Origin of the sequence: Anabaena azotica FACHB-119 (assembly GCF_014697625.1) — a bacterium.
Lineage (GTDB): Bacteria > Cyanobacteriota > Cyanobacteriia > Cyanobacteriales > Nostocaceae > Trichormus > Trichormus azoticus_A.
Genome location: NZ_JACJSG010000003.1, coordinates 115,344 through 230,686, shown reverse-complemented (window position 1 = coordinate 230,686; position 115,343 = coordinate 115,344). Strand labels below are relative to the sequence as shown.

103 protein-coding genes, 1 tRNA gene and 2 pseudogenes (2 of these 106 cut by a window edge) are annotated in these 115,343 nt (G+C 41.4%); 51 read left to right on the top strand and 55 right to left on the bottom strand.

Annotated elements, in window-relative coordinates; genetic code table 11:
* From H6G83_RS03530 to H6G83_RS03510, 5 genes are all read right to left on the bottom strand, one after another.
* Positions 1-624, bottom strand: partial view of an alpha/beta hydrolase gene (locus H6G83_RS03530; RefSeq protein WP_199328303.1) — the 5' portion only. Its footprint begins 90 nt before the window's first position; only the first 624 of its 714 coding nucleotides appear in the window; the start codon lies at positions 622-624; the stop codon falls past the left edge of the window.
* A gap of 243 nt (positions 625-867) precedes the next feature.
* Entirely contained in the window at positions 868-1,827 is a 960-nt protein-coding gene (locus tag H6G83_RS03525) for a threo-3-hydroxy-L-aspartate ammonia-lyase (protein WP_190467020.1), read from the bottom strand.
* A 297-nt stretch (positions 1,828-2,124) separates the two neighbouring features.
* Positions 2,125-2,961 carry a GNAT family N-acetyltransferase gene (locus H6G83_RS03520; RefSeq protein WP_190467016.1) on the bottom strand — a complete coding sequence of 279 codons (837 nt, stop codon included), beginning with the start codon at positions 2,959-2,961 and terminating at the stop codon, positions 2,125-2,127.
* Between the two features lie 70 nt (positions 2,962-3,031).
* Complete coding sequence (locus H6G83_RS03515; RefSeq protein WP_190467014.1) at positions 3,032-4,234, bottom strand: AAA family ATPase; 1,203 nt, start codon at positions 4,232-4,234, stop codon at positions 3,032-3,034.
* Between the two features lie 488 nt (positions 4,235-4,722).
* Positions 4,723-5,184, bottom strand: coding sequence for a hypothetical protein (locus H6G83_RS03510; protein ID WP_190467012.1), 462 nt, complete (start codon positions 5,182-5,184; stop codon positions 4,723-4,725).
* An 815-nt stretch (positions 5,185-5,999) separates the two neighbouring features.
* Here H6G83_RS03510 and H6G83_RS03505 point away from each other — a divergent pair.
* Positions 6,000-6,356, top strand: a pseudogene (locus H6G83_RS03505) (response regulator); the annotation flags it as partial.
* Here the strand turns inward: H6G83_RS03505 and H6G83_RS03500 are convergent.
* From H6G83_RS03500 to pepP, 3 genes are all read right to left on the bottom strand, one after another.
* Positions 6,349-7,554 (bottom strand): RNA-guided endonuclease InsQ/TnpB family protein, encoded by a 1,206-nt coding sequence (locus H6G83_RS03500; RefSeq protein ID WP_313934953.1) that lies wholly within the window; start codon positions 7,552-7,554, stop codon positions 6,349-6,351. The pseudogene H6G83_RS03505 and the gene H6G83_RS03500 sit on opposite strands and share 8 nt — an antisense overlap.
* 113 nt (positions 7,555-7,667) lie before the next feature.
* Entirely contained in the window at positions 7,668-8,168 is a 501-nt protein-coding gene (locus H6G83_RS03495; protein ID WP_190467009.1) for a thermonuclease family protein, read from the bottom strand.
* A 231-nt stretch (positions 8,169-8,399) separates the two neighbouring features.
* The gene (gene pepP / locus H6G83_RS03490; RefSeq protein ID WP_190467006.1) at positions 8,400-9,710 is read right to left on the bottom strand and encodes a Xaa-Pro aminopeptidase; all 1,311 of its coding nucleotides are present in this window, start codon (positions 9,708-9,710) and stop codon (positions 8,400-8,402) included.
* A 534-nt stretch (positions 9,711-10,244) separates the two neighbouring features.
* Here pepP and H6G83_RS03485 point away from each other — a divergent pair.
* On the top strand, positions 10,245-11,465 hold the full coding sequence (locus tag H6G83_RS03485; RefSeq protein WP_190467003.1) for an FG-GAP repeat domain-containing protein: 1,221 nt from the start codon (positions 10,245-10,247) through the stop codon (positions 11,463-11,465).
* A 16-nt stretch (positions 11,466-11,481) separates the two neighbouring features.
* Positions 11,482-11,628, top strand: coding sequence for a hypothetical protein (locus H6G83_RS03480; RefSeq protein WP_190467000.1), 147 nt, complete (start codon positions 11,482-11,484; stop codon positions 11,626-11,628).
* Here H6G83_RS03480 and H6G83_RS03475 read toward each other — a convergent pair.
* Entirely contained in the window at positions 11,625-12,392 is a 768-nt protein-coding gene (locus H6G83_RS03475; protein ID WP_190466998.1) for an MBL fold metallo-hydrolase, read from the bottom strand. The two genes, H6G83_RS03480 and H6G83_RS03475, sit on opposite strands and share 4 nt — an antisense overlap.
* Positions 12,393-12,395: 3 nt before the next feature.
* Positions 12,396-12,995: an anthranilate synthase component II gene (locus H6G83_RS03470; RefSeq protein WP_190466995.1), complete on the bottom strand. Its 600-nt coding sequence runs from the start codon at positions 12,993-12,995 to the stop codon at positions 12,396-12,398.
* A 784-nt stretch (positions 12,996-13,779) separates the two neighbouring features.
* Here H6G83_RS03470 and H6G83_RS03465 point away from each other — a divergent pair.
* Entirely contained in the window at positions 13,780-14,115 is a 336-nt protein-coding gene (locus tag H6G83_RS03465; protein ID WP_190466993.1) for a hypothetical protein, read from the top strand.
* 54 nt (positions 14,116-14,169) lie between these two features.
* Here H6G83_RS03465 and H6G83_RS03460 read toward each other — a convergent pair whose 3' ends face one another.
* Together H6G83_RS03460 and H6G83_RS03455 are read right to left on the bottom strand one after the other, a co-directional pair.
* Positions 14,170-14,661: an orange carotenoid protein N-terminal domain-containing protein gene (locus tag H6G83_RS03460; RefSeq protein ID WP_190466991.1), complete on the bottom strand. Its 492-nt coding sequence runs from the start codon at positions 14,659-14,661 to the stop codon at positions 14,170-14,172.
* A 384-nt stretch (positions 14,662-15,045) separates the two neighbouring features.
* Complete coding sequence (locus H6G83_RS03455) at positions 15,046-15,765, bottom strand: glutathione binding-like protein (RefSeq protein ID WP_190466988.1); 720 nt, start codon at positions 15,763-15,765, stop codon at positions 15,046-15,048.
* A 122-nt stretch (positions 15,766-15,887) separates the two neighbouring features.
* Here H6G83_RS03455 and H6G83_RS03450 point away from each other — a divergent pair, with 122 nt between their 5' ends.
* Positions 15,888-16,268 carry a hypothetical protein gene (locus H6G83_RS03450; protein ID WP_190466985.1) on the top strand — a complete coding sequence of 127 codons (381 nt, stop codon included), beginning with the start codon at positions 15,888-15,890 and terminating at the stop codon, positions 16,266-16,268.
* 66 nt (positions 16,269-16,334) lie between these two features.
* Here the strand turns inward: H6G83_RS03450 and H6G83_RS03445 are convergent, their stop codons facing one another.
* Complete coding sequence (locus H6G83_RS03445; RefSeq protein ID WP_242044397.1) at positions 16,335-17,033, bottom strand: SDR family NAD(P)-dependent oxidoreductase; 699 nt, start codon at positions 17,031-17,033, stop codon at positions 16,335-16,337.
* Positions 17,034-17,049: 16 nt separating this feature from the next.
* On the opposite strand from H6G83_RS03445, the gene H6G83_RS03440 reads away from it, so the two are divergent.
* Positions 17,050-17,268: a hypothetical protein gene (locus tag H6G83_RS03440; RefSeq protein WP_190467050.1), complete on the top strand. Its 219-nt coding sequence runs from the start codon at positions 17,050-17,052 to the stop codon at positions 17,266-17,268.
* On the opposite strand, the gene H6G83_RS03435 is transcribed toward H6G83_RS03440, so the two are convergent.
* Positions 17,265-17,405: a hypothetical protein gene (locus tag H6G83_RS03435; protein ID WP_190466982.1), complete on the bottom strand. Its 141-nt coding sequence runs from the start codon at positions 17,403-17,405 to the stop codon at positions 17,265-17,267. The genes H6G83_RS03440 and H6G83_RS03435 overlap by 4 nt on opposite strands.
* Positions 17,406-17,616: 211 nt before the next feature.
* Positions 17,617-19,905: an amylo-alpha-1,6-glucosidase gene (locus H6G83_RS03430; RefSeq protein WP_190466979.1), complete on the bottom strand. Its 2,289-nt coding sequence runs from the start codon at positions 19,903-19,905 to the stop codon at positions 17,617-17,619.
* Between the two features lie 1,199 nt (positions 19,906-21,104).
* On the opposite strand from H6G83_RS03430, the gene H6G83_RS03425 reads away from it, so the two are divergent.
* From H6G83_RS03425 to H6G83_RS03405, 5 genes are all read left to right on the top strand, one after another.
* Positions 21,105-23,120: a DICT sensory domain-containing protein gene (locus H6G83_RS03425; protein ID WP_190466975.1), complete on the top strand. Its 2,016-nt coding sequence runs from the start codon at positions 21,105-21,107 to the stop codon at positions 23,118-23,120.
* 195 nt (positions 23,121-23,315) lie between these two features.
* Positions 23,316-23,735 carry a photosystem I reaction center subunit II PsaD gene (locus H6G83_RS03420; protein ID WP_190466972.1) on the top strand — a complete coding sequence of 140 codons (420 nt, stop codon included), beginning with the start codon at positions 23,316-23,318 and terminating at the stop codon, positions 23,733-23,735.
* 112 nt (positions 23,736-23,847) lie between these two features.
* Positions 23,848-25,362, top strand: coding sequence for an anthranilate synthase component I (gene trpE, locus H6G83_RS03415; RefSeq protein WP_190466969.1), 1,515 nt, complete (start codon positions 23,848-23,850; stop codon positions 25,360-25,362).
* Positions 25,363-25,410: 48 nt separating this feature from the next.
* A complete protein-coding gene (locus H6G83_RS03410; RefSeq protein ID WP_190466967.1) occupies positions 25,411-25,656 on the top strand; it encodes a UPF0175 family protein in 246 nt (81 codons plus the stop codon).
* 199 nt (positions 25,657-25,855) lie between these two features.
* On the top strand, positions 25,856-27,046 hold the full coding sequence (locus H6G83_RS03405) for a PDDEXK-like family protein (protein ID WP_190466964.1): 1,191 nt from the start codon (positions 25,856-25,858) through the stop codon (positions 27,044-27,046).
* 345 nt (positions 27,047-27,391) lie between these two features.
* On the opposite strand, the gene H6G83_RS03400 is transcribed toward H6G83_RS03405, so the two are convergent.
* The 3 genes from H6G83_RS03400 to purS form a co-directional block, all read right to left on the bottom strand.
* Positions 27,392-29,290, bottom strand: coding sequence for a hypothetical protein (locus H6G83_RS03400; protein WP_190466960.1), 1,899 nt, complete (start codon positions 29,288-29,290; stop codon positions 27,392-27,394).
* Between the two features lie 171 nt (positions 29,291-29,461).
* Complete coding sequence (gene purQ, locus H6G83_RS03395) at positions 29,462-30,136, bottom strand: phosphoribosylformylglycinamidine synthase subunit PurQ (protein ID WP_190466956.1); 675 nt, start codon at positions 30,134-30,136, stop codon at positions 29,462-29,464.
* A gap of 382 nt (positions 30,137-30,518) precedes the next feature.
* Entirely contained in the window at positions 30,519-30,797 is a 279-nt protein-coding gene (gene purS / locus H6G83_RS03390) for a phosphoribosylformylglycinamidine synthase subunit PurS (protein ID WP_190466953.1), read from the bottom strand.
* A 228-nt stretch (positions 30,798-31,025) separates the two neighbouring features.
* Between purS and H6G83_RS03385 the strand changes: the two genes are divergently transcribed.
* Positions 31,026-31,430 carry a Fur family transcriptional regulator gene (locus H6G83_RS03385; protein WP_190466950.1) on the top strand — a complete coding sequence of 135 codons (405 nt, stop codon included), beginning with the start codon at positions 31,026-31,028 and terminating at the stop codon, positions 31,428-31,430.
* A 138-nt stretch (positions 31,431-31,568) separates the two neighbouring features.
* On the opposite strand, the gene H6G83_RS03380 is transcribed toward H6G83_RS03385, so the two are convergent.
* Positions 31,569-32,537: an SPFH domain-containing protein gene (locus H6G83_RS03380; RefSeq protein ID WP_190466946.1), complete on the bottom strand. Its 969-nt coding sequence runs from the start codon at positions 32,535-32,537 to the stop codon at positions 31,569-31,571.
* A 52-nt stretch (positions 32,538-32,589) separates the two neighbouring features.
* Positions 32,590-33,027, bottom strand: a complete 438-nt coding sequence (locus H6G83_RS03375; RefSeq protein WP_190466943.1) for an NfeD family protein — start codon at positions 33,025-33,027, stop codon at positions 32,590-32,592.
* Between the two features lie 672 nt (positions 33,028-33,699).
* Here H6G83_RS03375 and H6G83_RS03370 point away from each other — a divergent pair.
* From H6G83_RS03370 to H6G83_RS03350, 5 genes are all read left to right on the top strand, one after another.
* Positions 33,700-35,661, top strand: coding sequence for a PP2C family protein-serine/threonine phosphatase (locus tag H6G83_RS03370; protein WP_190466940.1), 1,962 nt, complete (start codon positions 33,700-33,702; stop codon positions 35,659-35,661).
* 75 nt (positions 35,662-35,736) lie between these two features.
* Complete coding sequence (locus H6G83_RS03365) at positions 35,737-36,159, top strand: type II toxin-antitoxin system RelE/ParE family toxin (protein WP_190466936.1); 423 nt, start codon at positions 35,737-35,739, stop codon at positions 36,157-36,159.
* Entirely contained in the window at positions 36,146-36,457 is a 312-nt protein-coding gene (locus H6G83_RS03360; protein WP_190466933.1) for a helix-turn-helix domain-containing protein, read from the top strand. Before H6G83_RS03365 ends, H6G83_RS03360 begins: the two co-directional genes overlap by 14 nt.
* 101 nt (positions 36,458-36,558) lie before the next feature.
* Positions 36,559-36,816: a hypothetical protein gene (locus tag H6G83_RS03355; protein ID WP_190466930.1), complete on the top strand. Its 258-nt coding sequence runs from the start codon at positions 36,559-36,561 to the stop codon at positions 36,814-36,816.
* 197 nt (positions 36,817-37,013) lie between these two features.
* Positions 37,014-37,277 carry a ferredoxin-thioredoxin reductase variable chain gene (locus H6G83_RS03350; RefSeq protein WP_190466927.1) on the top strand — a complete coding sequence of 88 codons (264 nt, stop codon included), beginning with the start codon at positions 37,014-37,016 and terminating at the stop codon, positions 37,275-37,277.
* A gap of 10 nt (positions 37,278-37,287) precedes the next feature.
* Here the strand turns inward: H6G83_RS03350 and H6G83_RS03345 are convergent, their stop codons facing one another.
* Together H6G83_RS03345 and H6G83_RS03340 are read right to left on the bottom strand one after the other, a co-directional pair.
* Positions 37,288-37,509 carry a hypothetical protein gene (locus tag H6G83_RS03345; protein ID WP_190466924.1) on the bottom strand — a complete coding sequence of 74 codons (222 nt, stop codon included), beginning with the start codon at positions 37,507-37,509 and terminating at the stop codon, positions 37,288-37,290.
* Between the two features lie 111 nt (positions 37,510-37,620).
* Positions 37,621-38,412 (bottom strand): YdcF family protein, encoded by a 792-nt coding sequence (locus H6G83_RS03340; protein WP_190466921.1) that lies wholly within the window; start codon positions 38,410-38,412, stop codon positions 37,621-37,623.
* 77 nt (positions 38,413-38,489) lie between these two features.
* Here H6G83_RS03340 and H6G83_RS03335 point away from each other — a divergent pair, with 77 nt between their 5' ends.
* Positions 38,490-39,353 (top strand): HIT family protein, encoded by an 864-nt coding sequence (locus tag H6G83_RS03335; protein WP_190466918.1) that lies wholly within the window; start codon positions 38,490-38,492, stop codon positions 39,351-39,353.
* A 257-nt stretch (positions 39,354-39,610) separates the two neighbouring features.
* Here the strand turns inward: H6G83_RS03335 and H6G83_RS03330 are convergent, their stop codons facing one another.
* From H6G83_RS03330 to H6G83_RS03315, 4 genes are all read right to left on the bottom strand, one after another.
* Positions 39,611-40,057: an acyl-CoA thioesterase gene (locus H6G83_RS03330; protein WP_190466914.1), complete on the bottom strand. Its 447-nt coding sequence runs from the start codon at positions 40,055-40,057 to the stop codon at positions 39,611-39,613.
* A 136-nt stretch (positions 40,058-40,193) separates the two neighbouring features.
* Positions 40,194-41,282, bottom strand: a complete 1,089-nt coding sequence (locus H6G83_RS03325; RefSeq protein WP_190466910.1) for a T3SS effector HopA1 family protein — start codon at positions 41,280-41,282, stop codon at positions 40,194-40,196.
* Between the two features lie 179 nt (positions 41,283-41,461).
* The gene (locus H6G83_RS03320) at positions 41,462-42,697 is read right to left on the bottom strand and encodes a phosphotransferase family protein (protein ID WP_190466907.1); all 1,236 of its coding nucleotides are present in this window, start codon (positions 42,695-42,697) and stop codon (positions 41,462-41,464) included.
* A gap of 1,313 nt (positions 42,698-44,010) precedes the next feature.
* The gene (locus tag H6G83_RS03315; RefSeq protein WP_190466905.1) at positions 44,011-44,331 is read right to left on the bottom strand and encodes a TMEM14 family protein; all 321 of its coding nucleotides are present in this window, start codon (positions 44,329-44,331) and stop codon (positions 44,011-44,013) included.
* A 117-nt stretch (positions 44,332-44,448) separates the two neighbouring features.
* Between H6G83_RS03315 and H6G83_RS03310 the strand changes: the two genes are divergently transcribed.
* The 6 genes and pseudogenes from H6G83_RS03310 to H6G83_RS03285 all read left to right on the top strand — a co-directional run bounded on the left by H6G83_RS03310 (position 44,449) and on the right by H6G83_RS03285 (position 54,891).
* Positions 44,449-45,780 (top strand): ATP-binding protein, encoded by a 1,332-nt coding sequence (locus H6G83_RS03310; RefSeq protein WP_190466901.1) that lies wholly within the window; start codon positions 44,449-44,451, stop codon positions 45,778-45,780.
* A 153-nt stretch (positions 45,781-45,933) separates the two neighbouring features.
* Positions 45,934-47,211: a tellurite resistance TerB C-terminal domain-containing protein gene (locus H6G83_RS03305; protein ID WP_190466898.1), complete on the top strand. Its 1,278-nt coding sequence runs from the start codon at positions 45,934-45,936 to the stop codon at positions 47,209-47,211.
* Between the two features lie 302 nt (positions 47,212-47,513).
* Entirely contained in the window at positions 47,514-48,842 is a 1,329-nt protein-coding gene (locus tag H6G83_RS03300) for an ATP-binding protein (protein ID WP_190466895.1), read from the top strand.
* A gap of 172 nt (positions 48,843-49,014) precedes the next feature.
* Complete coding sequence (locus H6G83_RS03295; protein ID WP_190466893.1) at positions 49,015-50,352, top strand: PAS domain-containing protein; 1,338 nt, start codon at positions 49,015-49,017, stop codon at positions 50,350-50,352.
* Between the two features lie 366 nt (positions 50,353-50,718).
* Positions 50,719-50,922, top strand: a pseudogene (locus tag H6G83_RS03290) (PAS domain-containing protein); the annotation flags it as partial.
* 477 nt (positions 50,923-51,399) lie between these two features.
* Positions 51,400-54,891, top strand: a complete 3,492-nt coding sequence (locus tag H6G83_RS03285) for a PAS domain-containing protein (protein WP_190466887.1) — start codon at positions 51,400-51,402, stop codon at positions 54,889-54,891.
* Between the two features lie 143 nt (positions 54,892-55,034).
* Here H6G83_RS03285 and H6G83_RS03280 read toward each other — a convergent pair whose 3' ends face one another.
* The 5 genes from H6G83_RS03280 to H6G83_RS35780 all read right to left on the bottom strand — a co-directional run bounded on the left by H6G83_RS03280 (position 55,035) and on the right by H6G83_RS35780 (position 58,185).
* A complete protein-coding gene (locus H6G83_RS03280) occupies positions 55,035-55,649 on the bottom strand; it encodes a hypothetical protein (RefSeq protein ID WP_190466885.1) in 615 nt (204 codons plus the stop codon).
* A gap of 165 nt (positions 55,650-55,814) precedes the next feature.
* A complete protein-coding gene (locus tag H6G83_RS03275; protein WP_190466882.1) occupies positions 55,815-56,057 on the bottom strand; it encodes a hypothetical protein in 243 nt (80 codons plus the stop codon).
* A 257-nt stretch (positions 56,058-56,314) separates the two neighbouring features.
* A tRNA-Leu gene (locus H6G83_RS03270) sits at positions 56,315-56,396 on the bottom strand.
* A gap of 176 nt (positions 56,397-56,572) precedes the next feature.
* On the bottom strand, positions 56,573-57,760 hold the full coding sequence (gene alr / locus H6G83_RS03265) for an alanine racemase (protein ID WP_190466879.1): 1,188 nt from the start codon (positions 57,758-57,760) through the stop codon (positions 56,573-56,575).
* Between the two features lie 299 nt (positions 57,761-58,059).
* Positions 58,060-58,185: a hypothetical protein gene (locus H6G83_RS35780; protein WP_277876274.1), complete on the bottom strand. Its 126-nt coding sequence runs from the start codon at positions 58,183-58,185 to the stop codon at positions 58,060-58,062.
* A 90-nt stretch (positions 58,186-58,275) separates the two neighbouring features.
* Here H6G83_RS35780 and H6G83_RS03260 point away from each other — a divergent pair, with 90 nt between their 5' ends.
* Complete coding sequence (locus tag H6G83_RS03260) at positions 58,276-58,773, top strand: HNH endonuclease (protein WP_067770367.1); 498 nt, start codon at positions 58,276-58,278, stop codon at positions 58,771-58,773.
* A gap of 593 nt (positions 58,774-59,366) precedes the next feature.
* On the opposite strand, the gene H6G83_RS03255 is transcribed toward H6G83_RS03260, so the two are convergent.
* Positions 59,367-59,600, bottom strand: a complete 234-nt coding sequence (locus tag H6G83_RS03255) for a hypothetical protein (protein ID WP_190466876.1) — start codon at positions 59,598-59,600, stop codon at positions 59,367-59,369.
* Between the two features lie 549 nt (positions 59,601-60,149).
* Between H6G83_RS03255 and H6G83_RS03250 the strand changes: the two genes are divergently transcribed.
* The 14 genes from H6G83_RS03250 (at position 60,150) to H6G83_RS03185 (ending at position 72,540) form a co-directional block, all read left to right on the top strand.
* On the top strand, positions 60,150-61,433 hold the full coding sequence (locus tag H6G83_RS03250) for a DHH family phosphoesterase (protein ID WP_190466872.1): 1,284 nt from the start codon (positions 60,150-60,152) through the stop codon (positions 61,431-61,433).
* Between the two features lie 227 nt (positions 61,434-61,660).
* Complete coding sequence (locus H6G83_RS03245; protein ID WP_190466868.1) at positions 61,661-62,074, top strand: RusA family crossover junction endodeoxyribonuclease; 414 nt, start codon at positions 61,661-61,663, stop codon at positions 62,072-62,074.
* Positions 62,071-63,264, top strand: coding sequence for a hypothetical protein (locus tag H6G83_RS03240; RefSeq protein ID WP_190466866.1), 1,194 nt, complete (start codon positions 62,071-62,073; stop codon positions 63,262-63,264). The genes H6G83_RS03245 and H6G83_RS03240 overlap by 4 nt, the downstream gene beginning before the upstream one ends.
* 185 nt (positions 63,265-63,449) lie before the next feature.
* Positions 63,450-63,944: a Shedu immune nuclease family protein gene (locus tag H6G83_RS35130; protein WP_313934962.1), complete on the top strand. Its 495-nt coding sequence runs from the start codon at positions 63,450-63,452 to the stop codon at positions 63,942-63,944.
* Between the two features lie 53 nt (positions 63,945-63,997).
* Entirely contained in the window at positions 63,998-64,231 is a 234-nt protein-coding gene (locus H6G83_RS03230; RefSeq protein ID WP_190466862.1) for a hypothetical protein, read from the top strand.
* A 4-nt stretch (positions 64,232-64,235) separates the two neighbouring features.
* Complete coding sequence (locus tag H6G83_RS03225; RefSeq protein ID WP_190467041.1) at positions 64,236-64,625, top strand: type II toxin-antitoxin system VapC family toxin; 390 nt, start codon at positions 64,236-64,238, stop codon at positions 64,623-64,625.
* A 31-nt stretch (positions 64,626-64,656) separates the two neighbouring features.
* Positions 64,657-65,151, top strand: coding sequence for a phosphohistidine phosphatase SixA (sixA, locus tag H6G83_RS03220; protein ID WP_190466858.1), 495 nt, complete (start codon positions 64,657-64,659; stop codon positions 65,149-65,151).
* A gap of 113 nt (positions 65,152-65,264) precedes the next feature.
* Complete coding sequence (locus H6G83_RS03215) at positions 65,265-66,401, top strand: citrate synthase (RefSeq protein WP_190466854.1); 1,137 nt, start codon at positions 65,265-65,267, stop codon at positions 66,399-66,401.
* A gap of 453 nt (positions 66,402-66,854) precedes the next feature.
* Positions 66,855-67,973, top strand: coding sequence for an NADH-quinone oxidoreductase subunit NuoH (nuoH, locus tag H6G83_RS03210; protein ID WP_190466851.1), 1,119 nt, complete (start codon positions 66,855-66,857; stop codon positions 67,971-67,973).
* 92 nt (positions 67,974-68,065) lie between these two features.
* A complete protein-coding gene (ndhI, locus tag H6G83_RS03205) occupies positions 68,066-68,644 on the top strand; it encodes an NAD(P)H-quinone oxidoreductase subunit I (RefSeq protein ID WP_190467038.1) in 579 nt (192 codons plus the stop codon).
* Between the two features lie 93 nt (positions 68,645-68,737).
* Complete coding sequence (locus H6G83_RS03200) at positions 68,738-69,355, top strand: NADH-quinone oxidoreductase subunit J (RefSeq protein ID WP_190466848.1); 618 nt, start codon at positions 68,738-68,740, stop codon at positions 69,353-69,355.
* Between the two features lie 34 nt (positions 69,356-69,389).
* Entirely contained in the window at positions 69,390-69,695 is a 306-nt protein-coding gene (nuoK, locus tag H6G83_RS03195) for an NADH-quinone oxidoreductase subunit NuoK (protein ID WP_006199065.1), read from the top strand.
* A gap of 6 nt (positions 69,696-69,701) precedes the next feature.
* A complete protein-coding gene (locus H6G83_RS03190) occupies positions 69,702-70,622 on the top strand; it encodes an NAD(+) kinase (protein ID WP_190466845.1) in 921 nt (306 codons plus the stop codon).
* A 1,117-nt stretch (positions 70,623-71,739) separates the two neighbouring features.
* On the top strand, positions 71,740-72,540 hold the full coding sequence (locus H6G83_RS03185; RefSeq protein WP_190466842.1) for a GNAT family N-acetyltransferase: 801 nt from the start codon (positions 71,740-71,742) through the stop codon (positions 72,538-72,540).
* A gap of 269 nt (positions 72,541-72,809) precedes the next feature.
* Here the strand turns inward: H6G83_RS03185 and H6G83_RS03180 are convergent, their stop codons facing one another.
* The gene (locus tag H6G83_RS03180; protein ID WP_190466840.1) at positions 72,810-73,013 is read right to left on the bottom strand and encodes a hypothetical protein; all 204 of its coding nucleotides are present in this window, start codon (positions 73,011-73,013) and stop codon (positions 72,810-72,812) included.
* 86 nt (positions 73,014-73,099) lie between these two features.
* On the opposite strand from H6G83_RS03180, the gene H6G83_RS03175 reads away from it, so the two are divergent.
* From H6G83_RS03175 to H6G83_RS03160, 4 genes are all read left to right on the top strand, one after another.
* Positions 73,100-74,698 carry a glycosyltransferase family 39 protein gene (locus tag H6G83_RS03175; RefSeq protein ID WP_190466837.1) on the top strand — a complete coding sequence of 533 codons (1,599 nt, stop codon included), beginning with the start codon at positions 73,100-73,102 and terminating at the stop codon, positions 74,696-74,698.
* A gap of 999 nt (positions 74,699-75,697) precedes the next feature.
* Positions 75,698-77,254, top strand: coding sequence for a glycoside hydrolase family protein (locus tag H6G83_RS03170; protein ID WP_190466835.1), 1,557 nt, complete (start codon positions 75,698-75,700; stop codon positions 77,252-77,254).
* Between the two features lie 235 nt (positions 77,255-77,489).
* On the top strand, positions 77,490-78,170 hold the full coding sequence (locus tag H6G83_RS34775) for an SH3 domain-containing protein (RefSeq protein ID WP_199328300.1): 681 nt from the start codon (positions 77,490-77,492) through the stop codon (positions 78,168-78,170).
* 305 nt (positions 78,171-78,475) lie between these two features.
* Positions 78,476-78,838 (top strand): DOPA 4,5-dioxygenase family protein, encoded by a 363-nt coding sequence (locus H6G83_RS03160; protein ID WP_190466833.1) that lies wholly within the window; start codon positions 78,476-78,478, stop codon positions 78,836-78,838.
* Between the two features lie 123 nt (positions 78,839-78,961).
* Here H6G83_RS03160 and H6G83_RS03155 read toward each other — a convergent pair whose 3' ends face one another.
* On the bottom strand, positions 78,962-81,139 hold the full coding sequence (locus H6G83_RS03155; protein ID WP_190466829.1) for a GumC family protein: 2,178 nt from the start codon (positions 81,137-81,139) through the stop codon (positions 78,962-78,964).
* A 769-nt stretch (positions 81,140-81,908) separates the two neighbouring features.
* The gene (locus H6G83_RS03150; RefSeq protein ID WP_190466827.1) at positions 81,909-82,196 is read right to left on the bottom strand and encodes a DUF427 domain-containing protein; all 288 of its coding nucleotides are present in this window, start codon (positions 82,194-82,196) and stop codon (positions 81,909-81,911) included.
* 418 nt (positions 82,197-82,614) lie between these two features.
* On the opposite strand from H6G83_RS03150, the gene H6G83_RS03145 reads away from it, so the two are divergent.
* Positions 82,615-85,701, top strand: a complete 3,087-nt coding sequence (locus H6G83_RS03145) for a CHAT domain-containing tetratricopeptide repeat protein (protein ID WP_190466824.1) — start codon at positions 82,615-82,617, stop codon at positions 85,699-85,701.
* A gap of 281 nt (positions 85,702-85,982) precedes the next feature.
* Positions 85,983-86,948, top strand: a complete 966-nt coding sequence (locus H6G83_RS03140; protein ID WP_190466820.1) for a trypsin-like serine peptidase — start codon at positions 85,983-85,985, stop codon at positions 86,946-86,948.
* A 299-nt stretch (positions 86,949-87,247) separates the two neighbouring features.
* Here the strand turns inward: H6G83_RS03140 and mutS are convergent, their stop codons facing one another.
* The 8 genes from mutS to H6G83_RS03100 all read right to left on the bottom strand — a co-directional run bounded on the left by mutS (position 87,248) and on the right by H6G83_RS03100 (position 96,845).
* Positions 87,248-89,812, bottom strand: coding sequence for a DNA mismatch repair protein MutS (gene mutS, locus H6G83_RS03135; RefSeq protein ID WP_190466817.1), 2,565 nt, complete (start codon positions 89,810-89,812; stop codon positions 87,248-87,250).
* A gap of 91 nt (positions 89,813-89,903) precedes the next feature.
* On the bottom strand, positions 89,904-90,524 hold the full coding sequence (locus tag H6G83_RS03130) for a DUF4276 family protein (RefSeq protein ID WP_190466815.1): 621 nt from the start codon (positions 90,522-90,524) through the stop codon (positions 89,904-89,906).
* Positions 90,518-91,711 (bottom strand): AAA family ATPase, encoded by a 1,194-nt coding sequence (locus H6G83_RS03125; RefSeq protein ID WP_190466813.1) that lies wholly within the window; start codon positions 91,709-91,711, stop codon positions 90,518-90,520. The genes H6G83_RS03130 and H6G83_RS03125 overlap by 7 nt, the downstream gene beginning before the upstream one ends.
* Positions 91,712-91,796: 85 nt before the next feature.
* Entirely contained in the window at positions 91,797-92,639 is an 843-nt protein-coding gene (locus H6G83_RS03120) for a hypothetical protein (protein WP_190466810.1), read from the bottom strand.
* Between the two features lie 289 nt (positions 92,640-92,928).
* Positions 92,929-94,527, bottom strand: a complete 1,599-nt coding sequence (locus H6G83_RS03115; RefSeq protein ID WP_190466807.1) for an alkaline phosphatase D family protein — start codon at positions 94,525-94,527, stop codon at positions 92,929-92,931.
* Positions 94,528-94,774: 247 nt separating this feature from the next.
* Entirely contained in the window at positions 94,775-95,896 is a 1,122-nt protein-coding gene (locus H6G83_RS03110; protein WP_190466805.1) for an AI-2E family transporter, read from the bottom strand.
* Between the two features lie 105 nt (positions 95,897-96,001).
* The gene (locus H6G83_RS03105) at positions 96,002-96,433 is read right to left on the bottom strand and encodes an NUDIX hydrolase (protein ID WP_190466802.1); all 432 of its coding nucleotides are present in this window, start codon (positions 96,431-96,433) and stop codon (positions 96,002-96,004) included.
* Positions 96,434-96,464: 31 nt separating this feature from the next.
* A complete protein-coding gene (locus tag H6G83_RS03100) occupies positions 96,465-96,845 on the bottom strand; it encodes a hypothetical protein (protein WP_190466800.1) in 381 nt (126 codons plus the stop codon).
* Between the two features lie 165 nt (positions 96,846-97,010).
* On the opposite strand from H6G83_RS03100, the gene folD reads away from it, so the two are divergent.
* The 3 genes from folD (at position 97,011) to H6G83_RS03085 (ending at position 99,593) form a co-directional block, all read left to right on the top strand.
* On the top strand, positions 97,011-97,910 hold the full coding sequence (gene folD, locus H6G83_RS03095) for a bifunctional methylenetetrahydrofolate dehydrogenase/methenyltetrahydrofolate cyclohydrolase FolD (RefSeq protein WP_190466796.1): 900 nt from the start codon (positions 97,011-97,013) through the stop codon (positions 97,908-97,910).
* A gap of 148 nt (positions 97,911-98,058) precedes the next feature.
* A complete protein-coding gene (gene crtE, locus H6G83_RS03090) occupies positions 98,059-98,988 on the top strand; it encodes a geranylgeranyl diphosphate synthase CrtE (RefSeq protein WP_190466794.1) in 930 nt (309 codons plus the stop codon).
* Between the two features lie 134 nt (positions 98,989-99,122).
* Positions 99,123-99,593 (top strand): divergent PAP2 family protein, encoded by a 471-nt coding sequence (locus tag H6G83_RS03085; protein ID WP_190466791.1) that lies wholly within the window; start codon positions 99,123-99,125, stop codon positions 99,591-99,593.
* A 171-nt stretch (positions 99,594-99,764) separates the two neighbouring features.
* On the opposite strand, the gene H6G83_RS03080 is transcribed toward H6G83_RS03085, so the two are convergent.
* The 4 genes from H6G83_RS03080 to H6G83_RS03065 all read right to left on the bottom strand — a co-directional run bounded on the left by H6G83_RS03080 (position 99,765) and on the right by H6G83_RS03065 (position 102,680).
* The gene (locus tag H6G83_RS03080; RefSeq protein WP_190466788.1) at positions 99,765-100,403 is read right to left on the bottom strand and encodes a hypothetical protein; all 639 of its coding nucleotides are present in this window, start codon (positions 100,401-100,403) and stop codon (positions 99,765-99,767) included.
* Between the two features lie 146 nt (positions 100,404-100,549).
* Positions 100,550-100,879: an MgPME-cyclase complex family protein gene (locus H6G83_RS03075; RefSeq protein WP_190466785.1), complete on the bottom strand. Its 330-nt coding sequence runs from the start codon at positions 100,877-100,879 to the stop codon at positions 100,550-100,552.
* A gap of 138 nt (positions 100,880-101,017) precedes the next feature.
* Positions 101,018-101,734 (bottom strand): SnoaL-like polyketide cyclase, encoded by a 717-nt coding sequence (locus H6G83_RS03070; RefSeq protein ID WP_190466781.1) that lies wholly within the window; start codon positions 101,732-101,734, stop codon positions 101,018-101,020.
* A 226-nt stretch (positions 101,735-101,960) separates the two neighbouring features.
* The gene (locus tag H6G83_RS03065; protein WP_190466778.1) at positions 101,961-102,680 is read right to left on the bottom strand and encodes a pyridoxine 5'-phosphate synthase; all 720 of its coding nucleotides are present in this window, start codon (positions 102,678-102,680) and stop codon (positions 101,961-101,963) included.
* 421 nt (positions 102,681-103,101) lie between these two features.
* Between H6G83_RS03065 and H6G83_RS03060 the strand changes: the two genes are divergently transcribed.
* The gene (locus tag H6G83_RS03060) at positions 103,102-105,204 is read left to right on the top strand and encodes a hybrid sensor histidine kinase/response regulator (protein ID WP_190466774.1); all 2,103 of its coding nucleotides are present in this window, start codon (positions 103,102-103,104) and stop codon (positions 105,202-105,204) included.
* Positions 105,205-105,363: 159 nt separating this feature from the next.
* Here H6G83_RS03060 and H6G83_RS03055 read toward each other — a convergent pair whose 3' ends face one another.
* Positions 105,364-106,752 (bottom strand): MlaD family protein, encoded by a 1,389-nt coding sequence (locus H6G83_RS03055; RefSeq protein WP_190466771.1) that lies wholly within the window; start codon positions 106,750-106,752, stop codon positions 105,364-105,366.
* 86 nt (positions 106,753-106,838) lie between these two features.
* Positions 106,839-107,621, bottom strand: a complete 783-nt coding sequence (locus tag H6G83_RS03050) for an ABC transporter ATP-binding protein (protein ID WP_190466768.1) — start codon at positions 107,619-107,621, stop codon at positions 106,839-106,841.
* A 192-nt stretch (positions 107,622-107,813) separates the two neighbouring features.
* Here H6G83_RS03050 and H6G83_RS03045 point away from each other — a divergent pair, with 192 nt between their 5' ends.
* A complete protein-coding gene (locus H6G83_RS03045) occupies positions 107,814-109,361 on the top strand; it encodes a phytoene desaturase family protein (RefSeq protein WP_190466765.1) in 1,548 nt (515 codons plus the stop codon).
* Positions 109,362-109,421: 60 nt separating this feature from the next.
* Here the strand turns inward: H6G83_RS03045 and H6G83_RS03040 are convergent, their stop codons facing one another.
* From H6G83_RS03040 to H6G83_RS03030, 3 genes are all read right to left on the bottom strand, one after another.
* Positions 109,422-110,057, bottom strand: a complete 636-nt coding sequence (locus H6G83_RS03040; RefSeq protein ID WP_190466763.1) for a restriction endonuclease subunit R — start codon at positions 110,055-110,057, stop codon at positions 109,422-109,424.
* Positions 110,058-110,177: 120 nt separating this feature from the next.
* Positions 110,178-110,918 carry a ribonuclease PH gene (rph, locus tag H6G83_RS03035; RefSeq protein WP_190466760.1) on the bottom strand — a complete coding sequence of 247 codons (741 nt, stop codon included), beginning with the start codon at positions 110,916-110,918 and terminating at the stop codon, positions 110,178-110,180.
* Between the two features lie 181 nt (positions 110,919-111,099).
* The gene (locus H6G83_RS03030) at positions 111,100-111,654 is read right to left on the bottom strand and encodes an adenylate kinase family protein (RefSeq protein WP_190466757.1); all 555 of its coding nucleotides are present in this window, start codon (positions 111,652-111,654) and stop codon (positions 111,100-111,102) included.
* Positions 111,655-112,039: 385 nt separating this feature from the next.
* Between H6G83_RS03030 and H6G83_RS03025 the strand changes: the two genes are divergently transcribed.
* Positions 112,040-112,576 (top strand): P-loop NTPase family protein, encoded by a 537-nt coding sequence (locus H6G83_RS03025; RefSeq protein ID WP_190466754.1) that lies wholly within the window; start codon positions 112,040-112,042, stop codon positions 112,574-112,576.
* A gap of 6 nt (positions 112,577-112,582) precedes the next feature.
* On the opposite strand, the gene H6G83_RS03020 is transcribed toward H6G83_RS03025, so the two are convergent.
* The 3 genes from H6G83_RS03020 to H6G83_RS03010 all read right to left on the bottom strand — a co-directional run.
* Positions 112,583-113,155: a deoxycytidylate deaminase gene (locus H6G83_RS03020; RefSeq protein WP_190466751.1), complete on the bottom strand. Its 573-nt coding sequence runs from the start codon at positions 113,153-113,155 to the stop codon at positions 112,583-112,585.
* Positions 113,156-113,556: 401 nt separating this feature from the next.
* The gene (locus H6G83_RS03015; protein ID WP_190466748.1) at positions 113,557-115,050 is read right to left on the bottom strand and encodes a thymidylate synthase; all 1,494 of its coding nucleotides are present in this window, start codon (positions 115,048-115,050) and stop codon (positions 113,557-113,559) included.
* 150 nt (positions 115,051-115,200) lie between these two features.
* Positions 115,201-115,343, bottom strand: the final stretch of a protein-coding gene (locus H6G83_RS03010; protein WP_190466745.1) for a beta strand repeat-containing protein. Its footprint extends 2,353 nt past the window's final position; 143 of the gene's 2,496 nt are visible here — the last part of the coding sequence; its start codon lies beyond the right edge, outside the window; the stop codon is at positions 115,201-115,203.

Genomic DNA, 115,343 nt, shown 5'->3' with positions numbered 1-115,343 from the left:
TGGCAGAAATTGACCTGTACCTACAACTGTATTCGTAGCATAGAAAGCTGCTGCTTGTAGCTGTTTCGGGCGTTTAAATTCTTCTTCGCAAAGGGGGTAAATACAAGAATTGTCAATGGCGGTTAGACCAACTGCACCACCAAAAGAGTGACCTACTAATACGAAATTATTTACATCGAGAGTCTCAGCAATCGGGGAACTTGGATTATAATTTTCTGTGGTCATAAAATCTAAAACATCATTAATTTGTGATGTTTCTGGTACTAATCCAGTAAATCCAAAATTTGGCAGGGAACGGATGTGTTTCGGAACAACTACTGTAAAACCGTAACTAGCTACAATACTGGCAAATTGGGAATATTCTGACGGATTAACACGTGATCCTGGTAACAGTAAAGCAATAGGAGTTTTCTGGCGATTGAGATTTGAACTGGTAATGACTGGAAAATAAATATCTGCGTCATCTCCGTTAGTAGTAATAGTTGTTTTATAGCTATTAATTGATGAGTAAAGAGGTTGGGGGCTGAAGCTGGAGGCAAGGCTAATATTTCCACTTGCCAAAACTGCTGGCAAGCTAGCAAATATTGCTAATAAATTATATTTTATTTTTGAGGAAAATTTCATAATTTTATCTGACTATTTAAAGGCAAAAATTCTCCAAAAGTTATTAAACTTGGAAAATTCCGCTTAAATTATATAAAATAAAAGTAATTTAGCAAACCGAAAATATAGCAGGGGACAGATGATAGGTTCAAAACCCGTTGATTGTAAAGATTTTGTGATTCCTCAGTGTCCTAACCTATGTGGCTACTGCTATATTAATTTTATGGTGAAGCAACAAGCGACAAGGAAAGAATTACCGCATTTTTAGGGCGGTGAGAATGTCAAGAAATCCACATTTCCCCCACTGATAATTACACCCACTCTCTTTCCGGGCGCAGTCACTACATCTTCCAGTAAAGCAGCTGCGGCTAAAACTCCAGTGGGTTCAACAACTATTTTCATCCTTTCCCACAGGAAAAACATGGTGCGACTAATTGCTTGCTCTGAGACTGTCACCATATCATCGACGTATTGTAAGACTAGAGGAAAGGTAATCTTTCCCAGGCTGGGAGTCCGCGCACCGTCGGCGATTGTCTGGGGATTTTTGACGGTTTGTAGGGTTTTGGTGTAAAATGAACGAGTTGCATCATCGGCTAATGCTGGTTCTACCCCAATAACGCGCACATCGGGTAACAGAGCTTTAGCGGCGATCGCACAACCGGAAATTAATCCCCCACCGCCACAACAAACCAATAGCAAGTCCAATTCACCAACTTCTTGCACCAGTTCTAAAGCAGCTGTACCTTGTCCAGCAATGACATGAGGATGATCGTAGGGAGGGATGAGGGTTAAAGCGCGATCGCTTGCTAGATTTTGGGCTAATTCTTCACGATTAGTTTGCTGACGATTGTATAATATTACCTCTGCACCGTAACTTTTGGTAGCAGTTTGCTTGACTGTTGGTGCATCATCAGGCATAACAATAGTTGTCGGGATGTTGAGTAATTTACCAGCTAGAGCGATCGCTTGCCCATGATTTCCTGATGAAAAAGTCAACACACCTTGATTTTTCTGTGCGGGTGATAGTTGTGCAAGTGCATTATAAGCACCTCGAAACTTAAAAGCCCCGGTACGTTGAAAATTCTCGCATTTAAAAAATACCTCGCAATGAGTGCGATCGTTGACAGTGCGAGAAGTCAATACAGGTGTGCGATGAGCGATACCAGCAAGACGCAGTTGGGCGGCTTGAATATCATTTATACTGACAAAGTTAGATTGAGACATTAATAATATAGTACAGGGCTTACGCAACTGGTACAATAGTAGTAGCGTGGCAATGCTAAAATGTTGCAAAAAATTTTCTTGTGGTGTAGGCATCTTGCCTGCACTGGACGGGCAAGATGCCCATCCCACAAGAGTTTGCTAATGCACAAATTTAGTCTAGACAGTCTAGTAGGGAGCGTCAGATGTGGAAAATTCATAAATGTGTACAAAATTATTAGGGCTGACGCACCCTACAGTTAGTTTGATTATGACACTTGCGTAAGTCCTATAGAGTGTGAAAGATATTTGCTTTTGATTCTAACTGAAAGAATATTGATGCCAATCCCCCACAGGTTGGTAGCCTATATCTTGATAAATATGGTTAGATGTGGGGTTAGCTAAATCAGTAAATAAAAAACAGAATTGATTTCCTTGGTTGAGTAGAGATTGACTCAACGCCGCTACACTAGCGCTAGCATAACCCCGACGACGGTATTCTGGTGGAGTGTACACCGTATTTATACGCGCACCGTTAGGTGTTGATTTACCGCCACAGGCAATAGATACAGCAACTTCATCTTGCCATAAATAAGCTTTACGTTTTCTTAAAATCCTTTCAGCCCAAAGTTCAGCATCTAACATCGTTTCGCCAAGCGCTTCTAAAGCAAAAGCTTGACCCCAGCTTACCAAAAGTTCTTTATCTTCTGGTACAGCTTGGCGTAAATAACCAGTAGTGGAGGGAATTTGCTGGACTTTTTCTAGTTGAAAAGCTCGTAATGCCAATTTTAATTTGTAAGCTTGATTAGTCAGTAAATGCCAAGCTAATACAAATTTATCTGATTCGGATGTAGGGGCGATGACTCCAGGCAATGATGGGAATGATAAATATAAATCTTCAGTAAGTAAATCAATAGCTATTATATCATGAGTTGGCGATAATACTAAATTTCCCGACGGCTTTTTCATAGCCACAACTACAATATTATCTTCTTGTTCTACAGTTGCTAAATAAGGTAACTCTTCAGAATTACCTGAATTTTGCATCAACTCATTACACATTCCCAACAACAAATTATGTAATGCTTCCTGATGCAGCAAGTAGTCTTTTACCCGTTGATAAAATTGATTTGCGTCCGTAAATCTATGAACCTGCATCTAAACTATCACCACCATTAGAATTGTGCTATTTCAATTGAAATGATTTGTTTTATGCTGCTTTTCAACACTAGACAAATCGCTGGGTAAATTCATAAATTAAATCTACCCTTCCCTTACGCAACATCGCTGGATCTAATCTTTCTGTAGTATTGCAAGTCATCAAAACAACTAAACGCTGCTTGAGATGAATCCCAGCTTCATCAATCACACTTTGGTATAAAGTACCATCTAATAAACTTAAAATATGCTCAGTTTTGTTGCTATATTGAGCCACTTCAAAAGCGCGATTTTGGGCTAAATTATCTGCTTCGTTGATGATGATGCAAATTCTTTCTAAATAAGTTGGAGGAACAAAGTTAGTAATAGCATCGTGATCCAAAATAAAAATCACATACCCTAAAGGTACTAGAATTTCTTTAGCTACCGCTTGTGTCCAGGCTGTTTTTCCTGTTCCTGGTTCCCCGTGGACTACAACCGCTAGCTGATTTTGATTGAGAATAGCTTGCTGGACTGTATCTGTGAAGCTTTGAATATCTGCGGGAAAAGTGCGGATGGGAAATTGGCTGAAAACTTTGCCCACACGACTTTGATATCCACTCAGCATCACAGCTAAATCTTGAGTGGCTTTGTTAACTAATGGTGAGATATTTCTAGACATTAAAGTGTATTGTCGCCGTCCGCGATCGTAAGTTTCCGCTTGCAGCCAAACATCGTGTTTTGACCAATAAGCATAAACCGTATTAATAACATCTATACGTTCCCAATTAATAAACTTTTCTACGGGGTAATAAAACTCTCTTTCTGAGTGATATTGAGTGATGATATCAGGACGACCCAATACTTCCAAGAGACGCAAAACAGTAATTTCTTGCAGTCGATTAAGAACATAATCAATAGGAATGCTGTTACGGCTAACAAATTGCAGTATTGGTGTTTCTGTACTTATAATGTCTTTGTAGCGATGGTCTGGTGATTGTGGATCAGGGGTGATATAATTCCAATATTTTTCAATTTCGTAGCGGGTATTTTCCGATACCAAACTTAATAAATTAGCCCACCAAGCATAATTATTTCTGCCTAAAATTTCCGCCAAATTACTAGCGATATTTAAAGACCTTTGAGTTAATTCCTGGGAATCGTTAGATAGTAGTTGCCATAAAAAGCCCCAGTCTAAGTCTCGCTGTAGTGGTCGCCAACCACTAGCTAGTAAGTTTTGACGATTTTGATTATTCTGAATATTATCGTTGCTTCTAAAGTAATCAAATTCCATATTTGCCTAGATAGTGAATGCGTTCTATTTAGAGGGGGATAGGGAAGAGGAGACAGGGGAGAGGCTTAGAATCTGTTTGTTATCAAAATTTTATAATTCATTTATGCACTAACCTATATGATGACTGCTATATTTTAAAAATTGATTCTTAGTCCTAAATTAAAATTATAGTTTTATATGATTAAAAATCATACAAATTTATATTTTGTAACTAAATACTGCATTTTTGGTTTTATCTATATAATTACCATCAATGTTTTAGTAGGCAATGCCCACCATACATAAATATAGAACTCTTCGATTTTTGAAGAAATTCACTGCCTATGGAAAAATGTTATTACCTACTTAGGACTCATGCAAGTGTTATCATCAAACTAACTTTAGGGTGCTACCCCAAGTGCTAGTTGCGTAAGTTCTGCTGCTCCCTGACTACACAAACTAATTCAATCATCAAATCGGATGCCTATATTTTAAAAATCAGGCATGAATTATATATATACTGTTATCGGCTTTAAATCAGGTTCTACCCAACTTTGTCGGGATGCTGACGACATTAATAAATCTCGACTGTAGTATTCTAAAGGCAGATTTTTATCACCATAGATATGAATTAAATCATTAGCTAGATTTAATAAAGAATTACTTGCCGCATTTTTGGGTGTTTTGGTATATAAATAGGAACTAACCAGATAAATCCAGAATAATGTTATGGTTTCATGGTAGCCACTATTTTTAGTAGTGTTAATATTCATAGCCCTGTTATATCGCTGTATTCGGTCACGTATCAAGTTAATTGCTGTTTGTTGCTCGTAGTGAATTAGATACCAAAGCGCAACAATTAAATGAGCGTAATGATTCCACTGGCTACGCGGTAAGGTACAGTTATTAAATTGATTAATTAGATATTCTATCTCGCTAATTGTTTGATAGCGATTATTTGCTTCTGCCATCGTGTAATTTTGCTGAAAAATGACAAAATTCTAGAAATTCTCAATGTTGATTTTTCTGATGATGCTCACTACTATATGAATTGCCAAGTTGCCAAATGTTCCTGAGATTTGACAATGGTCTACAATCAGCCGTAAATCATTGTTCCTTTTTGAATAATTGCAAAGGTGAGCCTAGCGTATCGCAATTAGAGGCTGCACCAACAAAAGTAAACTATAGGAAACTAACTTGTTTGAAAAAAGTAATTATCTGTGAAGTAACGTATCATTTCTTTGTAAGGGCTAACTCTACCTACGTGTATTTTTGCTGAGGAATGTGGCAAGTAAACTAGTTACAAATATAAAGCTCGGTTGATTTTCGCTATGCCATCTTCGTTACACTATTTTCTCAATAAGTAGCATTGTATTACATACACTACAGAAATGCAACGACTAAGGTAGTAATCTAGCTGTTACTACTGACTGCAAACAGTACTTAGGTATTTAAAATGAAAATTTAGTACTTGCTGACAAAGAGATTCTACGGGAAAACAATGTAGCTTTAGTTAAAGCAAAATCAATAATACCAAGGATGGCGTAGTACAACCAGATTTTGTATAACGAGTTATCATAAAGTAAGCGGGAAATATTTCTGTAGGTTTGCGTATAATCAATCCATAGATATATGCTCAACTGACCAAAGTGAAATTCTTGTACCTGTTGGCTAGTTCAACAAAAGTGTGTAACTTAGCAACGGCAAAATGTAAGCCACTGGGAAAAGTTAGCTCTACTCTTAACTGATATTTTGCCTGCTTGTATAAGAATTACAGGAAATCCTAATGGCATCTTCTGGAGAAGAAATGTATTTAACAAATTCATTCATAAGTAATGGAAGGAAGCAATACTCTCAGCAGCCTTTAGTTTTGGCAGTTGAAGATCATGAGGACAGCTTATTGCTGATTAGTTATGCGCTTGAGTCACTTGGCTGTCGATTCATATGTCAAAAAGACAGTTCTGCAACTGTGTTGGTGGCAAAAGAGTATCAACCTGATCTAATTATGTTAGATATCTTGCTACCAACCTTAAATGGGCTTGAGGTTGTACGCCAGCTTAAGCAAGAAGCTTTAACTAAGGACATTCCAGTAGTAGCTGTCACAGCTTTAGCTACTAGAGAAAATCAAAAAGCAATTATGGGGGCTGGCTTCGATGAATACCTCTGCAAACCATACATGATTGAAGAGTTAGAAGCAGTAATACAAAAAATATTAAGTGGTAATTTTTACCGAAATTCAGCTTATCAGCTGTGTCAAGAGTAGGGCAGGACTTACGCAACTGGCACTTGGGGTAGGGTGTCCTGGTGCTGAGAGTTTTGTGAACTTGATGTCCACAATTTGAGCAATCAATACTCGTGTACGCAGGTGACACAGCAACAACAACTCGTCCATACACCTTGCCGAAATACTCCAGCCATTGAGTAAAGATACTCCAACTGGCATCAGAGATACTTTTCGCCAACTTGTGGTTTTTCACCATATTCCGTACCTGCAAATTCTCATACGCCACAAAGTCTGCCGACTTAATTAGCGAGAGTGCTTTTTTAACGCACCAATCCTGACGCTGGCGTTGCAATTTCAGGTGTTTTCTGCCCAATCTATTTCTTGCTTTGGCACGATTTTTAGAGCCTTTGGCACAACGAGATAATCTGCGTTGTGCCTTTTTTAGTACCTTCTCAGATTTGCGGAGAAACCTGGGATTTTCGACTTTATTGCCATCACTATCTGTATAGAAATGAGTGAGTCCAAGATCAAGAGCAAGAGATTTACCCGTGGGTTCTAACTGTTCTTTTCGTTCATGGTCGATACAGAATTGGATGTATATTCCATCTGAACGACGCACAATTCTGACTCGCTTTATCTGTTTTAGTGGATAGTAATTCAAGTCACGAGTTCCCCTCAGTTTCATCGTTCCCATCCCAAACTTATCTGTGAATGTTATGTATTGGCGACATCCTGAAAGTGACCAACCACTTTGTTTGTATTCAACAGATGCTCTGGTTTGGAGTTTACGAAACCGAGGAAATCCCTTCTTGCTTGTACAGACGCGATTAATCGCGTCTGTACTTTTCTTACAGTTATCAAAAAACCGTGCAATTGCTGCCCAGGCACGTTCTGCCATTGCCTGCCTTGCAGATGAGTTCAACTTTGATACCCAAGGAAATGCAGGATTATCTGACAGAACTTTCGTGTACTTGTTCAAGTCGTAACCCGTTTTTGCATGACCATCTATCCAATAGCGCAAGCAAGAGTTCCTAACAAAAAGAGCAGTTCTCAAAGCTTCATTTACTTTGAGTAACTGCTCTTTTGTTGTTTCTGCTTTTGCTTCGTAAACTATCATGTATTGACCGAGTTACTATCAAGGAGATTACCATATTTACTATTAAAAACTCAAATAGCCCTGGCACTAATCTCGCTACGCTCGATTTCGTTCCAGGGGTGTCTCGTTTTTAATCACCATTCATCTCCCGCTAACCGCAAAAGCGCTGTAGCGGGAGTCTTCTGGCTTATACTAGATAATATTTGTTGTACCAAGGAACCGTCTTTTAGTCGCACTTCGGCAACTTTACGCCCATAACGATCGCTATCTGTAATATTCAAAGTAACACGATCGCCTGAGAGTTGCACCAATTGCTGCACCCGTTCTTGTGCTTTCACACCCCAACTAAACTGATTGCGATGGCGTTCCGCCCAGCGTAGCTGATCGCTAGAACGTCTACTTCGCTTCTGTTTATTAGTATGAGCGATTTCTGGCGCATCCACACAAGCAAAGCGCACAGTCACCTTTTTCCCCTCGCCATCCCGCACAACTAAGGTATCACCATCACTAACCCGTTCCACCGAGTCCCCAGTCGCACCAAAAAAGCGCGACCTTAGCTCATCGCATCCCATCAAACAAAGCACAATCATCCCTAAACTGACTAAAATCAGTATTCTTTTAATCAACCTATTCATTTCATCTATTATCGGCTTTTAATTATAGCAGGGGACTTGGGGGAGATGAGGGAGTGGGGGGAGTGGGGGGAGAGGAGCAGAGGAGCAGGGGAGCAGGGGAGCAGGGGAGCAGGGGAGCAGAGGAGAGTAACAACTGTCATTTGTCACCTGTCAACTGTCAACTGTCAACTGTCAACTGTCATTTGTCACCTGTCACCTGTCCCCTGTCCCCTGTCCCCTGTCAACTATCCCCTAACCTTCCAACTCAGCCACTTCCTTGGGAACTCCAGCCGTTAATACCTCACCTCCTGTAGGTGTCACCAAAACATCATCCTCAATGCGAATACCAATTCCCACCCAACGCGGGTCTGTTGGTGGTTGGTCTTCTGCTAATTTTGTCTCTGGTACAATATATAATCCCGGTTCCACTGTTAGCACTTGACCTGGTTGTAAAATCTGTGGTTTATCCTCACCGTGTTGGTAAACCCCCACATCATGGACATCCAACCCTAACCAGTGGCTGGTGCGGTGCATATAATAAGGTTTATATTTTTCTTCCTCAATTATCTTATCCACTTCACCCTGGAGAATACCGAGTTCTACCAAACCTTCCGTGAGAACGCGGACGGCGGTATCATGCACAGATTTAAAGGTGTTTCCCGGTTGTACTTGAGCGATCGCTTGCTTTTGCGCTTCTAGTACAATTTCGTATAATATCTTCTGTTCTGGCGTAAACTTACCACTGACTGGGAAGGTGCGGGTAATATCTGAGTTGTAATAACCGTATGCACAACCAGCATCAATTAATAGTAATTCTCCATCCTGCATCTGACGGGTGTTTTCGATGTAGTGGAGAACGCAAGCATTCACACCGGAAGCCACAATTGACGGGTAAGCAGGCCCCATTGCACCGCGCAGGCGAAATATATGTTCAATTTCCGCTTGGACTTCGTACTCAAAACGTCCCGGTTCAGTGAACTGCATCGCCCGGTTGTGGGCTTCAGTGGCGATCGCTGCCGCTTGACGCATCTGCACCAACTCTGATTTACTTTTAATCAGCCTCATACTGTGCAGAATTGTGCTTGTATCCTCTATCGCTGTTGGCCCTGTTCCCCGCTTGGGGTAAGTCCGCAGCAGTTTTTGATAATGGCTGATGATTTGGTCATTAAAATTGCGATCGCGTCCCAAGTGATAGTATATGCGATCGGCTTTTTCTAAATACTGGGGTAATTTTTCATCTAATTCCGATATTGGGTAAGCTTCATCCGCACCGTAAATCTCTTTAGCTGCATCTACCCCACACACATAACCAGTCCAAACCTCTTTTTCTCTATCCTTGGGTTGGACAAACAACACAAACCGATGCTCTTGATGATGTGGCGCTAACACAGCCACAGCTTGCGGTTCGTTAAACCCTGTCAAATAGAAAAAATCGCTGTCTTGACGATAAGTATATTCTACATCATTGTGCATTACTGCCATTGGCGCACTACGAAAAATGGCTGTCCCATTTCCGATTTTTGCCATTAATTGCTCACGACGCTGCTGATATTCTGCCTGCATAAGTGTTCTTTTAATTTTTATCGTCTTATTTTACACTTTTTGACAATAATAAATCGTCATTTCACCATCTTCCTGTAGTGGCTAATTTAAGTATTTTAGCAAGGATAAATTGAATAATTACCAGTCGTAATTTCGTAGGTATCATATTAACTCTAAATAAGTTAGGAAATCTTGATACCAACTTCCCAAATATAAAAATAATTATTTTTAAATGGGTAAATATTTATATTTTAGCCTTGTCTGTTCTCAAACAACATTTTTATCAAAAACTATGATAAAAATACATTTTTATTGTCTACATATATTGACATAATATTTTATAAATTAATTTTTATATAACTGTTCATTTTCATATTGAAAATATCTAAAAAATCTTTAAAATAAAAGCAGTTTTAATATATTGAAATCTTGATAATTCCAGAAAATTAAAGTGATGAAACTGCAATAATTAAAATTAAAAAATGTTATTTAATAACAGAAACAATAGACTGATATCAGTTAAAACTTTGAAAAGAAGAAGTTTAAAAAATTATCATGCCAGACACAAACACCGCGAACAGAGAAGACGCATTTGGTTTATCTTTGCAAAAATCAAACAACTTAGTAAAATCGCTTTCAAATGACCTAACAATCGACAGTTATAGCAGTAACAGTAGTTCAGCAACAACAACCTCTGACTCACTGTTCACAAATCCACAAAGCAATCAAAATCCGAATCCTAATCCTTACTTAACCAGCGCAGCAATTTCACCTGACTTTAACGGCGATGGTAAAGCCGATAAAGTTTGGGTAAATACTGAAACAGGTGAAATTAAAATTAGGTTAATGGATGGGTCAAACACTATAGAAGAAGCTTCATTAGGACAGTATGACCTCAACAGTTGGTCTTATAAAATTGGTGACTTTAACAATGATGGCAAGACAGACTTCCTGTTGCGGAATAACAGCACAGGGGAAAATGACATTGCCTTAATGGATGGAACCAGAGTTTCTAGCTTTGTCAAGTTAGATACGGTTGATGCAGGTTGGAATGCTAGTATTGGCGATTTTAATGGCGATAGCAAGACTGATATTTTCTGGCATAATGACACCACTGGTGAAAATGCTATGTGGACAATGGATGGTACAACCGTTGTCAGCGCCAACGTTTTAGATACTACAGATGCCGGCTTAACTGCTACTATTGTTGATTTCGATGGTAACGGTAAGAGTGATATATTCTGGAGAAATACATCCACAGGCGAAAATAGCGTATGGTTCATGGATGGCGCACAAGCCAGCAAGTACGATCTACAATCACAAGACGCAGGTTGGGATTACACCCTTGGCGATTTCAACGGTGATTACTCAACAGATATCCTCTGGCGCAATTCTAGCACCGGAGAGAACAAGATTTGGACAATGAATGGTATCTTCGTTACTGAAAGTACATTAAATACTCTCAGTTCTGATTGGACTGCCAGCATCGGCGATTTCAACGGTGATGGTAAGACCGATATCTTCTGGCACAATGGTACAACAGGCGAAAATACCGCTTGGTTGATGGATGGTGGAAACGTTAGCAGTGAAGCCTTCCTCGCTAGCAATAACGCCGCTTCTAAGCCATACTTGGGCGATTACAACGGCGATGGTAAGACTGACATCTACTGGCGCGATCAGACAAATGGTACAGACACTCTCTGGACTATGGATGGAACTAGAGCCAGCGAATCTGCGATCGCTGATTCTCTAACTTCAGAGTGGTATACTGCCTAGAAATTAGTTTGTAGGGATGGGGAATGAGGGAGATGAGGGAGTGGGGGGAGATGGGGGAGATGAGGGAGATGAGGGAGTGGGTGAAGAATTATTTAGCTTGTCTTCCCAGTCCCCAGTCCCCAGTCCCCTTTCCCCCTTCCCCCATTCCCCAGTCCCCAACTAAAACTTGTAACTCACAACCTGAATCGTACTACTATCAGGCAAATTGCCGGAAGTTATATTAATACTGTCATTATTACTACGACGCACAGGTACACCCTGCATTAAGGACAGAAATTCGTCTAGTGGGGCGATATCGCAAGCCGCAGGATCGGCAGCTTGTGTACGGTAATGGGTAGGAATAATCAATCTGGGATTTAATACCTCAATTGCTTGCTTCGCCTCTTGAGCATTGTAAGCTTTGGCGCTACCACCCACAGGGATAAATAAGACATCAGGTCGCCCCATGAGGATTTTTTGTTCGATAGAAATGGGTGCAGCCGCGCCACCTAAATGTAGAATATTAACTCCGCCTTGTGTCCATTTCCAAGCCGTATTCATGCCAAACTGTTTCCCACCTTTGCGATCGTGGGCTATGGAAATTCCTTGAAGTTTTATACCTTTAAACTCGTAAGCACCGGGTTCATATACAAGTTTAGGATTACCTGGTAATCCATCAACTGCCCCTTCATCCAACAATTGACTACTAATTAATACTAAATCGGCTGTAACTTTTGGTGGACGATAACGCGCTGTACAGCCAATTGTGCGGAAGGGATTGACTAGAATCCTCGTCCCGCCGCCAGTGAATAGAAAACTTGTGTGACCTAACCACTGCACCCCTAAACCGCTAGATTGGGCATCAGCTTGGAGATGTGATCCCAGGGTAGAGACAAAAGCTGTGGCTAATCCTGCCCCAGCATAGCCTAACAACTGTCGTCTTTTCATTAATTAATCTCTTAACTGTAACTGTTGGAGGAAATTTCGCAGTAACTGCTTTCCTGAAGATGTGAGAACACTCTCTGGGTGAAATTGGACTCCTTGAATGTGCGGATAGTTCCGATGTCTCACCCCCATAATCGTACCATCATCCACCCAAGCAGTAATTTCTAACACTTCGGGGCAAGTCTGGCGGTCAATTACCAGACTGTGATATCTGGTAGCAAGCATTGGATTTTCCAATCCTTGAAAAACCCCGACCCCAGTATGAGTTACTTGAGAAGTCTTGCCGTGCATCAACTCTGGAGCAGAGACAATATTACCACCAAATACCTGACCAATGCTTTGATGTCCCAGACATACGCCTAAAATCGGTAGGTTAGAGCCGAGTTCTTGAATGAGATGCAAAGATATACCCGCATCTTCTGGACGACCAGGCCCAGGAGAAATGACGATCGCATCAGGATTTAATCCCCGAATCTCCTCTAAGGTTATTTTATCGTTACGAAAAACTTGTATATCTGATGCCACGGGAAACTCAGCTGCCAGTTCCCCCAAATACTGCACCAAATTGTAAGTAAAGCTATCGTAATTATCAATAACTATAATCACCGCTTATAGCTCCAGGTTATTATGCTCATCATGTTTAGTTTTCACCAGATTGAAGCCTCTGTAAAGGTTTGTTGATCGTTGACGGTTAACGGTTAACTGTCAACCTTCTTATGTAGTGGACTGACACAGCTAAAATAGTGCATTAGAAAACATCAAAAATCTTGGTTTCTATCAATACCTCAAAAATCTATTGCATCATTTTAGTCGTGTCAGTCCAGTAGTAGCGTGGCAAGGCTAAAATAGTGCAATAAGTTTCCTCTCTAACCTCTGTGTCTCTGTGGTTAATTAATGCAACATTTTAAGCTTGCCACGCCAGTAGTGGCGTGGCAAGCCTAAACTTGTGCATTAGCGAAAAATCTATCATCTTGTTCATCTGCGTTCATCTGCGTTCATCTGCGTTCAAATTTATCCAAACCTATTGCCACATTTTAGCCTTGCCAGTCCAGTAGGGTGCGTTATGACTTATGCCTAACACACCAAAAGCTCTGGGCGAGGCGCATTACGCTGACACTAACACGCCCTACTTATATTTCACAAATCAAATATGAGTCCTGTAGCCAGATGCACAACTGGCACTTTTTGCATTTTGTTAATTTTTACATTGTTCCCTACGGCTTAATCTATAGTTATGATTATGTTCATTAAACCTAAATTAACCCTGGGTAAAAAGATTCCTCATTGCCAGAGATTAATTTAGTTAAATGTCTTTGCTTAAGCTTTGGCATCATTGCCCAAAGCTAGATTTAATTCATTATGAATTTATACAAGTAGGTAACTATATTTAATGCGTAGTGATAGAAAAATGACAACTTTTCAATTTGGTGAATTCAGCATACAAGACCAGCCACTAGAAATTGCTAGTATAACATTAAATATACCGATAAATATTCTTGATTTTACTAGTAATAAAACAATTGAAACTGAAGAAATCACGAGCCATCAACAAATTAGGTCAATTGTTTCAGGAATGGGTTTATTCAGCCTACATGACGATGATTGGGGAATTTTTATAGATTGTTATAATAGTAATTTATCTGAGATAAAAGCAATTGCAGATAAAATTATAGACAAATATGATGGTAATATTTCTGTTTTTCTAGAGTATCAACAGTTTGCGTAACTATTAAATATTTGTAGTAAGGACTCAAGTCCTTACTACAAACTCAGTGTAAGCCTAAATTTCTGCACCTGGTTTTGCTTCCGCGCCCATTGGGGAAACGTAATCACGGAAGAGAGTAATCTGCTGTTGGAACTCTAATCCCTTAATTCTTTCTAACAGTTGTTGGGATTGTGAAGAAAGTTTGTAGTCAGAAGGGAAAGAAACGATAGTGCCTTCATCCATACCTTGGGATAAACGATACCAGAATAGCAGCTTAGTGGTATCGCCAACTGAGCCATATTCGCGGGTTAGTTGAGTATCTACATTGTTAATCAAGTCGCGTTGTAATTGTAATTGCGCTTCTTCGTCTAATTCCTTGACTTGATTGAATAAACTTTCGGCAATTTCTGGAGAAACAGTGCTAGCACCCGGGGCGGCTGGTGTAATAGATTTGCCCATTTCTTTGTAGACAAACCAAAATAAAGCAAGCTGTTCGTCTGTATCCAGCTTCTGCCAAGCTTGGACTTGTTCACGAATAGTTTGGTCGCCTGTTTGTGTAAAAGTCATAATGATTGCGGTTGCTATTAATCAATGTCACTAGCAACCGTAACAAAGACGAATTAGGTGTTTAACCCTACCCAGGGTATAAGTAGCTTAATCGAAAAGAAGAGTTAGTGGGGAGTGGGGGGGGCTTTCAAGGGCAGGTTTTTAAACCTTCGATAAATAGTTGAGAATATTCTCAATTATGAAACGTAGTTTTAACTGTTCAGACAATAATTTTGGTTTTAAAAGCCCAAAAATTTGTCTAATAAAAAAAGCCTGCCCTTGAAAGAGTGGGGGGGGTGGGGGGAGAGAAATAAGCAGAGGGGCGGGGTGCAGGGGGCAGGGGGGAAAATTCCTCTCCCTTGCTCCCTGCTCCCTGCTCCCTGGCCTCTCCCAGTCCCCAGCCCCTCACACAACTGTATTTGCTGACTGGTTAAACAACAGGTTGCGGGATTTTTCGAGATCCAATGCTTGATTTTTAAAGGCTTCTGCCTTCTCGTAGGCGCGAATTACCGCCGGACGTGTCTTGATGGCTTCAAACCAGCGCTTGAGGTTGGGGAAATCGTCTAGGTTTTGACTTTGGCTTTCATGTGGCACAATCCAAGGATAGGCGGCGATATCGGCAATGGAATAATCGCCAGCGACAAATTCTCTGTCTGCAAGTCGTTTATTGAGGACTGCATATAAACGTGCTGTTTCGTTGACGTAGCGGTTAATGGCGTACTCAATTTTTTCTGGCGCATATCTATTAAAGTGGTGATTTTGTCCAGCCATTGGCCCTAGTCCAGCCATTTGCCAGAATAGCCATTGCAAAACCTCTGTGCGATCGCCTATGGCGGGGCGTAGCCCATCGCGTAAATTTGGAGAAATCAACTTCCCGGTTTTTTCTGCCAAATACAGCAAAATAGCACCAGACTCAAACACAGAAATTGCCTCACCCCCATCTGCTGGTTCATGGTCAACAATTGCCGGGATACGATTATTGGGAGAAATTTTCAGAAACTCTGGCTGGAATTGGTCGCCAGCACCGATATTGATCGGAATGATTTTGTAAGGTAAACCGACTTCTTCTAAAAAGATAGTGATTTTGTGACCGTTTGGCGTAGTCCAATAGTAAAGGTCAATCATGGTTATCTCTCCGATTATGTTTGTTTTTGCACCGAAATTTTGCCCTGTTCCACGCCTGACTATTGCTTTGTCAGGCTGTTATCTTTGATCAGAAAAATCTATGAGCAAATGAGAACTCAACAATGAGACTGCATTACAACAAAACTGTGAGCTATTTGTTCATGCCATTAGGCTTATTAAATCTAGTTTTGGGTAGCATTCTCCTGCTGAGAGGTCACTTCACCTTTAGCATCATCATTGGAGCAATTATCATCTTGCTGGGCTGGGGATATTGGCATCAGCCTTATGTCACCATTCAACCTAACCAGTTGATCATTCACACCCCTTTAGGATGGCCACAACGCATCTACAGTTACAATTCACCTGAAGACGTAAAAATAGCTCATAAAAAGATATTGCTAAAACAAGACGGCGAGTGGAAACGCCTACCTGTTTCCAAATTAATTATGCAGGCTGAGGATTGGTTGGCGTTGCAGAAACAATTTGGTGGGGTTGGGGAGTAGGTATTTTCAGTGAACAGTTAACTAAATAACTGATAACTGATAACTGATAACTGTTCACTGATAGACCTAAAATCTTTCCACCCAAGGACGCAGTTCTACTTCCCATGTCCAAGCGCTACGAGGTTGGCGGAGGATGTTGAGATAAGTTTGAGCGATCGCATCCGGGTCTAGTGTACTATCAGGGTTGTCTGCTGGATCAAGGCGGGATAAGGAGCGAATCGCACCATCTATAACAAAGTGTGCTACGTGAATATTCTGAGGTGCTAGTTCTCTGGCAATACTTTGAGCTAAACCACGTAGGGCAAATTTACCCATTGCAAACGGTGCTGACTGAGGATAACCTTTGACGCTGGCGGAAGCTCCTGTAAAGAAAATAGCACCACCACCTTGTGGCAACATTCTTTTAGCAGCTTCTTGGGCTACCAAAAAGCCGCCGAAAGCAGAAACTTCCCAGGTTTTCGCTACATCTTCAGGATTTAGCTCAATCAACGGCCCCCGCACCCGCCAACTAGGGTTATATATAACAACGTTGGGGGAACCTAATTTATGCTCAACATCAATAAATAACTGCTTGACTTCCTCTGCTTTAGTAGCATCAGCAGCAAAACTCACTGCTCCAATTTCACTACTTAACTGCACAAGTTTATCTATTTGCCGAGCTGCTAAAGCTACTTTAAATCCTTCTTGAGCAAACAGGCGAGCTATCGACGCACTCAGCCCAGTACCTGCTCCTACTATTAAGGCTGTTGTTGGCATAGGTAACATTTTCTTGGAATTGTATATGCCTCAGATAGCATTTGCTGTTGCTCTGTGTCTGTATTGGCCAGGACTTTATTATCGGCGGTTAAAAAACCCCTCTCCAAACCTCTCCCCTACAAGGAGAGAGGCTTTAATTTCTCCCTCTTCCCTGCCTTCGGCACGCCGCGCGAACGTAGGGAAGGGGGCTGGGGGGTTAGGTTTGGCGTTAGCTTTTCCACATGACCTGAAAAGCCAGAATTAAGACCACCTCCGTTGAACTAGCGCAGAGCCAGCCGCAGACCTTTGCTCTGGAGTAGAGTTAGGGTCACGCAGAACTTTACCCGCGTTACTAGCAGCTTTTTCGCTGGTGCGTCTTGGACGAAAATTTTTTTTCAACATGATTTAGTTGGAGATAAACGACGGTAACTGGCTCCAACTCAAACAAGGAGTAAAAATAGGCTTCAGTATAAACAAACAGCAAATAGCCCAAACAAAAACGAGTTTTTAACCTTTCGGTTATTGGCACTCAAATTTGCATGGGCTATCTACTTATATCAAGTATAACCCGGATTTAAAAAATTGGCAAGGCTATCAACCTAAAATCTTAACCTTAAGCCTCAATTACTACCCGCAGATTGCCGCGTTTTTTCGCTACACGACAGGCGGTAGTACCGCCAGAACGTTCAAATTCTAAATCCAAAACGGTAGTACCGACTTGTAAATTGTGCAATGACAATTTATTGATTGACTCTGGTAATGCGGGGTCGATAATTCTTAGGCAATTATTTGGCGCATCGGGTACTAGATTAACAATCATTTGCAGTAGTTGAAAGATACTGCCAGTAGCCCAAGCTTGGGGTGTGCAAGCAACAGGATATTGTACAGGAGAGCGATCGCCGTTACGCTCGTAGCCGCAAAATAGTTCTGGGGGACGTTGGTAAGGTTGCTGAGTTGTCATGTCGAACAAACCTTGGAAGATTTCTAAAGCTTGGTCGATTAAACCGAGCGATCGCAATCCCATCGCAATTAAAGAATTATCATGAGGCCATATCGAACCAATGTGATAACCCATCGGATTATAAGCCGGGGACAAGCTACTTAAAGTGCGAATCCCCCAACCGTTAAACATATCCGGGGCGCGTAAACGTTCTGCCACACTATAAGCTTTCTCTGGTGTAAAAATCCCCAAAAATAGACAATGACCAGGATTAGATGTAATACTATCCACCTGCATCAGCGCCCCATCCAAAGCCAAAGCGCAGAAACCTTGGTCTGCTATCCAAAAATCTGCGTTAAAACGCTCCTTGAGGCTATTGGCTTCATCTTGCCAACGTTCAGCTAAATCAAGGCGTTTTTTCATCCTAGCAATTTCCGCCAGACGCATTTTTGCGGCGTAAACGTAAGCTTGTACCTCACACAAAGCTATCGAGCCATTGGCTAAATTACCCTTGCGGTCTACGATACAATCACCAGAATCTTTCCATCCTTGGTTATCTAGACCACGTTTAGACCTGCGCTGATAGGTGAGATAGCCTGTTGGCTGCATATTCCGGTCTATCCACTCCATCGCCGCTAAGGCATTGGGCCATAGCTGTTCTAGGGTTTCCCGGTCATGCGTCCAAGAATAGTATTCAAAATACAACATCAACCACAGGGGAGTGGCATCTACCGTACCGTAGTAGGGCGTATGGGGAATTTCTTGACATCGCGCCATTTCTCCCAGGCGCAACTCGTGAAGAATTTTCCCTGGTTCCTCTTCGCGCCACTCATCATCTTGTTTACCTTGATAAGCCGCCAGCAACATCAAGGTTTCTTTAGCTATTTCCGGGTTCAGCATCAGGGTTTGGGAAGCTGTAATGATGGAATCTCGCCCAAACAAGGCGGAAAACCAAGGTACACCCGCAGAAACAGTTTTATATTTGTCAAAGGACTGACGTAACAAATACATATCCTGTTCAGCACGTTCAATCACTTGATTGAAGTTACTTTTATCGGCGCGAATATTGGTAATTTTGTGTACCCAATTCTGTTCCTCCAGCATTTCCGAGGCTTTGGCTTGGACTAGAGTTACAGCCGCACTCACATTGGAGCTAGATTGGTTGTTGGTAAACAAATTTACCCGATAGCCTAACTTTTGGGTGGCGTGGGTTGGTAATTCTAAACGCCAAATCGCAGTGTAGCCTTTAAAATCATCAGGTTGACGATGCTGGAATTGGATGCGCGATTCCATCACCAAGCCGTCTAGACCCTGATAGGCTAAGGTTAACGATTCTTCCTTGTGGGTATGCTGGGTGTGTACAGGTGCTGTATCGTGACTATGAAAACTTCCTCCGTCCTCAGAGGTTGGTTCTACTAAGCGTAAAAGTTTACCCCGTTTATCTCTGCCATAACCCCGGACTTCAAATAAATCGACGAAATCAGCATCAAAGCTAATACTAAGTTCAAAAGTGACGGTAGTTGTGCTATAATTAGCGACCTCGATTTCTTCAAATAAAGCACCGTTCAGTACCAACTCCCGGCGAATACTTACGGTGTCAGCCTTCATCCGGTCATCGATTCTAGGATTGGTACACAATACCGACAGGGCAAAACCTTTCTCGGCACTACTACTGAGAAGCACAGGCGATCGCCCATCAATTTGTAACTCCAAACGGTTGAGAAATCGCGTATCACAGCAAAATAACCCCATACTAGGATTACCATCATTTAGGGAACAGCCAGAGATATTCCCCATCGTGTCTGTGACCAAAAATAAATCATCATCCTTGACCGTCAGAGTTGGTTGTGGTCTTTCACTCACCACACAAGGCCACTCTGGTATGGGCAATTCCTCGGCAGGGATAAAAATTTTACCATCCAATAAGATTTTATCCGGGGTAGTCAGAGTATCCGGTGTCATCAGCCAAAATTCCGTATATTAAGCCTGGTTTTTGCGATCGTATTTAATTGTAGACAGGGATTGGGGATTGGGGATTGGGGATTGGGGATTGGGGAAGAAGGTTTTTTGATTGGTGTGAATTTGTTCAAAGGTTGAACAAGATTTTTAACAGAAGGGCAGAAGTTGAACTTAATTACAAATTTTTATAAATTTATACTGTTTAAATTTTAAGTCAAGGTTGAAAAATGGGGACTTCTAGGCGATTTACTCCTAAATCAAACACCAAGCATCAAAAGTTGAATAATTACACATTACTCAACTAAGATACAAAATTATTTTCTTTAAAGCTGAGGCTGCTGACTCATAAGTAATGAGCGTTAATTTGTCTTCATCCTCCTTGGGGGCTTTACGCATCAAGACTCGTAAGCTATTTGGGAAACGATGAAGATGCCAGTAACTGGATAAACAAAACTTAAGATAAAGACCAAAGTCGCTATGATCTGTCTATAGTTTCCAATTAATCGAAGCTTAGACGAAAACTTAATTGCTGTTGTTGGTCTGTTAGTGACACTATGTTCTTAAATCTGCAAATAAATTTATAGCAGTAGTCACATAGGTTAGGACATCCCAGCTTGAATGCTAAGTAGTAACAGTTACTTCCTGCATCCTGTCTCCTACCTTGATCGATGTGGTACTTAAATTTATTTACGAGTCGTGATGCGCTTTACCCCCAAGTATGAGGCACAAAACCAATAAGTTTTGTACCTCATATGCCCTTGAGGTGGGGGTAAAGCGCGAATGACCCTTTGGGTGAGGCAGTTGCTTTCCGAAGCAAGCGCGATTGTTCGCACTGCCGCACCGAATTTATTCGGTCGTGATGGTGGTAGAATCGAATTGTCCACAACACAGGCAGAGTCTCGCCGAAAGGGAGGAACCTGTCTCGAAATGGGTGGCAAAGTATTTTTCGCCGTCGGGCAGTCGGTGTATGCTTGCGGAGGGTAAAGTAATCTGAGATGTTGCTTTCTGGATTATTCCTTGGGGCATTTTGGATCTCCCTGTGTTCGCGCTAGCGTCGCGCAGCGAGGCAAGAATCCCCGAAATTCTATTTCGGGGAGTGTCAAATATTGCAACAGTCTACTTTACCTGAAAGTTCGTTGTAATTTGTACAATGCAGCTGTGATGTGAATCTTGTTTTAGATTGGGCTTCCTTAAAGATATTCATGAGCATTTCAACTTCCGTGCTGAGTGATCTGCTACAGTCCCTACCTTACCTGCGGCCCCAGCTATATTTCAAAGCTTCATTGACGGCCCTTTCCCATGCAATGGAAGATCAGGTATTGGCTGCAACTCTAGACCAGCCTTTAGTGATTGCTAGCTTTCAAAGAGAGAGATTCTATCGTCAAGAGGCTCATCGCTATCAGCGATTGGCACAGCGTAGTAATCAAATATACGTCTTATCTGCACCGGAAACGGATTTTGCCAATAGCTCAGAATACTATGAAAAGGTAGCATTTGAGCCTAGTGATGCTTTGAGTCAAGAGTGGCATTTGGTGGTAATTGCTGATAATTATGCTACTTGCTTGGTATGTAGGGAAAGCCGTGGGTCGATCGCTAAAAATAAGCCAACGCCAATACCAGAGTTAGCTCCGGGTCTGGATATGGACGCAGGACGGCGATTTGAAGGTATTTGGACTTCAGAACGAGGAGTGAGTATCAAAGCGGCTCAATTGTTATTAGAGAGGATTTTGGTTTATCGACCAGATTTGGCGAAAAAAGTAGCTAAGGCTTGTCAGCGATTTGGCATTGGCGAGACGAAAGTTTACACTGCTAGTAAAGCCCTGACTGAATACGCTTGTGATATTGACACTGACCCCTTTGTGCAGCGCTTAGTTACCTACCTGCAAGCTAGTCAGTACAAATTACACAAGGCTTATCGTTCAATCGCAGAACAAGCACGAAAAGAACGTTTAGTCAACTCAATTAGTACAGCAATTAGGCGATCGCTCGACCCCCATCAAGTGCTACAAATCGCCGCCCAAGAGTTAGGGCAACATTTAAAAGCTAGTCGTTGTTTAATTTACCGCGCCCAAGCAGGGGATTCCCAAGCGGTAATTGAACATGAGTTTTTAACCCCTGGTACTGTCTCAATTAGCGGTCAAACCTGGGAATTAAAGCAAAATTCCCTATTTCAAGCAGTGGTGAATCATGGTGAAGGTGTCTGTGTCAGCGATACCATGAACGACTATCGGGTGAAGAATTCCCCTGGTTTGTCTTTGATGGCGAAAAAATTGGCGATTCGTTCTTGGTTAATCGAACCAGTGTTATTTCAGGGGCGATTGTTAGGCATTGTCGAATTACATTATTGTTCCTTACCGCCCCATCAATGGCAACAAGGCGAACTGGATTTAGTAAAAGCGATCGCTACCCAAATTGGCGCTGCTTTAATTCAAGCAGAAGCCTACGCCAACCTCGAAGAACTCAACCAGCAACTAGAAGCCCTAGACCGCACCCGCAGCAACTTAATAGCTATTACTGGTCATGAACTCCGCACACCTTTATCCACAATTCAAGTGTGCTTAGAAAGTTTGGCGACAGAACCCGATATGCCCGTAGAGTTGCAGCAGGTAATGTTAAATACCGCCTTGGCAGATTCAGAACGGATGCGGAAGCTAGTACAGGATTTCTTAACCCTTTCCAATTTAGAAAGCGGGCGAGTGGAATGGCATCCTGAATCTTTAACTTTACAGGAATGTATCGATTTAGCACTCAGCCGTATCCGCACCCGGCCGACAATAGAAAAACCACCCGCAATTAAAACGCAAATTGAGGAAAACTTGCCTTTGGTAAGAGCAGACGGGGATTGGTTAGTGGAAGTGTTGGCGAAACTGGTAGATAACGCCTGTAAATTTACCCCAGAACAAGGGGAAATTAAGATTAGTGCCACCCACAACGGCAGTCAAATGGTAGAAGTCACCGTAGCCGACACAGGACGCGGTATAGAGCCAAATCGCCTAGAAATAGTTTTTGACCGCTTCTATCAAGAAGAGGGGGCTTTACGGCGCACAGCAGGCGGTACAGGGCTAGGTTTAGCCATTTGTCGCCAAATCGTCAACGGTTGGGGCGGCATGATTTGGGCAGAGTCCACAGGCAAAGACCAAGGTAGTCAGTTTCATTTCACCATCCCCATCGCCCAGAATAGCCAAGAGGAAAGTCGGTCGAAGGTGAAGAGCCGATAGACAGTTATCAGTTATCAGTGAACAGTGAACAGTGAACAGTGGACAGTGGAAATAACCTGATAACTGATAACTGATAACTGATAACTGTCAACTGATAACTGATAACTGACTAACAACTGTTACAGACTGTGACGCGATCGCAATATGATCGTGATAGCGGTGTTACGATGCCCTAAAAACGTTGAGAGAAACCTTATGGCAGAAACACTTTCAGGTAAAACTCCCAAATTCGCTGGCAGCACTGGTGGCTTGCTCACCAAAGCATTGGTAGAAGAAAAATACGCGATCACTTGGACTAGCCCCAAGGAACAGGTATTTGAACTACCTACAGGTGGCGCGGCTACCATGCACCAAGGTCAAAATCTCCTGTACTTGGCTCGCAAGGAATACGGTATCGCTCTGGGCGGTCAACTCCGGAAATTCAAAATCACAGATTACAAAATTTACCGGATTTTACCCAACGGTGAAACCACCTTCATTCACCCAGCTGATGGCGTATTCCCTGAAAAAGTCAATCAAGGTCGCGAGAAAGTTCGTTTCAACGCCCGCAGCATCGGGGAAAACCCCAGCCCTGCACAAGTTAAGTTCTCTGGTAAAGCTACCTACGACGTGTAGGAAGTAGGGACTAAATCAGTTAACAGTGAACAGTTATCAGTTATCAGGTTGTATTAACTGTAAACTGTTCACTGATAACTGATAACTGATAACTGATATCCCCAATTCGCCTATGATATATCCCGATTTTTCTCAATTCTCAGCACTAGCTGCACAAGGTAATTTTGTGCCAGTGTATCAGGAATGGGTGGCTGACCTAGATACACCAGTTTCGACTTGGTACAAGGTATGTGCTGGAGAACCTTACAGCTTTTTGCTGGAGTCGGTGGAAGGTGGGGAGAAAATCGGGCGTTATAGTTTGGTGGGATGTAATCCTTTATGGGTGATGGAAGTTAGGGGTGACAATACCACCCAAACGCACCGCGATGGTTCGCAGGTGGTGTTTACAGGCGACCCATTTACAGCTTTGGCTGAGTGTTTAGCACCATATCAACCAGTGAAGTTACCCCAGTTACCGTCGGGAATTGGTGGTTTGTTTGGCTTTTGGGGTTATGAATTAATTCGCTGGATAGAACCGCGTGTACCCGTGCATCCCCAAGATGAACGCAACATCCCTGATGGGTTGTGGATGCAGGTAGACCATTTGTTGATATTTGACCAGGTGAAGCGGAAAATTTGGGCGATCGCTTATGCTGATTTACGTGATCCGAATGTGGATTTGAAAGCAGCTTATCAGCAAGCTGGCGATCGCGTCCGTCAGATGGTGAGTAAGCTATCTTTACCTGTATCGCCTCAAAAAACCATATTGGAATGGACACCCCCAGGAACGCAAAATGTGGGGGAAACACAAGCATATACCAGCAACTTCACCCGCCCAGAATTTTGCGCCAGTGTGCAGAAGGCGAAAGAGTACATCAAAGCCGGGGATATCTTTCAAGTAGTTATTTCGCAGCGCCTCTCCACCCAATACACAGGCGACCCCTTCGCGTTGTACCGTTCCCTACGACAGATAAATCCTTCGCCTTACATGGCGTATTTTAACTTCCAAGATTGGCAAATCATCGGTTCTAGTCCCGAAGTGATGGTGAAAGCAGAACTTGATGGAGAAGGTGAGGTAGTCGCCACAGTCCGTCCCATTGCGGGGACAAGACCAAGGGGTAAAACGAATAAGGAAGATGCAGATTTCGCCGCAGATTTACTGCAAGACCCCAAGGAAATAGCCGAACACGTCATGTTGGTTGATTTGGGACGTAATGATTTAGGGCGTGTATGTGCAACTGGAACTGTGAAAGTTGATGAATTGATGGTGGTTGAGCGCTATTCTCATGTGATGCACATTGTAAGTAATGTGGTAGGGAAATTAGCCAAGGATAAAAGCGCTTGGGATTTGTTGAAGGCTTGCTTTCCCGCCGGGACAGTTAGCGGCGCACCTAAAATTCGGGCGATGGAAATCATTAATGAGTTGGAACCGAGCCGCCGGGGTGTATATTCTGGGGTATATGGCTATTACGATTTTGACGGACAATTAAATAGTGCGATCGCTATTCGCACAATGGTAGTCAAAGACCAGACCGTAACCGTACAAGCTGGCGCAGGTTTAGTAGCTGATTCTGAACCTGAAAAGGAATATGAAGAAACCCTAAATAAAGCCAGAGGTTTACTCGTAGCAATTCGTTGTTTGCAGTGAAAAAAATTAATTATACAATTACGCGAAAGTAAGTAAGGTAATTAAAGTATGAGCATTGTAATTTTAGACGAGTTATTACAAACAATTCAAATGTCTGAAATGGAAATGCTTAAAGAAATTGCTATGATGCTATTTCAACAGGAGCGTTTTACTTTAGGACAAGCGAGTAATTTCGCTCAGATGAATCAATTAGAATTTCAACGCTTACTGGCTAATCGTAAAATTCCTCTACACTATGATATTGCTGAACTTAGAGAGGATGTGAAGAGTTTGGCAGCAAACGATTGGCGATGATTGTTGTTAGTAACATTGTTATTTCTGCTGAATTTATGGGAATACTAGAAATATGGCGTTGCTGAATCAAGATATGAATTTGTCTCACGCAAAGGCGCAAAGGCGCTAAGTTACAAAGAAAAAGGAAGGTCATTTTGCGATTTCATATTCCAATTCAGCAACGCCAGAAATATAACCCCAATATAAAGATGCAGTGGTAATGACAGTATCATCACCAGAACCAAGAGCCATACTTGAAAGTTTTATTGTTGATAATGTAGACTTAGAGGAATTAGAAGCAAAACTAGCTCAATTTAATATTTTTGAAGCAATTGGCGTAGTTAGACAAGAAATTCGTCATTCAAATTTCCTGGCTTTTTTGTTAAATCCCTCTCAAAATCATAAACTTGAAGATGTTTTTCTCAAACGATTTCTGAAAAGAGTATTATTAGAGCCGTATGAGCCTGAAGACTTAAAATATTTGAAAATTAGCCCTGTTGATATAGATATTGCTGATTTCTCAGATGTTGAGATTAGACGGGAATGGAAAAATATTGATATTTTAATCCAATCTTCAAGCAACAAATTAGTATGTGCAGTTGAAAATAAGGTGGACTCTAGTGAACACTCAAATCAGTTAGAAAAATATCGAGAGATTCTTGAGGAAGAATATAAAGACTATCAAATCATTTTAATTTACTTAACTCCAGATGGGGATGAACCATCTCAAAAAGATTGGAGAGCTTATAGCTATTCTAAACTAGTTGAAATAATTGAAAGCATTTGTACCAGCTACAAGTCAACTCTCGGTACAGACATTTATACATTGATGACTCATTATTCTACATTACTTAGGAGGCATATTGTGAGTGATTCAAAAGTAGCTGAACTTTGCCGTAAGATATATAAGAAACATAAACAGGCTCTTGATTTAATTTTTGAACATCGTCCAGACTTACAGCTAGAAATGTCTGAAAGAATAACTAATTTTGTAAATCAATACATCACATCTCATAATTTATATGTAATACGGTGGAGTAAAAAATACATAGATTTTGGTGATATCGAATGGGAGAATAAAAAACTACCACTTGCCTTTCACTTTGAAAATGGTAATTCATATCTTATAACAAGGTTACTAATTCGTCCCTGTGAAGATAAAACTGTCCGTGAAAGAATACATCAAATATCTAGAGAAAATTCAAAAGTTTTTAAAAGTAAGAAATTGACGAATCAATGGACAACTATTTATCAAAAGACTATTCTCAACCAGAGTGATTATGAAAATGCTGATGTTGATGAGTTAATGGAAAAATTTCAGTTATTTTGGGATGATTTTGTCAAAAATGATTTTACAAAGATACAATCTATATTTCATACAAATATGGACAGAATAGTAACTTCTGAGTAAAAATATAAATTTTGTGCTTTAAATGTAGTGGCGTGGCAAAGCTAAACTTGTAAATTAGCGAAAAATGCCTAATTTTAATCATCTGCGTTTATCTGCGTTTATCTGCGTTCAATTCTTTCCAAATCTATTGCCACATTTTAGTCTTAACACGCCATTACTGACATCTTGCACCTTCTCAATAAGCATATGGCGATGCACTCCCCACCCTACTAAATAATAAGGATTTCAGGCTTTGATTTTAGCAGTAATGTAATGGTGCAAGATATAAGATTACAGTTGTTTGTAACTAACTGGTTATCTCTATTATCTTATCAAGCGATCGCCTGTAATATCGCACTCAAATAACTAACGATTTGGATACACATGGCGCATTTCAAACCGACACTGTTCCCACAATGGTAGTAACGCTTGCTTCGCTGCATTTAACTGGGGTTGGGAGAAACTTATTTTGCCATATTCTATAATCCAGATAAATACGCGAGTGATTAAAACAGCATTCAAACTACTCTCATATTGATAATTATTTATCCTCCCTGCTTGAGCATCTAAATAATCAATTACATCTTTAAAACCCCATGTTTGAAAATCACTTTTGATGTTGTCTTTTGTATTATCAACTTCAATCAAAGATAAGTTACGGATAATATAATCCATACCTTCTATTGATGAATCTGTATTGCGTACTAAATTTGTCAAGGCTCGATAATATGATTGTAATGATGTAGATAAAATATTCTCTTTACAACCATGCAGCCAAGATTGTATCTCTTGAAGATAAACAATTAACTCTTTAATGTCATGAATTTCTATTATCGGAGTACGCTGATTACTCTTAACTACTATATTATTTAATAATTCTTCCTCAGACAGAGTATATTTCTGTGAATAGTAATCAATAACTTTAGGAATAAATTGTTTTAATAACCATTGTTGAGTATATTTGGCTGTCCAAGTTCCGCGCGGGCCTATATCTTGTTGCCATGTTTGCAGTTCGCCTTTCTCTAAAGATTGTAGGTGAACATCATTAATTTCATAAACTATATTAATTGTGCCGTTGGGTAATATGGATAAATAATTGACGGGTTTGGGTATAACGAAAGCATGATCCCTTATCCCTCGGCTAATACGAATGGAAATGTCTTCTTGCTGGAATAAATGCCATTCTGATTTGCCTTGCACATAGTTGAACTCATTGGCGAAGTTGTGCATTAAGCGCCATAGTTTGGCATCTACAGAAAATAAATTCACTCCTCGCACACCTAAGAATTGTGTAAATTCAAAATCCCATGTTTCTAAAGCATCTTCAAAGGCAATAATTGCTTTTTTATATTCTTGACAAATTACATCAATACATAAACATAAGTCTGCTGTTTCTAAGTCGGATAAGATTACTGTTGTTTGACCTAAATTAACTTCAAAAGCATTATCATCTAATTGTTTTAGGAAACTCCGACAACCCCATTCGGGACGGGTGTTGATTCCTGTCATCAGTTGACCTAAAATAGATTGATGATTTAAGCTAACCTTCAGTCCTCTTAAAATGACGCTACTAAATTGAATTTGACAATTACCTTCAGCAAAAGCTTTGGGTAGGTTACATTCTATGACTACTTTAGGTTTAACAACAGTCAGGCGATCGCCTTCTCGAAAAATAGCAGGTCTAAAATCACTATTAGCTACAATTTCTTGTAAATTATAACGTCTTAGAGATTTTTCAATTAGATTATATTGGGTATATTTTAATATATTAGCTGTACTTTTATCTATATTTTTGACAATATAAAAATTAAAATTATTATAGAAATCTATAGCTATAGTTGTATTTTTCAAAGAATCAATACTTTTATCAAAAATTAACTCTTCTTTATGGTAAATAAAATATTTAAATAATTTTATATGATAACCATTAGTTACTAGAAAAAATGACGGTCTTAAATAAGTACTATAAAATCTTGCTCGTTCGATAGCTTCTGAGAAATTGTGAGAATTAGGTTCTATATATATAGCAATGATTAAAGATGTTTCAGCAGTTTGTTGTAACGCCTCGTTATGAGAATAATAAATACGAATACTTTCTATATGTTGACTATTTTTATTGTTAGCACAACAGCTATCTGGATAAGAAAGATAGCGAAACATGGGTACAATAAAGTTTATCTCTACATCATCTTTATTTTTTAAAAGACGATAATCAAAAGATTGTATCCATTTAATAAAGTTTCTATTTTCATTAGAAATTGACATTAGACTAGTTTATCAAATGATTTAATTAGCTTTGATTTTAGTAATCACTCTCCAACAGCTATTTAAGGATGAGAGGGAAAAGCTTTGATTACAAAAAATTGATAAAGGCACAGCCTGACTGTGCCTCTATCTTGTTTAACTATGATGGGTGCGGAGGTCAACATGATGCCATTATGCCAACGCCACCACCTTCTCCAACAACCCTTGAAATAACTTTAATCCATCGTTACCACCAAGCATAGGGTCAGAGGCTCTTTCTGGGTGTGGCATCATTCCTAAAACATTGCCTTGGCGATCGCAAATTCCGGCTATGTTATTCAGGGAACCGTTGGGGTTTTCACCCGCATAACGCAACACCACCTGCCCATTATCTTCAATCTGGGATAAAGTAGCCTCATCCGCATAAAATCTGCCTTCCCCGTGGGCAATTGGCAGAGTGATGACTTCCCCACTGTTGTAAGCTTGAGTCCAAGCGCTACTTGTACTCTCAACGGTGAGAGGAACGCGATCGCAAATAAAATGCAAATCTCGATTTCTCGTTAATGCCCCAGGTAGCAATCCAGCCTCAGTTAATACCTGAAACCCATTACAAATACCTAGCACCAACTTACCCTTCTGGGCGTGTTCCACCACCTGCTGCATCACAGGTGAGAACCGGGCGATCGCACCACAGCGCAAATAATCACCGTAGCTAAAACCACCAGGGATAATCACCACATCCAAATCGGCAATATCAGTTTCTTGATGCCAAACCATGCGAGTTGGTTGTCCTAGCAAATCTCTAGTGACATAGGCAACATCGCGATCGCAATTAGAACCGGGAAATACAACAACACCAAATTTCATAAATTAGTCATTAGTCATTAGTCATTAGTCAACAGGAAGGGGGAAGGGGGAAAGGGGAAAGGTGACAGGTGACAGGTGACAGGTGACAGGTGACAGTTGTTACTCTCCTCTGCTCCTTTCCCCTCCTGGGAGAGGTTAGGGGTGGGTTGCTCCTCTGCTCCCCTGCTCCTCTGCTCCCCTGCTCCCCTGCTCATCTCCCCCCACTCCCCCCAGTCCCTTTCAAGGGCAGGCTTTTTTTATTAGACAAATTTTTGGGCTTTTAAAACCAAAATTATTGTCTGAACAGTTAAAACTACGTTTCATAATTGAGAATATTCTCAACTATTTATCGAAGGTTTAAAAACCTGCCCTTGAAAGCCCCACTCCCCCCAGTCCCCAGTCCCTAATAAACTCCCGTCTGAGTTTCCACTTCAATCAAATCATAACGGTAATTTTCGATTACAGGATTGGCTAGCATTTGGTCGCAGATGCGGTCTAAGTCTTGACGCGCCTTGGCTTGGTCTGAGGTGGTAATGTTGAGTTCGATGTACTTACCGATACGTACATTTTCTACGTTATCGTATCCCATTTGTTGGAGTCCTGATTGCACAGCCACGCCGGCAGGGTCTAAAACTGAAGGGCGTAGCGTTACGAAAATTTTGGCTAGATACTTGGTTTGCACGGGATTTTGCTGAAAGCTGCGATCGCTATACTATAACTTTCTGTTCCAACTGAGTAAAAATAAGTTAATTGAGGCGTTAAAGTTAATCTAATAGCTAGGCAGCATTAAACCAGTGAATAGTGAACAGTTATCAGTGAACAGTGGACAGTGAACAGTGAACACAACCTGATAACTGATAACTGATAACTGTAAAACTTCTAATCCAGTGGCATATTAACACAATAGTCTATGAGAGCCATACGCACCCGCAGTCAAGAGCGCATTTTAAACTTGTTGCAAACCATCAAACAAGGCATTTCTGCTCAGGATATTTATGTAGAACTCCGTAACCGCAATCAGAGTATGGGGTTAGCAACAGTTTATCGCTCTTTAGAAGCGTTAAAACTAGAGGGCTTAGTGCAGGTGCGGACTTTATCTAATGGGGAAGCCCTCTACAGCCTAGCCCAGCAAGACAAACACCATCTCACTTGTTTACAATGCGGTGCATCAATTCCCATTCATCAATGTCCCGTCCACGATTTGGAAGATCAGTTACAAACTACCCATAAGTTTAAGATTTTTTACCACACTCTAGAATTTTTCGGATTATGTGGTAAATGCCAATTAGAACAAGCCGGTGGAATTAGTCATTAGTCAATAGTCATTAGTCAATAGTCAATAGTCAATAGTTAAAATCCTATTCATGGATGACTGTCAACTGATAACTGATAACTGATAACTGTCAACTGATAACTGATAACTGTCAACTGTCAACTGTCAACTGTCCACTGACTAACGACCATTGATTAATGAATCTGGTTTATCGGAAACAATTGAGCGGATACCTTCTAAAGTGGCGGGGATACTGCGGGGATCGATGAACATAACTTTGCTGCTATCGCTCTGACCGATGGTGGAACCCATATCTAGATAGCCTAAAGCAAATAGTACTTCTAAAGCGGCGTTAGCGGTGGGATTTGAGTCGATTTTTTGGGCTATAATTTCTGCGGATTCTGCGATCGCCTGAGCTTTGAGAACTTGCTGCTGACGTTCGGCTTGGGCTTTGAGAACGATCGCTTTTTGTTCTGCTTCCGCTTGTAAGATAACCGACTTTTGCCGGGCTTCTGCATCTAAAATTTGGGCTTCGGCTTTACCTCTGGCAGAATTAACTGCTGCTTCCCGTTCACCTTCAGAATTTAAAATTGCCGCCCTTCTGCGTCTTTCTGCGGACATTTGTAATTCCATCGATTCCCGCACCGCTTGAGAGGGGATAATATCTCGTAGTTCTACCCTTGTCACCTTTACGCCCCAAGGGTCGGTGGCAATGTCTAGATCCCGTAACAATAGTTCATTAATTTGAGAACGCGCGGTAAAGGTTTGGTCTAACTCCAACTGTCCCATTTCGGCACGAATTTGAGTTAATACCAAATTCACCATTGCCGACTGGAGATTTTCTACTTTGTACCAAGCTTTTTCCATATCGACAATTCGCCAGTAAACCACCGCGTCAACTTCAATACTTACGTTGTCACGAGTAATACATTTTTGGGGAGGAATATCTAAAACTTTTTCCCGAATAGTTTCTTGATAAACTGTTTTATCAATGAAAGGAACAACAAAATTTAGCCCTGGTTCTAGCTTTTTGTTATAGCTTCCTAATCTTTCTACTAAAGCTTCATTTCCTTGACTAATAACTTTCACAGACCCCGCCACGGCAGAACCACCAAGGGCTAACATGATAAGTAAAAAAAACTGTTCCACGATAAATCTCCTGATATTTAAGTAAGAATTTTGCCAAACTAATGACTAATGACTAATGACTAAAACCCAAGGAATTTTCTGGCATGACAATTAAAGTTGTGCCTTCCCTCCTAACTACATAAACTCTTTGATGAGGAGGAACAGTGATTTTCTCGTCGTCACATTTTGCCCGCCAAGAATTGCCTTCGTATAACACTCGCCCCGCTTGTCCAGGGGGAATTTCTGTTAACGTTTCTGCTACAATTGCATCTCGAATTTTTGACTTACGCCGTTGTGGTTGCAAATACCGCCGAGAAAGCAAAGTCAAAACGGTAGAAAAAAACAACCAAGCCACAACTTGCAGCCATAAAGGCAAGCCAAATTGCGATAATAACGCCACAATGAAGGCGCTAATGCCCATCATGAAGGCGACAAAAGCCGATGGTAAAAACAGTTCTATTAAACAAAGAACTGCTCCTCCGATAAACCAGATTAAGGTAAACGTTGGCATAGCGCCGTCCTAGACAATAAATTCATAAGTGGAACGGACTAAATAAATCAAGGTTTGTCTTCAAAAAAGGACTAAAGTCCTGACTACGAACTCAATTGTGATAACTTTACATTACTTAACATATATATATTTATTTTCTACCGCTTACTTACAAAGATTCTTAATATGAATTACGTAATCAGACTCTCTGCATTCCGAGGATGTAATAATTTTTAACAGATACACACCCATAAACTTAATCCACTTCTCAATTAAATCAGTTATCAGTTATCAGTTATCAGTTATCAGTTATCAGTTATCAGTTATCAGTTATCAGTCCTGACGGCTTTTGGTGGGGGATACAGAAGCGCCAACCTACACCTTCGACTAATTGGTTTGGTGTTTCACCAACGTATTTAAGTAGGGGCGGGTTTAACGAACATATCTGTTTTTACTATGAATTACTCAATGAACCCGCCCCTACAACTGTTTACTGTTCACTGTTAAATACAAGTACTGACTAGCGACTTCCAGAAAGGGAAACTTAGTCTTTTTTTGCCAAAATTTTGATTACAATCGGTAACAATGTGTAACTACTGGTACACAAAACTAGTCTATTCTAGCCTTCAAGCTTTTGACTGCTAAAGTTAATCGAACTTCACGAGTTAATTTTATTTTTAAATTTATACCAATATGCCTTCTACCGAACGAATAATTTATTGCATAAATCAACAATGTGAACAGCCGATTAATTCTGTAGGAGAGCGTGTATGTGCTAGTTGTCAAACTCCCTTAGTTCACCGTTATCTTTGGGCTACTGGCTCATTGGCAACCGAAATTCCACTAGGTACGAAGGTAGCAGATAGATATGAGGTGGTTAGTCAGCAGGTATGGTTAGATACTCGCCCTGGACTGATACCACAAGCGCCACCAGAATTACCTGCTGATGTGCTTCCTTATCTTCGCTTATATCCAGAGCGATCGCATCTCCCCCAAATCTACGCTTTGCTTCCCTCGTTCTCAGAAGGTGCAGGCGATATCCTGTTATTAGAAAATGTCCCCATAGATGAAGAAGGCAATATCTATCCAGCCATCATCAATGCTTGGCAAAAAGCTAAACCAGTTAGGCAAGTTTATTGGCTGTGGCAAATTCTCCAACTGTGGACACCTTTATTAGAATTAAACCTAGCTCACAACTTACTGAGGTTAGATAATTTACGAGTTCAAGGTTGGTGTGTGCGACTTTTGGAACTGAACCCCAGTACAGCCACCCAACAGCCGACGTTAAAAGATTTAAGCTACTCATGGCAAGCTTTAATAGAGTTAAGCACAACCTCAGTCACCTCAGAGTTGCAAAACCTACTCCAGCAGATGGCTTCAGAAGTAGAGTTAAAAACTATTGCCACTCAACTCAATCAGTTATTACTCACAGCCGCCGGCGAATTACCACTATACTTAAGCATGGCAGGGGCGACGGATACAGGCCCCCAACTCAGCCAAAATGAGGATAGTTGTTACCCCAACACTGCTGTTGACTCCCCAGAATTATTAGTACCAAATTTGGCGATCGTTTGTGATGGTATTGGGGGACATCAGGGAGGCGAGGTAGCCAGTCAATTAGCTGTGCAGTCTTTAAAATTACAGATGCGTGCTTTACTCGCCGAAGTAGCAGCACAGACGGAAATTGTCCCGCCCGACTTGTTGCAGGGACAACTAGAGGCTAGCTTGCGTGTAGCTAACAACCTCATCAGTGCGCGTAACGATGAACAAAAGCGCCAAGGTAGAGAACGCATGGCTACAACCCTGGTCATGGCAGTACAAGTACCGCAACGAGTCTTAACCACCTCTGGAAGGCAAGCAGATAATGCCCATGAACTTTATGTGGCGAATGTAGGTGATAGCCGCGCTTACTGGATAACTCGTAACTACTGCCAACAACTAACAGTAGATGATGATGTCGTTACTAGAGAAGTTCGTTCTGCCAAGAGTTTGTATCGACAAGCGCTGCAAAGACCAGATGCCAATGCTTTAACTCAAGCCTTGGGAACAAAGGATGCTGAATCCTTAAAACTGGTGATTAAACGATTTATTATCGAAGAAGATGGCATTTTATTACTGTGTTCTGATGGTTTAAGTGATAACAACTGGGTAGAAAATTCCTGGCGAGATTTTGCTATACCCGTGCTAACAGGACAGATGTCTGTAGAAGAAGCTGCTGAGGAATGGATTAATTTTGCCAATGAGAAAAATGGCCATGATAATACTTCTGTTGTGCTGAGTTTTTATCGCGTTGCTAAATTCCAGATAGTACCCGTCCCACCACCACCGCCACCACTGGTAGAGATTGTAGAGATTTCCGAACCTGAACCAGGCGAAATAGAAATATATCAAGAAGAACCAGTTTTAGCAGAAAGTTCTCAAGCATTACTAGATTTGACATTGCCAGATGAACCTGATCCCGTCCCATTTCAGGTAACAAAAATACCCAGTCGCCGCCGTCGCCGTCCCTTAGTATTGGTGGGAGGATTATTTGCCTTGCTAGTTGGCGGTACGGGTTTAGGACTATTAGCTTGGTCGCAACTTAGCCCCCAAACATTCCAGCAGATGTGTCAAAAATTACCCCCAGAAGTACAGCAATATTGTCCGCCGCGTTAGGCTGGGGGATTTTCTTAGTCTCAGTTTCCTTCATGGCTTTAATATAGCAATATTGTTATATTAAAAGGTGATGCTGTGCCTGAAACCCATGTTGTTTTCTACCAGGAGGAGGAAGGGGAAGTTCCTGTCCTTGAATGGCTGAAGCGACTTTTGAAAGAAGACCGCAAAGGTTATGCTAACTGTGTTGCTCGAATCAAACAACTGGCAGCATCAGGATACGAACTCCGCCGTCCAGCAGCTGATTACTTGCGTGAGGGAATATATGAGCTTCGGGCAAAGCATATTCATGTGCAATACCGCATCCTGTACTTTTTTCATGGTCAAAATGTAGCAATTCTAGCTCACGCTATCACGAAAGAAGAAGCAGCTGTACCACCAATTGATATTGAAAGAGCGATCACCTACGGTGGGCGGAACGCCATCGCTCGCAAGCTTTTGTTTGAAAAAAACCCAGAAGTTCACACCTACATAGAAGAGCAAGAGGATGGCCAAGACTAACGATGCAATCAAAATAATTGATCAGCTGACTAGCAGCGACTCTGAACTTGAGGCAATGGTGGTAGAAGCTTCAATCAATGCAGAAGTGGCTCAGTTAATTTATGAAGCTAGAACAAAAGCTGGTTTAACACAGAAACAATTGGCTGAACTTGTTGGTACAAAACAACCTGTGATTGCACGGTTGGAAGATGCTGATTACGAGGGACACTCTCTGTCAATGCTGCAAAAAATCGCTCATGCTCTTAATCAGCGAGTAGTGATTCGTCTAACTCCTTTGGAACATGAGCAAAGCGCGTAGTCAGAGCAAGAAGATCCGCCACCTGCAACGAAAATGAGCAGATGGAAGAGTGAGGGAGAAGAACTTTGGACTATGGACTGTTGACTATGGACTAATGACTAATGACTAATGACTATGGACTAACGACCATTTATTGTAGAATTGATTCTGTCGTTAAAGCGCACAGCAAAAGCAAAGCGGGTTATTATTCCCCCGTGAGCATCTCCAGACTCGCACTCATTTCTTCTGAGATACCTGTGAGCGTGGACAAGTGTGTTCAAGAAACACAAGCAGCAAATTTTTTAGCCAATGACTTTACTATTCGGCAAAAATTACTGCTTGGGGTTTTGGCATTGTTGCGGGGATTAGGAAAAACTTAGTTTTCCTAACTACTTGTCAATATATATAAGTCTACTCAGAAATTCTGATTTTGCTGACTAACTGCGCTTAAGGCCTGCAAGGACAGGCTTTATTTGTTTAGAAGTTACAGAGATGTAAAAGGGAGCATCTATAAGTATTTATTGTTATGGGAGTTGCTGTTGTCAACAATACTGTTTGTCAAAGAGTTCAGTGAGGGATGGTTGTGGAAATACTTGTCGAAAAAGGTGTGAATGTTGTTATGAAAGTAGGCGATCGCGTTCGTGTTAAAGAATCGGTAGTAGTTTACCATCATCCTGAACATCGGGGTCAGGGTTTTGACCTCAAAACGTCAGAAGGCGAAATTGTGGAAATTGTCACCCAATGGCAAGGTAGACCTGTTAGTGCTAACCTACCTTTTCTCGTCCAGTTTAGTAAGAAGTTTAAAGCTCACTTACGCGAAAATGAGTTAGAAGTTATCTAAGTATCTACTTTCAGGAGCGGCGGAACCAGGAGAAAATATTCACTTCGCCGCGCATTCTTTTTAGTTCCTGGCGGTTCTGCTCGGCAGTTTCGTAATACCATTGACAATAACGCTCAAACTCAGAACGTTTTTGCACTTCATAATAAAACTGATGAGTTGTCTGATAAACAGCGAATGTATCTTCAGCTTGAGGCTGGGGTGCAGGTAGGATATAGGGTAAGTTTTCTCGCATTTCTGGGGACTGGGGACTGGGGGGGAAAGGGGAAGGGGGAAAGGGGAAGGGTGAAAGGGGAAAGGGAAAAATAACAACTGATAACTGATAACTGTCAACTGTCAACTGATATTACAGCCAACCGCGTAGCCAATAAATAAAGATGCCGATGTATTCTTTTAAGGCGTTGGTGAATATGTTTAGGTTGTAAGTGTCGGGTAATAAATTCAATATAGCGGCTTTGGGGGTGTTGCCGAGTTCTTGTAAATCACCTTCACTCACTAAAAAATCAGTAGGTGCGGGAATTACATCCATACCTTGACGCTGAAAAATTTTGAGCGATCGCGGCATATGTAATGCTGATGTTACTAGTAATACTTTACCAATGCGGCGAGATTCTAGAATTTTCTTGACATTTACGGCATTTTGATATGTGTTGAGTGAATCTGGTTCTTGAATCAAGGCTTCAGCCGGAATACCCAGGGATGTGAGAATATTTACCATATCGGCTGATTCTGGTGAACCACTTCCGCGCCAATCGATGCGTCCGCCACTGAGGACAATGAACGGGGCTTTGTTTTGGCGGTATAATTGGGCGGCGTAGATGACGCGATCGCCTTGTTCGCTTAAATCAACTGTTGTCCTTGGGGGAAATGCTGATTTAGTTGCACCACCTAATACTACGATAGCTTCTGTATTGGGTAATTGTGCGGGGGGGAGATTTTGCCATTCTAGCGATCGCACTAAGTATTTAGCCACCCAGGCGTTACTGGACAAGAACAAGACAATTAACGACAAAGCTATGGCTGTAGTGGCTATCCTGGGGCGTTTCCGTAAAGTTACTAACGCTACGATTAAACCGATGCTGGCTAATCCCAAAGGATAGAAAAATAGTGGCAATAATTTAGATAGATATAAAAACATATTGATTACCGTAGAATTGGCGATCCCGGATTGAGTTTTGGCTGTGTTAAGACAAAACAGATGAATCTGAGATTTTCATGAAACAGCAAAAAAATCAATTTAGCCATCTGACTGCGATCGACAGAACTTATTTATCATTTCCTGCACAGTTTTTACTCAATCAAAATTTACTACAAGGTAAAATATTAGATTTCGGTTGCGGCTTTGGCAATGATGTTAAATTATTGCACCAAAAAGGCTTTGATATTACAGGTTATGATCCTTACTATTTTCCTCAACATCCTGATAATAAATTTGATACTATAATTTGTGCTTACGTTTTAAATGTTTTATTTCCCGAAGAACAAGCTAACGTCCTGATGGAAGTATCCCATCTCTTAAAACCAGGCGGTAAAGCTTATTATATCGTCAGAAGGGATATCAAAAGAGAAGGTTTTAGGGAACATTATGTTCATAAAAAGCCCACATATCAATGTATTGTGAAACTTCCCTTCCGTTCACTACTTTTAGATGAAAGCCGAGAAATCTACGAATATACCCATTACAATAATCAACGTAACTCATCTAATTACTGTATATTTTGCAATCCCCCCAAAAACTTAAGATTATTAACTGAATCAGCGACAGCTTACGCTATGTTTGATGGGTATCCCATTAGCAAAGGACATATCTTAGTTATCCCTAAACGCCATGTGAGTAATTACTTTGAACTCCCCTTAAAAGAACAGTCCGCCTGCTGGCTAATGGTAAATAAAGTGCAAGAATTTCTCCAAGCAGAATTTGCCCCCGATGGCTTTAACATAGGTATGAATATCAATAAAGCCGCCGGACAAAATATTATGCACGCCACCATTCATATTATCCCTCGCTACAACGGTGATGCTATGGGTGCTAAAAGCGGCATCAGAAACGTCATCCCTAAGAGATTATTTATAAAGTAGCACCAATAAATACGGTGCGTTACGGCTAATTCCTACTCTCGCAAACGCTCAAATCCTTTCATAGCCGTAACACACCCTACTTCAGATTTAATCTGACTTTTCACGGGATCTGGAAGACCTCTCTCCAAACCTCTCTCCTACAAGGAGAGAGGCTTTGATTTCTCCCCCTTCCCTTGTAGGGGGCTGGGGGGTTAGGTCTGACGGAACGCTTTTCCACATAACGTGAAAAGTCAGCATATTTACTGCGTTTAAATCTCCTAAATTACCTCCCTCGCCTTCCTCCTCTCCATCCCCTCCATCTCCTTGCGAAAACTTTCCAACCACTCAACAATTTCCGCAGGTAATTCTTGCTTATTCCTACTACCAGGATCAATACAAACGTGCCGAGTTACCGCCTTAGCGACTAACACATCCGTCAAGAAAATCTCATAATTAATCTCAAACCTCTCCGCACCTATTTTTTGAGGAGTTAAGTTAACTATTACCTGATCACCAGAAAATAAAGGGCGGAAAAAATCTACATTTGCGTGAACAATGGGAAAACCCACCGCAGGATTAGTAAAAAAATCTTTGAGATTAATTCCTGATACTTTTAAAGATTCTTCGTAAGCTTCATGACAAATGCTAAGAGTGTTAGCGAAATACACCACTCCCGCAGCATCGGTATCTGAAAAGCGAATTGTTCGGTTATAAGTGAAAGGCATAGTTTAAATTCAAAATTCAAAATTGAAGACTTGTGTAATCGCATATGGGCATAGGCTTGTTAATTTATTGAATGTAGGCTAAAAAAAAGCAGACTATAAGCCTGCTCATAAAATGATATTACTGTGCAAGAAAAATTTATAACTTTAAAGGTGAATATATATCCTTAGAGGTAGGATTAAGATAAGGACGCTGTAAATCTATAGAATGGCGTTGAAAGTGTTGATGAATCGTCTTCATGCGTTCTTCTACAGCATTCTTGCCTTTTTGCCAAGCTTCCAATAAAGCGTTAGCGACAATTTGACAACGGTTCATCCCAAAACTTTCTTGTGCGGCAAATTTTTGGGTAGGTTCTTCAGCTAAACTCAACCCAGGCGCTAAAAACTTAGTGAATAAGGGTATTTCTGGGCGAAAATAACTTTGATACTCTTGATATACGACTTGCAAAACTTTGTGAATTGCTGGATAGTCGTGATGTTCAAAATAAAGTACCCCTGAGTCGTAGCGTCCGTAGGCGCAAGGGTTGTAAAGGACTTGGAAGGTGAAAGGAATGGCGGCGGTGTTTAACTGCTGGGTTAAACTATCCATGAGAGCGATCGCACCAGCAGCAGAGAAGTTAAAATAGATTCTCCCCGTACCTAAATCAGCATCAGGATTTCCTATCTGTTCCTGACCTACATCACTCACAGCTAAATAATAGCCGTTTTGTAATCTATTATTAGGCATCCAAATCGCCACAGATTCACCTATAGCCGCAGATTTTTTACCCGGTTTAAGATGACAATCTGGTTCAATATATAAAGTTAAACCACCTTTAGTTACTGCCATACTACCATCAGGCTCTTTACGTAACACCTGCCAACTAGGGTCAAAATAACCCCTACCATGATTACTAGCTTGTAGTTGTTCGTAAAATTCCCAATCGATACCAACAACTGAATTAGTTGCTAAATTTTGCGGTACTGAGTAATTAACATCATTATCTGGTGTCAAATTATTTTGTAAGACACCGTTGTAATAAATTCCATATAAGAAATTACGCAGCAATAAAGCAAGATATTTATTTTGTAAGGCAACCGAGTTATGCTGAAATCTGTCTGCTACTTTAGTCGGTAGAGCAAAAGGTTGATAACTGGGATGGTTGATACAAAAATTTGACTCAATCTGGATATTAGTGGCAATATCCATTAGAGAATTAAGTAGTGGGTTGGCAGAAGAATCTAGCATCGCTCAATTCCAAACTCAAAATTGATAATTATTGGTAATTGGTAATTGGTAATTGGTAATTGCAAAACATTTACCTGGATGAAGCAGATCACATAAGTAGAACAACGTGGAAAAACCGAACTATGTAAGTACAAGTAAAATAAGCTGAAACCTTCTTCCCTCCTGCCTCCTGCCTTACTTTAGCAACCACGTAAGCGAGTTTTTTCATAATAAATACGCACTAGCTGTTTTTCCTTTTCAGGTTGTGGTGTCTGTTGAATCTTGGCTACCGGAAAGAGAATTTCTGTTTCCGAGATACCAAAAATGCTGAGTACAGATTGTTCAGGGATTGTGAGAAGATTTTTGGCTAATTCCAGCATATAAAGGTGAGAATTATCAAATAATTTACAGTTATTAATTTTGTCTTGAATTTGGTGAATTAAAGCCAGTCCTGTAAACTTAATAACTCGTATTAAAAAATCAGGATGATATGTCAAAATCATCGGAAAGGCTTGCAAGTAAGCTTGCAGGAGAGCTACTAATGATGGTTGAATGTCTTCTAATGGTGTCATTGCCAGTTGTAACGATTCTGACAAGTCCAATGTAGGATCTACGATTAAACTCTCAAGCCAAATTTGCAAATAACTAGCCAAAATAGTTCCTAAATCAAAAGCTGGGTCTCCCCATGTGCAAGCTTCCCAATCAATTAATCGCACAAGACAATTATCTAATTGGTTCCATCGGGAATGAATTAATATATTGTTTAGTTTGAGGTCGTTATGAGTTAAACAGCAAGGGTTCCACTCATAAGCCAAATCAGCGATCGCAGCTTCTAAACTCTCGTAACGCTGATAGAGAACATGAAATTTTAAAGCTTCAGTAGGAATCTTACCAAAAATCGTTGGATCAAGGGAACCTACTCCTTGCGCCGGATTATAAAAATGATAGCGAAACTGTCCTTGAGGCGCAGTCGCCATAAAATCACGGTATTCTTTACCTTGAAAGGTAGTCCGGTGTAACCCCGCTAAAGTCGTCCCAATAGCAGCCGCGATTTCTGTAGGAAAAGTATTACTCTTTTGATAATATTCACCCAAGTCTTGGTATTCGCTTAAATAACTGCGAACGAGGAGGGAATTTTCCTCATCATAATGTACCACCAAAGGAGCGATCGCCCAAATATTACCTAGAACGGGAAACTTTTGGAGTAATTGGTGAAATAGCCACTCATTCAACAATTCATGGAGAATACCCTCATTTTCCGTACCACGTTCTTGTTTAACTAGCAGCTTATGTTCATCTGCTAAATCCACCACTAAATTGTAATTCTTCTGATTAATTGGCAACTCAACTATATTTGATTTGCCAACTTCTAAGCTACACAGACCTGCTGCTTGCAGATACTGGATAACATTTTGAGAAGACAGTGGTAATGACATGGATTATATCCTTCTAAAATAGCTGAGATACTGACCTAATCTCAAGATTTGTTTAGCTTTTATCTTCTGGGTAGATAACAACAAGGTTATAAATATCAATCATAATTGCTTTCATATATAAATATCTCATATCTTTTATTAATACCTGCCAAAATGGCAAAATCACCTTTATTTTTGCTTTAATTTTAATTGCTTTTACTGTTGTATCTTTAAACTAAATATATTTTTTATCAGAAAATGTAACTCTTATGTACTTATTTTTTTTGTTATTTATGATGATTTTTCACTGATATATTTCTCCCATTTGTTTATGCAGTTAATAGCCTCAGCAACTCTCTCAGAAGAGATGCAGCAATATTTGTTCATTTAGGACAAATTTGTATTGGAAATAATCAAGCTATATAAACAGTTGTATTACGCTGTGTAAAGCTTCGATATCTAAAAGCTAACTTTACTAGAAAGTGTCGTCTAGAGTAATAAGAGAGAATTTGTAATAATCGTTACATTTTAACCCTGGGGTTCGTAACCTATAGGACTTACGCATGAAAACGAAAAATCAAGGGTTTTGGCAAGGGTACAGGGGTATAGGGGTGTAGGGGTGTAAAAGCGCTAAACCTATACCCCTATACCCTTACACCCTTACACCCTGTCTCGACAGATAACTTCAGTGCGTAAGTCCTGACCTAATTAATTGGGCATAGGATATTATTTTTATTTATCAGCCCCAGGTGCAACAAACCGGATACTTTAGGTAGATGAAAATTATTTTTTTCAGCCTATTAAAATACTAACTGTATACTAAGCATCTACTTTAGGGTTGAACCTAGTTAGTAGGCTGCGTCAGTATGACTATTTTCGTGGTATGACTGGGGTTTCTCGTTAGCGCACCCTACATTTTGGATATTTTTTTATCTGGAAGTCGCTAAAGCAGAGTTTTTATTTACTTATTCTTATGAGTAAGAGAGGAAGCACAAATAGTTGACATAAATAAGTAAAACTTATGCAATTAAGCCAGGGTTACAGCACTTTAAATTAAGTGACAAAAAATACAAAATATATTTAATAGATAGACACTGTTGGCGCGAAAAATTGTAGCTACGCAAGCAACACCCAATGTCTTAGGTGTCTAATCATAATAATTCACATTTTAGTAATATAAATGTACTATATTGAAACCCCATAGAGGGAGTTCATTTGTGACACCAATTCACAAAAAATATGATACCAGTGCAAACGCCCAAAGCTATGGTACATCTCAATTTCTTAATTTTGAATTTTGAATTTTGAATTTTGAATTGGTATTACACCCTGAGTTATTGTGCAACCACTAGTTGATTAACCAAAACAGCAAGTGACAACATACCTAAAATAGTCATTAGTCCGGCTGGCATAAACTTGCGTGTTCTAGCTAATCTTAAGGCAAAGAATATGACCAAAGCAGCAGTAACAGCAATTGCTAAAATTAAACCCCAACTATTGCCTTGCAGTTGCAAGTAAGCAGCAGCAAATAGCAGTAAACCGCTAATAATACCACTAAGGAGGGAAACTTGACTCTGAGCCTGAAAGTAGCCAATAATGCCACCAATAACAGTTAACACACCATAGGCGATCGCAGCAATTATACTTAAATTCATTGTTAAACCCCAAGTAGATAAAACAGTCAACAGTCAACAATAAATACTCTGAATTAAGAACTAATGACTAATGACCAATGACCAATGACCAATGACCAATGACCAAATAACCCAAAAATGTCAGCAACTACCTCTCCCTATTCCCAGATACAATTTCTGCAACGCCAAGCAGCCTCCCTCTTACTGTACCAATCAGTGCTACAAACGGATGTCGGCATTGCTTTCCAAGAACTGTTACAAGCCATACGCTACGCTGAGGCTGATGCAACAGGTACTCTTCAAGCTTATGGCAATTACTTTCACGCTTTGGCTAGTAGAAAACAAAATTGGGAAGATTATCTAATTACCCAAATATTGATTTGTGAAAATCCTTTCAGCAAACTTACCCAACAGCAAAACTGGGAAAAAATACCCCCAGCCTTAGTTGCAGCAGCTAAACATGATTTACAAGTTTTGCAGAGTCTATATGAATGTAGCAGCGCTGTTTTGAGTGAGTGGGTGCAAGCAGTAGCCCATTTACCTATTTCTCCTGTGGTTTGGTACACAGAACAGGATGAGATGGACTTGAACGGAGGATTATTTTTACATCACCTAGACAATTGGGCAGATGCGGTAGAAGAATTAGCCACCTATTATCAGAAGTTTGGCATAGGTTTATTTGCCCAATACCGCGCCTTAAGGTGGCAAGAGGGAGAATTTATTGGCATTCCTTACCCTGACCCAGTTAAACTAAATTCACTCGTAGGTTACGAGTCACAACAAGAGGCGCTGCTGAAAAATACACAATTTCTCTTATCAGGACAGACTGCGCTACACGTATTACTTTACGGCAGTCGGGGGGCGGGGAAATCTTCTCTAGTCAAAGCCTTATTAAATGAATATAGTCATAGACAACTGCGTTTATTAGAAGTGACAAAATCAGACCTAAAGGATTTACCTAAAATTGTGGAACAGTTACGGGGAGTGCCGCAAAAATTTATTATCTTTGTCGATGATTTATCCTTTGAAGAAGATGATGATGCCTTCAAAGCGCTGAAGGTTGTCTTAGAAGGAAACTTAACTGCCCGTCCGCAAAACGTAGTTGTTTATGCTACCTCAAATCGCCGTCATTTGATTCGTGAATTTTTTGCTGATCGACCAAGCTTGAAAAATAACGAAGAAGTCCATGCTTGGGACACGATGCAGGAGAAACTTTCGTTTAGCGATCGCTTCGGTTTAACCCTCACCTTTGACTCTGCCGACCAAAACACATACCTACAAATTGTACGTCATCTGGCAGCCCAAGCCGAAATTGATATTAGTCAAGCAGATTTAGAATATCAAGCATTACAATGGGCAACAAGCCATAATGGACGTTCTGGACGTACAGCCAGGCAATTTGTAGATTTTCTCCAAGCACAGACAACAGTCTTTGGTACAAACAACAATATTTTAGATACCCAACCATGAACATAATTTTTGCCTGAATTCAACATTTCCTTACCTTTTTCACCATCTTATGCACCAACAGTTACAACTAAAGTTATTAACATCAAAATATGAGGAGTAATCATTGGCAATGCAGATCATTCAGCAAACATAATTACGCTAAAAATTAGCAATATGCGACCAGTAATAGTAAGTAATAGATTTATTTTAGGTATAGTTGCCTTTAGTGTGAGTTTTGGCTTGAGCCTTGTTCCCACATGGAATTTTAGGCAAGCTTTCTTCACAGGTGTAATTACAGTAGTCGCTACATACACAGCAGCCTTATTTGTAGATAAACGGCGGAGAAATTTTGAATTATTACTACTCAGTTCATTCCGTAAGCGGATTCAAGAAACAGAGGGGCTAAAATCTCGTTTAGCCAGAGAAATTGAACAACTAGAAATCCACCGCAGCTTATTGTACACAGAGACAAAGCAACTACAAAACCAGATTTTAGAATGTCGGAATCAAAGAGATAGCCTGCATCGGGACTTAGGAGTTTTTGCCAGCCAAAGAAAACAAATAGAGTCTGAAGTTAACAGCTTAAAAAATGCTATTACTATATTAGAACAAAATCAAGTAGAGCTGAATAATACCTTATCTACCCTAGCAGCAGAAAAGCGGCGATTAGAAGTCCATTGCCATAGCCAACTTGCGGAAATTACACAGTTACAAACTCAAATAAGTGACTTACAACAAGAAAAACAAGAAATAGAAAATAGTCTGACTTTACTAGGTCGCATCAAACCTCAACTTGAAGAAAAACTTTATGAGTTAAGAATTACTATTCAAGACTTAGAAACTGAAAAAGAAAAGCAAAATAAAATCTTGATAGAAACCAGCAATGAAAAAGAAGCTATAGCAGCCAATATCAATTATTTAGAAACGCAAAAAACTGAACGGCATACAGAATTAGAACAACTGCAAAACGAAATTTTGCTTTTACAACAAGAAAGAGATATTCTCCAAAACCAAGTATGGGAACTCTTACAGCAAGTTGAGACTTTTAATCAAGAAAACATAGCTGTAAATCCAGAAGCACCAGAAGGCGAATTTTTCCCATTTTCCGATATTCTAGAAAATCTAGACAATGAAAATAATACAGACAAAACATTACCCGAAGAATGGCATACATTCTTCAGACAGTTGCCTAATCATGAAATTCAGGTACTAAAAAGTATAGTAGAGCAAGATAACCCCAAGCAATCTATTAAGAAAATTGCTGAAGCCAACATTACCATGCCAAACTTGTTGATTGATTCCATCAATGAGCGTGCTAATGATACTATTGGTGAGTTAATTATTGAAACAGAATTAGAAGTACCCAGAATCTATGCAGAACATATACTCAATGTCCGCAAAATGATTGCTTTTCATGAAAACTTAATCGCTAAACAAGCCTCCTCAAATTAAATCCCTCTTGCTTGATGTAAAATTTTTATTAGGGTGCGTTAAAGCAGCGCTTAACGCACCACATTTGCTGGTGCGTTACGGCTAATTCTTAATTTCACCAACGCTCAAATCCTTACATAGCCGTAACACACCCTACTTATACCAATTCTCCATGAAGTTGCGCCGAATAAACAATGTAGAGACGTTGCATGCAACGTCTCTACAGCGCAGAATAAAGTGCATCTTCATCAAGAAACGGTATTAATATTTACTTTATAAATAACCTCTAAAACTCAGCATTGATAGCAAGTAAAGTAAAATACATGGCAAAGCTCAAAATCTCGAAAAAAACTTCAACTGCTCTAATCAACTCATTAGGCGCGGGAGTAGTCCCTAGATTAGGATTAGAACATATAGCAGTTGGTCGAGAAAAAGAACTTAAAAGCCTATCACAAAACCTTGATGATATTGCCGAAGGTGTAGCCGCATTTCGTTTTATAATTGGTAACTATGGTTCGGGAAAAAGCTTCATTCTTCAGATGCTGCGTAACCGAGCAATGGAGCAAGGTTTTGTAGTTGCTGACGCTGATTTATCTTCCCAACGCCGTCTAGCAGGAAGCAATAACGAAGGTTTAGCAACCTATCGCGAATTGATGAGTCGCCTTTCTACCAAAACTCGTCCTGATGGTGGTGCATTAGTTTCCATTCTGGAAGGATGGATTAATAAAATTCAGCAAGAAGTAGCTAAAGAAACTAATTTACGTCCCAATGATGAAGGTTTTGATGACCAAGTAGAAACCAAAATCAGAGAAGTTGTGCAGTATATAGAAGACTTAGTTCATGGGTTTGATTTTGGTAGCATTATTATTGCTTATTGGCGTGGCTATCGCTTAGATGATGATGATTTAAAAAACTCAGCTTTGCGTTGGTTACGGGGAGAATTTAACAATAAAACTGAAGCGAGAACAGCTTTAGGAGTAAGGGTAATTATTGATGACGATAGTTGGTATGACTATATCAAACTCTTAGCTAAATTTGTGGCTGAAATTGGTTATAAAGGACTGCTGATTTTCATGGATGAAGCCGTCAATCTCTACCAAATTGCTACTACAGTCACTCGTGAAAAGAACTATAACAGACTCCTAGCAATGTTCAATGACACCATGCAGTGCAAAGCCGAACATTTAGGTATTGTTATAGGTGGAACAACAAAGTTTTTAGAAGACCCAAATCGAGGACTTTTCTCTGACTTGGCTTGGCGTAGGCGGACAAAAGAAAGCCGTTTTGCTGCACAGCCGGATGTGCAAGAGTTTATGGGGCCAGTTATTCGTCTCAATCCTTTAACTGAAGCCGAAATTCTGACGCTATTGCAAAGACTAACGGAAATTCATGCCACTCATTTTGGTTATGACAAGGCTTTAAGCAATCGGGAATTACAGGAGTTTGTGCAAGAAATTGTCAGCCGTTTAGGAGCAGAAGCACTATTAACGCCAGGGGAAATTGTCCGGGATTTTATTAGTGTGTTGAATATTTTACATCACAATCAAAACATTAAGTTCAGCGATTTAATTCATGGTGCTAGTTTTAAGCCGACTGTGGCGGGTCAAAATATAGATGTAGATGAGGATAATGCGGCTGAATTTAGTTTGTGATGAGGAGGAATAAACAAGAATAGCGGGAATGTTGCCATAAGTTTGGAGAAAATTAACCGCCGATATACGCCGATAAACGCCGATAAGAAAGATTTGAGTTTTTTCCTCTTCTGCTTTCCCTAGCGATAGAATATTTTTTTAGTTGCCAATTCCCCTGCCCCCGTTTTTGATTATGGTAAAGCCTGATCAAATTTTAATAGTCATCAACGGCATCTCTCAAAGTGAGGGTTACACAAGCCAGTTACAACTGGATGAAACCTTCACTTACAGGGTTTTTACTGAGAAACAGGGTCGGGAAATTCTGCAAGTTTGCCGATCGCCATCAATCAACGCTATCCTCTTAGACTGTTCCTCATGCGATGTGGGTGAACTCCATCTTCTGCGTCAATTAAGGCAACATCTGGGTGAAAACTGTCCCCCAATTGTCGTCATTGGCAGTGGTGATGCCCAAATGGCGGTGCAAGCATTCAAGAATGGGGCAACAGATTATCTGATCCAAGAGCGGATGACCCCGGAACAATTGCGGTCAACCCTGCACAGTGCGATCAATACCCAACGGTATCAAAATCATCTGCAAGCCTCCGTGGAAACGATGTTAGACTGCTTTGGCATCTTCTCATCGATCCGCGATGAATCGGGGCAAATTGTAGATTTTCGCATTGATTATCTCAATCAAGCCGCTTGTGACAACAACCAGTTGCCCAAAGAAAAGCAGATTGGGCGACCATTGTGTGAGATATTGCCTCAACATCGAGAATCTGGATTGTTCGCTGACTACTGTCAGTTAGTGAAAACTGGGGAACCGTTGATTAAACAGGCACTCACCTATGAAGACAATTATGGGGAAAAACTGTTGGTGCGGGCATTTGATATTCGCGCAAGTAAGCTGAATGATGGTTTTGTGGCATCTTGGCGCGATATTACCGAAACGGTCATGCAGCAGAAACAAGCCCAAACTGCGATCGCACAACTCAACCGGGATTTGCTGAATCGGGTTGCGGAACTGCAAACCCTGTTAGATACTCTTCCTGTGGGGATTGCGATCGCCAACGACCCAGGCTGTACCCAAATGCAGAGTAATGCCTACATTCGTCAACTACTAGGCATTCGTCCCGGTGTGAACATTTCCAAAAGTGCGCCCCCCAATGCCCAACCTCCCTACCGAGTTTTCCGCAACGGACAAGAAATTCCAGCTGAAGACTTACCGATGCAGGTGGCTGCTAGGTTGGGTGTAGAGGTGCGAGACATCGAATTTGATATGCTACTGGCTGATGGCACAGTACGCCAGTTATTAGCCTACGCCGCTCCCTTGCGAGGCGACCAAAATCAGATTCGGGGTGCAGTTGGAGCCTTTTTAGATATAACCGAGCGTCACCAATTTACAACCGCTATGCAAGCCAGCCAACAACGCTATCAAGAGTTGGCGGAAGCAATGCCGCAGATGGTTTGGACTGCCGATGCCACAGGGGCATTCAATTACCGAAAAACTGGGTTTAAAGCCCCGCCCTAGAAGGGCGGCTTTTGTGGTAGTATAACTAATAGCGGTAAAGCGCACAAATAAAAGACGAAGTAGGTCAAGCGGACTGCTCCTGATCCGGAAAGACAGGTAGTATAAATCCGCGCATCTTGTACCGCCACTTGCTTTATGCCGGGAAACCCGTCCAACGCAGTGGCTGACAAATGTGGGAGTAAACGCAGAAATTAAAAACCTTTTCAAACGCGGTCGGGCAGTCCGTGTGAGCTTGTGGACGTATCCAAACGGAGAAAGTTGAATACTAGTATTCAGATTTCTAGAGAGAACGGATGAAGCAAGAATCCTCCCTCCGGGACGCTAACGCGAACGTCTCTTTAGAGCGAGGAGTGTCAATGGAATCAACGCTGGTACGAATATACAGGTTTGAGTGTAGATGAATCAATGGGTGCGGCAGGAGTCAACACCCTTCACCCAGATGATCGCGATCGCACCCTAGAACATTGGAGTCACTGTGTCAGTAGCGGCTCAACCTTCGAGATGGAGTACCGACTTCGCCGTGGGGATGGCGTTTACCGAAAAACTGGGTTTAAAGCCCCGCCCTTCTAGGGCGGCTTTTGTGGTAGTATAACTGATAGCGGTAAAGCGCACAAATAAAAGACGAAGTAGGTCAAGCGGACTGCTCCTGATCCGGAACCCTGGTAGTATAAATCCTAAATCTTGTACAAATGTGGGAGTAAACACAGAAATTAAAAACCTTTTCAAACGCGGTCGGGCAGTCCGTGTGAGCTTGTGGACGTATCCAAACGGAGAAAGTTGAATACTAGTATTCAACTTTCTAGAGAGGACGGATGAAGCAAGAATCCTCCCTCCGGGACGCTAACGCGAACGTCTCTTTAGAGCGAGGAGTGTCAACACTGGTTCATCAGTCGCAGCATACCCACAAAAGACCACAAGGGGCAAATTACAGGTTGGCTCGGTACAATTACTGATATAGACCACCAGAAGCGGTTAGAAGAACAACTCTGCCTGGTTTTACAAGCAGTCAATGGACTGGTCTTTGACTTTGACCTGATCACAAACAATGTGTATCGTTCAGAAAAGTTATTTGACCTCATAGGCGTTCACGCAGCAGATGCGCCACCCAGTGCCAATTGGTGGAGGGAACGGATTCATCCTGATGATATTGCTCGGTTACAAGAGAAATTACCCGAATTATTAGCCAGCGCAAATAACCTTTATGAAGCAGAGTACCGCGTCCGCCATGAAGATGGACGTTGGGTGGATATTTGGGAGCGGGGTTGTTTGGTGAGAAACCAGCAAGGGCAAGTCATTCGCATTGTTGGCTCAACGGTAGATATCAGCGAGCAGCAAGCTGCGCTACGCGAACGCAAACAGGTAGAACTGAACTTGCGCGAAGCTCACATTCAATTAGAAGCCGCTCTAGCAGCAGGTTCCGTTTACACTTGGCGTTGGAATATTACAGAAAATCGCCTGATTGTCAACCGTAGCCTTGCCCATCTGTTTGGTGTTGATGCAGAGAGTGCAGCAAAAGGATTACCCATAGAGCATTTTCTCAACGCCATTCACCCAGATGATCAGGCTCAGGTAAGGGTGGCAATTGAAGAGGCGATCGCCACTGGTGAAGAATACGTTAGCGAGTACCGCATCCGTAATACTGCCGGGGAGGAGCGCTGGGTAATTGCGCGGGGGCGGGTAGAATATGACACCAATGGCAATCCTCTAGTCTTTCCCGGTGCGCTGGCTGATATCAGCGCTCGCAAACAAGCCGAACTAGAGCGCCAACGCAGCGAAGCCTTGCTACGCGGATTTTTCGCCGCATCCCCCATTGCTCTGGCACTGTTTGACCGCGAACTACGATTCCTCTATGCCAACGAAGCCCTAGCACAGCTGAATGAACTACCCCTGAGTCAACATTTCGGTCGCACCCTGTGGGAAGTTGTACCGCAAATGGCTCCCCAGTTTGCCCCGATGCTGCTCCAGATTATGGAGACGCAACAGCCTGTACTCAATTTGAACTTCAACGGTGAAGTTAGACCGGGTGTATTTCGTAATACCATTGCCAACCACTATCCCGTATGTTTACCTAATGGTGAGGTGATTGGTGTGGGGGTGGCGGTGATGGATGTGAGCGATCTTACTCAGACCCAACAGCAACTGCGGGAGAGCGAAGAACGCTTCCGCACCCTAGCAGATAACATCTCTCAACTTGCCTGGATGACCGATGAAACAGGCTATATTGTCTGGTACAACCAACGCTGGTTTGACTACACAGGCACAACTCTAGAAGAAATGCAGGGTTGGGGCTGGCAGAAGGTACACCACCCCGACTATGTAGAATCGGTAACTCACAAGTTACGTCAACACCTGGAAACAGGGGAAATTTGGGAGGACACCTTTCCCCTACGCGGCAAAGATGGGCGGTATCGCTGGTTTCTCTCCCGTGCCGTGCCGGTGCGAGATGAGCAGGGTCAAATATTGCGCTGGTTCGGTACTAACACTGATATTACTGAACGCCAAGAAGCGCAAGAAAAACTCCGAAAAAGTGAAGCTGAGTTCCGCACAATTTCTAATGCTGCACCCGCCCTCGTCTGGGTCTGTGATGCAGAAGGCAAAAATGTTCTCTTTAACGAACGTTGGTATGAATATACCGGACAAACAGCAGCCGAAGCCTATGGTTACGGTTGGGTGGAAGTAATACACCCGGAGGATGCAGCCAGTATTATCCCCTATTGGCAACATTGCCAAAAAACAGGCAAAATCTATGAGGGTGAAATACGCTACCTACGTCATGATGGGGAATATCGCTGGCACGCTTTCCGCGCCTTGCCCAGACGGGGCGCTACTGGAGAAATTGAAGCTTGGTATGGTCTGAGTTTTGACATCAATGACCGCAAACAAGCCCAAGCCGCCCTGCAAGAGCGCAGTCAACATATCCAAATGCTGTATGAAACAACCCGTGATTTGCTCTCCTCCTCCCAACCCCTGACCCTGGCGGAAACCATATTTAACAAACTCAAGGAAATGATGGGGGTGGATGTTTACCTCAACTACATCCTTGATGAACAGCAGCAGAAGTTACATCTCACCTTCCACGGTGGCATCCCCCAAGAAGTAGCTCAACAGCTAGAATGGCTAGAACTGGGAGAAGCGATTTGTGGCACAGTCGCTCAACAGGGTCGCCAAATCGTCTGGGGTGATGTGCAAAATTCCCATGACCCCAAATTGCAATTAGCGCGATCGCTAGGAGTAACTGCTTGCGCCTGCCAACCCCTGATTGTACAGGGAAAAGTGTTTGGTACGTTGAGTTTTGGTAGCCTCAACCGCACCGCATTTACCCCATCCGAACAATCCCTATTCCAAGCTATATGCGATCAAATGGCGATCGCCCTAGAACGTTCCCAGCTTCTGACCTCACTACAGCAACAAACAGAAGAACTCATGCGGGTGAACCGGATTAAAGATGAGTTTTTGGCGGTTCTCTCCCATGAATTACGCTCCCCCCTCAACCCCATTTTGGGTTGGACAAAACTACTGCAAAAGCAAAAGCTGAATCCGGCGAAAACTACTGAAGCATTAGCTACAATTGAACGTAACGCCAAACTTCAAACCCAACTAATTGACGACCTTCTAGATATTGCCAAAATTCTCCGTGGCAAACTCACCTTACAAATAGCTGCCGTCGATTTAGTATTTGTGATGGAAGCAGCAATTGATACAGTCACAGCCGCAGCGATCGCTAAAAACATCATCCTGCATCCGGTACTTCCCCAAATCGGGCAGGTAGCCGGCGATGCAGTGCGACTCCAGCAGGTGGTTTGGAATCTCCTGTCCAACGCCATTAAATTTACCCCCAATTATGGAAGAGTAGATATTCAATTGCAACGAGTCGGCAATCAAGCCCAAATCACAGTCAGCGATACAGGTAAAGGAATTAACCCCAGCTTCCTACCGCATATATTCGAGTCATTTTGTCAAGAAGATGCTTCCACAACTCGCAAATTTGGCGGACTGGGGTTAGGATTAGCGATCGTCCGTCAGTTAGTTGAGGCGCATGGCGGAAGCATCACCGCAGACAGCCCAGGTGAAGGCTTAGGCGCGACATTTACAGTTCAATTGCCACTAGTAAATCTTGAGCCAGAAACCCCCCAGCCAGAAGCAGTATTTGAGCCAGAACCTGACCTCACCGGGATGCGAGTCTTAATTGTCGATGATGAACCCGATGCCCGTGAGCTAATAGCAGTTATACTTAACCAGTATGGGGCGCAAACCCTGACCCTCACCTCTGCAAAAGAAGTGCTAACTACCCTAGAATCCTTTCAACCCAATATATTAGTCAGCGATATTGGAATGCCAGAAGTAGACGGTTATTCCCTGATGCGACAGATTCGGGCTTTACCTGCAACCAAAGGCGGACAAATTCCCGCGATCGCCCTCACCGCCTATGCGGGAGAGATAAATCATCAACAGGCAATCTCAGCCGGCTTTCAACGCCATATCAGCAAACCCGTTGATTTCGATATTTTAGTTAGAGCGATCGCCGAACTTTGCTGTTAATTTTAGTTGGCGATCGCTTGCAATTGTCAATGCTTTGAATATATATTCACGTGTGATTTTTGAAATCTACGTAGGGTGGGCATTGCCCACCAAATACCAAACAGCTTTTGAAACTGTCACCTGTCACCTATCACCTGCTATCATTAAACAACAGCCAAAACAGGCTGAAAAGGTTGCAGCAAAATACCTAAAATCTTATCAACTTCTTTGATATAGTATTCAATTTCATCAATATAAACAATCGTCCCTTCTAAAAATAAAAACTTCCAATTAGTTCCCGTAGTCACAGCACCATAAACGCGCTCAACCTCATGATTCTTGCTTTGATTAAATAACTGCGCCGCCACCATCGCCGCCACACATTGACCAAGACCACCAATAATATCTTCCTTCTTAGCTTCAAATATAATAGTTACTGGAGCAGTAATATATAATTGTTCTTTAGAACCGCTAATGATATAATCACAAAATCCTTGTAAACCTCTTTGGGCATCGACATTAAACTCATTACCCGAAAAAAGAGAAACTTGGTTATTTAATAATCGCCTAACTTCCGCTAAAATAGGCGCAATTAAAAATTCCGACCTAGCTTTTTCAGTTGAAATAGATGTCGCTAAAGGAATGTAATCAATCAAGAGAGTTTTTAAAGTAGCAGAAGGTAGCACTGGCTGAGTGTCAACGAATAAATTACGGCTTTCGTCCAAAGCCAAGCCAAAATCATTTTTAACCTTTGCTAAGTTGAAATCACTGTAAGCCATTCCCTACCTTTACTTTAAATAAACAATACAAGCATTCTTATCTATAGAGCTTCCTAGCCTGCTGAGGTACACATTTATCTGCGTTTATCTGCGTTCCATTATTCTTGTCTTTACCTCATCAGAATAATAAAAGCCATAACAAATAAATCATTCTATGGCTTGTCTTTATTTATATTCACCTTGAGGATATCTAGTAATAGGGTCATCGGCTAAACAGCCGTAAGTCATATTAATAAAATTATGCCATTCTAACTTGTTAGTTTCATCCCCAGCCAACAAATCAATTCTTTTCTCCACAGGTTTGACTGTAACGATTACTTCTAACTCAGTTTCTTGCACATCTACAGGGATATCTAAATGCAATATCCCATCTTTACCAACATAAGAATTGATTTTGATACTTTGCATACTTTAATTAATTGTCATTCCCTTGAATATAGCAAACAACCACGATTGTGAGCTTTACTCCCATAGGATAAATTCATCCAATAGCCAAGGCTTTGTTTCGCGCAAAGTATTTAAAGCTATATGCCATATCTCAAAGTTCAAACCTAACGGTGACAAATGCTCCATCACTGTCAACTCTACAAGGTTAGTTGATTACTGGGGGAAACTAAATGTATACTAGTCACCAGCCCCTAAGCTTTAACTTCTTCTCATTTAAATGCGGATGAAAGGACTTGAACCTTCACTCCTCTCGGAACTAGAACCTAAATCTAGCGCGTCTGCCAATTCCGCCACATCCGCTTGTGCAACTATCCTAGTATAACACACTTTTTTAGGGAATAGGGAACAAGGAAGGAAAAATAGTAAAAATTGATAACAATCATCCACATAGCCATCACTAGATAGATGAGGACAGAGATTAATCAGCAAACCAATAAGAAAATGCTTCCCAATCCCCAGTCCCCAATCCCCAATCCCTACATCACCCCTACACGGGGTAGACGATGTTTAAAGCCACAGAGAATTTCCCAAGAAATGGTATTTAACTTTTCTGCCCAATCATCAGCTGTGATTCTTTCCTGACCCTGTTCACCTAATAAAGTGACTATTTCCCCTTCTTGTACATCTGGCACAGCACTCACATCTATCATCAACTGATCCATCGTAATCGCGCCGATTTGTGGTACTCGCTGACCGCGCAGCAACACCTGCATTTGATTCGATAGATTACGCGGTACACCATCAGCGTAACCAATACCCACAACCGCCAAACGCATTTCACGGGGTGCGATAAATTGATGTCCGTAACTCACGCCAGTACCCGCAGCAATTGTTTTCACATGGGTAACTCTGGCTTGGACTTGGATCACTGGTTTGAGGCTGATTGTTTTCTGTAAGTGAGGGGCTGGGTACAGTCCATACACAGCTAAACCTACACGTACCATATCGTAATGTAGGCGCTTGTCCGCGAGGGTAGCGGCGGAGTTGGCTAAATGCAGGCTAGGAATTTTAATCCCCAAAGCCTTGATTTGGGCGATCGCCTCCTTAAATCTTCGATGCTGTTCTGCCATAATGCTCGTATCTGGACTATCTGCCGTTGCTAGGTGAGAGTAAACACTAGCAATATCCAGATGGGGTAAACGGTCTACTAACTGCACAAACTCTCCAGCTTGTTGCCAATTAGTCCCCAATCGAGACATCCCCGTATCTAATTTAATATGCACAGGTATGGGGGAATCATGCTGCATTGTTTCCAAGGTATTGGAAAATATCAAAGCTTGTTTAGGACTACCGATAGTTGGTTGGAGTTGCCATTGAGCGATCGCTTGAATTTGTTCAACTGTATGGGTAGCCCCTAAAATCAAAATGGGCGCTTCAATTCCCGCCTCCCGCAATTGGATACCCTCTGGAACAGTAGCCACACCCAACCAACTAGCGCCCCCTTGCAACGCCGTCTGCGCCACCGTCACCGCACCATGACCATAAGCATCCGCCTTAACTACAGCCATTAACTGAGTATGCGGTGCTAAAAATTGCCTCAGTTGCTGCACATTATAAGATAACGCCTCCAAGTCAATTTCCACCCAAGCACGCTGAGAAAACCAAGCGTAAGTATCACAATGTTGATGAGAAGCCATACTAGAGGCAGGCTTGCGACTTAACATTTTTTAACTTCCTTTGCTCACACCACTGTGCAGATTTTTAACGTCCTTAGCCTTAGCGCATCTCACTTACACATCTTTTCATGTTGGTTGTTGACGGTTGACAGTTGACTGTTAACCTTGAACCGTCCACCGTCAACAAACCTCATAAGTGATCACGTAATTAAAAGCGCAATAGCTTTAGTTGTATTGAAAATTCTGATAATCACATCAGAGTTAATCAGGAAGTTTAACGCGCATTTCGCAACACAGACAACATACCTGGGTAAATTTTTTAGTCATTAGTCATTAGTCATTAGTCATTAGTCAGTTGTTATTCTCCCCTGCTCCCCTGCTCCCCCCACTCCCTCATCTCCCTCATCTCCCTCATCTCCCTCATCTCCCCCATCTCCCCCCACTCCCTCATCTCCCCCATCTCCCCACCCCAAAATTATGTCGGAAGTATAATTTATCTACCCCTCCCCAAGGAGAGGAAAACTGTGTTAATATATGTAAAACTAATACCTTGAGCTTGATCAATGGGGAAGGTTTTAGTATTAAATGCCTCTTACGAACCGCTCAATATAACGAGCTGGCGACGTGCTGCGGTTCTATTAATCAAGGGCAAAGCAGAACGTGTTGAACACAACGGCAGGTTTCTTTACTCTGACTTTCCGTTACCAACTGTAATCCGGTTGCGTCATTATGTCCGCGTTCCTTACAAGGAAATTCCACTAACTCGCCGCAATATTTTGCATCGCGATGGACACACTTGTCAATACTGTGGATACACTGGGGATGAGCTGACATTAGACCATGTTATTCCGCGATCGCGCGGTGGTGGCGATAGCTGGGAAAATATTGTGACGGCTTGCGTCCGTTGCAATGTCAAAAAAGGCAGTCGCACACCCCAAGAGGCCCGGATGCCTCTGCGCCATCAGCCTCGTCAACCGTACAGCAGCCTCTATTTTGAGGTCAGCAAACATCTGAAGAGTGGCTTGCATCAAGAGTGGCAAAAATATGTTATAGGACTTTGACACTAACACAATAATCTTAAGTACCCAGTCAATTGTCACCTAGAAGTAGGTGTGATAGTTGCTTGTCTAGTTGGTCGTACCAGATCAGCCTAAGATTAAGCCGCTTCAAGTACCAAACTGGGTATAAATCTTATTGTGCCTCTATCCAGCGAGGGATGTTTTACCCACGTAGGATGTAGGGGCATAGGCAATTAACCCGTTGAACAGCCAACAGCCTCCTATAATAACACATAAATTAATAAACGGCAAACTTAAGGCGCTATTTTTTCGCAAGATTTTCGTCATTATTCTCTCGTCTGTCCTCGTAGTAAGGACTTTAGTCCTTTTTTGGCGTTGCTGAATCAGAGTATGAAATGCCAAAATTATCTTGTTTATTCTTTGTAACTTTGCGTCTACCCTGCGGGAACGCCTAGTAGCGAATGTGCGCCACTCTCCTCAACGGGGGAACCGCACACAGGTGGCTTGCTTTTGTGACATCTTGCACTTTCTCAACAAGCATCTGGCTCCCTGCACTCCCCACCCTACGAAATAATAGGGGTTTTAGGCTTTGATTTTCGCCATAATGTAATGGTGCAAGATATAAGTTTTGCTTGTTAGCGTAGCGGGGCGTAGCCCGGTAAATTCATATTTTCAATCAGCAACGCCCTTTTTTGAGAGCTAAATTCATCTTTGCCAGACGCTGCTTGTAGCTTGCTTCCCCAAAGGAATAGACCACCAACCTTAATTGATTTATCCTGTTTAACTACTGGCGACAGCCTTAACTCATGTACTAGAAATTGGCTGTATTTGGGGTGAATGCAAAAACTTAAATCAGAAATTGTTGACAATGCTGCTGACAGTCATGACAGTCAATTGATACAAGACACCCTTTTGCCTTCAGAATAGAACTAAGGGTAAAATTGAATATTAGTCAATAAAACCTTGAGCCTAAATTTATGCCCAGCAAAGGATAGACTGAAATATGAGGTCGGAAATACACCCCAATCAAAGTAAACCTGGGGAATGTAAAAGATATGCCTGGTGGGAGTGATCAGCAAGACATAAATCTCGCAATATCAAACCATCCTTTTGAGGGGTAAATTAGCAAAAGCTGTGATAGCAAATAGCTTTAATACGCAACCTAATATAACAAAGATTGATCAGCCTTGAAAATGCCTTACCACAAATATAACGTCTTTGTTTTCATCCTGAATCACCATTATGGTGGAATCTGTCAAATTGCTGAATTACCATCTTGACAAAAAATATACCGAGATATGTATCCCCATATTGCTAGATTTTTGCGAAGATCAGAATGTGGGGTTAAATCAGTTAATTGCTGATGGCAATATCTCTGAACAAATCAATGGAGCCTCACATTTACAAAAACTTTGCATATGCAATTGAATTCTTCATTTAAGCAGTCTGAGAGTTTTTCATTGACTAAAGAGCCAAACCCTGAAGAACCTGAAGTAGACAAAGAAGCAGAAGTGACCATTACAAAACCATCCTTGCCCGCATCCATAGGTGAAGGAGTAGGTATATATACAGGACAACGGAACAATTCCCTTGCCTTTCAGAAGTCAGAAGAATTGCAAAAGACGCTATTATTACACCGCCATGAGCGTCAGTTAATTATATTGCAAGACTTCCCTGATCCAGATGCCCTTTCTTGTGCTTGGACTTACCAATTAATTGCCCAGCAATACGATATCAAGTGTGAGATTATTTATGCTGGGACTTTAAGTCACCAAGAAAATATTGCCCTAGTTAAATTGACAGGTTTACCCGCCCAGCGTTGGACACCGCAAACCCTCAAAGGTAAGGACTTATCCTGTTATCAAGGTCTGGTATTTATTGATAACCAAGGAACAACAAGTCAGCTATTGTCAGCAGTACAGCAGGCGGGTATTCCCATAGTAGCGGTGATTGACCACCACAGCTTACAGACAGATATCAAAGCGGATTTTGTTGATATCCGTCCTTATGTACGCGCCACAGCCACAATTTTTACTCAATATCTCCAGACTGGTCTATTGAGCTTAGATAGCAGTATCGGTCAGCACGTCAAATGTGCCACAGCCTTAATGCACGGCTTGCGTTCTGATACAAATCGACTGATGCAGGCGCAAGAGGAAGACTTTATGGCTGCGGCTTATCTGAGCCGATTTTATGACGCTCAACTGCTCAATGCCATTTTACAGGCAAACCGTTCTAAACGGGTGATGGATGTGATCGAGCGATCGCTCAAAAATCGCATTGTGCAGAACAACTTTTCCATTGCTGGTGTGGGTTACTTGCGCTACGATGACCGCGACGCTATCCCCCAAGCCGCAGATTTCCTAGTTACTGAGGAAAACGTCCACACTGCTGTAGTTTACGGCATTGTCCATGATGAAGATGACGAATTAGAAGTAGTCATTGGTTCCTTAAGGACTACTAAATTGACCCTAGACCCCGATGAATTTATCAAAGAAGCCTTCGGTCAAGATAGTACAGGTCGATTTTTTGGTGGGGGAAGAACAGGCGCTGGCGGCTTTGAAATTCCGATGGGTTTCTTGTCTGGGAGTAACGAAAACTCTGCCTATGCCAGGATGAAATGGGAAGTATTTGATGCTCAAATTAAGCAGAAATTGTTGAGGTTAGTTAATCCCAAGGATAACCCAATTCAGTCGGAGTGAGTCTGAGGCTAAATTACTCAGAACAAATAGCCAATTTCTCTTGAACAGATGAAGAAATTGGAGTTACTGAAATTTAAGTAATTGAATCTTAAGCCAAGAAAGAGATTTCTTGGCTGTCTATATATAGTGAAACTCGATACAATGAGGTATAAGTTTTCTCGGCTGAAGCAGTTATTTGGAGAAAATGCTGTAAGTTTGTATAGAAATGCTCAAAAGATAAACTGGGAATGCGAATAACATATTTACCTTTTGAATTTCTCATTAACAGACGACCTCTTTCAGTACAAGCCAACCCGAAAAGACTTCAACAATGGAAAAATTTTGTCCGCTCTGAGGCTCAAAACGTTTGGCAAGGTAACAGCCCAATTCAAGATGCTAATCTCCAGTTAACTCTAGTTTATCTTTGTGGTGATTCCCCACCTGACATAGATAATATTATTAAGCCAATTCAGGATGCACTTGTAGGCTTAGTTTTTGAAGATGATAGTTTAATATCAGATGTAGATGGTCATCGTCGGTTTTTATCTGAGCCAATTAAGAAGAAAAATTTACCTTTTTTATTACAGCAAGGTTTTCTAAATGCTCAAGAGTGTGTTTACGTAAAAGTGAGTGAATCTCAACCATTGGAGAAATACTTATGACTAACAGTAATAAAATTTTACATGATGAAAAGCTCAAATCTCTAGCGGACAAGTATGTAAGTGAAGGGTTTAACGTTTTAATTGAACCTAAAATAGAGCAAATGCCTTTTGACTTAGGTAATTACCAACCAGATATTATTGCTACTAAGGATAACTCAGGTTTAGTCATTGAAATCAAGAGTAGCCCCAACCGAATCTCTGTGGATCGTTTCCATGTTATAGCAGAGAAAGTAAGTCAGCATCCAGGCTGGCGCTTTTTATTAGTGACCCTTGAAGACGTAGAAAGCAAATCATTACCTGGAATATCGGAACAACTTCCTTCATGGCAAGAGTTAGTTGACAGATTTGAGCAAGCTCATAGACTTATAGAAAATCATGTTGAGCCAGCTTTTCTGTTTATGTGGAGTATTTTTGAAGGCGCTTTAAGAAGGCGAGCAGTTGATTTATCAATTCCTGTTGAACGTTTTCCAACAATAAGCTTAATAAAGCAAATGTATTCTTTAGGAGAGTTATCAATCCCTCAATTTGATATTATTCAAACTTATTATGAAGTGCGAAACAGTCTCGCTCATGGATACGTAGAGAATCTGAGCCATCAAGTTTTGTGCGATTTTGTAAATTTGGTTCATGAATTATTTATTGAATGGATAAATGAAGTTGAAATAAATCAAAAAATATCCGTAATTTGGATGAATATAGTCAAAAAAGAACAACAAGAACAACATAATATAAAAGAAATTATTGCTTCAAAATTAGCAAATCTTGATAAAGAAACACAAAATAAAGTAATATCAGAGATTAAACAACGCTCGCAAGAAGGCGGTCTAGAGACACACTATAATGAGTTTAAGCACCTAATTGATGAGTCTCTGGCTTCTGATGAGGATCAGAATAACCCTCAATTAAAAAGAAAGAAAATAACTTTCCAACAAAAAGCACAAATAGCACTTGATACGTTACAGGCTCAAGAGAAAGAAAGTATTCTTTCTACTATCCATCTCCTTCAGGAATCTCCTGAGCATTCGCAAGTTAAAACCCAGAAGTTGAAATCAAGTCCGTATTTTATTGCGAATGCTGGTATATATAGAATTGTATTTACATTGAACACAGAAGAAATAACTATTGTTGATATAGTTAACCACAATCGCCTTGAAGTATTATTTGGCTCAATAGAAGAGGCTAAAGCATGAAAGGTCTAGATAATTTTACCCTAGACCTAAAAAAGTGTCTGCGTGAACTTGAGGAATTTGAACATCTACTTAATACAAATCAGACCTTGAAAGAAACTCAAGATATCCTTCCTTTCTTTAAAAGGAGACTGCATTTATCAGCATTCATTGGTGTTTACGTTCCTCAAATTATTAGATTTAATTAAATAAAACATGAATTTACTTTTTATGGTGATTTTCGTGCCGATTTAGTGGTTGGGGATTCTATAAATAACACTTACTGTTTTGTTGAGTTTGAAGATGCTACCGAAGACAGTATTTTTATAAGTAAAGGGAGAAGTACATCGGATTGGTCGCCGAGATTTGAGCATGGATTTAGCCAAATAATTGATTGGTTTTGGAAGATTGATGATTTTAAGAATACTTCTTTATCTCGTTCTATTTTTGGCAGTGAAAATATAGAAATTTACGGCATTCTCGTAATAGGTAGGGATGCTTTTATTTCCGATATTGATAAAGCTAGATTAGAGTGGCGTTTAAATAAAGTGGTGGTAGACTCCCACAAAGTCATCTGTATTACCTTTGATCAATTGGCAAGAGATACTAGGGATAGACTTTTGCTGTATCAATCAATTAAGCCAACACAGTCACAAGATAAACAAGATATTTCCACAGATGAAAGCGATCGCACATCGTTGTAAGTTATGGCAAAATAGTTAATAAGATAGCCTAATGCGTGATTTGGTGAGTGTTAATGACACAGCAAGATTTGTTGAATGAATTTTTATCCTTACCTGTAGAAGCACAGCGTCAAGTAATTGACTTTATAGCTTTTTTACGGCAAAGATATGCAGTGGTTGAACCTGCAAAAGAACCAGTAGATGATAATTTAGCCAATGATAGTTTTATTGGTATGTGGCGCGATCGCCAAGATTTAACTGATAGCACTGCTTGGGTGCGTAGTGTGAGAGAAAATGAGTGGTCATAATCAAATGACTAATTTAACTATTATTGATACCGATATTTTAATTGATGCTGGTTATGGTGTTACTGAAGCAGTAAACTGTTTACAAACTCTCAAAGTAAACTCTGGCTTGGCAATTAGCATAGTTACACAAATGGAACTCATGATTGGTTGCGCTAACAAAGCGGAACTACAGACTTTAGAACGTTTTCTCCAACAGTTTCATATCATTAAACTTAGTCAAGCTGTTTCAGACAAAGCAGTTGATTTATTGCGGACTTATAGGCTAAGTCATGGCTTGCTAATTGCTGATAGTCTCATTGCAGCTACAGCAATAGTAGGAAATTACCCGTTTATCACAAAAAACCAACGAGATTATAGATTTATTCAAGGGTTAAACTTATTAATATATCCGTAACTGTTAATCCTTATTACTCAGTATAAACATCGTGGAACTATATCTATTTCGTCACGGCATCGCTGAAGAGAAACAAACTGGTATAAAAGATGAAGAGCGATCGCTCACCAAGGAAGGCAGGCAAAAAACTGAGCAAGTCGCTCATCGTCTGGTGAAACTAGACTTGGAATTTGATTTAATTGTTACCAGTCCTCTAGTTCGCGCAAGGCAAACAGCAGAAATCCTGTTAGCTGCTGGACTCAGTTCCCATTTAGAAGAGTCTAATCATCTTGCGCCCAATGGTCATATTTATAATTGGCTAGATTACTGGTTAAAACCGAAAAATTTCTCCCAAAATACCCAAATTGCCCTAGTGGGACATGAGCCTTGTTTAAGTAACTGGGCAGAAATTCTCCTTTGGGGGGAAGCCAAAGACAGCTTAGTCCTGAAAAAAGCAGGTATGATCGGAGTAAAACTGCCAGAAATTGGTTCACCTGTAGGTCGTAGTCAGTTGTTCTGGTTGACACCGCCCAGGTACTTGCTATAACAGTTTTGCAACTTTCTTTTCCAGAATTGTTGTGAGTTAGTTTACTGTTATGGCGGCAACGATTTCTGGTAAGTTAGCTTGATCAGATATTTCACAAAGCAAATGGTGTTGCCATGACGGTGTGCGAATACAAGCCTGGTTTAGAAGGCATTCCCGCAGCCCAATCAAGTATCAGTTATGTGGATGGGCAAAAGGGAATACTAGAGTATCGTGGCATTCGGATTGAGGAATTAGCTCAGAAAAGTACATTTCTGGAAACTGCCTATCTCTTAATCTGGGGCGAATTGCCAACAAAAGAAGAATTGCAAGCGTTTGAGGAAGAAGTTCGCCTCCATCGGCGGATTAAATATCGGATTCGGGATATGATGAAATGCTTCCCCGAAAGCGGTCATCCAATGGACGCTCTCCAAGCCTCTGCTGCGGCGTTAGGCTTGTTTTATTCCCGTCGAGATTTAACCAACCCCGTCTACATTCGGGATGCGGTAGTGCGCCTTATAGCCACTATTCCGACGATGGTAGCAGCATTCCAGTTAATGCGGAAAGGTAACGACCCCGTAAAGCCCCGCGATGACTTAGATTATTCCGCCAATTTTCTCTACATGCTCAACGAGAAAGAACCGGATGCTTTGGCGGCAAAAATCTTCGATGTCTGCTTGATTCTCCACGTTGAGCATACAATGAATGCTTCTACCTTCAGTGCGAGGGTAACAGCTTCCACCTTGACCGACCCCTACGCGGTGGTTGCTAGCGCCGTGGGAACCTTGGGAGGGCCGTTACATGGTGGAGCCAATGAAGAAGTAATTCAGATGCTGGAAGAAATTGGCTCCGTGGAGAATGTCCGCCCTTATGTTGAGGACAGGCTGCTACGCAAAGAAAAGCTCATGGGCTTTGGACATCGTGTGTACAAAGTCAAAGACCCAAGGGCAATAATTCTGCAAGAGCTTGCCGAACAGCTATTTGCCAAGTTTGGCGCGGATAAATACTACGACATCGCCCAAGAAATGGAACGGGTGGTGGAAGAAAAATTAGGTCACAAAGGGATTTATCCTAATGTTGACTTTTACTCTGGTTTGGTGTACAGGAAGATGGGCATACCTACCGACCTGTTTACACCAATATTTGCGATCGCTCGTGTTGCCGGTTGGTTAGCCCACTGGAAAGAACAACTCGAAGAAAACCGCATCTTCCGTCCTACCCAGGTTTATAACGGTAGACACAGCATCGCCTATACTCCTATTGAGCAACGTTAGCTAGGGACTGAGGACTGGGGACTGGGGACTGGGAGGAAAAAACTCAGTCCAATTAGCAGTCTAGTTTAATAGTCCAACATCTGGGAATCAGTAAATCGATAGCCAGCAAATAACCGTCGCCAAAAAGGAAGCGGCGTTTTTGTGATGCTTGAGTGAGGGACTGGGGACTCAATCAGTTATCAGTCAACAGTGAACAGTTATCAAGTGTACTTGTGTTAACTGATAACTGATAACTGAAACCCCCATAGTCCATCTCAATCCTACCTATAAGTAGAAGTTCTCATAGAGATGCAAAAGCCTCAAACCATCCAAGGATATACTAGGCATGGGAAATGGCAACAAATCTTCAATCAGGTGTCATCTCAGCAGAGATATTTATGGGTGTAGTTGCAGCTATTAGTTTAACTAATGATTGTAGCTGCACCATGACTTGATGACTTAAAGAGCGAAAACATGAACTCAGGAATTGACCTCCAAGGAACGTTTATTAAATCCCTAATGGATTTAGGAATCCCACAAGGAACAGCTAAAGCGATTTGGATGCCTCTGCCCATGATCCTCATGCTCATTGGGGCTACTGTGGGCGTGCTGGTTTGCGTATGGCTAGAACGGAAGATTTCGGCAGCCGCACAACAACGGATAGGCCCTGAGTATATCGGGCCATTGGGTTTGTTGGCTCCGGTAGCGGATGGTCTGAAGCTGGTATTCAAGGAAGATATCGTCCCGGCTCAGGCTGACCCTTGGCTATTCACCCTCGGCCCCATTCTTGTAGTCCTGCCGGTATTTCTGTCTTATCTAATTGTTCCGTTTGGACAGAATATCCTCATTACTAATGTTGGCACAGGCATATTTTTGTGGATTGCTTTATCTAGCATCCAACCCATTGGTTTGTTGATGGCTGGTTACTCATCTAATAACAAGTATTCCTTATTAGGTGGCTTGCGAGCAGCAGCGCAGTCAATTAGTTATGAAATTCCCTTGGCGCTGAGTGTGTTGGCGATCGTTATGATGTCCAATAGCCTCAGTACCGTGGATATTGTCAACCAACAATCAGGCTACGGTATCCTGGGCTGGAACATTTGGCGACAACCCCTCGGTTTTATCATCTTCTGGATAGCCGCCCTAGCAGAATGTGAACGTTTGCCCTTCGACTTACCCGAAGCAGAAGAAGAACTAGTAGCAGGTTATCAAACCGAATATTCAGGGATGAAATTCGCCCTGTTCTACCTCAGTTCCTACGTAAACCTCGTGCTTTCGGCTCTGTTGGTAGCAGTATTATACCTGGGTGGTTGGGATTTCCCCATTCCCATCAATCTATTAGCTAGTTGGGTAGGTGTGAGCGAAGCAAACCCGGCGTTACAGGTAGTTAACGCTGCTTTGGGTATCACCATGACCTTACTCAAAGCTTACTTTTTAATATTTACTGCCATCCTCTTACGTTGGACAGTACCACGGGTACGCATTGACCAATTGCTAGATTTAGGATGGAAGTTTTTGTTACCAGTTGGTTTAGTGAACCTACTATTAACCGCAGCCCTGAAACTCGCCTTTCCCGTCGCCTTCGGCGGGTAATAGCTAATCGGTAATCGGTAATGGCAAAGCCAATCATTACCAATTACCCATTACCAATTACCCATTACCAAAAAAGAGTAGAGAGACACAAAATGTTAAAGTTCCTGAAGCAAGTCGGCGATTACGCCAAAGAAGCAGTACAAGCTGGTCGTTATATTGGTCAGGGGCTAGCTGTAACTTTTGACCATATGCGCCGCCGTCCTGTCACCGTACAGTACCCATACGAAAAACTAATTCCTGGGGAACGGTTCCGTGGTCGCATCCACTATGAATTTGACAAGTGTATCGCTTGTGAAGTCTGTGTGCGGGTATGTCCGATTAACTTACCTGTAGTGGACTGGGAATTTGACAAAGCCACCAAGAAGAAAAAGCTCAATCACTACAGTATCGATTTCGGTGTTTGTATCTTCTGTGGTAACTGCGTTGAGTACTGCCCAACTAACTGTTTATCAATGACAGAAGAATACGAACTGTCAACTTACGATCGCCATGAACTCAACTATGATAGTGTGGCTTTAGGTCGTCTGCCCTACAAAGTTACAAACGATCCAATGGTGACACCACTACGGGAACTAGTTTATCTTCCCAAAGGTGTACTAGACCCCCACGATCTACCCGCCAACGCACCCCGCGCTGGCGCACGTCCAGAAGACTTGGTAGAAAACGGCTAATAGGTAATAGCCAATTGGTAATGGCAATTACCCATTACCCATTACCCATTACCCATTACCCATTTATTCGCATATCAAAAAGGATCAAAAACAGTGAATCTAGCGGAAGGAGTACAGGTTGTTTCCTTTGGCATACTAGCTACGATGTTGATTGGGGCTGCCCTTGGTGTGGTGTTAGCATCCAGCATCGTCTATTCTGCCTTTTTGCTGGGGGGTGTATTCATCAGCATTGCCGGAATATACCTGTTGCTAAATGGTGATTTTGTTGCAGCCGCCCAAGTGCTGATTTATGTCGGTGCGGTAAACGTACTCATTCTGTTTGCCATCATGTTGGTGAACAAGCGCCAAGATTTTACGCCCTATCCTAGTACGAATGTCAGGAAAATCTTGACGGCGATCGTCAGTGTGGGATTATTCGCCCTGTTGAGTACGATGGTATTGGCTACACCTTGGTCTTACTCAACTACTCCGAAAGCTGGAGATGGTTCGATAATTTTGATTGGTGAGCATTTCTTTAGCGATTTCTTGTTACCTTTTGAACTAGCTTCTGTTTTATTGTTGATGGCAATGGTGGGAGCAATTATTTTGGCACGTCGTGAGTACCTGCCAGAAGTTACACCTGGAGACTTGTCGCAAACTGTATTGACATTGCCAGAACGTCCTAGAGAATTGGTAGGTGCTGGTAGCGACAATCAAGAACAATTAAGATAGCCAGCAAGATTTTTCTGAAGAAATACGAGGATTCATGCAACTCCAATACTTTTTATTACTTGCAGCAGCTTTATTTTGCATCGGCATTTATGGTTTAATTACCAGCCGTAACGCTGTGCGTGTGTTGATGTCAATTGAATTGCTGCTGAATGCTGTTAATCTGAATTTAATGGCATTTTCCAACTTTCTTGACTCAACATTAATTAAGGGTCAGGTTTTCACAGTCTTTGTGATCACTGTGGCAGCTGCTGAAGCGGCGGTTGGGTTAGCGATCGTGCTTGCCATTTATCGCAACCGTGATACCGTCGATATGGAGCAGTTTAATCTCCTGAAGTGGTAATTGCGTGTGCAACTCAAGCAGGTAATCATTGCTTATAAGGCGCGAGACTCTCAAAGCAAACGATGGGCTGAACTCTGCGCCAAGCAGCTAGAAAATCGCAATTGTCAGGTTTTGATGGGGCCTAGCGGGCCAAAAGATAACCCATATCCCGTGTTTTTGGCTTCAGCTAGTCAACCAATCGACCTGGCAATTGTCTTAGGTGGCGATGGTACAGTCTTAACCAGCGCCCGACATTTAGCCCCAGCCGGTATCCCCATTCTCGGAGTGAATGTAGGGGGTCATCTGGGCTTTTTGACCGAATCAGTTGACGAATTTCAAGATACAGAAAAAGTCTGGGACAGGTTATTTGAAGACCGCTACGCCATTCAACGGCGGATGATGTTGCAAGCGGCGGTGTATGAAGGACATCGCACAAACTTGGAACCAGTTACCGACATATATCTGGGGTTGAATGAATTTTGCGTCAAACCCGCCTCAGCCGATCGCATGATTACTTCTATCCTAGAAATGGAAATTGACGGTGAGGTAGTAGATCAATACGTAGGCGATGGTTTGATTATCTCCACACCCACAGGTTCCACTGGTTACACAGTTTCTGCTAGCGGCCCCATCATGCACGATGGTATGGAAGCCCTTACCATCACCCCTATCTGTCCCATGAGTCTTTCTAGCCGTCCGATAGTTCTTCCCGCAGGTTCTGTTGTGAGTATCTGGCCTTTGGGAGACTATGATTTAAGCACTAAGTTGTGGATGGACGGGGTTTTAGCCACTTCGATTTGGCCTGCACATCGCGTTGATATTCGCATGGCTGACTGTCGGGCTAAGTTTATTGTGCTGCGGGAAAACAATTCCTACTATCAAACCCTACGCGAAAAATTGCTTTGGGCTGGTACTAGGGTTCGCTACAACAACAGTCAACAAAATTAATTCATAATTCGTAATTCGTGATTAAGAATTAGCTAGCGGGTTACGAATTTTACTTAGGAACTTCCAGATAAAAAAATATCTAAAATGTAGGGTGCGCCAGTGAGATAGGACTTACGCAAGTGTCATAATCAAACTAACTGTAAGGTGCGTCAGCCCCGATAATTTCGTCCAGATTCAAGGATGTTCTACATCTGACGCACCCTACAATTGTTCCAGTTGCGTCAGTCCTGCCTTATTTGGGCTTGAGTTTTGATTGTTTTACGAATTAAACTGACCTGAGTTCGACGGCTGAAAAACCCCACCTCCATTCCTCTCCCCTAAGAGGCTACGGTGTACACACAAGTCATATAAACTTGTCCCACGGCGTTTTGATCCCCCCTAGCCTTAAAAAAGGGGGGAAGCTCTCAAAGTCCCCCTTATTAAGGGGGATAATGGGGGATCAAATGATCTGTTTGGCTCAACATAGAGATGTGTGTACACCGTAGCCCCTAAGAGGAGAGAGGCTTTAAAAGCCTAATTTATCTTTGATATTTCATACTCTACACTCCCCTCTCCTCGTAGGAGAGGGGTTGGGGGAGAGGTCAAAACCCCACTGGTCGAACTCACGTTAAACTGTTTATTACGAAACAACAAAACTAATACCAATTCAAAAAATATTTGCAACACATCGATTATCTGTAGGGACGCACATCTGTGCGCCCCTACTGTCGCATTCTTTTTTCAAATTGGTATAATATTCACAGTAACAATAAAATTAAACCAATTATCAGCACTTCACTACCATCAAGGTAATTACTAATTAAGTTAGTTATCTAAACTTGATATTCAAGGATTTCTGTATCGTAGCGCCAGATTTTTATTATCAGTTAAGTGCATAATAAAACCACATTACTACATTAACTCTTCTGGAGTATTTTGTTGTCAAAAAATGCCTGAGTCGCACTTTGACACATGAATAAATCAAGTTCTCTGTTGGTATAGCAGTTAGCAGATATAGCAGGGGACAGGGGACAGGAAAGGGAACTAAGTCCCGCTATCCCCTGTCACCTATCACCTGTTATATAGCCAGTAAATCCTCAAAGTTAGGATATCTTTACACCTTTAAGTTGGAAGACAGATGGAAATTTCATATCGCCACATCAATTCCCCACTTCGTCCTCCTACTGTCAAAGATTTTCCCACCCTAGAAACCGATAAATATATTCTCAAACTTGCGGAAACTGAAGAAGAATTAGTATCGATTTTTCACCTACGGTTTGAGGTTTTTAATCTAGAACTAAGTTTGGGACTTTCTACTTCTAGGCTGACGCAAATGGATCAAGATGAGTTTGATACAGTTTGTCATCATTTGATGCTAATTTCTAAACTTACAGGTAAAACTGTAGGTACTTATAGAATGCAAACTTATAAAATGGCTTCTCAAGGCTTAGGTTTCGATTCAGCCGATATATTTGACCTGCAAACAATTCCTGATTCTATATTACAGAAATCTGTAGAAATTGGACGTGCCTGTATAGCAAAAGAATATCGCAGTCTTCAAGCTCTTTTAATGTTATGGGAAGGCTTGACTAACTATCTGATTATAAACTGTAGTAAATACTTTTTTGGCTGTGCTTCATTATCAACACAATCACCTGTAGAAGCCGCTTGTGCTTATCATTATTTTAAAAAAAATAATTTTACCCACAAGAAAATATTAGTGTATCCACAATCTACCTATTCTCTAGATATACCCGAAAAATCTCCAGATTCATGTAATGTAGAAATTCCCAATATTTTACAGGCATACTTTAGTATTGGTGCTAAAATTTGTAGTTTACCTGCGATTGATAGGCAGTTTAAAACTATTGATTTTTTAACTATAGCTAATGTTAAAGAGTTTTCTAGATGGCATTATCCTACTTGTTTTACTCAGTAGCAGTTATTTATAAGCATTGCATTTCACTTCTTTTCACATATCAGTAACTTTAGGCATGACTCACAGTATCATGGTTGTGGCGATGCACTCCCCTACGTAGACTTGCAAAAATTAAGTATAAATCCTATACCAATTAGCAGATTTTTATTTTTTAAACTCAATTATAGTATCTAATAAAACTGTAGCATTTGATGAAGTTATTAATAATGATGATAATTCCATTATTGTCTTGTTAACTTACATCTTGCACCAATCTCTTATTGCTAAAATCACAAGCTAGAAAGCTGATTATTTCGTAGGTTGGGGAGCGCATCGCCACCTGCTGCCAAAAAGAAGGTGCAAGATATCAGCCTCCCACGGGCGCGATGAACGCTACCGCAAAATATGAAAGAAACACAACTATTCTCTATTTTCTTGTTTCTGTAATCTGTCACCTGTGTTTCTTGAGAGTTAACAAAATATAATATTGACACAATAAAATTAGTGATATAGCCTTTTGATTTACATTGTATCTACGCAATTTAAACATCCAAATGAATTTATTTAGAGAAAAATAGTTATGCGGCATTTCTCAGTTGTGCCGAGTTGGTTACGGTTCTTAATGATTTTGCTTTTAGTAATGTGTATCTTGTTTCGATTTGTTTATATCGACAGGAAAGTGTATTCTGCGGATGAAACTTATACTTCATTAAGAATTTCTGGCTATACGGTAGCTGAAGTCAAACAAGAATTATTTAAAGGACGGATAATTTCTAGGGAAAATTTTCTAGAATTTCAAAACACTAATGTGGATAAAGGCTTTAGTGATACAGTAATGTCTTTAGCACTGGAAAGTCCAGAAAAGTCACCATTGTATTTTATTATAGCTAGGTTTTGGGTAGAAATATTTGGTAATTCTGTGGTGGCAATTAGATGTTTATCCGCACTGATTAGTTTATTGGTTTTTCCCTGCCTTTATTGGTTTTGTCAAGAGTTATTTAATGTAATATCGCTACCGATTTTAGCGATCGCACTCATGGCAAACTCACCGATACCCCTAGTATACGCCCAAGAAGCCAGAGAATATATCTTCTGGTTAGTTACCATCATACTAGCTAGTACCGCATTACTCAGGGCGATCCGGTTGCAATCAAAGCACAAATCAGACACCTTTACAAGTTGGGGTATTTATGTCGTCACTTTGGCGTTGAGTTTATATACTTGTTTGTGGACTATTTTTGTGGCGATCGCTCATGGTATATATGTAGTATTAATTGCCAAATTAAGATTGACGGAAACTGTCAGGTCTTATCTAATAGCCACCATTTTCGGTTTTATGACATTTCTCCCTTGGCTATTGATTGTTTTTGCTAGATTCTTTCAATTTTTACTTTCATCAGATGGCATCAATAGTCAAGACATAAATACAATACCTCTAATTCCTTTTTTGTTAGCACAGGTGAGTAGGAGTTTTTTCGACTTAGATTTATCTTTAGACGCTCAACTCAATTATTGGATTTCATCTTTATTTATATTTTTAGTTATATACGCAACTTATTTCTTCTGTCGCACAACTAACTATCAAGTTTGGTTGTTTCTTATCCTTTTAATTGTAGTACCTGCTTTACCCTTAATTCTCCAAGCTGTCAATTCTGGTGGTATTCGTCCAGGTTCTGAACCTTATTTATTACCGTCATATTTAGGGATTCAAACCATTGTTGCTTACTTATTATCTACCCAAATGTATAACGGTAATGTCTCTCATCGGAGAATCTGGCAGATAATTATTGGATTGTTAATTGTTTGTAGTTTAATTTCTTCTAGATTATACTATCAAGCAGACACTTGGTGGAATAAGGGTATCAGTTATGGAAATCCTGAGATTGCTAGATTTATTAATCAAAAATCTCGTCCATTATTAATTAGTAATTTTTCGGAAATTAATTACGGTAATGTGTTTTCCTTAAGTTATATTGTAGAACCCAAGGTCAGGTTTCAGTTATTAAAAGACCAAACTGTGCCTACAATTCCTAATGATTTTACAGATATTTTTCTCCTCAACCCTACAAATGCTTGGCGACAACAAATTGTGAGAAAGTATCAGTTAAAGCCGAACCTTGTGTATGGGGATGATGATTATTTGATTTGGAAATTAGTCAAACCTCCTTCGGGGAGGTGAAGGGGTAGGGATAACTATCAGAACTTACGCAACTGGCACAGTAGTAGGGTGCGTCAGATGTGGAATATCCTTGAATATGTACGAAATTATTGGGGCTGACGCACCCTACAGTTAGTTTAATTATGACACTTGCGTAAGTCCTAACTATGTTGAACGAACAGCAGTTAGAAGCAACAAAATGAGTGTTTGCTCAATTAAAACTAAAATCAAACAACAAAGTCATACCGCAGATAGAAGTACAAGAACCTTAAACTTAGTAACTTTATTTGATTGATGGTATCAAGGGAAATTTAAGTCGGTAACAAAAGCAAGTATATAAAGTTTTTCCCTTTTAATTATTTTTTGAGCTCATATACCAAAATAGTCAATTTGTCAATGTGTTTAAACACTGATTAACTGTGATCAATCGCACACACATTGTAATTGCTGTAAACATATCATTTCATTTAATAGAAATAAAGTAGTAATTCAAGTTAGAAATAAATTTCTTGTAATTTACTTGATTTATTTTTTTAGGAAATAATTAATCAAAGTAATTTTTATTAATAAAAACAATTTTAACTTACAAGTTATATGCTTTTATTAATGAAAATTCATTTATTTTCTATTAAAAGTAATTGATTTGGCTGGAATCACGTAAACTCTATTAAAGAAAGTAATTTTATTTAAATTTATTTCAAAGCAAGGATTTTAGTCCTTTTTTATAGCTGGATTTCTTACTGAAAAACATGAATTATTTACTCGGCTCTAGTTACAAACTGAATATGCAAAGAAAGAGAAATTAAACTAGAATTATCTTTTCTTATTTCTCCTGCATTGACTTTAGGAAATTCCAAATAAAACAATATCCAAAATTTAGGGTGTGCTACTTAGGATAAACCTAGCCATACCCAGAAAATATTGATATCGATGCACCCTACTAACAGCCAAATTGGATAATTGATCTTTTGGTGTTTCTTAATATAAAAATTTAATCTAATGAACTGAAGGATTTGAAAAATGAATATTTCGCAAAATTGCCTGGATATCATCAAGAAATGGGAAGGATTCAGTAACAAGGCTTATTTAGACCCTGTTAATATCCCTACCATTGGATATGGCACAATTCGTTATCCCAATGGACAAAAAGTAGAATTGGATGATGTTATTTCAGAACAAGAAGCCGAAGATTTATTAAAATTAGAATGCGATGAAGTTGCTGAGACTGTTAAGAAAAATGTTACGGTAGCTCTGAATCAAAACCAATTTGATGCCTTGGTTTCTTTGTGCTACAACATAGGAACTGGAGCATTTGCAGGAAGTACGTTACTTAAGAAACTTAATGCTGGCGATTATTCTGGAGCAGCAGAGCAATTTTTGGTATGGGATAAAGCTACTAAAAATGGTGAGAAAATCGTCCTCCCCGGATTAACTAATCGCCGCAAAGATGAAAAGGCTTTATTTGAGAAAACTAGTGGAGAAGGAACTCCCTTAGAGAAAGCGGAAGAATCTCTACAAAATAAAGTTACGTGGTTGGAAGGTTATCGAGACAATGGCGATGATAAAACTATTATCGTCGCGCGTAACGGTGCAGATGTTGTAGAAATTTTAGTTTTAGAAAGCCCAGGAAAAGAAAATTTAATTACGGTTCTGCGTCAATATCCTAATGCTGAGAATTTTCTCCTAGCCCCCTCTGGAAAAGCAGTTCCTGACGGAGAAAGAATTGTCATCCAAAAAAGACAGCCGGCTACGATAACGCAAGTGAAGGATGAAGATGTTCCTTCTTTGCAAAATGCTTTATTAGTTATGGGGATGGGAGCAGAAGATAACACTTCAGACAGCCTCAAGCAGGATATAAAGAGGCTACAAACACGCTTGAGAGATTTGGGATATTACCAAGGAGAAATTGACGGGAACTTAGGTTTGAATACGGATAGAGCCGTTAAAGCTTTTCAGGCTAAAGTTTTTGGAAATAGTGAAGCTGACGGTAAAGTGGGGACAAAAACCTGGGAAAAACTTTGGGGAAAAGATGCTCCTAAGACTGCTGCTATAGTTGCTCCCGCCGATGTTTCTCCCGTAATTCCTGGGAAAACTTATCTCAAATTGACCAAGACGAATCGAAGAGATGAGTTCGGTTGTTTTGTTCTGAAAATGGAATACTATAAAGACGGTCAACTTCAAGATTTTTTAAATGTATGTTCTGGAGCGCCTAGCAGACAGATTTTTAAAACTGGAACGAAGAGTATTCCCAAATCTTTAGAACCTCTGCCTGAAGGAAAATGGCAAATAGAGAGCATTAAATGGGCAACAGGAAAGGATAAATACGTTGGAGAATTTCCTACTCCTGGGGTAGGGCCTGTCTCTACTCCTCTGACCTATCTAGAGCCAAATTCTACAAGGCGAAGTGCGATCGAAATCCACATTGACTGGAATCGACGAAAAGGCTCTCCTGGGACAGCAGGTTGCGTCGGAATATACAATATTGCCGATTATCAACGCTTTGTTAGTTGGCTGCGCGAAACCGACCCAAAAGGCTTTTATGTTGATTGGGGTTTAGGAACTTGTCCGCAACCGTAAATCTTTCTCTGTGTTACCCCCTATCAATCTTAGGGGGGTAATTATTTACATATATGCTTTTTATTTTTAATAAAAATAGAACATATAGGAATCCCATTTGATTTCTGAAAAAATCTCAGTACCTGTAGGGTAGGGAGTGCATCGCCAAAACCATGAGATGGTGGGCAGTGCATCAGCCTATGTATCTTTTAAAAATCAAGTATGAATTCTATATAATGAGAAAAAATTAAGCATAATGTCTAGTATACTGCCTTTTGTCTTGGCTTTAGTTATTGCTGGTAATCCTACTCAACCATCCGAAATTTGCCAAAGATTTTTCGTAACTACTCAAGATGGCTATGTCAATGTTCGTTCCTTTCCTCAAGTAAGAAAAGGTAATGTTTTAGCTGCTTTACCTACGGGTAGCTCAGTTGAAATCAGCCAGCACCGTCAGGGATGGTCAAGAATTAATTTTCCTGTTTCTGGTTGGTTAGCCAGCAACCAAATCTCTCGGATTTCCTGTGATGCAGGTCGCGAACTGTTAATGAATTTAGGACTCCCCACAATGAGTAATTTGGGGAAGAAGTCACAACTGGGAGATGAGAAAGCAGCACAGACTTTAGTGAAAATATCTCCCTATGTAGATGGAGTTTCTGAAGAAGTATATGCTGGTGTGATTGCAGAATGGGCTAATAAAAATCCCAGTTTTCTAGTTTCTATTCTCAATCGACAGAATCCATCAATGCGCCAATCGGTTCTATCTTCTCTTGATTTTGGATTAGGAGCTACTAATTCACATCAACGTCAAAAATTTGAAAATTTTCTTCAGCGTCTTTCCTCTGACAATCCTACCCTGAGAGATTGGCACAGACGAAATCGTGTATATCCCAAAGTGAACACAAAACTTAGTACAAAAAGTATTTTGATGTGGTTGTAGTTGGAAAACACGCCAGTAGTGGCGTGGCAAGACTAAAATGTTGTATTAGATTGGGAAAAAATTGAACGCAGGGGTAGGGTGCGTCAGATGTGGAAAATCCACAGAATGTGTACGAGATTATTAGGGCTGACGCACTCTACAGTTAGTTTGATTATGAGACTTGCGTAAGTCCTATTCATAACAAGCGATCGCCTACAGCCAAAAATCGGATAAGCTGAATTACAACAGCTATACTCCAGTTGGGTAAATAATACTGGGTTTGTTGGCTTTGTCGTTTGCTTCTACAACAGTGGGAGTCTCTAGTTATGACAGCAGAATCTCTCAATATCACCGGGTTTCATGCTCACGTTTACTTTGATAGTGACAGTTTTGCCACGGCTATGGGTATCCGTGAACAATTGGGGAATAAGTTTAATGTACAACTTGGGCGAGTGCATGAAAAACCTATCGGCCCTCATCCCAAATCAATGTACCAAGTTGCATTTTCAGCAGCAGAATTTGCTCAAGTTGTTCCCTGGTTAATGCTGAACCATGAAGGCTTAGATATTCTCATTCATCCCTTAACAGGTGATGATGTCAGCGACCATACAAGCTTTGCTTTATGGTTAGGAGAAAAGTTAGAATTAAATATTGATTTTCTCCGCCAAGTTACATCAAATAATAATTAAGTTGTTGACTATTGACTATTGACTATTGACTGTTGACTGTTGACTGTTGACTATTGACTATTGACTATTGACTATTAACTATTAACTATTGACTATTGACTGTCACCCGTCCCCTGTCACCTGTCACCTGCTATAACTACCGACTTCGTTAGCAATAATGCCAACTAAATTTAAGCTGTTTAAAATATCTACAGCTTGAGTTAGTTCGGTTTGTGTTACCCAACCAATACGTCCTACCATAATAATTCCATTGCAGTAAGAGGCGATAATTCTACTATCAACTGTGCCTAAAATTGGGGGAGCATCTATTAATACTAAGTCGTAGGTTTGCTCAAATAACTCGATTAAATCTTTCAATCGCTGAGAACTGAGCAATTCTACTGCATCCTCTGGTATCGGCCCCGCAGTTAAGATATCAATAGCTGGGTGAATTGGCTGGATATAATCGTGAATTTCGGTGTTTGTTTCATCGAGGAGTAGGAGAGATAACCCCCAGTCATTGGATAGTTGCAGAACTTTGTGGAGTTTAGGCGATCGCAAGTTAGCATCAATTAGTAGCACCCGTTTGTGCATATGCGCCGCACTAGCCGCTAACCCCAGCGCTAAAGTTGTCCGTCCTTCCCCTGGTATGGCGGAAGTCATCATCAGCGACTTGAAAGGAAAAGCAGACTTCAATATTTGCGTGTTTTGATAAACAATATCTAACGTTTCATGGCAAGGTAGCCAAACATTACCAACTTCTACAACTGGAGTTAAGTTGCGTCCCCCAACCCAAGATAAGCTGGGAAGGCGTTTTTCCATCATCCGGGGTGCTAATTTCGGCACTGCGCCTAGTAGTTTCAGATTACTTACTCTCTGCAAATTCTGTGCAGAATGAATAATTCTATGACGCATTCCCCACAGTAGCGCCAAAACAACACCCAAAACCGGCCCAGTAATCATACCTGCAACTATCAACCAGAATATATCATTACCAACATAAGTTCCTAGAGTTGGTTCTTCTAACAATTGCCAATCAAAACCTCCATGAGCAATTTTCATTCCCATAGACTGTTGTGCTTGCAGCATTTGCTCAAGTGTTTTACGCTGGGTTTCCACCTCTGGTAATAAACGCTGATATTCTGCTATCAAACTGGGAAATTTACTCAATTGGGAGCGAATTTGCTGTTCTGATTCTGCTAGCCTTTTTTCATTAGCAGTTAACTGAGTCACAGTTGTTTTCACCTGCACAAATTCTTCTACTAAACTTGGATCAACGCCAACTAACTGCCCTTGTATTTGGATTGTTTTTGTTTTAATTTCTGCCGTTAACCGTTTTAATTCTTGCTGTACTAACTTTAATTGACTCTGGCGTTGCTGCTGGAGATTTTGAATTACAGGAGAGTCATCTGTGTAGCGTAGTTGCTCTTTTGCTAAAGTCTGCTCAGTTTTTTGTAACTCACTCGTCAACGTTTTGTAGCGATTTGATTGAGCCAGACGCATCGATATAATTGCTTCCTCACTAGCCGCCGCTATCTTTTTCTCTAAATTTTGATAATGAGAGCGGATATCTGGCAATTGTGCGCGAGTTGTTTGTAACTGCTTTTGAGTGTCAGCTAGAGATTTGATCAAGAATTGACTTTGTAACTCTGGGTCTAATAAATTGTGCTTTTTGCGAAATTGTTCTAATTTATTTTCTGCTTGCCTTACCTGTTGTTTGATAACTGGCAACCGCGTATTAATAAATGCGAGTCCTTGATTTAATTGTTCTTGTCGTCGCTCTATATTGTAATCTTGATAGACTTTTTGTAAGGCTAAAAGTACCTTTTGAGTTTTAACTGGGTCGTTATCTTTAAAGGATATTTCCCATACTGGGGTAGGAACTGAATTATTTCCTTGCTTAATTTCTAACTGTTTTACTTGTAGGGGTGAGTCTTCGCTATTTTCAGTTTTGCCTTTGATATCTTCCGTGGTGATATTTGGATAATCAAAATGTAATAATTTTACTGCCTTATCGATTAGTTTGGAACTTTGCATTAAATTCTTTTGTACAGAATATTCCTCAATAATTAATTGGGCATCTGTACTATTGCTTCTACTTACTCCTTCAGATATATTAGGGGTTATTAATATCTGCATATGGCTCTTGTAAGTAGGTCTATGGGTCATAGCTACTAAGCTAGTAGCTGACATCACTATACAAGAAACACCGAAGACTATAAAACGTCGGCGCAGCAAAATTTTGGTAATATGGCGAAATTTTGCTGTCTTGGGTAAAGAATTAGTAACAAATTGTCCTTGCTGTAAACTTATGTTAGCCACTATACAATTCCTCTAATGTCGGTAAGATTTTGGCAAAGTCTCTTGAAAAAAATCAAACTGTGGATATATATTTGAGCGATTTCATGGAGAATTACACTTATATAAGTAATTTAACTAGTTATTGTAATGCTGGTAGACAATAAGCATATAGAGCTTAAGAGCAGAAGATTATTACTGTCAACTGCTGAAGTGAGTTTTTCATCATATCCTTATTGATATATCAAGGTTTATTTTTTCATAATTATGGAAAATCAACAATAGTAAAAAATAATGCGATTCAGCTATTTATTTAAAAAATAACTAAGTTATTGAAAACACATTTTCAAAATAAGCTTAATCAAAATTAAGTTATTTGCATTACCTATATATATTGGTAGGTGAAGCCAAATGTTCTCTATTGCAGGATTTTTATATATGTTGCCAGTGTAGCGATCGCCAAAATAATCACAACTGCTTATTTAACTGTTTGTGGAAATAAACATCAGGCTAAATCCAAGTTTTTAGAAACCAAATATACATCAACAAATAATTCAAATATTTGGTAAGTATAGCTTATGCCAATTCTGCCAGTGGTTTCTGGTATAAAGGCAATAAAATTTAGCTAATTCGCAATTTACTAAGAATAATAAAATTAAAGCTTATTTAAAATCATGCAATTATTTCCTGATTGTAGGAAAATGCTATGGTAGATGAAAAGATTTACCCATCATATATAAAGAGACGCGATTAATCGCGTCTCTACAATACTGAATTATTGGTTCAGTTAACTTTAGTTGTTTTCCACTTTTACACCCTTCCAAAAGGCAATGTAACCTTCGATATTCTTAGCCTTTTCTTTGGCGGTGGGGTAGTACCAAGCAGCGTCCTTGTTAACTTGTCCATCAACTTCGATGCTGTAGTAACTAGCCACACCTTTCCAAGGACAAGTGGTGTGAGTTTCGCTCTTCTGAAAGTATTGCTTGTTAATGGCATCAGGGGGAAAATAATGGTTGCCTTCCACGACTACAGTTTTATCGCTTTCGGCTAGTACGGCTCCATTCCAGATGGCTTTAGGCATAAGTGCGTTTGTGATCAAGGTTTACACTTAACATTTTGACATCTTTATACCTCAATACTGTTCAGATAAGAATAATTAACCGCCGATAAACGCCGATAAACGCCGATGAATTTAGATATTTAGTTAGGGTTTTGAACACCTACACCCCTACACCCTTATACCCCTATACCCTTGCCCAAACCCTTGATTTTTCGTTTTTATGCTTAAATCCTAACTGTGATGAGGCATTGGTAACAATCACTCGAAAGCTTGTTACAAAAACCGCAACCAAAGATGACTTCGCTGATAGCACCTATAAAATCAACATAAAGTTTCAGCAATATTACTGGCGACAATTAAATAATTTATTAATAGGCGGAATTGCTGCCAACAGGATAGGGCTGTAAATAATCACTGATTGAAGTTGTGGGGCTAAATAATGGAGAGGAGTGTAAAATCTCAATTGCCTTGCTGGCACTGGTTAGCAAAAACCACTCGCCACGGTTTAATTTTCTTGCTGAGTGTCGTTTTGCTGTCGGAGTCAGTGGGAGCAACACAGAGAAATCAAAGGTTGCATATAGCACAGCAACCAGAAAACACACAACAAGATGCAACTCGTGCTGCTGCGGAAAAACTGAGACAAGAGGGGTCAGAACTGTTTCAACAAGGCACAGCAGAATCACTGCGACAAGCAACAGAGAAATTGTTGGAAGCTTTAAAACTTTGGCAGCAAGTAGATGATAAAGCTTGGCAAGCAGTTACCCTTCTTGGTATTGGCGCTGTCTACTCTGATTTAGGAGAAAAGCAAGAGGCACTCAAATACTACAACCAAGCCCTGCCCCTATACCGGGCAGTGGCGGAGAGGGGAGGAGAAGCCATTACCCTCAACAATATTGGCAGTGTCTACTTCTCATTAGGAGAAAACCAAGAGGCTCTCAAATACTACAACCAAGCCCTACCCCTATTGCGGGCAGTGGCGGAGAGGCGAGGGGAAGCCAATACCCTCAACAATATTGGCAGTGTCTACGACTCATTAGGAGAAAAGCAAGAGGCACTCAAATACTACAACCAAGCCCTACCCCTATTGCGGGCAGTGGCGGAGAGGCGAGGGGAAGCCAATACCCTCAACAATATTGGCGCTGTCTACGACTCATTAGGAGAAAAGCAAGAAGCCCTCAAATACTACAACCAAGCCCTACCCCTATTCCGGGCAGTGGGGGACAGGCGAGGAGAAGCCAATAGCCTCAACAATATTGGCTTTGTCTACGACTCATTAGGAGAAAACCAAGAGGCACTCAAATACTACAACCAAGCCCTACCCCTATTCCGGGCAGTGGGGGACAGGGTAGGGGAAGCCACTACCCTCAACAATATTGGCTTTGTCTACTTCTCATTAGGAGAAAAGCAAGAGGCACTCAAATACTACAACCAAGCCCTACCCCTAAGACTGGCAGTGGAGGACAAGGCAGGGGAAGCCGCTACCCTCAACAATATTGGCCGTGTCTACTCCTCATTAGGAGAAAACCAAGAAGCCCTCAAATACTATAACCAAGCCCTACCCCTAATCCGGGCAGTGGGGAACAGGGCAGGGGAAGCCAATAGCCTCAACAATATTGGCGTTGTCTACGACTTATTAGGAGAAAAGCAAGAGGCACTCAAATACTACAACCAAGCCCTACCCCTATACCGGGCAGTGGGGGACAGGGCAGGGGAAGCCACTACCCTTTACAATTTGGCTGACTTAGAACGCAATAGAGGCAACCTGGAACAAGCCCGCACACACATTCAAACCGCCATCGACATCATTGAAGATTTACGCACCAAAATTATTGACCAACAACTGCGTACTTCCTACTTTGCCACAGTCCAAGATTACTATAAATTCTACACCGACCTGCTGATGCAACTGCACAAAAAAGACCCCTCCCAGGGCTACGACGCATTAGCACTACACATCAACGAACGTTCCCGCACTAGGGGTTTGGTAGAACTGTTAACAGAAGCAAACGTAAATATCCGTAACAATGTTGACCCCAAACTCCTAGCAGAAGAACGCCGTTTAAACCTGTTACTTGATGCCAGAGAAAAACAACTATCACAACTATTCAGTCAAAAACAACCATCAACCCAACGGATAACAACCACCAAACAACAAATCGAAAGCTTACTCAAACAACAGCAAGATTTAAAAAACAAAATCCGCACCTCTAACCCTGAATATGCGGCGCTGAAATATCCCCAACCTCTCGTCTTACCCCAAATTCAACAACAATTAGATCAAGACACCCTGTTGTTGCAATATTCCTTGGATAAAAAACGCAGCTATCTATGGTTAGTCACTCCCAACTCACTCGATACCTACGAACTCCCTGGAAATGAACAGATAGAAAAAGCGGCGAGAAATTTACACCAACAATTAACAAGTCCACTCATTGCTGGTGCAACCCCAGAAGAAAAAGCCGAATCTTATGCTGATACAACCAAAGCAGCAAAAGAACTGAGTCAAATTATCCTTGCACCCGTGGCTGGAAAGTTGGGGAAAAAACGCATAGTGGTGGTGGCTGATGGGATTTTACATAAAATTCCTTTTGCGGTGTTATCTGACCTAACCCCCCAACCCCCTTCCCTGCAAGGGAAGGGGGAGCAAGAGAACAACAAACTCCCCTCTCCGCTTCGGGGAGGGGTTGGGGGAGGGGTCAATTACCAACCCTTACTGGTGAATCATGAAATTATCACTCTCCCCTCCATCACCAGCCTCGCCACCCAAAGACAGCAACTCAAAGGACGTAAACCCGCACCCAAAACCCTCGCAGTTCTCGCTGACCCCGTATTTAGTGCTAATGATCAACGTGTCACTGGTAAAGCACCGCAAACTTCCGCTTCCCTTGACCTGGAACTAGAACGTTCAGCCCTGCAAAGGTCGTTGAGCAATCTTCATCGTGGTCAATTAAACCGACTCCCCGGTACACGCAATGAGGCTCAAGCAGTGCTGAAAATGGTGTCACCTCAACAAAGTCTGCAAGCCTTTGACTTTGAGGCTAACTACAACTTCGCCACCAGTAAACAATTAAGTCAATATCGCCTACTGCTATTCGCCACCCACGGCATTTTCGATGACACCAACCCAGAACTATCAGGTCTTGTCACATCCCTAGTAGATAAACAAGGCAAACCGCAAAAAGGTTTCTTACGCCTCAACGATATTTTTAACCTCGACCTCCCCGCCGAGTTAATCGTCCTGAGTGCCTGCGAAAGCGGTCTGGGTAAAGAAGTTCAAGGAGAAGGTTTAATTGGATTGACAAGGGGACTAATGTATGCAGGTTCAGCCCGTGTGGTTGTGTCTTTGTGGAAAGTCAATGATCAAGCCACATCAGAATTAATGCAGGAATTGTACACACAAATTTTGCGACAAGGCAAAACCCCAGCCGTCGCTCTCAGAGAAGCCCAATTGAAATTATGGCAACAACAAGATTGGCAAAATCCGCGTTTTTGGTCAGCTTTTACTATTCAAGGCGAGTGGAAGTAATTTGTAATTCGCAATACCATTTCACAACAAATATGATACAAATTCAAACACCCAAACCTATGCTAAGTCTGGTTTTATTAACTTTAAACTTTCCAAGACGAATTTTGAATTGGAGGAAGACATAAAAAAATTTCATATAGGACTCATATTTGATTTTTGAAATATATGTAGGCCGATGCACTGCCCACCAGATCAGGATTTTGGCGATGCACTACCCACCCTACTAAAACCTAAAAAGTTTCATAGCACACCAATGAATTTTTGATTAAGGAGTTAGAAAAATGACTAAAAAGCCCTTCTATAAGCAACCTTTGACTGTATTTCTTGCTTGTTTTCTTACGGGAATTTTGAGTTTTACAACTTTAGGCGGTTGGGTATCTGTCCAAGCACAAGAAACGAAAGCACCAGAATTTATTAAACTCGAAGAGGCAGATAAATTAAATGTATTAGCTAATAGTAAGCCCTTCAAACCTGCTAATCTGCAACAATCTGAAAAACCTTATCCTCCAGACAGCAGGGCTGTACTTGATTGGGATGACCGTATTCCTATGATTAGTAGAGAATATCCTTGGTCAACAATTGGGCGAGTGCAGGGAACAACTACTGATTTTAGAAACTATCATTGCACAGGTACTTTAATAAGTGAAAATCTAGTTTTAACAAATGCTCACTGTGTGATTGACCCTAGAACCAATCAATTAAGTCGAGAAATTCGGTTTTTCCCTAATCTAATTAATGGCGTTGTTCCTAATAGAAGAGATATCGCTGTAGTTGAGCGTGTCATTTATGGTACAGATTTTAGAGGAGATGGACTCACTAATCAATTAAACGATTGGGCGGTGATGATAATTGATAAACCTTTGGGTCGTAAGTATGGTTATTTAGGTTGGCAATCTCTCTCTACTGCCAGTTTCTTGAAAAATCGGGATAAACTCTTCTTTGTTGGTTATTCTGGTGACTTCCCTGATACTAGCAAAAAAGGCTATGAGTTCTTGTCTGCTGGTCGTGGTTGGACTGCTTCATATCAAGCTGGATGTGGTATTGTTCAGGAGAAGGAAGGCGTACTGTACCATAATTGCGACACTACTGGAGGTTCTTCCGGTGGTGCGCTGATTGATTTGATTGGTGGTGAACATTATATTGTGGCGTTGAATAATGCGGAAATTATAGATACACGCACAAATCGGGGGATTATTAATCTAGCGGTGAGGGTTGATTTCTTAGATCGGTTGTTTACTAGAAATTAACCTTTGGCGTAAGTTTTAAGTGCAACGCGAAAGGGGTATAGCCCCTGACGATAACCGCCAGCAGGATGGTTTCATACGAAGAAAGAAAAATTTATAAGTTCTGATTTCTTGTTTTGTAGCAGAGATTTTGACCCCTCTCCAAACCTCTCCCCCACGGGGGGAGAGGCTTTGAAACAGATTGATATTTTTTCTCTGATTGTATGAAACCACCCTGCTGTGATGATAACCGCCAGGGGCAAGTTTATTCACCCTAGAAAACGCTTTTGGGGGTTAGCAAACGGTATTACACCCCTACCAAATCAATCCAAATTCTGCAACCCGATCGCAATCTTACTATGTTTCTCAATTTGACCCATAACTTGTTTCGCCCGTTGAATTACCACTGCTGGTAAACCCGCTAACCTTCCCGCCTCAATACCATAAGATTTATCAGCGCCTCCCGGTTGAACTTGGTGGAGAAAGATGATTTGGTCTGGTAATTCCTTCACTGTCACCTGATAATTAGCCACATTAGGTAACATTCCCGCCAGTTCATTTAACTCATGGTAATGAGTAGCAAAAATTGTGCGGGAACGAATCTCCATAGCCAGATATTCTGCAACCGCCCAAGCTATGGAAAGACCATCAAAAGTTGCAGTCCCTCGACCAATTTCATCTAACAAAACTAGGGATCTAGATGTGGCATGATTGAGAATATTGGCTGTCTCATTCATCTCTACCATAAATGTAGATTGACCCGTGGCTAAATCATCCACAGCACCGACGCGGGTGAAAATGCGATCGCACACTCCCAACCGCGCAGACTTAGCCGGCACAAAACTGCCAATTTGCGCCATTAATTGAATTAATCCCACTTGACGCAGGTAACAACTTTTACCACTGGCGTTAGGCCCAGTCAGAATAACTAAGTCTGGAAGTGAAGCAGTTTCTTCACTATTCCCCAACTCCGTAGAATTAGGGACAAAGAAACCCGCAGGTAAAGATTGTTCCACCACAGGATGGCGACCATCAACGATTTTCAACTCTCGTCCATTCACCATTTCTGGACGACAGTAACCTTGATGTACCGCCAACTCAGCTAAACCGCACAACACATCTGCGGCGGCGACAGCGCGGGACAGGTTACGAATGGCTTCCGCCTGTTCTCCCACTTCCTCCCGTAACGTGACAAAAATCTCATATTCCAACTTATGTAAATCATCCCGCGCCGTGAGAATCCTGGCTTCCCGTTCCTTCAGTTCTGGGGTGATGTAACGTTCTTCATTCTTCAGGGTTTGTTTACGGATGTAATTAGGGGGTACTTGGTCAGCTTTGGCGCGGGAAATACTAATGTAGTAACCAAAGGTTTCGTTAAATCCTACCTTAAGTAAAGGTATTCCCGTTCTCGCCCTTTCATCTACTTCTAGATTAGCAATCCATTGGTGGTCTGCTTCCACCGTCGCCTTTCTCTCATCCAATAAAGGATTCACCCCAGGACGAATTAAGCCGCCTTCTTTGATATGCAATGGTGGTGATTCTACTAAGTGCGCGTGTATCTTTTGCGCTAACTCTTCCAAAATCGGCGGTACTTTTTGCAAAGCTTTAAGGAAGGGTGAATTAGCTTCAGCAACTAGGTTAGCTAATTCTGGTAAGCGGGAGAGAGAGTCAGCTAGGGCGACTAAATCCCTGGCGTTGGCAGTTCCCGAACTAGCACGACCTGTCAACCTTTCCAAATCGTAAATTTGCCGTAATAAATGGCGCAAATCTTGCCGTAGGGGTGTATTCTGCACCAATTCTTGGATAGTGTCTTGGCGTGAGCGAATCCCCTTGGTATCGAGTAGCGGTTGTAACAGCCATCGCCGTAAAGCGCGACTGCCCATAGCCGTGCTAGTGTTATCTAAAGCCCAGAGTAAGGAACCGTGAAAAGTGCCATCCCGGACTGTTTGGGTAATTTCTAAGTTACGCCGAGTTTGGTTGTCAACTATGAGGTAGTCGGTGATGGTATAGGTGCGGAGTCTTTGTAAGGATACTTGTCCGGCTTTTTGCGTATCTTCCACATATTCCAATAACCCACCAGCCGCGCGGACAGCCAAGGGGAGATGGTCACAACCCAAACCTTCGAGCGATCGCACCTTGAATTTCTGCAATAATGTACTTCTGGCTTCGGCTTGGGAGAAGGGGAGTTGCGATCGCAGGCTATAACAAAATGATGGTGGTAAACATTCGGGTAAGCTTGGCGAAGTTTCCCCCGGACGTAGTAAACTACCTAAATCGGGTGCGTTGGTAGGAACCAGAACCTCGGAAGGCTGTAACCGCATCAACTCCTGAGTCAACCTTTCTAAATCACTATCTTGAGTCGTGAGAAATTCCCCCGTGGAGATATCTGCATAAGCTAGTCCCCAATGGTTCACCGCAATTACCACAGCCGCCAAGTAATTATTGCGACTAGATTTCAACATCCCTTCTTCCAACAAAGTGCCAGGAGTGAGGATGCGCGTCACTTCCCGGCGCACCAAACCCACCGCCTCCGAAGCATCTTCTACTTGGTCGCAAATTACCACAGCATAGCCTTTTTCCACCAGTTGGGTAGTGTAGCGTTCCCAAGCATGGTGAGGGACACCAGTCATCGCTACCCGTCCCACTTCGCCGCCGTGTTTGCTAGTCAGGACGAGTTCTAATTCTCTCGCTACTGTTACCGCATCTTGAAAAAACGTTTCAAAGAAATCACCCACACGATACAGCAACAGCGCATGAGGGTGTTTATCCTTCACCTCGACATAGTGCTGGTACATCTTACTCAGCTTAGTCCGGTCTACTAGTCGAGTGTCAGCGTGAGGCGTTGGGGGAGTATTGGGTTCCGTTGGCTGGATGTCAGAAGCGGTCATAGATAGATGCTAGGAGTTACGCACAGGAATAGCCACAATACTTGATGATAACGTGATGTATTAATTTGGGGGGCGATCGCGCAAAATTTTTTTATGGTTTCATTTTCGCTTCTAAGGTGGTGAATAGGCGATCGCAATATGGGGAAGCTTGGCGGACTCTGCTGACATCCAGCAATTTCAGCAGCTTATAAGCGTGTTGAATTTTCTGATACTCTCCCTTGGTCGTTTTAGCAGTAGCAGCCTTTAAACTAGGTTCCAGCCTGTCTTTCTCAACAGCCTCCACATTAGAGTTTTTGGAGATAGCATTTTCTTTAAAACCTTGCTCATAAAACTTTTTCAATGTTTCCACATCGGCAATAAACCAAGCCTCCATAGCTTGAACCATCAAATGACACTGACTGTCATCAACCCCTGACGGCTTATCCCAATTATCTCTTAATTTTAAATGCTGCCAAGGCGAATCTACGTTTACAGGCCCTTCTGCATCAACCAGCAATACATTAAAAGCTTCTGGATGGGATTTTAAAGCATCTTTAAAAGCTCGGAACGCATTATTACGAGAACCACACATAATAACATCCCATTTAATCTTTTTGCTTTTGGCTAGTTCCTCCAATGATTTTAAAAACTGATTAAAACCTTGCTTAAGTAGTCCTTTTTGGTTTTTACCATCCCCACCACCTTCGACATAAATTCGCACCTCCTTTACCATCGATTTCCCCCAATTTCACCCATCCGCCACAAATCGCCGAGATTATGATTTTCTAGCCAATTCTTCAGTTTTTCTGGTTCAAGACGACGCAGATGAGAACCGTCTTCATCTCGTTCGCATACTAGTATTGATTCTGGATACTCACTTAAAGCCGCAACCAAAGCATCAGAATGAGTTGTGACAATTAATTGTGTTCTTTGAGATGCTTCAACCAGCATTTCTGCAATAGTTGGTAAAATATCTGGATGTAACCCAATTTCCGGTTCTTCAAGACAAATTAGTGGCGGTGGAGTGGGATCAAGCAGCAAAGCCATTAAAAATAAATAACGGAGTGTCCCATCAGATAAACGAGTGGCAGGAATTGGTTGAATCAAACCTTCTTCACGAATATATATCTGTACTGTACCACCATATATCCTTACACTGAGTTCTTCTGCTGCTTCATAAAATATTTTCAATTTTTTAATAACTTTTCCATTACCTATTGTGTGTTGTAAATTATTTAAGAATAATCCTAAATTACTTCCATCTTCTAGTAAAGGATGTTCAGGTAAATCAGTTTTCTGAGCATTTCTTGGTTCTGAGTATCTGCCCATTTGCCAATGGCGATATAAACCGATATTTGAGAAATTTTTACTTATGTAAGATAGTTCTGGATACACATAAGGATCTTTAATTTGAGATAAAATAGATTGTTCCAAACTCAAACCATCTATATCAATATAAGCTTTTACTCTTTCTCCTCTTTTATTAAGTTTATTTAATACAGGACGACCACCGTGATAACGGTAGTAAAAATAAACACTATCTTCACTTAGATGTTTTTCTTCATCCTCTACAAATTCGTCAACTAGCTCTAGTTTTTGTCCTGTCACCGTCCAGCTTAATTGATAATGTAAATTCTGAGGTTTTTGTGGGTAGTCTAAAATGACATCTATTTCAGCTATTGGAATTTTATCACTACCTTTCCAAACAAACTCATTCACGCCGCCACCTTGACGAAATGGAACAAGTAAATCTGTAGGTGTCGCTTTTAAAATGCCGATGGCTTCAATTAAATTAGACTTACCAGATGTATTTGCGCCTATTAATACATTTAGTGGCTGTAATTCAATATCTTCGCTTTCTCTTCCATAAGAAAGGAATTTTTTTAACCTAATTTTATGGATGAATCTTTTACCTTCCATTTACTTATCCTATTTGGCTCATCATCTCTAAGTTTACTACGGGAATTGCTAATTTTAGCGCTTACCTTAATTCCCGCCAGCATCCTTACCTTGTTACCCGTCTTGTTACTGCGACTTTTCCATAATCCCCCAACCATTCAGATTTAGGCTTCATTTCAAACAGCGTCGCCTCTAACATTGCCAATAACAACTTTTTGCGGCGCATTGTTGTTTTACGAGAAATTGTTGCTTGTTGTCCCAAATTTCTATATCCTGACCAGGAAATATCTCTTACTACATTGATACCTAAATCATTCACCATTTGTTTTCTCAAACTCAAATGCTGTTCTAAAAGTTCATCAAGATAAACTTCAGGATGATATTTTCTTACTGCTTTAGGATGTTGCCCAATGTAAGCGGTTGCATCTAAACGATGAACTTGTCTATTAATTGTAGTTAAATCCCAATCTTGAGTTAATGAACTGTACATATAAGAGTATTTTTCCGGCTGGTCTTTCGCATCTGTAAAGAGTTGCCCAATTTCTGCAAAACAATGATGCTGGGGATGGGCAAAAGTCCGCGCAAAGCCATTACTTGGTTCAACTTTATAGTCCATCAACTGCACAAAACCAATAGCTTCTAAATCTTTGGTTTCCTCTTTTAACCAAAATAAATCTAGTTGGGGATACTCTGTAATAACTGCTGCTTTAAAGGCAGTTTCATTTGGTAGTGCTTGCAGCATTTGAGTTTTGATATTTCCTAAAAACCACAGCAAAGGAAATAACACCAAAGCTACAACAATTGTCAAACCCATCAAGTCTGGCAAACTCAAGAGATTGGTCAATTTCCAACCATTACCCGCCAGGAGGTATAAAAACAACATCAAACCCAACACTAGATAGTTAGCTAGGGCTATCCAAAATTTCTGTATTTCTGTACTCAGTTGCATTGCTGGTGTTGTTGAGATAAATGTACCTGGTTAGAGTACCCAGCAACACCTGACTTTTCACGTCATGTGGAAAAGTTAAGGACAGACCTAACCCCCCAGCCCCCTTCCCTTGTAGGGAAGGGGGAGCAATTAAAGCCTCTCTCCTTGTAGGGGAGAGGTTTGGAGAGGGGTCTTTTAGATCCCGTGCAAAGTCAGAGCAATACAAGGTGAGTAACAATAATGTCAGAGTTTGTAGTAAGCACTTTAGTGCTGAGAACATTTAGGACTAAAGTCCTTACTACGAACTAATTTATGCTTCTGGTGGCAAATCTACACTGTAAAGTATATCTCCTACTAAGTTTCGCAATGATACAGTCATCACTTTGGTGTTAGCATCAATCTTGACTGCACCAAAGAATTGTAACCCAGCACTGGGGGGTCGATTTGCCCTTGTACCTGGGGGAAGGCTTTGGAATATCAATTGTGGCCCGAAAGTGTTTTCTAATTGACCTGGCCCGAATGTACCAGCGTTGAGAGGCCCGGCGACAAATTCCCAGAAGGGTTTGAAGTCTTGAAACTGGGCTTTGTTGGGATCGTAATAGTGGGCGGCTGCATAATGCACATCAGCAGTTAACCACACAACGTTTTTGATGTTTCTATTTTTAATAAATCGCAATAAATCTGCAAGTTCTAATTCTCTACCTAAAGCTGGGCCGTCTCCGTTAGCCCAAGCTTCAAAGTCAGTGCTACCATCTCGGACTATCAGCCCCAAGGGCATATCACTAGCGATAACTTTCCATGTGGCTTTTGATGCCAGCAATTGTCTTTTCAACCATTGTACCTGTGTTACACCTAACATTTGTGTATCTTTGCTCGGTACTGACTGGCGGTTGGGACTATTTGGCCCTCGGTAGGTGCGTTCATCTAGCATGAAAATGTCTAGTGAGGGGCCGTAGTTAAAGGAGCGATAAATTCTCGCTCTGTCTGTATTATTAGTTGTATATGCTATGGGCATATATTCCAAAAAGGCTTGTCTTCCTCTTTGGGCTAGTAAGTTAACATCGGTAACTTGATAGCGCGTGTCGTTGAGAATTTCACCAGGATACCAGTTATTTGTAACTTCGTGGTCGTCCCACTGTGCCAATAGAGGAACTTCAGCGTAAAAACGCCTGACATTTTCATCTAACAAATTGTAGATATAATTACCACGAAATTCTTTGATTGTTTCTGCGACTTTTGATTTTTCTTCTGTTGTGATGTTACGCCAAATTGTGCCGTCTTCTAATGTGACTTCTGCTGGAATTGGGTTATCAGCGTAAATATTATCGCCAGAATGGATGAAAAAGTCGGGATTAAGTTGACGCATGGTTTCATAAATTTTCATCCCCCCAAAGTCAGGATTAATTCCCCATCCTTGTCCGGCTGTGTCACCACCCCATACAAATAATATATCTCGTCCGAATATGGGGGGAGTGCGGAAAGTTCCGTTAACTGGGGCGCTGTAGATATTTCTATTATCTAAATCTTGGAAAAGTACGCGGTAAAATATTTGTTGGTTGGGGGGTAGGTTCCTGAGATTTAGTCTGGCTGTATAGTCGCTATTTTCTAAGGCAACAGGCCCGATAATGCGTTGTACATTGCGAAAATTCTCGCTAGTAGAACATTCTACAATCATTCTGGCGGGGCGATCGCTCCGGCTCCAAATGACCACCCTATCATACGTAATATCTCCAGTAGCCACACCATAAGGTATAGTAGGGCGCATTTTATCGGAGGTAATAATTGCCGGCCCTTGGGCAAAAACTTGTGACTTTGCTACTAAATTTGTCGTGACAATTCCGCCTGCTGTCATCGCTGAACGTAGCAAAAACTGGCGGCGATTTAGCTTTAATTGCTGATTGGTTTTCATATTAATTAATAGCAAGCTGAAGCAAAATTTTTACAAGTTCAGTATCTAGCACAGCTTGTTATGCCTAAACGTAAAGATAGAGTTATCTTCAGGTTAATGGTAATTAATAGCAATTTGAACTGACATCTTCATCTTGCACCTTCCAATGAAAGCAGGTGGTGGGCAATGCCCACCCTACTGGAGTAATAAGTGTAGAGACGTTGCAGGCAACGTCTCTACATGAATAATGAAGTACAATTTGTATACTTCATTCTTTTTTTGCTAATATTTCTATCGAAGAACTATCAATATCAATTTCTACCTTTGTTGGTTCTAAATCTAAATTATTTATCTCGTTCAATTCTCCAGACCGCCAGCTATCAGCTATGTCCTTAATAAAACTAGCGGTGGGAATAGCAATTAATAAACCTAAAACTCCTCCCAATTTTGCACCTAACAGCAAAGAAATTACTACCCAAACGGGGTTTAAACCTGTTAAATTTCCTAAAATGCGTGGGGCTACAAAGTTAGAATTTACTTGGTCAATGGCAACAGCTACACCTAAAACTTCTACACCTAACCAAAAGTTTTGTAATGCTACCAACAAACTAACTATAGCAATACCGATCCCTGTACCAAAGGGAAACAAAGAAAATAAGCCAATTCCTAAACCAAAAAGTAAAGCCAAAGGCACACGCAACGATACAAAAGCCAATGTAATGGTCAATCCTAGTACAGCCCCCAAGGTGGCTTGTCCGATGAAATAATTGTGAAAGTCCTCGCGCAGTATTTGTCGTACCTTAGAACCTATATGCGTGGGAAACCATTGGTAAAGACCATCCCATAAGCGATCGCCATTTAATACCATATAGATAGTTAACACCACAGTCAGCAGCACATTCACCACCACACCGATAGTATCAAAGGCAAAACTCAAGATTTTCCCCGTCACAGACTGCAACTGGTTAGACACCCTTTCTAAAATTTGCGTGACCAACCCACTCAAATTTACAGGTAACTGTTGGGTAGCCGCCCATTTTTGGAAAGCATCAAGCTGTTGACCCCCAGAATCAATCCAATAAGGCAGAATATTCACCAGCTCGTTAATCTGTTGTATAATTAACGGCACTAAAGTTAGACCTAAACCCAATAAAATCACTACAGCTAACAGCAATACCCCCCCAATAGCCAGGTTGCGTTTCACTCCCCTTTCTTGGAAAAACTGAATTGGGTAGTCTAAAACAAAAGCCAACAGCACAGCCGCCGCAATAACATTCACCAAAGGTTGAAAATACTGCACCACCTGAAGCAGCAACCAACCATTCAGAGTGGCTAAAGGAAACGCCAAGCCCAAAGTTAACCATCTGGGCAATTGTTTTACTGATTGCATGAGGGGTAACTCCAAGTGAGGGGAAGGGGAAGGGAAAGGGGGAAGGGGGAAAGGGGAAAGGGGAAGGGGGAAAATAACAACTGACTAATGACTAATGACTAATGACTAATGACTAATTTCCATAAACTCTAATAGAATTTGCTGTGCTGCTGATCCGATAGGCTTTTCTGCGCCGGCGTTGGCTGAATAAAATTTCCCCTTACGAATATCATCCGGTGTTAATAAGCCCATGTCCCAACCTTCATTTAACACCAGTTGATCCAATTCTACTAATAGTGGCGCATGAAATACATGACGGACTACTGTCTCGTCTGGGTAACAGCCAAATTTGGCAAAAGGTGGGAGAACATAGCCAATTTCTTCTAAAATTTCTCGTTCTACTGCTATCTCTGGTGTTTCTCCTGGTTCAATGTGACCACCAAATAAAGCCCAATGTGCAGGATAGGGAATAGTGGGGATATCGTCCCGTAACTGCATGAGAAACTGATTATTGCGGTAAAGGATAGCGATCGCTACTTGTACTTGTTCTTTACTCATAAAATTAAAATGTAAGTTCCTGTTATCAGTATCACTCTTCTATTAAATAAACTTCCCCAAATTGTTGCCCAGCAATAGTAATACTTTCATAGCGAACTTTACCCCTAAACGTTGCCAACTCCCCTTCCTTGAGATTATTTTGCTTACTTACCACCCAAATGCTGCCAGTAGAATCATTAACTTGATACACCTGTCCCTGCAATAAAGGAACTCGCTGTTCTACCCTACCTTGGATGTAAACCGTAGTCTGTTGGTCTTGTGTTGGTTTAATATTCCCTATCGCTGTCACATTGCGACCAAAACTAATGTTACCGCCCGGCGATACTGTCATCTTCAAATTATCGCAACCCCACAACCCCACCACCAACAGCAGCATCAATCCCAAATTGTTAAATTTTCTTGCATACAACATAAAAATCACTAATTAGTCATTAGTCAGTTGTCAGTTGTCAGTTGTCAGTTGTCAAGTTGTGTTTACTGATAACTGATAACTGTTCACTGACTCACCCACTCCCATTATGAGAAGATAAACACTGCGGACAACTGAAATTTGCAGGCGCGTCTTCTGGGGGTCGTTATGGAAACAAAAACTGCCAAAATTCTTGATGGTAAAGCTTTAGCGGAAAAAATTTACCAAGAACTTACTGCCCAAATCACCGAAACACAAGCTAAAATTGGTCGCCCTCCTGGGTTGGCGGTGTTGATGGTGGGTGATAACCCAGCCTCAGCCGCTTATGTAGGTAATAAAGAAAAAGCCTGCGCTAAGGTGGGTATTGCTTCTTTTGGTAAGCATTTTCCCACAGAAACTACCCAAGAGGAATTGGAAGAGGCGATCGCGCAACTCAACCAAGATGAACAAGTAGATGGTATTCTCGTACAGCTACCCCTACCTCCACATTTGGATGCGGTGAAACTGCTGCACCAAATAGAACCAGATAAAGATGCTGATGGACTACACCCGGTAAATTTGGGGCGTTTGGTGCGTGGGGAAAGGGGCTTACGCAGTTGCACACCAGCCGGAGTTATGCGCCTGTTGGCAGAATATGAAATTTCTTTACGCGGAAAGCAGGCTGTGGTGGTGGGACGGAGTATCTTAGTAGGTAAGCCAATGGCTTTGATGCTCCTAGAAGCTGATGCTACTGTGACTATTGCCCATTCGCGATCGCAAGACCTCAAATCCATCACCCAAAATGCCGATCTTCTCATTGCGGCGGCTGGTTTACCAGGATTAATTACTGCTGACATGGTGAAACCAGGGGCAGTTGTGGTAGATGTGGGGATGAATCGTGTCACTGGTGCTAATGGCAAGAGTCGCTTAGTAGGCGATATTGATTACCCATCTATCGCTGGCGTGGCAGAATATATTACCCCAGTTCCAGGCGGTGTTGGGCCTATGACTGTCGCTTTATTATTACAAAATACAGTCGCCAGCTATTTACAAACAGCAAAAGAAAGCGGAGTCTTGAATGTTAAATGAAAAATTACGAATCGTAACATAAAGCATCATTTATCATTCATCTTTAAGGATTAAAGCCGCAATAGTTAATCTTTTGGCTCCAGAGCATCTTAAAATTGTGACGTGTATGATAAACAGCCAAAAGCCAAAAATTTAAGGAATTGTGAGAATGGTAGCAGCTGATAACCTTCAGAAGATGTCAGAGGAAGCCAAATTTAACTTAGTCGCTTATCTCAAAGAACGCCAAAAACTATGTGAAGCTGCTTTAGATGAAGCAATACCCATCATTTATCCCGAAAAAATCTATGAATCAATGCGCTACTCACTCTTAGCTGGAGGTAAGCGCCTGCGTCCCATTCTCTGTTTAGCTACCTGTGAAATGATGGGCGGTACAATCGAAATGGCTATGCCTACAGCTTGTGCCGTGGAAATGAGCCACACCATGTCCTTGATTCATGATGACCTACCAGCGATGGATAATGATGATTATCGTCGCGGTATGTTGACAAATCACAAAGTTTATGGTGAAGATATTGCGATTTTGGCAGGAGATGGCTTACTCGCTTACGCTTTCGAGTTTGTAGCTATCCGCACACCGGAAAATGTGCCTAGAGACAAAGTTTTACAAGTAATAGCCCGTTTAGGACGCGCGTTAGGGGCGGCTGGATTAGTTGGGGGTCAAGTAGTTGACCTAGAATCAGAAGGAAAATCAGATATTTCCTTAGAAACCCTCAATTTCATCCATAATCACAAAACAGCCGCCCTCTTAGAAGCCTGTGTTGTCTGTGGCGGTATTTTGGCTAGTGCATCAGCAGAAGATATCCAAAGACTCACAAGCTACTCACAAAATATTGGGTTAGCATTCCAAATCGTTGATGATATTCTCGATATTACCTCCACTCAAGAGCAATTAGGTAAAACTGCGGGTAAAGACCTCATCGCCAAGAAAGTCACCTATCCCAGTTTATGGGGACTGGAACAATCAAGACTCAAAGCCCAAGAGTTAATAGAAGCAGCCTGTGCAGAACTCGAACCATTTGGAGAACGCGCACAACCCCTAAAAGCGATCGCTCATTTTATCACCAGCCGCAACCACTAAACAAGGAGTCAGGAGGCAGAAGGCAGGAGGCAGGAGGCAGGAGGCAGTCAAGATATAATCATTACCACTGACAACTGACAACTGACAACTGATAACTGATAACTGATAACATTGACTAACCAAACCAAAATACCATGCAGGACATAGGCGCAATTTTAGACAACCGGGTGCTGCTGGTTGCTCTGGTAGCTTGTTTTGTCGCTCAAGCTTTAAAGCTATTTGTTGAGCTAATTAAAAATCGGAAACTGAATGTGCGCGTTCTCGTCACCACTGGCGGAATGCCCAGCGCCCATTCAGCCCTAGTAACAGCCCTTGCTGCTGGTGTCGGGCAAACTCTCGGCTGGGCATCACCCGATTTTGCCTTAGCTGCGGTTTTTGCCATCATTGTCATGTACGATGCAGCAGGAGTTCGCCAAGCAGCCGGAAAGCAAGCCCGCATCCTCAATCAAATGATTGACGAGTTATTTCACGAAAAACCAGACTTTAGCCAAGACAGACTCAAAGAATTATTAGGACACACACCCGTCCAGGTAATAGCCGGGTCAGCTTTGGGCATAACTATATCTTGGCTAGCTAGAGCTTTATTGATAGTCAACAGTCCATAGTCAATAGTCAATAGTCAATAGTCAACAGTCCATAGTCAACAGTCCATAGTCAACAGTCAACAGTCAACAAATATAGCAGTAGCCACATAGGTGAGGACATAAATGAATCATAAAATCTTGATAGCAAGCAGCAATTGAGCGCCTGTCCCCAGTCCCCAGTCCCCTGCTATATCACCGCACAACCGATCGCAGTAACATGACATTACGGCTATTCACTAACACAGCAACGAAACCGCGTTCATTGAGCCTTTGTAATGTGTTATAAGCTTCTTGTTGATTAGTAGTGTAAACAGCCAACAGGTAAGGGCGTTGTCCGTAGGAAGCTAAACCTACATTACCGCCTACAGCTTGTTGTACACTATTGACTATTTCTGGACGGTTGTAATAATCAACCAACACAGCATATCCCTGACCTAAAGCTTGAGGATTAAATGTCACCCTTGGAGGCTGTGGCTGTTGGGTTGCTGCTTCTCCAGGTCTTGTAGTGATGATGGCAGACAACCCAACTATAGTGTTGATATATCTAGCCCAACGGTTGGCATCATCAATGCTCCTAAATCCGCCTATACGTGTCACCGTATCATTTAAGTATTGGCAGGTAGTAGTTTTAATTTCATTTGGTAAAGCATTCCGTAACTGGGTGCGACTTTCTGCTGTGGGACTAACTACCAATAAAAGATACTCGCCAGCACCGGGAGGTTGACACACAGGAACAGAAGATTGGGCGCTTGCAGAAGTTATGCTACCCATCAAAGACGCACTTGCGATCGCCAATCCTACTACACCAGGTAAAGTTGCAAATTTCTGCACAGAATTTAAGTTGTATAAATAGTGAATACCTAAAAGATTCTATTTAGTAATTAGTCAATAGTCCATAGTCAAAAGTCAATAGTCCATAGTGCAAAATTGTTGACTGTTGACTGTTGACTAATGACTGTTGACTAATGACCAATTGACTAAGAAGCTGTAGCTAAAGATGCCAAAGGCTCAGGAATTGTTTCCGAAGGAGCAGAAAATTCACCTGTAATCACATACTCTAACCGGAGTTTGAGCCAAGTAATAAATTGAGCATTAGTAGAAATAATCGCGGCGGCTGGCTGAGGACACTTCGCCTTAATTTGTGCAAATTCAGGTGTTTCTAAAAATGCAGGTTGGGGAACCAACCAAAAATCAATCTCTTTTTCTTGTTCGTGGTAATGGCGAGTACGTTCTTTCAGCACTTCCTCCATAGGTTCTTCTTGTAGTAAAAAGCGTCGGCTAGCCAAAACGTAATAATATGTTTGCATTGTTATCCTCTGTGTACTAATAATTTTAGGGTACAGTATTAGGACTATAGGGTATAGGGGTATAGGGGTATAGGGGTATAGGGGTGAATATTTTTGCTTTAATACCCTTACACCCTCACACCCTTACACCCTCCTAAACTAACCCTTGCCCGATTTTTTAAACCAAGAACCGAAAGGACAGCCACTTCCTTTAGTTTCACTATTTGTTTTACCACCAGATGTCAACTTATCTAAGAACAGCTGGTTGTCAAAATAGTGTTCCAAAGAAATAATTTTTAAATCATCAGTTACATGAGCAACACTCAAGCCGATGATTTCTACTGTCTCTCCAGTGGGTGCATAATCTTTATATGCACCGTGAAAATGCCCCCAGTGTCGCCATTTGAATGTAACAGTTGGTGGCCCTGAGTAGACTTCCAACACCTCCCAAGGGAAACCCTGGGGAAATGTTGTATGGAAGAGTTTCGCGGATGATTCAAAGCTTTCTTCAGAAGCTTTGTAATGTTCAGAATCCGCCATAAATAAATTGTAAGTACCTTGGGCATATAAATCTGCTGCCTTATACTCCGGCCCACCATTAGTACTTACACGAAACTTGTCATTGACAATCGACAACCACTGCTGCGGGTTAGCCTTGAAAGATACCTCCATCTCGAAGGTTCTCACCAAGTTCTGGACGATCGCTTCCAGTGTACCCTCTAAGTGATTGCTTGTACTCTCTTTAGCAAGATTTTCCTTAGACCGAGAATAATCTGGAGGAGTCTGATAGCGCCATTCAACATCGGTGCTTTCAGCAATCACCTTATCCCTATCCTGTACCCAAAGCGGCAGGTTGTTAGATTGTGTTGCGCTCATAGAAGTCTTTCAAAATACCAAAGATTTTCCAGATTTCGCAGTAATTCCCCTCTAGAGGCAGTTATCAGTTATCAGTTATCAGTTATCAGTTATCAGTTATCAGTTATCAGTTATCAGTTATCAGTTATCAGTTATCAGGTTATATTCACTGTTCACTGTTCACTGTTCACTGTTCACTGTTCACTGTTCACTGTTCACTGTTCACTGTTCACTGTTCACTGACTCCCTACTCCCCTCTTATCGCCTGCTTCATCTCCCGAACTGCCCTTTCTATCCCTACCAAAGCCGCCCGGCTGATGATGGTATGACCAATGTTCAGTTCTTCCATCCCTGGGAGTGCAGCCACGGGGTAAACGTTCCAGTAGGTGAGTCCATGACCAGCGTTGACTCGCAGCCCGGATTTAATTGCTTGTTCACACCCTGCGGCTAAAAATGCTAGCTCTTGCTGGCGGCTAGTTTCATCGGTCGCTTCGGCATACCTGCCAGTGTGCAGTTCAATAAACTTTGCTTGCACCTTGACAGATGCCTCGATTTGTGAAAGTTCAGCATCAATAAACAAACTCACAGGAATGCCAGCATTCTGCAACTTACTAACTACCTCACCTATTCTAGCAATTTGCCCGACAATATCTAAACCGCCCTCTGTGGTTACTTCCTCTCGCTTTTCTGGAACTAGTGTCACATAATCGGGTTTGATGTCAAGGGCTATTCCCACCATTTCATCTGTAGCCGCCATTTCCAAATTTAGATGTGTACGCACAGTTTCCCGCAACAACCGTACATCCCGGTCTTGAATATGCCGACGGTCTTCCCGTAAATGTACGGTGATACCATCAGCCCCGCCTAATTCTGCCAGTACCGCCGCCGCCACAGGGTCTGGTTCCACCGTCCGCCGCGCTTGCCGAATGGTAGCAATATGGTCTATGTTCACCCCAAGAGTAGCCAAGCCGAGTATCTCCCTATCCAAAATGCTCAGAGTATTGATCTTACATAATCTTAAAGCTTGTCGTGATACCCATCACTGACAAGTTTATTTAGAGTACATATACTTATAGTCTATCTAAATTATAGTGTTAAATTTATTGGGTAAGTGTGATACCAACGATTATCATACTTAGTTAATATCAGAAAGCTTATATTGGCATTGGATTTAATTTTGGAAAACAATTAAAGTATTTATAGGTTGGGCAATGTCCACCTTATTATACTTTTTCAAGGCACAGCCCAGACTAATGTATTTTTTAATCAAAGTAATAACAATCATCAAACACTAGTATTTTTGACTCATGTTTAAATAAGTCTTTCAATAAACAAAAATTTTTAACCAAAAACTACATGAATAAAATAGAGTATTAATTTGCAACAATATGTCAGAACTATGGAATTATATTTTTAATTCATCCCCATTTATTCCACATGGGCATTGCTATTTATGGAAAACGGATTTAGTTTGGTTACATATAATATCTGATGGGCTAATTGCAGTAGCTTACTATTCCATTCCTGCTACACTTTTCTACTTCGTCCGTAGGCGCAAAGATTTACCCTTCTATTGGATATTCCTATTATTTAGTGGGTTTATTGTGGCTTGTGGGACAACCCACCTCATGGAGATTTTGACACTATGGTATCCTACTTATTGGACAGCAGGTTTTTTAAAGGCTGCAACAGCAATTATATCTGTATTTACAGCATTAGCACTCATACCTTTAGTTCCACAGGCTCTAGCACTTCCTAGTCCGGCTCAACTCGCAACAGCAAATCAAGAATTGCAAAATGAAATATTAGAACGTTTAAAGGTAGAGGCAGAACTAAGAAAATACCAAAATCATTTAGAAGAAATAGTCAGTCTCCGCACTAATGAAATTAGTAAGGCAAACGAGAAATTACAACAAGAAATTAATGAACGTCAGCGTATCCTAGAAGTTCTCAAAGAAAGTGAAGAACGCTATCGTTATTTAGCCGAAGCAATACCTCAAATTGTCTGGACGGCTAATGCTAACGGTGATTGTGATTACTATAATCAAAACTGGTGCGATTATACTGGGTTAACCTTAGAACAGTCTTTAGGTTCTGGATGGTTAACAGTTTTGCATCCAGAGGATGTAGAACGTAGTTATGAAGTATGGTTAAAAGCTGTAGAAACGGGTACTTTATATGAGAATGAATACCGCTTTAAACGCGCTGTGGATGGTTCCTATCGCTGGCAATTAGGGCGGGCATTTCCACTGAAAGACCAGCAAGGTAAGGTAGTCAAGTGGTTCGGTACTTGTACTGATATTCACGAGCAAAAACAAATTTTAGAAGAGAGGGCGCGTCTTTTAGAATTAGAGCAAACAGCTAACCGCATTAAAGATGAATTTTTAGCAGTTCTCTCTCATGAGTTACGTACTCCCTTGAATGCGATTCTTGGTTGGTCTAAATTACTACAAGAGCGTCAGCTTAATCCGGCAAGGACATCGCAAGCCCTCGCCACGATTGAACGTAATGCTACGTTACAGGTACAACTCATTGAGGATTTGCTAGATATCTCCAGAATATTACAGGGAAAGTTAGCCATAAATGTTACTAAAGTAAATTTAGCTATTGTCATATCAACAGCAATAGAAACCATACGTTTGGCTGCTGAAACTAAGTCCATTGAGATATCGACAAGATTTGCACCCAATATAAGACAGGTTATGGGTGATTCTGCTCGCTTGCAACAAGTAGTATGGAATCTGCTTTCTAATGCTGTGAAATTTACACCCAATGGCGGCAAAATAGAAGTATATTTAGAACAGGTTGATCACAATGCTCAAATCGTAGTCAGTGATACTGGTAAAGGGATTAGTCCAGAGTTTTTACCTTATGTATTTGATTACTTCCGCCAAGCCGACAGCAGTTCTACGAGAAGATTTGGCGGACTAGGGTTAGGACTAGCAATTGTGCGGAAAATTGTAGAAATTCACGGTGGTACTGTGACTGCACAAAGCGATGGGGAAGAACAAGGGGCAACTTTCACTGTACGATTACCAATGCTGCCAGAAGATGAAGTGAGTGTCAACGATGAGCAAGATCATTCTGCATCATTAGAGGCTAACTCTTTGCCCCTTATGGGGATTAAGACTTTGGTAGTTGATGACGATGCAGATTCACGAGATTTTCTAGCTTTTATTTTAGAGCAAGAGGGAGCCGAGGTCAGCTTGGCGGCTTCAGCATTAGAAGCATTACAGCTATTGCCAAAAATCAAACCGGATGTTTTGGTGAGTGATATTAGTATGCCAGAGATGAATGGCTATACGTTAATCCAACAGGTAAGGACTTGGACAAAAGAACAAGGAGGACAAATTCCGGCGATCGCCTTAACCGCCTTCGCGCGACAATATGATCGAGAACAAGCACTCCAAGCCGGATATCAGCTACATCTCCCCAAACCACTCAACGCTGATGAATTAATTGCTGCTGTGGCGAAGTTAGTTGACAGTTGACAGTTATCAGTTATCAGTTATCAGTTATCAGTTGACAGTTATCAGTTGACAGTTATCAGTTATCAGTTGACAGTTATCAGTTGACAGTGGTTAAAGGCTTCTTCCCTTCCCCCTTTCCCTTTCCCCCTTTCCCCTTCCCCTTTCCCCTTTCCCCAGTCCCTACTCCCTAGTCTCCTTTTCCGCATATTCCCTTAGCTGCTGTAACAATTTTTCCTGAGATGATGCCACACTCTTGAATTGAGGCTGGTTATCTACACTTGTTGCGGTGGTGGTTGAGGAATTAGCTGTAAGGGTGGGGGGAATTACTGTTGGTGTATTGGCGACGGCTTTCATCGACTCTAACGTGGTGACTAACTTTGCTTGCTGTTCCATTTGGTCTGTAGAAGACACCAAATTACTTAGACCATTTACCAATTGTCTGAGATTTTGCCGGAAGTTAGGATCACCTGTCAATTCATCTAAATCAGATGTAATTTTTTGTGTATTTTCAAATGTTACCCTAGCCGAATCTAAAGTCTGTTGTAGCAGCACCGCATTTTTCGGATCATTTAAAGTTTGAGTCGCATTTCGCAAATTAGCCGAGGCTTCCGCCGCATTTGCTGAGAGAGTTTCTAAATTCTTGATTAACTCTCCTTGAGTCAAACGATTCAAACTTGGTGATAAATTGCCTACAGTCAAGCGTAGTTGATTGCTAGTTTCTGTAATATTATTTAAAGCACCAACCAACGTTGAGCGATTGCTAGTTAATAGGTTATCCAAATCACTCAACAAACGACTTGCTTGAGTTGCCGTTGTGCCAAATTGACTGGCTGTCACACCCAGTTGATCAACAGTTTTCGTGGTAGAGGCTGTCAATCGATTGGTTGCTTGTTGTACAGTAGTAGCGGTGGTAGTAAAAGTACCTAACTGCCCTTGAAAGGTTTTACTCAAACTGCGAAAATCCTGACTCAGTGCGGCTATACCAGTCGCAGCTTGTGAGGAAGTTTCCAGCAGCCTATTCACCTTCTGATAAAATTCTGGGTTGTTATAGGCATTAGCCAAATCAGTACTACTACGAATCAGCGCATCAACACTTATACCTATTTGTCCCTTTAACCGAGCATTATTACAAATAATGACGCTGGAGTTACAATTCCTATCTAGGGGTTTGGCGATATTTTGCCCAGCAGGTAGTGATGACTTGGGTGTAATATCGATAATACTTTCACTAATTAATCCGGTTTGATTCGCTTCAATCACCACATCGCGAGGAATAATCAGGTCAGGTTGACCAATTTCAATTTCCACTTCTACAGCATTCGGCCCTGGTTGAATCTGAGAAATGCGTCCCACTCTTACGCCACGGTAACGGACTAACGCTCCTCTTTGCATCCCCCCTGCATTGGCAAATTCCACAATTGCCTTGTAGGTACTACGAGCAGCAGTATACCTATTCAACCACAAGATAATCAGTACAAAGGTTCCTACTCCTAGCAGAAATAACAACCCCACTGAACCTTCCCTCAATGTACGTTGGGATGTAAAACGATTGGTGAAGAAATCTCGCATATTTTACCAGAAAAATGGGTTTGAAAATCCGTGCTTCTTGCAAGGCTTTATATGATTAATATCACTACTGATAACTCAGCATTGAATTAACCTACTACCTGAATTGGCCCTTGTACACTTCCACTCAAGAATTGATTGATTAATGGGTCGTCGGTGTTATCTATGTCGCTAACTGTTCCCTCCCATTGCACTTTGCCTTGATAGAGAAACACCAGTCTATCAGATGTGCGTCTAATAGTACTATCTTGGTGAGTGACGATCGCATAAGTACCACAAACTCCGTGTCTAGATTGCAAATCGCGGATTAAATCTTCTATAACAGTGGAAGCAATAGGATCAAGTCCAGCAGTCGGTTCGTCGTAAAGTAAAACTTCCGGGCCTTCTGCGGCATTATCGGGGTTAGACATAATCGCGCGAGCAAAACTTACCCGTTTTCGCATCCCCCCAGAAAGTTCCGATGGGTAAAGATTACTGATACCGTGTAAACCAACCATGTCTAATTTTTCTTCCACTAACTTCCGGATACGCGATCGCGGTAACTTGGAATGTTGATACAGTAAAAATCCCACATTCTCTTCTACAGTCAAGGAATCAAATAATGCCGCTTGCTGAAACACCATACTAATACCAACTGGGTCTTGAGCATCTTCAATCAACCCCTCCCTTTTTACTCCCTGCACGTAAACTTCTCCAGCATCAGGAGCAATTAAGCCAGCAATTACACGTAAAATTGTTGACTTCCCCGTACCAGAAGGGCCGATAATTCCTAAAGCTTCACCCCGGTAAATCGTCAAATCTACATTGTCTAAAACCTGATTATTACCAAAAGATTTAGAAACGCCTTTGAGTTCAATTAGTGGTTGTGTCATTGGTCAATAGTCAATAGTCAATAGTCAATAGTCAACAGTCCATAGTCCATAGTCAACAGTCAAAAGTCCATAGTCCATAGTTATTCTCCCTCATCTCCCCCCACTCCCTCATCTCCCCCCACTTCCTCATCTCCCCCCACTCCCTCATCTCCCTCATCTCCCTCATCTCCCCCACTCCCCCATCAAAAAAATATGAAATCCCCAGTCCCCAGTCCCCAGTCCCCAGTCCCCAGTCCCCCACTCGATGCCATAGTTATCGGTAGCGGTATCGGTGGCTTATGTACTGCTGGGTTGTTAGCACGTTATGGTAAACGGGTGATTGTGTGCGAAAGTCATACAATAGCTGGTGGTGCAGCCCATAGTTTTAGGCGGCGCGGATTTGAATTTGATTCTGGCCCCTCCTTTTATTGTGGTTTAGCAGACAATCAAAGTTTAAATCCCCTCAAACAGGTTCTTGATGTCTTAGGTGAATCCCTCCAAGTTATACCTTATGACCCTCTAGGAAAATACCATTTTCCTGAAGGAACTGTTGCAGTATATAGCAACACTGAAAAATACCTTCATGAAGTACAGCAAATCACTTCAGAGGGTGCAAAAGAACTCCAGCAATTTATAGAACGCTTGTTGGGGCTATACGATGCGATGAAAGGTATTCCCACCTTAGCCTTGCGCTCAGACTGGCAGGTAATTTTGCTTTTACTGCAACGCTACTTACCATCCTTGGGGCGAATGTTACCTTACTTACCCTTGGTTCAGTCTTCTGTAGGGAATGTGATGGATACAACGGTTCACCACCCTTGGGTAAGAAGATTGATTGATTTGGAATGTTTTCTTCTGTCTGGGTTGAAAGCACATGGCACAATTGCCCCAGAGGTGGCTTTTATGTTGGGGGAACGTTCCCGCGCTGGTGTTGAATATCCTGTAGGGGGTAGTGCGGCAATTGTCAATGCTTTGGTGCGGGGGTTGTCACGTTGGGGTGGGACGTTACGTTTAGGTTGTCACGTTGAGCAAATTTTGCTAGAAGCTGGTAAAGTTGTGGGTGTGAGGCTAAAAAATGGGGAAGTTCTCAACGCGCCTATCGTCATTTCTAATGCCACAATTTGGGATACTTACAATCACCTGTTACGTCCTGAAGATTTACCTGTTGCTTACCGCCAAAATGCGCTAAAAACGCCAACGGTTGATAGTTTTATCCACCTGCATTTAGGCATTAGGGCAGATGGGTTAGAAATGACAGGACATCATGTGGTAGTCCAAGATTCCAGTCAAGATATTACCATCCCTGGTAATACCTGCATGATTTCGATTCCCAGTGTGTGGGATGCAAGCCTCGCACCAGAGGGACATCACGTAGTTCATGCTTACACTCTCGAACCTTACGCCGGATGGGAACGGAATGATGGTTATGCGGTGAAGAAAAGGGAGAAAGCAGAGTCTTTATACTGTGCTTTAGAACGTATTATTCCCGACATTAGAGAGCGTGTAGTATTAGAACTCATCGGTACACCGTTAACTCATGCCCATTACCTACGCCGTCATCAAGGAACCTACGGCCCGGCTATTGCTGCTGGTCAGGGGATGTTTCCTAGTACACATACACCAATACAGGGTTTGTATCTTGTGGGTGATAGTACTATGCCGGGAATTGGTGTACCAGCTGTAGCTGCTTCTGGGATTTTATGCGCGAATAGTTTGGTGGAGCGATCGCAAATAGTAGAGTTATTACAGGCTATAAATTAGTAGGGTGGGCAGTGCATCGCCAAAACCCGGATACGATCAGTTACACAAACTGAATATCCTCTACAGTTGACAAATTGCTTTGAGAACTTGTAACAACTCAACTGCACGCGGAGGTTCCATCAAATTTAGTGATGGTAAGAGATGATAACTAGGGGGATTACCCTGTTCAATATAAAAGAACTGATAATTTCTCCCGTTAGTTGTTAAACCCCAAACTGATTTTTGATTATCTATCCCTTTATAAGCGTAAGTTAATAATTGAGGAAATCCCGTTGATATATCAACTTGGCTATTTTTAGATTCTATTATTAATACCCAAAAGTATCCTGAATTTTTTGTATATTTAGCTTTATTAATAGCTAAAATATCAAATCTACCTTTAATAAAAATATCTTCATCTTCAACTTCTATATCAGCAATATTTTCTTCTAAACGAATCTCAATAGGATAATGATAAAAGCCTGCTAATCTCAGCAAGGGAGCGACTACAAGAAACTTTACCTGACCTTCCGATACTTTACCTGCTCTGAGATAACGCCGAAAATCATCTCTAATTTGCTTAAGTTCTTGCTGTTCGCTCTCGGTTAGAGGTTCTAAAGATAATAAATTAGAAAACGAGTCATTATAATTTTCTTGAAATCCAAACAAACGGTGAACTTCTTCTAAAGTTAAATTACTAGCATTAAGAAGGGTCATAAATTTAAGTTGTATGTAACTAAGAACTACTTACAGCCATTTTAGATAATTAACATCAAAAATAGAAATTTATAAGGCAGAGAACTGGGAATTAATACTCTTCTCAGTACCCAATCCCTATTACCCAACAAACAGCCTATCCCAATTAGGAATAGCTTCCTGTTGGGCAATTAGCAACTGTTGAATGCCTTCTTCGGCTAAATCTAGTAGTTGATTTAACTGGGTACGGCTAAAACTGCCTTCTTCGGCTGTTCCTTGTACTTCGATAATTCCTAACTTGTGATTCATCACAACATTAAAATCCACCGTTGCCGCTACATCTTCTATATAATTCAAATCTAAATATGCTTCTTGTTCTAATAAACCAACGGAAATTGCTGCTACTTGTCCGCATAGGGGCGATCGCTCTAATACCCCTCGCTGCAATAATTGAGAAATAGCTCCAGCTAAAGCCACATATCCGCCTGTAATTGCTGCTGTTCGCGTACCTGCATCAGCTTGCAACACATCCGCATCTACAGTTAAAGTTCTTTCTCCTAACGCCTCAAAATCTAATGCTGCGCGTAAGCTACGCCCAATTAAACGCTGAATTTCTTGCGTCCTTCCAGATAATTTCAATAATTCTCGTTCTTGGCGTTGTTGTGTAGCCGAGGGTAGCATCCGATACTCAGCCGTTAACCAACCTTTGCCACTACCTAGAAGAAACTTGGGTACGCCTTCGGCAACGCTAACTGTACATAGTACCTTAGTCTCGCCGCATATCGTCAGCACTGAACCAGGCGCAAAGCGGGTAAATCCGGTGTGAAATTCAACGGGACGGAGTTCACAGGGTTTTCTACCGTCGGGACGCTGCCAAACCATCAGGGTAGCCTCTAACTTTTATTGTATAGCAGGGGACAGGGGGCAGGCGCTAATCGCTGCTTGCTATCAAGGTTTGATGATTCATCTATGCCCTAGTTTATCTAGCTTCTGCCATAAAGCATGAAAAATATTGTGCAGTACACTGCAACTGATTACAGAAAATTTTAAGTTTATTAAAGAGTTAGGGGACTGAAAGTAGTGTGAGAATATTTTGGGAAACTAATTCTGGTGGCTGATCACCGTTAATCGTCAACAGACGGCGGCGACGGTCATAATACTCTAAGATAGGGACAGTGCGATCGTAGAAAATCTCTACCCGACGCTGCACTATTTCCGGTTGGTCATCAGGTAGCGATCGCCCCAAAGAGCGACTTACCATAACTGCTTCCGGTACTTGTAAATAAATTGCCCAGTCCAACTTCTGCCCCAACTCATCCAGCAAAAAATCCAACTCTTCAGCTTGGAAAGCAGTACGCGGATAACCCTCCAAAACCCAACCCTCACTCACATCCGGCTTTTTCAGACGCAACCGAATCAATTCGATAATCATTTCATCAGGAACTAGTTCCCCCTTAGCCACATAAGGGTGGGCGTGGCGACCTAGTTCACTAACATGGGAAATAGCATCGCGTAACATTTCACCCGTAGAAATCTGAGGAATTTCCAGGTGACTGCAAAGCCTTTGCGCTTGAGTACTTTTCCCAGATCCTGAACCTCCCAGAATCACTAATCTCACAACAGTTAACTCCTCAACCAGTAACATTTAAAACATAATAAAGTTGTTTTGCCCAACCTTGATGGAAATCTAACATTTAGCCAAGGAGTCTGGGTGGGGATGAGGGAGTGGGGGAGATGAGGGAGATGAGGGAGTAACCCACCCCTAGCCCCTCCCTGGAGGGGAACAGGGAGATGAGGGAGATGAGGGAGAGTTTGTACCCAATTCCCAATCCCCAATCCCCAATCCCTAACCCTTGACTTCAGACAGACGTAGTGTTTGACTTATAAAGCAGATTGCCAGCATATAAGGCTGAATCAAAATCAGATTGATTATACAAGTAGATTTTCTACACAAATCCCTGCAAAACCTATTTTATTTATCGTGATTTTTTGAAATTTCCTCTATGGTTGCCCAGTTAGAAACACCCACTGCAAATTCGTCCCTTAGCTTACCATACCCAATTGAAGGGCTAGTACAAGTTTTTACTAGTTCACACCGTAACTTTTTTACCAGTGTCATGGGGCAAGCCCTGAGAATTGCTGGACAAGGTACACCAGTTTTAATTGTCCAGTTTCTCAAAGGTGGGATCAATCAAGGACAAGACAAACCAATTCAATTGGGTCAAAATTTAGATTGGCTGCGCTGCGATTTGCCACGCTGCATTGATACGCCTCATCTAGATGAAGCAGAAAATCAAGCTTTACAAAACTTATGGTTACACACACAGCAGGTAGTCTATGAAGACAAGTATTCGCTTGTGGTTCTAGATGAGTTAAGTTTGGCGGTTCACTTTGGACTGATCAGCGAAAGTGACGTTTTAGCCTTTTTAGCTAAACGCCCTCCCCACGTCGATATTATTTTCACTGGGACAGAAATACCCCAATCTATCTTAGACGTAGCCGACCAAATTACCGAAATCAGACGTAGCCATCGCCCGTAAAAAGTTCTAAAATCCAGATACTTCTGTTGCTGCTCTGGCAACAGAGGTAGGATTGATTAAAAATAAGGCAGCTTTTTTAACTGTTAGTTCCGATAGATGAATCTGTTTAAAAGTTACTAAACCTTCTGTAACGAAAGAGTCTCTAACTAATGCTTTCTCGCCACTGTTAAAAGAAGTTTCGTAAAATACTTCCTTAATTCCTGCGGAAATAATTAACTTTAAGCAAGATAAACAAGGCTCTAGAGTAACGTAAATACTTGCACCATCTGTTGAGATACCATGTTTTGCGGCTTGAGCGATCGCATTTGCTTCTGCGTGTACAGCCCTAGATGGTAAAGTCTTACTAGCATCACAGCTACTCAACCCAGGATAACAGTAACCCTGAGTAGTACAGTGAGCCGAACCTGATGGTGAACCATTATAACCAGTCGCCACCACTTGTTTATTTTTCACAATCACAGCACCCACTGGAAACGCTAAACAAGTTGAGCGAGTAGCGGCGAGTTTAGCCAACATCAAAAAGTATTCATCCCATGTTGGTCTTTGATTATGTTCGTCATTTAAAGAAATATCTTGCATGAACTTTTAATTTTATAGCAGGTGATAGGGAACCTGACTTTTCACGGGATCTGGAAGACCTCTCTCCAAACCTCTCTCCTACAAGGAGAGAGGCTTTGATTTCTCCCCCTTCCCTAGTAGGGAAGGGGGCTGGGGGGTTAGGTCTGTCGTTAGCTTTTCCACATGACGTGAAAAGTCAGATAGGGGACAGGGGACAGGGGACAGGGCATTGCCCACCAAAACCATGAGCCGGTGGGCAGTGCATCGGCCTACGTATATTTCTATCTATGTTTGTTTATAAGGCAATACAGTTCAGTTAAGGCTAAATTGGATAGCAATATTGATTAAACATCTGGAATTATCGGCGGTTAATTATTCTTATCTGAACCGGATTGATTTATACGAACTCCTATATCTTGCGTTTACTGATCCTGAACATAAGGCTTACCAAGTTTAATACATTGATTCGCCTTTTGCAGTTCCAACCCTAAATAACCTGCGTGTTCGCTCTGAATAGCTGGCGAAGCAGCACAAATTTCTCTAAGTAAGTTAAGAGGGTTTTTTCCTCGATGAGATTTAACTACTTCACCACTACCTGATGTGGTTTGTGTAACGACAATTTCCTGATTATCGACTTCAATTAAAAAGTTTCCTGAAGGGTCATCATAATTACGCTGCTTGAGAATTGCCGCATATTGATTCGCTATTAACCTGTCTGCATTCTCCCAAGTATCATCATATATATGAGCCGATTGACTGATAGTAATCAATGGCCCCATCTTTAAATCATATTCAGAAATTTCGGCAATTTTGTCTCTAATATGTTGTTGTAAAGCCCTGAGTCCCATTGCATTGGCAGGCCATGCGGCAAACATATCATTACTTCTTAATGTGGCAGTTAGGGATAATTCATTATCAACTACTCTCAACCAAATATGATTCAGGCATGGACTACCGCCTTTCTCATGGTCTTTCACATCCCATAAACTCATGACAGCAGAAGCCGCGTCAATTTCTCCAATTAATTTATGTATAACTTGCTCAATTTGATCGCGTCCAAACCAAGAACGTAAACGTTGACCATAGGTATATTTTAAACCTTCTCGATATGGGGCATCATCTAAAATTTGCGATATATATTCTTCTAAAAAATGGCGGTCAATTGGTAAGTAATTAGGTTCAGGAAAATAGAAATCGGCAGGCTCATCAGTAATAACTGCCATTAAGTCAATCAGTTCTTGCCATTGTCCATCATAACCAGTGGGGCGAATTGTGCCTGTGGTTTTGATGCGATGGATAATTTTAACCCATGTTTCGGCTATGGTTCTACCTTCAATTCTGTGTCCGTATCTTGGGCCTGGTAGAACTGTGGGTTCGACGGTGGAAATAGGAAATTCTAAGGGTGTTCCCCAAGGAGCGATCGCTTCCTCTTGGGCATAGGCTTTAATTAAACTAACGGCTTCACTTATAGATTTGGCTTCACTATATTTTATAGACTGTCGCAGGTGTTCCAAGGCAGCAGCGTCTATATCTAAGTCTATGTAACCTGTGACATGAGAGCGAATTACCCAAGCACGTAACCCTGTATCACATACACCTTCCTCAAAACCATGACGGAAAAAGTCTAGTAAACATTCTCCCGCGCCTGCATTTTTATCTTCCTTACTGGCGTTGAGAACCACCAAATAACGAACGTGAGGATTCCAAAGTAAATTCCGAATCAGTAAGTTGATACCTCTGGTGGGTGAGTACAGTTGCCCAATTACAGCATACTCTTGGGGTTCTAAATGTTTGGATAGCGCACTTTTTACAGTCCATCCTGTAATCACTGCTACTTGCCCATTGCCGTATATCAATTGATTCGGCTTGTACAGCGCTTTGTACTCGAATTGGGTGGTTTTACCCGCTATTGTCATGGTTGTTTGGCTATGTTTCAAAAATCCAAACGTTCTAATTTATCACTCTGTGGCTATTCGAGTAAATGGTTTATGACAAAAAGTTATACTGAGGCAAAAAATCTTGGCAACAAATCGATTATCTGTAGGGGCCTTACTAATTCCGGCAAATTAACTCTTAGGAACCGCCGCACAAGTTAAAGTCTGCACATTCCTAGAAGATGAGGTTGCGACTAACTCAATTTTGCCCTGAGCGTTACGATGCCAAGATGTGGCTTGGATGGGCAGTTGTGGTGATGTGGTTGTTTGGGTAG

What these genes read in the sequence shown, in the direction of transcription:
- H6G83_RS03525 (WP_190467020.1), bottom strand. Translation starts at nt 1,827, where the DNA reads ATGTCTCAATCTAACTTTGTCAGTATAAATGATATTCAAGCCGCCCAA.
- H6G83_RS03520 (WP_190467016.1), bottom strand. Translation starts at nt 2,961, where the DNA reads ATGCAGGTTCATAGATTTACGGACGCAAATCAATTTTATCAACGGGTA.
- H6G83_RS03515 (WP_190467014.1), bottom strand. Translation starts at nt 4,234, where the DNA reads ATGGAATTTGATTACTTTAGAAGCAACGATAATATTCAGAATAATCAA.
- H6G83_RS03510 (WP_190467012.1), bottom strand. Translation starts at nt 5,184, where the DNA reads ATGGCAGAAGCAAATAATCGCTATCAAACAATTAGCGAGATAGAATAT.
- H6G83_RS03500 (WP_313934953.1), bottom strand. Translation starts at nt 7,554, where the DNA reads ATGATAGTTTACGAAGCAAAAGCAGAAACAACAAAAGAGCAGTTACTC.
- H6G83_RS03495 (WP_190467009.1), bottom strand. Translation starts at nt 8,168, where the DNA reads ATGAATAGGTTGATTAAAAGAATACTGATTTTAGTCAGTTTAGGGATG.
- pepP (WP_190467006.1), bottom strand. Translation starts at nt 9,710, where the DNA reads ATGCAGGCAGAATATCAGCAGCGTCGTGAGCAATTAATGGCAAAAATC.
- H6G83_RS03485 (WP_190467003.1), top strand. Translation starts at nt 10,245, where the DNA reads ATGCCAGACACAAACACCGCGAACAGAGAAGACGCATTTGGTTTATCT.
- H6G83_RS03480 (WP_190467000.1), top strand. Translation starts at nt 11,482, where the DNA reads ATGGGGAATGAGGGAGATGAGGGAGTGGGGGGAGATGGGGGAGATGAG.
- H6G83_RS03475 (WP_190466998.1), bottom strand. Translation starts at nt 12,392, where the DNA reads ATGAAAAGACGACAGTTGTTAGGCTATGCTGGGGCAGGATTAGCCACA.
- H6G83_RS03465 (WP_190466993.1), top strand. Translation starts at nt 13,780, where the DNA reads ATGCGTAGTGATAGAAAAATGACAACTTTTCAATTTGGTGAATTCAGC.
- H6G83_RS03460 (WP_190466991.1), bottom strand. Translation starts at nt 14,661, where the DNA reads ATGACTTTTACACAAACAGGCGACCAAACTATTCGTGAACAAGTCCAA.
- H6G83_RS03455 (WP_190466988.1), bottom strand. Translation starts at nt 15,765, where the DNA reads ATGATTGACCTTTACTATTGGACTACGCCAAACGGTCACAAAATCACT.
- H6G83_RS03450 (WP_190466985.1), top strand. Translation starts at nt 15,888, where the DNA reads ATGAGACTGCATTACAACAAAACTGTGAGCTATTTGTTCATGCCATTA.
- H6G83_RS03445 (WP_242044397.1), bottom strand. Translation starts at nt 17,033, where the DNA reads ATGTTACCTATGCCAACAACAGCCTTAATAGTAGGAGCAGGTACTGGG.
- H6G83_RS03440 (WP_190467050.1), top strand. Translation starts at nt 17,050, where the DNA reads ATGCCTCAGATAGCATTTGCTGTTGCTCTGTGTCTGTATTGGCCAGGA.
- H6G83_RS03435 (WP_190466982.1), bottom strand. Translation starts at nt 17,405, where the DNA reads ATGTTGAAAAAAAATTTTCGTCCAAGACGCACCAGCGAAAAAGCTGCT.
- H6G83_RS03430 (WP_190466979.1), bottom strand. Translation starts at nt 19,905, where the DNA reads ATGACACCGGATACTCTGACTACCCCGGATAAAATCTTATTGGATGGT.
- H6G83_RS03425 (WP_190466975.1), top strand. Translation starts at nt 21,105, where the DNA reads ATGAGCATTTCAACTTCCGTGCTGAGTGATCTGCTACAGTCCCTACCT.
- H6G83_RS03420 (WP_190466972.1), top strand. Translation starts at nt 23,316, where the DNA reads ATGGCAGAAACACTTTCAGGTAAAACTCCCAAATTCGCTGGCAGCACT.
- trpE (WP_190466969.1), top strand. Translation starts at nt 23,848, where the DNA reads ATGATATATCCCGATTTTTCTCAATTCTCAGCACTAGCTGCACAAGGT.
- H6G83_RS03410 (WP_190466967.1), top strand. Translation starts at nt 25,411, where the DNA reads ATGAGCATTGTAATTTTAGACGAGTTATTACAAACAATTCAAATGTCT.
- H6G83_RS03405 (WP_190466964.1), top strand. Translation starts at nt 25,856, where the DNA reads ATGACAGTATCATCACCAGAACCAAGAGCCATACTTGAAAGTTTTATT.
- H6G83_RS03400 (WP_190466960.1), bottom strand. Translation starts at nt 29,290, where the DNA reads ATGTCAATTTCTAATGAAAATAGAAACTTTATTAAATGGATACAATCT.
- purQ (WP_190466956.1), bottom strand. Translation starts at nt 30,136, where the DNA reads ATGAAATTTGGTGTTGTTGTATTTCCCGGTTCTAATTGCGATCGCGAT.
- H6G83_RS03385 (WP_190466950.1), top strand. Translation starts at nt 31,026, where the DNA reads ATGAGAGCCATACGCACCCGCAGTCAAGAGCGCATTTTAAACTTGTTG.
- H6G83_RS03375 (WP_190466943.1), bottom strand. Translation starts at nt 33,027, where the DNA reads ATGCCAACGTTTACCTTAATCTGGTTTATCGGAGGAGCAGTTCTTTGT.
- H6G83_RS03370 (WP_190466940.1), top strand. Translation starts at nt 33,700, where the DNA reads ATGCCTTCTACCGAACGAATAATTTATTGCATAAATCAACAATGTGAA.
- H6G83_RS03360 (WP_190466933.1), top strand. Translation starts at nt 36,146, where the DNA reads ATGGCCAAGACTAACGATGCAATCAAAATAATTGATCAGCTGACTAGC.
- H6G83_RS03355 (WP_190466930.1), top strand. Translation starts at nt 36,559, where the DNA reads ATGACTAATGACTATGGACTAACGACCATTTATTGTAGAATTGATTCT.
- H6G83_RS03350 (WP_190466927.1), top strand. Translation starts at nt 37,014, where the DNA reads ATGGTTGTGGAAATACTTGTCGAAAAAGGTGTGAATGTTGTTATGAAA.
- H6G83_RS03345 (WP_190466924.1), bottom strand. Translation starts at nt 37,509, where the DNA reads ATGCGAGAAAACTTACCCTATATCCTACCTGCACCCCAGCCTCAAGCT.
- H6G83_RS03340 (WP_190466921.1), bottom strand. Translation starts at nt 38,412, where the DNA reads ATGTTTTTATATCTATCTAAATTATTGCCACTATTTTTCTATCCTTTG.
- H6G83_RS03335 (WP_190466918.1), top strand. Translation starts at nt 38,490, where the DNA reads ATGAAACAGCAAAAAAATCAATTTAGCCATCTGACTGCGATCGACAGA.
- H6G83_RS03330 (WP_190466914.1), bottom strand. Translation starts at nt 40,057, where the DNA reads ATGCCTTTCACTTATAACCGAACAATTCGCTTTTCAGATACCGATGCT.
- H6G83_RS03325 (WP_190466910.1), bottom strand. Translation starts at nt 41,282, where the DNA reads ATGCTAGATTCTTCTGCCAACCCACTACTTAATTCTCTAATGGATATT.
- H6G83_RS03320 (WP_190466907.1), bottom strand. Translation starts at nt 42,697, where the DNA reads ATGTCATTACCACTGTCTTCTCAAAATGTTATCCAGTATCTGCAAGCA.
- H6G83_RS03315 (WP_190466905.1), bottom strand. Translation starts at nt 44,331, where the DNA reads ATGAATTTAAGTATAATTGCTGCGATCGCCTATGGTGTGTTAACTGTT.
- H6G83_RS03310 (WP_190466901.1), top strand. Translation starts at nt 44,449, where the DNA reads ATGTCAGCAACTACCTCTCCCTATTCCCAGATACAATTTCTGCAACGC.
- H6G83_RS03305 (WP_190466898.1), top strand. Translation starts at nt 45,934, where the DNA reads ATGCGACCAGTAATAGTAAGTAATAGATTTATTTTAGGTATAGTTGCC.
- H6G83_RS03300 (WP_190466895.1), top strand. Translation starts at nt 47,514, where the DNA reads ATGGCAAAGCTCAAAATCTCGAAAAAAACTTCAACTGCTCTAATCAAC.
- H6G83_RS03295 (WP_190466893.1), top strand. Translation starts at nt 49,015, where the DNA reads ATGGTAAAGCCTGATCAAATTTTAATAGTCATCAACGGCATCTCTCAA.
- H6G83_RS03280 (WP_190466885.1), bottom strand. Translation starts at nt 55,649, where the DNA reads ATGGCTTACAGTGATTTCAACTTAGCAAAGGTTAAAAATGATTTTGGC.
- H6G83_RS03275 (WP_190466882.1), bottom strand. Translation starts at nt 56,057, where the DNA reads ATGCAAAGTATCAAAATCAATTCTTATGTTGGTAAAGATGGGATATTG.
- alr (WP_190466879.1), bottom strand. Translation starts at nt 57,760, where the DNA reads ATGTTAAGTCGCAAGCCTGCCTCTAGTATGGCTTCTCATCAACATTGT.
- H6G83_RS03260 (WP_067770367.1), top strand. Translation starts at nt 58,276, where the DNA reads ATGGGGAAGGTTTTAGTATTAAATGCCTCTTACGAACCGCTCAATATA.
- H6G83_RS03250 (WP_190466872.1), top strand. Translation starts at nt 60,150, where the DNA reads ATGCAATTGAATTCTTCATTTAAGCAGTCTGAGAGTTTTTCATTGACT.
- H6G83_RS03245 (WP_190466868.1), top strand. Translation starts at nt 61,661, where the DNA reads ATGCGAATAACATATTTACCTTTTGAATTTCTCATTAACAGACGACCT.
- H6G83_RS03240 (WP_190466866.1), top strand. Translation starts at nt 62,071, where the DNA reads ATGACTAACAGTAATAAAATTTTACATGATGAAAAGCTCAAATCTCTA.
- H6G83_RS03230 (WP_190466862.1), top strand. Translation starts at nt 63,998, where the DNA reads ATGACACAGCAAGATTTGTTGAATGAATTTTTATCCTTACCTGTAGAA.
- H6G83_RS03225 (WP_190467041.1), top strand. Translation starts at nt 64,236, where the DNA reads ATGACTAATTTAACTATTATTGATACCGATATTTTAATTGATGCTGGT.
- H6G83_RS03215 (WP_190466854.1), top strand. Translation starts at nt 65,265, where the DNA reads ATGACGGTGTGCGAATACAAGCCTGGTTTAGAAGGCATTCCCGCAGCC.
- nuoH (WP_190466851.1), top strand. Translation starts at nt 66,855, where the DNA reads ATGAACTCAGGAATTGACCTCCAAGGAACGTTTATTAAATCCCTAATG.
- ndhI (WP_190467038.1), top strand. Translation starts at nt 68,066, where the DNA reads ATGTTAAAGTTCCTGAAGCAAGTCGGCGATTACGCCAAAGAAGCAGTA.
- nuoK (WP_006199065.1), top strand. Translation starts at nt 69,390, where the DNA reads ATGCAACTCCAATACTTTTTATTACTTGCAGCAGCTTTATTTTGCATC.
- H6G83_RS03185 (WP_190466842.1), top strand. Translation starts at nt 71,740, where the DNA reads ATGGAAATTTCATATCGCCACATCAATTCCCCACTTCGTCCTCCTACT.
- H6G83_RS03175 (WP_190466837.1), top strand. Translation starts at nt 73,100, where the DNA reads ATGCGGCATTTCTCAGTTGTGCCGAGTTGGTTACGGTTCTTAATGATT.
- H6G83_RS03170 (WP_190466835.1), top strand. Translation starts at nt 75,698, where the DNA reads ATGAATATTTCGCAAAATTGCCTGGATATCATCAAGAAATGGGAAGGA.
- H6G83_RS34775 (WP_199328300.1), top strand. Translation starts at nt 77,490, where the DNA reads ATGTCTAGTATACTGCCTTTTGTCTTGGCTTTAGTTATTGCTGGTAAT.
- H6G83_RS03160 (WP_190466833.1), top strand. Translation starts at nt 78,476, where the DNA reads ATGACAGCAGAATCTCTCAATATCACCGGGTTTCATGCTCACGTTTAC.
- H6G83_RS03150 (WP_190466827.1), bottom strand. Translation starts at nt 82,196, where the DNA reads ATGCCTAAAGCCATCTGGAATGGAGCCGTACTAGCCGAAAGCGATAAA.
- H6G83_RS03145 (WP_190466824.1), top strand. Translation starts at nt 82,615, where the DNA reads ATGGAGAGGAGTGTAAAATCTCAATTGCCTTGCTGGCACTGGTTAGCA.
- H6G83_RS03140 (WP_190466820.1), top strand. Translation starts at nt 85,983, where the DNA reads ATGACTAAAAAGCCCTTCTATAAGCAACCTTTGACTGTATTTCTTGCT.
- mutS (WP_190466817.1), bottom strand. Translation starts at nt 89,812, where the DNA reads ATGACCGCTTCTGACATCCAGCCAACGGAACCCAATACTCCCCCAACG.
- H6G83_RS03130 (WP_190466815.1), bottom strand. Translation starts at nt 90,524, where the DNA reads ATGGTAAAGGAGGTGCGAATTTATGTCGAAGGTGGTGGGGATGGTAAA.
- H6G83_RS03125 (WP_190466813.1), bottom strand. Translation starts at nt 91,711, where the DNA reads ATGGAAGGTAAAAGATTCATCCATAAAATTAGGTTAAAAAAATTCCTT.
- H6G83_RS03120 (WP_190466810.1), bottom strand. Translation starts at nt 92,639, where the DNA reads ATGCAACTGAGTACAGAAATACAGAAATTTTGGATAGCCCTAGCTAAC.
- H6G83_RS03115 (WP_190466807.1), bottom strand. Translation starts at nt 94,527, where the DNA reads ATGAAAACCAATCAGCAATTAAAGCTAAATCGCCGCCAGTTTTTGCTA.
- H6G83_RS03110 (WP_190466805.1), bottom strand. Translation starts at nt 95,896, where the DNA reads ATGCAATCAGTAAAACAATTGCCCAGATGGTTAACTTTGGGCTTGGCG.
- H6G83_RS03105 (WP_190466802.1), bottom strand. Translation starts at nt 96,433, where the DNA reads ATGAGTAAAGAACAAGTACAAGTAGCGATCGCTATCCTTTACCGCAAT.
- H6G83_RS03100 (WP_190466800.1), bottom strand. Translation starts at nt 96,845, where the DNA reads ATGTTGTATGCAAGAAAATTTAACAATTTGGGATTGATGCTGCTGTTG.
- folD (WP_190466796.1), top strand. Translation starts at nt 97,011, where the DNA reads ATGGAAACAAAAACTGCCAAAATTCTTGATGGTAAAGCTTTAGCGGAA.
- crtE (WP_190466794.1), top strand. Translation starts at nt 98,059, where the DNA reads ATGGTAGCAGCTGATAACCTTCAGAAGATGTCAGAGGAAGCCAAATTT.
- H6G83_RS03085 (WP_190466791.1), top strand. Translation starts at nt 99,123, where the DNA reads ATGCAGGACATAGGCGCAATTTTAGACAACCGGGTGCTGCTGGTTGCT.
- H6G83_RS03075 (WP_190466785.1), bottom strand. Translation starts at nt 100,879, where the DNA reads ATGCAAACATATTATTACGTTTTGGCTAGCCGACGCTTTTTACTACAA.
- H6G83_RS03070 (WP_190466781.1), bottom strand. Translation starts at nt 101,734, where the DNA reads ATGAGCGCAACACAATCTAACAACCTGCCGCTTTGGGTACAGGATAGG.
- H6G83_RS03060 (WP_190466774.1), top strand. Translation starts at nt 103,102, where the DNA reads ATGTCAGAACTATGGAATTATATTTTTAATTCATCCCCATTTATTCCA.
- H6G83_RS03055 (WP_190466771.1), bottom strand. Translation starts at nt 106,752, where the DNA reads ATGCGAGATTTCTTCACCAATCGTTTTACATCCCAACGTACATTGAGG.
- H6G83_RS03050 (WP_190466768.1), bottom strand. Translation starts at nt 107,621, where the DNA reads ATGACACAACCACTAATTGAACTCAAAGGCGTTTCTAAATCTTTTGGT.
- H6G83_RS03045 (WP_190466765.1), top strand. Translation starts at nt 107,814, where the DNA reads ATGAAATCCCCAGTCCCCAGTCCCCAGTCCCCAGTCCCCAGTCCCCCA.
- H6G83_RS03040 (WP_190466763.1), bottom strand. Translation starts at nt 110,057, where the DNA reads ATGACCCTTCTTAATGCTAGTAATTTAACTTTAGAAGAAGTTCACCGT.
- rph (WP_190466760.1), bottom strand. Translation starts at nt 110,918, where the DNA reads ATGGTTTGGCAGCGTCCCGACGGTAGAAAACCCTGTGAACTCCGTCCC.
- H6G83_RS03025 (WP_190466754.1), top strand. Translation starts at nt 112,040, where the DNA reads ATGGTTGCCCAGTTAGAAACACCCACTGCAAATTCGTCCCTTAGCTTA.
- H6G83_RS03020 (WP_190466751.1), bottom strand. Translation starts at nt 113,155, where the DNA reads ATGCAAGATATTTCTTTAAATGACGAACATAATCAAAGACCAACATGG.
- H6G83_RS03015 (WP_190466748.1), bottom strand. Translation starts at nt 115,050, where the DNA reads ATGACAATAGCGGGTAAAACCACCCAATTCGAGTACAAAGCGCTGTAC.